We start from the raw sequence: 112902 nt of genomic DNA, 5'->3' as shown, positions 1-112902 counted from the left end.
AATAGGCCGAGGTCATGATCAGCTCTTTGCTCACGCCGTTGAGCTCAGGTGCCAGTTGCGTCGTCAGCAACAAGTGCGGGTCCGGCTCGCCGTCGGCCAGCACCTTGCTCGGTGCATCCCACAACGCCTGACTCCAGGCCCAGATCAATTCTCGACGCCAGATGTCCAGGCGCGGGTGCGTCTTGAAAGTCATCAGTTGTTGATACAGCGCATGGTTTTGTTTGCGCGTGTCAGCGAGCGATTCCTCCAGTCGGGTCCGAGTGTTTTGCAGGTCCTGGGCCGTCGGTTTGCTGGACAGGAATTGTTCGATCGGCTTGCTCAGCGCGCTGTTCCAGTACTGATCAAAACTGTGCCCGAGTTGTTCGGCTACCGGACCGACGCCGAGCAGGTCGATGTCGGTGAAGTTCAGGTTGGGCTCGGCATCGAAATACTCGTCGCCCAGATTACGCCCGCCCACGATCGCCATGCTGTTGTCCGCCAGCCACAGCTTGTTGTGCATGCGCCGGTGTTGCTGTGACAGGTTGAACAGGCGGCCCATGGTTCGCGTCACGCCGGTGCTGCGACCCAGGTGCAACGGGTTGAACACGCGGATCTGAATGTGCGGGTGCGCGGCCAGGGTGGCGATGAGCTGATCCAGGCCGTCGCTGGTGGTGTCGTCGAGCAGGACCCTGACGCGCACGCCGCGATCAGCCGCTTTGAGCAGTTCCTCCACCAGCATCCGCGTGCTGATGCCGTCTTGCACGATGTAGTACTGCAAATCGAGGCTGCTTTGCGCGTTGCGGATCAGTTCGGCGCGGGCCGTGAAGGCTTCGGTGCTGTCAGATAGCAAGCGAAAGCCCGACTGGCCCTGATGCGGCGCGGCCTGCGCCTGGACCGAACGACCGAACGCCGAGTCACTGGCGGGCAGCGCCTGACTTGGCTGGCGCTGAACATCAACGCTGGCGCAGCCGCTGAGGAACGAGGCGAATAGCAGAAGAGCGGGCAGGGACTGTCTGACTCTCACGTGGGAACGTTCCGATTGGCGGCAGGTGTCGGCATATGGACGCTGGTTTCCCGAGAAAAGTCAGTCAGTGATGCTGTCAGTTTCCGCTAGCAGCTTGATCGCCGCCGCACCGACCTTGCGCACCGCTTCTTCAATCTGCGGCGTTGGCTTGGCAGCGTAGTTCATGCGCAGACAGTTGCGGTACTTGCCCGAGGCCGAAAAAATACTGCCGACGGCAATCTGTACGCCTTGATCGTGCAACGCACGATTCAGTTTCAGGGTGTCGAAGCCTTCCGGCAGCTCAACCCACAGCATGAAGCTGCCTTGTGGGCGGCTGGCGCGAGTGCCGGCCGGGAAGTAGCGCGTGACCCAGTCGATCATCACGTCGCGATTACGCTGGTATTGCGTACGCATCCGGCGCAAATGTGGCTCGAAATGCCCGGCCTTGAGAAATTCGGCAATCGCGATTTGCGGTTGTGGCGCGGTGGAGCCGGTGCTGATGTATTTCATGTGCAGCACGCGTTCCAGATAACGGCCGGGCGCTACCCAGCCGATGCGTAATCCGGGTGCAAGGGTCTTGGAAAACGAACTGCACAGCAGTACTCGGCCGTCTTCGTCGAAGGATTTGATCGTGCGCGGGCGCGGATAGGTGTAGGCCAGTTCGCCATACACATCGTCTTCGATAATCGCCACGTCGAAACGCTGTGCGAGTGTCAACAACGCGCGTTTGCGCGACTCCGGCATGATGTAGCCCAGCGGGTTATTGCAGTTGGGAGTCAGCTGTATGACTTTGATCGGCCACTGCTCCAGCGCCAGTTCCAGCGCATCGAGACTGATGCCGGTGAGCGGGTCGGTGGGAATCTCCAGCGCTTTCATGCCCAGCCCCTTGAGGGTCTGCATGGCGCCGTGAAAGCTCGGTGAGTCGACGGCCACGATGTCCCCCGGCTCGCAGATCGCCCGGATGCTGGTGGACAACGCTTCATGGCACCCAGTCGTGACCACCAGATCGCTGGCGCTCAATTGGCAACCGGAATCGAGCATCAGGCGCGCGATCTGCTCGCGCAGTTCGAGGGTGCCGTGGATATTGTCGTAATACAGACCGGGCATGTCCTGGCGGCGGCTGATACGCGCGAGGTTGCGCAGCAGCGGCTTCATGGTCGGGGTGGTGATGTCCGGCATGCCGCGACCCAGTTGCACCACGTCTTTGCGTGGCACCGCGCGAATCAGTTCCAGCACTTGATCCCATTGCGAAATATCCACCGGTCGCTGGGCCGGGCGCCCTATGGCCGGCAGCTCCGGCAGTTCGCGACCCATCGGCACGAAGTAGCCCGACTTGGGTTTGGGTGTTGCCAGGCCGCTGTCTTCCAGTACGCGATAGGCCTGCTGCACGGTGCTCAGGCTGACGCCATGTTCGACACTCAGTGCCCGCACCGAGGGCAGTCGGTCACCGGGGCGATAGAAGCCCTGTTCGATACGCGTGCCGAGCAATTCGGCGAGGTTGACGTAAAGAGTCATGGTGCAGTCTCGGTGTGGGTGATTCGGTAAACCAATACAGATCGAGGCAAAAATCAGGATTCAGACGCAGGAACGCAAAATCTGTATGGAGTTAATACTCGCTTGTTGAATCTGTAATGCTTTTCGTCGTCCACGCATCATGAAAGCTCTGGCTACCCAAGTAAACAGGAGCAATCAAATGAACGGCTTGAGCGATGTGCGGCTGACGTTACACAGTCAGGAACTGGTGAGAGGGCAAGACAACGGTGCACGTGAGGCGCAGATGCGCAATGCGCCGTCCGGCCTGAGTCGCTGGGGTCTGTTCTGGCATCGTCTGCACACGCGCAAGGCGTTGCTGGCGCTGACGCCGGAGCAACTCAGGGATGTGGGGCTGACGCGGGAGCAGGCGCGGGAGGAGGGGCTTAAGCCTTTCTGGAGGATCTGATTTCTGTGGTGCTCTCCTGGCCGCCATCGCGAGCAGGCTCGCTCCCACATTGGATCTTCAGTGAACACAGATTTGTGAGCACCAAAGATCAACTGTGGGAGCGAGCCTGCTCGCGATGGCGCCAGTACAGGCGCCATCAATCCCTCAGACCAACTCTTTCAGCCGATGCCACAACATCCCCAACGCCAACAACGGCGAGCGCAAATGCTTGCCACCCGGAAAGGTGATGTGCGGCACCTTGGCAAACAGATCAAACCCGCCACCCTGCTGCCCACTGATCGCCTCAGCCAGCAACTTGCCCGCCAAATGCGTGGCATTCACCCCATGACCGGAATAGGCCTGGGCGTAATACACATTCGGTTGGTCTTTAAGCCGGCCAATCTGCGGCAGCCGGTTGGCGCCGATGCCGATCATCCCGCCCCATTGATAGTCGATCTTCACCGAACCCAATTGCGGGAAGACTTCCAGCATCTTCGGGCGCATGTACGCGGCGATGTCTTTCGGATCGCGGCCTGAATAGTGACAGGCGCCACCAAACAGCAAGCGTCGGTCCGCCGAGAGTCGGTAGTAATCCAGTGCCACCCGCTGATCGCAGACCGCCATGTTCTGCGGCAGCAGGGCGTGCGCCAGTTCTTCGCTCAACGGCTCGGTGGCAATGATGTAGCTGCCTGCCGGCAGCACCTTGCCGCTGAGTTCGGGGTTGAGCTCGTTGAGGTAGGCGTTGCAGCCCAGTACCAGCGTCTTCGCACGGACCGAGCCTTGGGCCGTGTGGACTTTAATCACGGGACCATAATCGATGCGGGTGACCGCCGATTGTTCGAACAGTATCGCCCCCATTTCCTGGGCCGCCGCCGCTTCGCCCAGTGCCAGGTTCAGCGGATGCAGATGCCCCGAGCCCATGTCGATGAGCCCGCCGACGTAACGGTCGGAACCCACCACCGAGTGCATTTCATTGGCTTGCAGCAGGCGGGTTTCATAACGGTAACCGAGGCTGCGCAGCTCTTCGGCGTCTTCGGCGAAGCCTTGAAGTTCGCGGGGCTTGTTGGCCAGGTCGCAGTAACCCCAGGTCAGGTCGCAGGGGATCTGAAAACGCTCGACGCGCTGTCGGACGATTTCCACGGCCTCAAGGCCCATGAGTTTCATCTGGCGCACGCCGTCTGCGCCGATCACCTTCGCGAATTGATCAAGGCCATGACCGACCCCCCGAATCAACTGCCCGCCATTGCGCCCGCTGGCGCCCCAGCCGATTTTGTGGGCTTCGAGCAGGATGACGCTCAAACCACGTTCAGCCAGTTCAAGCGCTGTGTTCAGCCCGGAGAACCCGCCGCCGACCACGCACACATCCGCCACCAGATCACCTCTGAGCACCGGATAGTCGGGCTGCGGCAGGCTGCTGGCGGCGTAGTAAGAGGCGATGTGCTGGTGGCTTGGAGCAGGTTGTTGTGCACCGGCGTTCATGTGCGTGTTCCCGATTCTGGCGTCTGGAAAATTTGACGGAGCATAAGCCGGACCTTCGGATGCGGGCAACATTGGTCGGCTGCTGCTGTATGGATCCGTGCCTTTGCTTCAGAATCGCGCTCTATTCCGCTTTTGGTCACCGCTTCAATGAGCTGCAACAGTCAGAAAATCCGTACGTTACGACAGCAGATCCCCTCGTTCGAGTGCGTGCCCGGCTGCCATGACTGCTGTGGGCCGGTGACCACCTCGCCGGAAGAAATGTCCCGCCTGCCGCGCAAGACCCGCGCCGAGCAGGACGCGGCGATGGATGAGCTCAATTGCGTGCACCTTGGGCCGAACGGCTGCACGGTGTATGACGAGCGCCCACTGATTTGCCGGTTGTTTGGCACCACCAAGACCTTGCCGTGCCCGAATGGGCGGGGGCCGGTGGAGCTGATTCATCCTCGGGTGGAGAAGCAGATTCATGAGTACATGGCTTCTACCCGGCAGGTCCTCGTCTAAGGGAAGACCGAGTCGCCTGCATTCGCGAGCAGGCTCGCTCCCACAATGGATCTGTGTCGTGCACAGAAAGTGTGTCCACTGAAAAATCCCTGTGGGAGCGAGCCTGCTCGCGAAAGCGGCCGATCAGACACCGCATATCTCAATCCGGAATCGGCAGGCTCAAGCTCTCCTTAACCTCCTCCATCACGATGTAGCTCTTGGATTCGCGCACATGCGGCAACTTGAGCAGGATGTCCCCCAGCAGCTTGCGGTACGAGGCCATCTCGGAAATCCGCGCCTTCACCAGATAGTCGAAATCCCCTGACACCAAGTGGCATTCCAGTACATGGGGCAGTTTCAGCACCGCGCGTCGGAACTCTTCGAAAGTATCGCCGGATTTGTAGTCAAGACTGATCTCGACGAACACCAGGAGACTACCCTTCAAGTGCTGCGGATTGAGCCGCGCGTTGTAGCCCATGATGATCCCTTCCCGTTCCAGGCGCCTCACCCGCTCAGTGCACGGCGTGGTGGAGAGCCCGACCTTTTCCCCCAGCTCCGTGAAGGAGATGCGTCCGTCCGCTTGCAGGATCCGCAGGATGTTGCGATCGATCTTGTCCAGCTCTCGTTTGGTCTGAGTGTTGGTACGCATAGGGGATGCGCCTCCGTGAAAAGGGTTTTTGCCGAGAATTGTCGCCAAATATAGCTGTTTATATAGTGAAAAACACTGGCAAATCTTTTTTACACTGCGCACATCACTGCTTGAATACAACACACGTCAGCGGTCAGCCGCGATGAGGGATATGAAAATGCGCGTTATGGTCTTGGGTAGCGGCGTCATCGGTACCGCCAGTGCTTACTATCTGGCTCGGGCCGGGTTTGAAGTGGTGGTCGTGGACCGTCAGCCGGCCGCTGCCATGGAGACCAGTTTCGCCAACGCCGGCCAGGTTTCGCCGGGTTATGCCTCGCCGTGGGCTGCGCCGGGCGTGCCGCTCAAGGCCATCAAGTGGCTGTTGCAGCGCCACGCACCGTTGGCGATCAAGGCCACCGCCGACATTGACCAATACCTGTGGATGGCGCAGATGCTGCGCAACTGCACCGCCAGCCGTTACGCGGTGAACAAGGAGCGCATGGTCCGTCTGTCCGAGTACAGCCGTGACTGCCTCGACGAATTGCGCGCCGAAACCGGTATCGCCTACGAAGGCCGTAGCCTCGGCACGACCCAGCTGTTCCGCACCCAGGCTCAACTGGACGGCGCCGCGAAAGACATCGCGGTGCTGAAAGAGTCCGGCGTACCGTTCGAACTGCTCGATCGCGCTGGCATTGCCCGCGTTGAGCCAGCGCTGGCCAGCGTCACCGACATCCTCGCCGGTGCCCTGCGCCTGCCGAACGACCAGACCGGTGACTGCCAGATTTTTACCACCCGCTTGGCCGAAATGGCCGTGAAGCTGGGTGTGGAATTTCGATTCGGCCAGGACATTCAGAAGCTCGACTACGCCGGTGATCGCATCAACGGCGTGTGGATCGACGGCAAGCTGGAAACCGCTGACCGCTACGTGCTGGCACTCGGCAGCTACTCCCCGCAATTGCTCAAGCCGCTGGGCATCAAAGCCCCGGTGTACCCGCTCAAGGGTTACTCGCTGACCGTGCCGATCACCAACCCGGCAATGGCCCCGACGTCGACCATTCTCGACGAGACCTACAAGGTCGCGATCACCCGTTTCGACAACCGTATCCGCGTCGGCGGCATGGCTGAAATCGCCGGTTTTGACCTGTCGCTGAACCCGCGTCGGCGCGAAACCCTGGAGATGATCGTCAACGACCTTTATCCTCAGGGTGGCAATCTGGCCCAGGCCAGTTTCTGGACCGGCTTGCGCCCGACTACTCCGGACGGCACGCCGATCGTTGGCGCGACACCGTTCAAGAATCTGTTCCTGAACACCGGTCACGGCACACTTGGCTGGACCATGGCCTGTGGCTCCGGTCGCTTGCTGGCTGACCTGATGGCGAAGAAAGCGCCGCAGATCAGCGCCGATGGCCTCGATATTTCCCGTTATGGCAGCAAGACCCAGGAGTCCGCAAAACATGTCAATCCAGCGCCAGCTCACCAATGAGCGCATGAGTCAGATCGTCAGCCACAACGGCACTGTGTATCTGGCAGGGCAGGTCGGCGATGACATGAACGCCGGGATTGAACAGCAGACCCGTGAAACCCTTGCCAGCATTGAGCGTTTGCTCGAACAGGCAGGCACCGACAAGAACCACCTGTTGTCGGTGACGATTTACCTGAAAGACATTGATGCACACTTCGAAGGCATGAACGCCGTCTGGGACAAGTGGCTGCCAAAAGGCGTTGCCCCGGCCCGTGCGACCGTTGAGTCGAAGCTGTGCGAACCGGAAATTCTGGTCGAGCTGTCGGTTGTGGCCGCTCTGCCGTAATAGATTCAGCAAGATCCCTCTGCCGGTGCTGTTGGCGGTTCACGCCGCCAGCCAGCGCCGGTTTTTTTATTCCCATGACCGCCTAGAAGTCTGCCGCCATGCGTCCAGCCCGTGCCCTGATCGACCTTCAAGCCCTGCGTCACAACTACCTGATCGCCCGTGAAATCACCGGGGCCAAGGCCCTCGCGGTGATCAAGGCCGATGCCTACGGCCATGGCGCGGTGCGTTGCGCCCAAGCGCTGGAAGCCGAGGCCGACGGCTTTGCCGTGGCCTGCATCGAAGAGGCGTTGGAGTTGCGCGCGGCGGGCATTCGGGCGCCGGTATTGCTGCTGGAAGGGTTCTTCGAAGCCGATGAGTTGGCGCTGATCGTCGAGCACGATTTCTGGTGTGTGGTGCACTCACTGTGGCAGCTTGAAGCCATTGAAAAAGCCACGCTGAGCAAGCCGATCACCGTCTGGCTCAAGCTCGATTCAGGCATGCACCGCGTCGGCCTGCATCCAAAGGATTATCAGGCGGCCTATCAACGGCTCCTGGCCAGCGGCAAGGTCGCGAAAGTTGTGCTGATGAGCCACTTCGCCCGGGCCGATGAGCTGCACGAACAGTCCAGTGCTGAGCAGGTCGCGGTTTTTGAAGCCGCGCGTAAAGGTTTGTCGGCGGAAATCAGCCTGCGCAACTCGCCAGCCGTGTTGGGTTGGCCGCAGATCCCGAGTGATTGGGTTCGCCCTGGCATCATGCTGTATGGCGCGACACCGTTCGAAGAAGCCAACACCGTGGCCGCTCGCCTGCAACCGGTGATGACCCTGGAATCGAAAGTGATTTGCGTGCGTGAACTGCCGGCCGGCGAGCCGATTGGTTACGGCGCCAGGTTCATTACGCCCAAGCCGATGCGCGTTGGCGTAGTCGCCATGGGCTATGCCGATGGTTATCCGCGTCATGCGCCGACCGGCACGCCGGTCATGGTCGCTGGGCAACGCAGCCAGTTGATCGGCCGGGTATCGATGGACATGCTCTGCATCGATCTGACCGATGTGCCGCAAGCCGGCCTCGGTTCGACCGTCGAGTTATGGGGTAAAAACATCCTCGCCAGCGACGTGGCGGCGGCAGCGGACACGATTCCTTATCAGATTTTCTGCAACCTGCGCCGGGTGCCACTGCTCTATTCCGAGGGCTGACAGCCAACGGTCCACACCGAAAGTCGCCTCACCCCACAGGATTCAGGTCCAAGTGTTGTAAATACTGAACGCTGTCGCCATGATAACGCTCAATATTCCAACAACCTGAATCCCTGGAGGCGCAAGCATTGGACGTCGGTGAACGACTGCAATCCATCCGTAAGCTCAAAGGCCTTTCGCAGCGTGAGCTCGCCAAGCGCGCGGGTGTCACCAACAGCACGATTTCGATGATCGAGAAGAACAGCGTCAGCCCCTCGATCAGTTCGCTGCGCAAAGTACTGGGCGGGATTCCCATGTCCATGGTCGAGTTCTTTTCTGAAGAAATCCTGCAGGAAAAACCGACGCAGATCGTCTACAAAGCCAACGAGCTGATCGATATTTCCGATGGCGCCGTGACCATGAAACTGGTCGGCCGGGCTCATCCGAGCCGGGCAATCGCTTTTCTGAATGAAATCTACCCGCCTGGCGCCGACACCGGTGACGAGATGCTCACCCATGAGGGCGAGGAAACCGGCATTTTGGTGGAAGGTCGACTGGAGCTGGTGGTCGGGCTGGAAACTTTTGTGCTTGAAGCCGGCGATAGCTACTACTTTGAAAGTACCAAGCCGCACCGTTTCCGAAATCCGTTCGATGCGCCGGCGCGACTAATCAGCGCAGCGACACCCGCGAATTTCTAAGTAAAGAAGGCGCTCTGCCAGTCAGGCCGAGGCCCCCGGTAGTTTTTCCACTGTTACATAAGACCCCTTCGACTTTGGGGTTGTTTCAGTGTGGCGGGCTTACCGCTATACTTGCGCCCGCCTGCGAACCGTGGCCGTAGGCGTGACTAGCCACCATTGAGGGTGAACGCGTGAACCTAATTATGAAAATGCTGGCTGTACCAGCAACTGTATTGGCCCTTTGGGCTGTCAGCGCTCAAGCTGCGACGAACGACGATATTGCCAAACGCCTTGAGCCAGTCGGCCAGGTTTGCGTTCAGGGCAAAGAGTGCAAGGGGATGGAAGTTGCCGCCTCTGCTGGCGGTGGTGGCGGTGCCAAAACCCCGGACGAAGTGATTGCTAAACATTGCAACGCTTGCCACGGCAGCGGCCTGTTGGGCGCACCGAAAATCGGTGACGCCGCAGCGTGGGGCGAGCGTGCCAAGAAGGAAGGCGGTGTTGACGGCCTGCTCGCAAAGGCGATCTCCGGCCTCAATGCAATGCCGCCAAAAGGCACCTGCGCCGATTGCGCGGACGCCGAGCTCAAAGGCGCCATCCAGAAGATGTCCGGCCTGAAATAAGCCCACATCTCCAGCGAAAAAACCGCTTTCGAGCGGTTTTTTTGTGCCTGCGATTTGTGCCTGAGACTGTTCATTGCAGCAAAGACCCGGCAAGCTCGGTCCAACCCGAATCACGGAATGTAAGGGAGGATCAGATGGTGCAGCTGTGTTCTATCGAGCAGGCGGTGGATGACGTATTGGCACGGTTGCCGGCGCACATTCACATGGGCTTGCCCCTTGGTCTGGGCAAACCCAACCACTTCGTCAACGCGCTGTACCAGCGCATTGCGCAATCGCCTGAACGGCGGCTGACGATCTACACCGCGCTGTGCCTAGGCCGTCCTGCCTTGGGCGATGGTTTGCAGAAGCGCTTTCTTGAGCCCTTTATCGAACGGGTGTTCGGTGACTATCCGGAACTGGATTTTCTGGAGGGCCTGCATAAAGACAATCTGCCGCCGAACATTCACATCCAGCAATTTTTCATGCAGCCGGGCAGTCTGCTGCATAGTGCATCGGCCCAGCAGGATTACGTCAGCAGCAACTACAGCCACGCCGCGCGGGACATCAACGCCGCCGGTTTGAACCTGGTCGCACAGCTGGTGGCCAGCCATCCCGAGCACGCGGATCGACTAAGCCTGAGCTGCAACCCGGACATCACCCTCGACCTGTTCCCGATGATCGCCAAACGCCGAGCGGCGGGGGAGACGATCCTGCTGGTGGGCCAGGTGCACAACGACTTGCCCTACATGTCCGGCGACGCCGAAATCGGCATCGACACCTTCGACTTGCTGATCGACGAGAAGGACAGCACCACGCTGTTTTCCACGCCGAACATGCCGGTGGGCTTCCAGGACCACTTCATCGGCCTGCACGCCAGTGCGCTGGTGCGCGATGGCGGCACCTTGCAGATCGGCATCGGTTCCATAGGCGATGCGCTGACCGCCGCGTTGCTGGCGCGGCAACACGACAATGTCGGATACAAGGCGTTGCTGGCGGACGTGAATCTCAGCCAGTGGGCGCAGTTGATTGACCGCGAAGGCGGCCTCGAACCGTTCGCCAAAGGCCTGTACGGTTGCAGTGAAATGTTCGTCAACGGCTTGCTGGTGCTGGCCGATGACGGGATTGTGCGGCGCAAGGTTTACCCGGATGTGCCGACTCAGCAACAGGCGAATGCCGGCACCCTCGACGAAGCCACGCAAACTGACGGCATCTCGGTCCACGGTGGTTTCTTCCTCGGCCCCCGCAGTTTCTACGAGCGCCTGCGTGAGCTGCCGCAAAGCAAGCGCCTCGAATTCAACATGACCCGCATCAGCTACATCAACGAGCTGTACGGTCAGGAAGAGCTAAAACGCTTGCAGCGCCTCGATGCGCGCTTTATCAACACCGTGTTCACCATGACCCTGCTCGGCGCTGGCGTGGCCGATCAGCTGGAAGACGGGCGAGTGCTCAGCGGCGTGGGCGGGCAATACAACTTCGTCGCCCAGGGCCATGCGCTAGAGGGTGCGCGTTCGGTACTGCTGCTGCGCAGTTGGCGAGAGTCGGGAGGGCAGGTCAGCTCGAACATCGTCTGGGAGTACGGCCACTGTACGATCCCAAGGCATCTGCGGGACATTGTGGTCACCGAATACGGCATCGCCGACTTGCGTGGCAAGACCGATGCGGCGGTGATCGAGGCGTTGCTCAATATCAGCGATTCGCGGTTTCAGCCGGGGTTGATCGAGCAGGCACAGAGTGTGGGTAAGCTGCCGAAGGATTTCCGCATCGATCCACGTTTCGCCGATAACAGTCCGGAACGTTTACAGGCGATTCAGGCGCGGCACCCGAACCTGTTTCCGGAATATCCGCTGGGCTGTGATTTCACTGAGGTGGAACGCGACGTGTTGCGGGCGCTGAACTGGCTGAAGAGCAAATTCAAACTGACGGAGATTCTGGAGTTGGGGAAAGCAGCACTGGATGCGCCAGAGGCTTCGGTGTTTCCAGAGCATTTGGAGCGGATGCAGCTGACCAACCCGGACGGGTTGAAGGAAGATTTGTTGCAGCGGCTACTGCTCACCGGCCTAAAAGCCACCACGCTATAACAGCCACCAGACCCATTGTAGGAGCTGGCTTGCCAGCGAAGAGGCCGTTACATCCAACATTAATGTGGCTGTTACACCGGCTTCGCTGGCAAGCCAGCTCCTACAGGGGGGGTTACTCGATGAAGGTCACGACGCCGTTAGCCAGCGATTGCACGCGAGCCAACGATTCAACGCGATAACCCTGCGCATCCAGTTCCGCCCGCCCACCCTGGAACGACTTCTCGATCACGATCCCCAAACCGGCCACGGTCGCGCCGGCCTGTTTGATGATCGAGATCAGCGCTTGCGACGCCTTACCGTTGGCCAAAAAGTCATCGATGATCAGCACGCGGTCGCTGCTGGTCAGGTGGCGCGGGGAAATCGCCACGGTGCTTTCGGTCTTCTTGGTGAACGAGTACACGGTCGCCGACAGCAGGTTTTCAGTCAGGGTCAGGGACTGTTGCTTGCGGGCGAAGATCACCGGCACGCCGAGGTTCAGACCGGTCATGATCGCCGGGGCGATGCCCGAGGCTTCGATGGTGACGATCTTGGTGATGCCCGAGTCCTTGAACAGCGCGGCGAATTCGTCGCCGATCAGCTTCATCAGGGCCGGGTCGATCTGGTGGTTCAAAAAGGCGTCTACCTTCAGGACCTGATCGGAAAGCACGATGCCTTGTTCGCGAATTTTCTGGTGCAGTGCTTCCATGAAGCGTTCCTCTACTGGCGCCATGTGCGCCGAGTTTGTCAAAAAGTGTTCGGTTAAAAATGCTTTGATTAAAAAGTGTGCAATTCTAGCGCTTTAACATCGCGCGTATATCCGCCAATGCGGTATTTCCGCGAACGGCTTTGACTTCGACGGGGGTGTCGTCGTTGCCTTCCCAGGCCAGATCGTCCGGCGGCAGCTCATCCAGGAAGCGGCTTGGCGCGCAGTCGATGATTTCGCCGTACTGTTTGCGCTTGGCAGCGAAGGTGAAGGCAAGGGTCTGGCGAGCGCGGGTAATCCCGACGTAGGCCAGGCGGCGTTCTTCCTCGATGGTGTCGGCTTCGATGCTGGAACGGTGCGGGAGGATTTCCTCTTCCATGCCCATGATGAACACGTAGGGGAATTCCAGACCCTTGGAGGCGTGCAGCGTCATCATCTGCACACCTTCGGCGCCGTCTTCCTCTTCCTGCTGACGTTCCAGCATGTCGCGCAGCACGAGTTTGCCGATGGCGTCTTCGACGGTCATCTCGCCTTCTTCGTCTTTCTCCAGGGTGTTTTTCAACGCCTCGATCAGGAACCAGACGTTACCCATGCGGTAATCAGCCGCCTTGTCGCTGGAGCTGTTGGTGCGCAGCCAGTTCTCGTAGTCGATGTCCATGACCATGCTGCGCAGCGCCGAGATCGGGTCTTCGCCGGCGCATTGCTCGCGCACCTTGTCCATGAAGCGTTTGAAACGCGACAGGCGATCGGTGAAGCGCGTGTCCAGATGCTCGCCCAGGCCGATTTCGTCGGTGGCGGCGTACATCGAGATTTTGCGTTCGGTGGCGTAGTTGCCGAGCTTTTCCAGGGTGGTCGAGCCGATTTCCCGGCGTGGAACGTTGATCACCCGCAGGAAGGCGTTGTCGTCGTCCGGGTTCACGATCAGGCGGAAGTAGGCCATCAGGTCTTTCACTTCCTGACGCCCGAAAAAGCTGTTGCCGCCGGACAGGCGATACGGAATCTGGTGATGTTGCAGCTTCAGCTCGATCAGCTTGGCCTGGTAGTTACCGCGATACAGGATCGCGAAATCGCTGTACGGCCGGTCCGTGCGCAAATGCAGGGTCAGCAGTTCCACGGCCACGCGCTCGGCTTCGGCGTCTTCGTTGCGGCAGCGGATCACGCGGATCTCGTCGCCGTGGCCCATCTCACTCCACAGCTGCTTTTCGAATTCGTGCGGGTTGTTCGAGATCAGCACGTTGGCGCAGCGCAGGATGCGGCTGGTGGAGCGGTAGTTTTGCTCCAGCATGACGACTTTCAGCGATGGATAGTCGTCCTTCAACAGCATCAGGTTTTCCGGACGCGCACCGCGCCAGGCGTAGATCGACTGGTCATCGTCGCCGACCACGGTGAACTGGTTGCGTATGCCGATCAGCAATTTCACCAGCAAATACTGGCTGGCGTTGGTGTCCTGGTATTCGTCCACCAGCAGGTAGCGGACTTTGTTCTGCCACTTTTCGAGGATGTCGGCGTGTTCCTGGAACAGCTTGACCGGGAGCAGGATCAGGTCGTCGAAGTCCACCGCGTTAAACGCCTTGAGCGTGCGCTGGTAGTGGGTGTAGACGATGGCGGCGGTCTGTTCCTTGGGGTTTCGCGCATTTTCCAGGGCTTCGGCGGGCAGGATCAGGTCGTTTTTCCACGAGCCGATCATGTTCTTGATCTCGTCGACGCCGTCGTCGCCCGCGTATTCCTTCTGCATGATGTCGGTCATCAAGGCTTTGACGTCGGTCTCGTCAAAGATCGAGAAGCCCGGCTTGTAGCCCAGCCGCACGTGTTCCTTGCGGATGATGTTCAGGCCCAGATTGTGGAAGGTGCACACCGTCAGGCCACGGCCTTCGCCGCCTTTGAGCAGGGTGCCGACCCGTTCCTTCATTTCGCGCGCGGCCTTGTTGGTAAAGGTCATGGCGACAATGTACTGGGCGCGGATGCCGCAATTCTGGATCAGGTGCGCGATCTTGCGCGTGATCACACTGGTCTTGCCGGAGCCTGCGCCGGCGAGCACCAAAAGAGGGCCGCCGACGTAGCTCACGGCTTCTTGCTGCCGGGGATTGAGTCGGGACATACAGAATTCAGGGAGTCATTTGTGAAAAGGGCGGGCATTTTAACAGGCTCAGCGAATTGTGCTGCTCTGTCCGACTTGTGACGTAACACGCTTTCTCTAATTGCCGGTTTTGATACTTTCAAGCAGGATGCGCGGTGAATGTGCGGCTAATGTTCAGATTCCAGACACAAAGCCGCGCTTGATAACTGATGTCATTTGGACATTGGTTACCGGCGCGGCATAATGCCTGTCGCCTACATCCTTGCAGAGTCTAGGGAGCTAGCTTGTCTACGCCTGTCGAACCCTTGCGTTTGCTGCTACTGGCCGAAGAGCCAGCGTGGGTAGCGTTGTTGCGTGAGTGTCTGGCTCCGATGGGGAGCTCGGCCGTGCTTATCAGTGCGCCGAGCTGGGAGTCGGTCAGCAATTTGTTCGATGACAACCGCAACGCGGTGTTGTTGACTGTTCCTGCACTTCAGCCGCTACCTGGCCGTTGCAGCTTGCCGACGGTGTTGTTGGTCGAACACGAGCCACCGGTGACGCCCGATGGTGTGAGTGATTGGCTGGTGCGTGATCTGCTCGATGCCGGCATGCTGCGCCGTTGCCTGCGGCATGTGCGTGAGCGAGGCCTGCTGGAAAACACCTTGCAGCGCCTGGCGGAGCAAGATCCGTTGACCGGTATCGCCAACCGCCAGGGTTTTCAGACTTTGCTGGCAGCGCGTCTGGCGGAAAGCGATGGCCGCGGCCTGGCCCTCGGTCACCTTGATCTCGACAACTTCCGTCACGCCAACGATGCCCTCGGACATCAGGCCGGCGACCGCTTGATCCTGCAAGTGGTCGCGCGGTTGAAAAGCCAGCTTGAGGCCGGCGATCAACTGGCGCGCCTGGGCAGTGATGAATTCGCCTTGCTGATCGACACCCGCCGTGCGCCTCAGCGCGCCGAGTGGATGGCCGAGCGCATTACCGAAGCACTGGCCGAACCGTACTGGGTCGACGGCGAAAGCCTGTTGATCGGTTCCAGCCTGGGCATTGCCCACGCCCGGGCCCGGGCCGGCGCCGACCCGCTGATGTGGCACGCGCACATCGCCATGCAGCAAGCCAAGAGCACCCAAGGCTGCACCTTTCACATCTTCAACGAACGCATCAACCGCAACGCCCGCAGCATGGCCGACCTTGAAAGCGAGCTGCGCCGGGCCTTGCGCCGTGACGAACTGGAACTGCATTACCAGCCCCGCCTGAACCTTGCTGACGGCCAGATCGTTGGCCTCGAAGCGTTGGTGCGCTGGCGTCATGCCGAGCGCGGTTTGCTGCCACCGAGCGAATTCGTACCGCTGGCCGAGCAAAGCGGTTTGATCGTGCCGCTGGGTTACTGGGTGATTTCCCGGGCGTTGCGGGACATGCAGGCCTTGCGCGAACAGGGTTTGCCGGCGTTGCACATGGCGATCAACCTGTCATTCCGGCAGTTTCAGGACAGCCAGTTGCTCTCCACCTTGAGCCGGCTGATTGCCGAACGCGGCGTCGAAGCGCAGTGGCTGGAATTCGAACTGACCGAAACCGCCGTGATGCGCCGCAGCGATCTGGTCAAGCAAACCATGGACGCCCTCGGACGCCTGGGCGTGCGTTTCTCGCTGGATGACTTCGGCACCGGGTTCTCTTCCTTCGTGCACCTCAACAGCCTGCCGATCGCCTTGCTCAAGGTCGACAAGAGCTTTGTCGGCGGCATGGAAGAACGTGAAGAGAATCGCAAGCTGGTCCACGCGATGATCAACCTGGCGCACAACCTCAATCTTGAGGTCGTTGCTGAAGGGGTGGAAACAGCGGAACAACTGGATTTGTTGCGCGGGTTTGGCTGCGATCAGGTGCAGGGGTATCTGATCAGCAAGCCATTGCCGTTGGCAGATCTGGTGGAATACCTGACCTTCGGCAGCAGCCAGCAGCCCGCACTGGAAGTTGTAGTGTAAACACGCACAAAACTGTAGGAGCGAGCTTTTGTGGCGAGGGGGCTTGCCCCCGTTGGGTCGCGCAGCGGCCCCAAAAGCTTTGCGACTGCTTCGCAGCCGAACGGGGGCAAGCCCCCTCGCCACAAAAGCTCGCTCCTACATGGATCTCAGTCAGGCTGGGGGATCTTGAAACCTTGAGATTGAGGCTCCTGCCGAATCATCCGCTTCATCTTCCATTCAAACGCCAGCGTCAGACTCACCGCCGCACACGCCAACCCCAGCGCCAACCCCCACCAGACGCCCGTCGGCCCCCAGTGCAAATGGAAGGCCATCCACCACGCGGCCGGTGCGCCAATCAGCCAATAGCAACCCAAACCGACCAGGAACGTGGTCTTGGCATCCTTGAGCCCGCGTATGCAGCCCATGGCAATGGTTTGTGTACCGTCGAACAGTTCGAACCAGGCCGCCACCGCCAGCAGGCTCACCGCCAGTTCAATGACGGGGCGAAACGCTGGATCGTTGTGGTCCAGGAACAGGCCGATCAACTGATTTGGCAGCAGCCAGAAGACCATCGCAAAACCCAGCATCGCCGCTGCGCCGAAGGCAATGCCGACCCGTCCGGCCAGTCGCGCATCGAGCAATTGCCCGGCGCCATAGTGCTGGCCGATCCGCATCGTGATCGCGTAAGAAAGCCCCGCCGGAATCATGAACGCGACCGATACGATTTGCAGGGCGATCTGGTGCGCCGCCAACTGCGTGCTGCCCATGGTGCCCATGCACAGCGCGGCGAACGCAAACAGCCCGACTTCCACCGCGTACGTGCCACCAATCGGCAGGCCAAGACGCCACAGTTCTTTCAAGTACTGGCGGTTTGGCCGCGACAGTCCCTGGCGCAAGGGATACGCGTCATACGCCGGATGCCGACGAATGTGCAGCGCCAGCGCGACCGCCATCAGGTTGGCGACAATCGCCGTCACCAGCCCGATGCCGACCAGACCCATTTTCGGCAGGCCGAACATCCCGGTGATCAACGCATAGTTGAGCAGGAAGTTGGCCACCGTACCGCCGAGGCTGATCACCATGACCGGTGTTGCGCGGCCAATGGCGCTGGTGAAACCCCGCAAGGCCATGAAACTCAGGTAACCGGGCAGGGCGAACGGCAGGATCAGCAGAAACTGCCCGGCCGCGTGGACGTTGCTTTCCGTCTGGCCGAGCAGCAGCAACACCGGTTTGAGGTTCCATAGCAGCAACCCGGCCACCAGCGCCATCAACCACGCCAGCCACAATCCGGCCTGGGTCAGTCGCGCCGCGCCAACGATGTCGCCCGCGCCCTGACGGATCGCCACCAAAGTGCCGACGGCGGCGATGACGCCAATGCAGAAAATCGACACGAACGAGTAAGTCGCCGCACCCAGGCCGCCGCCGGCCAATGCTTCGGGACTCAGGCGCGCCATCATCAAGGTGTCGGTGAGAACCATCAGCATGTGCGCCAACTGCGAGGCAATCAACGGCCCCGCCAGCCGCAGAATGGCCCAGAGTTCAATACGCGCTGGATGCTTCATGGTCATCACGCTCGATTATCAAAGAGAACAGGAAAGCGTCGATTCTCGGCGCTTCACGGGGTTTGCACAAAGGGATAAAAAGGATGGGTAGCATGAGTCAGACTCATGCTGGGGAGTTTCTGGTACGGTAGCCGGATTGCGCTATAGGAGCTTTCCTCATGTCTCGTCGTCTTCCTCCCTTATATGCCTTGCGCGCATTTGAAGCGGCGGCACGGCATAGCTCGTTTACCCGCGCCGCCGAAGAGCTGTCGATCACTCAGAGCGCGGTCAGTCGACACATTCGTACGCTCGAAGAGCATTTCGCCTGTCGGCTGTTTCACCGCAGCGGGCGCAATTTGCAACTCACCGAGTCGGCGCGGTTGATCCTGCCGGGCATTCGTGACGGTTTCTCTGCCCTGGAGCGCGCCTGCAATACCTTGCGCGCCGAAGACGACATCCTGCGCATGAAAGCCCCGTCGACCTTGACCATGCGCTGGTTGCTGGCGCGGCTCAGCCGTTTTCGGCACCTGCAACCGGGCAATGAAGTGCAGCTGACCAGCGCCTGGATGGACATCGACTCGGTGGACTTCAATCAGGAACCGTTCGATTGCGCCGTGATCCTCAGCAACGGGCATTTCCCGCCGGACTGGGAGGCTACTTTGTTATTTCCAGAAGAGCTGATTCCCGTGGGCGCGCCGAATCTTCTGAAAGATCAGCCTTGGGACGTCGCGCGCCTGGCCAGCACTGAACTGCTGCACCCAACGCCCGACCGTCGCGACTGGCGCAGTTGGCTGGAACGCATGGGCCTGACCGATCAGGTCTCGCTCAAGGGCGGCCAGGTGTTCGACACGCTGGAACTGGGCATGATCGCCGCCGCCCGAGGCTATGGCGTGTCCATGGGCGATTTGTTGATGGTGGCGGAGGATGTTGCGCAGGGACGCCTGAGTTTGCCGTGGCCGACGGCGGTCGCCAGCGGTGAGAATTATTACCTGGTCTGGCCGAAAACCCGCCCCGGAGGTGAACGTTTGCGCCGCCTCAGCGATTTCCTCTTGGGTGAGGTTCGGGCCATGGAGTTACCGGCGGTCGAGCACCTGCGCTGACTCTGTGGAAAGCCTGGCGGCGGACTTGCGGCATGAGGCTGACCGGTTTCGTTGAGGCGCCTCTGAGATAGCCATCGCCGGCAAGCCGGTCTCGCTCCCACAGGGTTTGTGTCGATCACAAATCCAGTGTGGGAGCGAGCCTGCTCGCGAATGGGCTCACCTCAATTCCGGATCAGTCCCCAAGCTAGTCGCACTTGGCACTGCTGGACACTTCCTTGCTCGCCTGTTTCAACAGGCTGCCCAGTTCAGCCGCATTGGTGCTGTTGTAAACCCGGCCACCGGTGTTTTCAGCGATGCAGCGTGACGTGCCGCCAACACCGATTTTCACCACATTGACCCGCAGCCGCGGTTGTTCCCTGGCGATTCGACGGGATACCGCGCAAACGTCCTGTCCGCAACCGTCTTCACCGTCGACAAACATCACGATAACCGCATCGTTATTACGCCCGTCGACGGTACTCGCCGCGCGGGCCAGGCTGTCCGCCAGCGGTGTGCCGTCGTCGGGAACCAGACCTCGAATCCCGTTGATCAGCCGCGGGCGATCGCCGAGCTTGAACACACCCCGGTCCGGCGTTCTTTCGCAGCCGGCGAAGGTGATCAGGCGTGTGTCGATCTTCGGGTCCAGCCCGTTGATCATGCCGGCCAGCGAGTCCTTGGCGACGTCCATGCGGCTGGGTTTGGCGGTGAGCCGCATGTAGCGATTCGGGTCCAGGAGCTTGTTGAGGTCACCACCACCGTAAAACCAGTCCTCGTCGGCTTTCACTGACTTGATGTTCAGGTTCATCGAACCCGAGGTGTCGAGCACCACCACGAATTGCGGGACCTCTGCGGGCGGCGCATTTTTACGGCATGCGAAGTTGTCCAGCGTCGGGGCCGGTGGCGGGGCTGGAGGTGGAGGTGGGGCAGCCACTACCGGTTTTGGTGGTGGAACTGGTTTAGGTGGCGGGATCGGCTTGGGTTCCGGTGCCGGCTTTGGTGGCGGGACCGGCTTGGGCTCCGGTACCGGTTCTGGTGTGGGTTCCGGTGCCGGAACAGGTTCCGGTTCCACGACAGGCTCGGGGACAGGCTCGATTGGTTTCTCAACCGGTTTCTCAACCGGCGTCACCACCGGCGGCGCTGGCGCTACAGGCGGAACCACGACAACCGGTTCACGGTGCAGGAACCACCAGAGCCACAGCGCCAGAAGCAGCAACAGCAGCGCAAGCAAGGCCGCCGCGATCCACCAGCCACGACGCGACGGCGGTACCACCGGCACCATCGGAACTACCGGAGGCACGATCGGTTTGGGCGGACGCTGGTTCCAGCGCACCACCAATGGCTCACCGTTGAGGCTGTAGAGTTTGTCCAGCTCAGGCGTGCCGAGCAGGCTGCGTAGATCATCCGCTACCGTCGGTTGACCGCGTTTTTGCAGTTCATCCGCCAGCTGTCCGAGGGACGTCTGACGCACTTCATAGGTTTCCAGCAAACGTCGTTGCGCGTCCTCGTTGAGGTCGGCATAGGGCGTGGGTTGGCCACCCAGTTCGGTCCACCATTCCAGCACGTCACCGCTGCCCATCCGCGGGATAGCAAACAGACTGGCGACGGTCGGCGGAAAGTGTTTCTGGATGAGGGCGACTTTGGCTTGCAGCGCACTCATCCCCTCCGATGTGGCTTGCGCATCCCTGATGACCCGCTGCATGACGACGATTCCTGAAAAAGTGCAGGCATCCGTCGGGATGCCCTGCGGGGTGAAAAGTTACTCTTCGTAGCCGAGGCTGAATTGCAGCTGATTGACCTTCTTCTGCAACGTCTTCAGCTCTTGCTGCTTGGCCGCCAGCGTTGCGGGCGTTGATTTGGTCGTTGGCGCCGCTTGCGAAGCCTTGAGCTGCCGCTCGAGGTCGGCAATCTGCTTCTGCACCTGGGCTTCATTGCCACGCCGGGCCTTGAGCGAGTTCAGCAGTTGCGTCAGCGACTGATTCAGCGCCACCTGGGATTTCTGCTGGCTGGCCAGATCGGTTTTGGTGCTGAGTTGTTGGGCCTGAATGTTCTCGTACACCTGACGGAACATTGCGTTTTGCTGCCGGGACTCGCTCAGGGCCTGTTCATTCTGCTTGACCTGATCGCTGTAACCACCGGAGTAGTCGCAATTCATCTTGGCCAGCATGCTGCTGTCGCGATTGGTCGCATCGCATTCGCCAGGCTTGGCCGCGCAACCGCTCAGGGTCAGGACGGCAGTGATGACCATCAGTTGTTTTAGCGTCATGTGCTTAGCCCAGGGTGATTGCGGAGCGTTGGCTGTACAGAGCGTCGACTTCCTTCTGCAGGCTGACGACTTTCTGGTTCATTTTCTGAATGTTCATGTCTACCTGCTTCATCTCGGCGCTGGTGCCTTGTGCGCGTTCGGCGTCTGCCACTTTGCTGTACTCGGTGACTTTGGTACGCATGTTGGCAAGGTCTTTACGCAGGCGCGCGATGTCCGAATCGATCCCGGCGATTTGCGCCTGAGCCCTGCTCTTGTCGACTTTCTTGTTGGCGATGTCCTTTTTGATCTGGGCGATTTGCGCCTGGTCATCATTGATCACTTGTTGAGCGGTCGCGGTACGGGCGATCACGTTCTGCGTGTCTTGTTGGACGTCGCTGTTCATCTTCGCCAAACGGGTGGTGGTGTCGGCGTATTCGCTGCGACGTTGATCCAGGTAATAGTTGGCGCCCATGGCCACGCCACATGCGGTAATACCGGCGGCGATGACGCACACGGTTTTGTTGTTGCTGTTGGACAGCGCGCAAGCGAGGATGCCGACACCGGCGCCGACGGCGCAGGCCTGGTATCCGGACTTGCTGAAGAACTCTGCGTCATTGCCCTGGGTCAGGCGCGGGTCGGCACCGTCGCCTTCGCCGAGCATAGAGCTGCCGGTGTTGGCGCAACCGGTCATTAGCAGGCTGCCGGCGACTACGAAAGCGATCTGTAGCTTGAAGCGAGTCCAAAGGCTGCGCGACATGGTGAAACTCCTAGGTAACGGTGTTGACGCGTTGTTATTGAGTGACGGTTTTGCAGCTGTTCAACCAGGCTTCAGTATCGATTTTCTGCTTTTGCAGGAACGCCTTCTGATTGGCCCAGTGGGTGCGCAAGTAAGGTTTGAGGTCTTGCAGCTGTTTGTTGCGGCTGATGATTTCTTCCATTACCGGGACTTGCGTTTCAAGCAGTGGCTGGCCGTACAAGGTAGCCGATTCCACCAGGCTGCTGGCGTAGTAACGGCTGAGTTTGTGCAGGCGATCCTTTTGCTCGTCGAGCTTGGTTTTACGCATATCGCAACTGGCATCTTTGTCTGCGCTTTCGCAGTTGAGCTTGTAGTTCTTTTGCAGGAAGTCCACGTATTGACCGTCGTCGAGCATTTTGGTGCACAGGAATGCACCCAGGTTGAGGCTGGCGCGGATCGCCTGGTCGCGGGTTTCTTCCTGCTGCTGGTTGCTGGCGCGCAGCTGGTTTTCCAGGGCCTGGAGTTTTTCCTTGAGCGCTTTATCTTCGACGCCCGAGGCGAGGCTGTTCAGGGATTGCACGGTGCCTTTGTCGGCGGATTCGGCTTCCTTGCTGCCGGTGCCGAGTTTCTTCCAGCTGCTTTCGATGCTGGCGACCCGTTCGCGAGAGGTGAGGGTCGGTGAGACCAGCACCAGTCGCAGGCCGGTGGTCTTGTTTTTCACCTGGCCTTCGGCGTTGTAATACGGCTCTTCCTTACGCAATGCTGTACGCAGGTCGGCCTGCGCGGTCAGGTAGTTGCCGCCACGGACGACGTAACCGCCGGCCTGACCGTGCTGGCGGTCGAGTTTGTTCAGGCGAAACGGCTCGAACATCATTTCGTCGACGTTACCGAGCATGTCATGCAGGCCCAGCGGGTTGGGCTTTTGCAGTCCGGTCAATTGCACTTTGCCATTGGACGACTGCGCCCCGGCGAACCACTCGTAGGCGTTGATGCCTTCTGGCATCGGGTAGTGCGTGTCGCGGAATTCAGCGGCACCGACTTCCAGACCGCCGCGCGCGGCGAACTCCCACTCGACTTCGGTCGGCAGGCGCAGGAAGCCTTGTGCGCCGTCTTCCTTGGGCAGCTTGCCGGCGGCGTTTTTGCGTAGCCACAGGTTGTACTTGTCGGCGGCTTCGATGGCTTGCACCCAGCTCACCGCCGTTTGCGGCAAGCGCATCTTGGTGGCGGCGGTGGGGCAGGTTGCTTCGGTCAGCGCGGCGTATTGCAGTTGACTCATCTCGTACTTGGCCATCAGGTAGTAGCGGGACTTGTCGTTCTTGGCCCCGGTAAAACTGCCGGCGATAAAGGTCGGACGGGTCTGTTCGACATAGCCGTATTCCGCGCCGTCCTGACCGATGTTGATCGGGTAGTCATCCAGCGGACCGGCGACCGGAATGAACACCTTGCGAAACACCATCGAGCCTTCGCAGGGCATCGGCAGTACGACGTCGCTAGCCTCGGGCATCGGGTTGTAATACTTCTCTTCCCAGCCCGCCGCCGAGGCGTCGAGCAAGTAGCCGAGGCTCAGGGGTAACAGCAAGCCAAAACGTTTATAGCTCACGCAGACTCTCCGCAGGTTGGATGTTGATGGCTCGCAAGGCGCCGATCACGGCCACCAGTGCAGCGACCAAAAAGGTCAGGAGCAGGGCGGCCAGGCCATGCCAAACAGTGATGTGGCAAACGAAGGTGCCGGTGGCCTGGCTGCTGCCGAGCAGGTAGTCGAACAAATGACTGCCCACGGCATAAAACCCCAGCCCGCCCACGTAGCCGGCCAAGCTCAGCGATAGCGCTTGCAGGACCACGAAACCGCCGACGGCCCTGCGTTTGAAACCCAGCAGACGCAGGACCGCCAGGCTTTTGCGTTTGCGGTCGATGTTGGCCAGGAACGCGCCGACCATCGACGCCACGCAGCCGATCAGCGCCGCCATGGCGATCACACCGAAGATCAGCCCCAGCACATGGTTGATGGCTTTGACGTTGTCGATGTCGGCCAGTCGGCTCGAGGTTTCGATGTGTTGTTCGTTGAGCCAGTGTTCCAGCGGCGCAACCTGATCGATGTCGCGCGCATACACGCGGGCGCGGGCATACAGCGGTTGTAGATTACCCTGAGGCTTGCCGGTGGTCACACCGAACGCACTGACCTGATAACCGTCGCGAAAGCGCTCCAGATCCAGCAGCAGCGGCGGGGCGACAAACCCGGCAGCGCGACCGAAGCGGGCACCGTCGAGCACGGCCAGTACCGTCAGCGTCATCTCGCCGCGTTCATTGACACCTTCCAGACGTCGTAAGGCCCGCAGCTGCACGCTGTCGCCGGCCTTGGCCTGCAAGCGTTGCGCTGCGCTGGCGCTGAGGATCACTTGATTGCCGACGGGGTTGAGTGGCGCCAGGTTCAGTTGTGGGTCGCCTGGCTCGGTGGCGATGATTTCCGCACCTTCGACAAACCGTTGCATGCCGATCAGCAGGTCAGCCTGGGTATTGAGCGAGCGGGTCTGGCCGAGGGCAAAACCGGTCTCGGGGCGCAGGCGCAAACGCTCGATCCAGGCCGTGTCGTAGTTGCCGTTGCTGAGCATCTTCACTTCAAGGTTGCGCGGGTCGCGCAGCAGTTCGTCTTGCAGCTGGCTGACCACCCCGTGTTTGAGCCCGAACAGCAGCAATAAGGGCGCGATCACCGCCACCAGGGAGGCGGCGATGCACAGCGAGACCTTGCGGTCGTGCCAGAGGTCTTGCAGCGCCAGTGAGCCCAGCAGGTGCAAGCGATCAGTCCATCGGTTCAAACAGAGTCTCTCCCTGATGGCTGATAGCGCCGAGACGCGGCAAGCCGAAATCCTTCAGCAGGGCCCAGTCATGGGATACAACGAGTGCACTCAGGCCCATGCTCGACACCAGGCTCAAGAGCAGCTCGAACAAACGCCGGGCACTGAGAGGGTCGAGCGCGGCGGTCGGCTCGTCGGCCAACAGCAGCAGCGGTTCATGGGCAATTGCCCGAACGCAGGCCACGCGTTGGCGTTCGCCGATCGACAAGGCCTGAGGTTGTTTATCCAGCAACCCTTGCAGGCGCAACACGTCAACGGCGTGGTCGATGTGATCGCTTTTTGCGGGCATCCCGAGCAAACGGCGCGGCAGGCTGATGTTGTCCCGCACGCTCAGGAACGGCAGCAAGCCGCCGCTCTGCAAAATGAATCCCAAATGCCGTGAACGCACCGCTGCAAGAGCAGGCTGGTCGTCAGTGGCCAGCAGTTGGGCGATATCCTGAGCGTGCGTCGGGCCCAGCCGGAAGCGCTCGAGTTCCACCGGCGCGAGCAACAGGCCGATGGCTTCGAGCAATGTGCTTTTGCCACTGCCACTCTCGCCGGTGATGGCGAGGATTTCCCCGGCGCCGACCTGCAAGTGTGGCAGTCGCACGTGATGAGCCTGTGCGCCTTCACCACGGCGCACCAGCAGGTTCTTGATATCGAGCATCGGCGTCTCTTTAAGGCATCATTTCCAGTGGCACGGGGTAGACGTTGTCCCGCGCATCGCTGTCTTTGGCTAAAGCTACCCAACGGTCGACATCGGCGTTGTAACGCTGGTAATGCCGCAGTTTGGTGTTCAGCGTGCGGATGAATTTTTCTTGTGCCAGACCATCCCAGCTCTTCCAGGTCTCTTCATCCAGGTTCAGCACTTCACTGTGATAAGGCAGGTCTTCGAGGTATTCACCGAGGACGCCCATGTCCGCCAGTTTGGCGTTGCTGTTCTGTTTGAGCTGATTGGGATCGGCGCCCATGGTCGCCGCCACCGAGCGCAGGCGATCGAACATTTCCGTGGGTGAAATCAGGCCTTCGTTGGCGGCATCGAGAATTTGCTTCATCACGTCGCTCAAGTCGCTGAGCTGTGACTTGGTCAGCAGCACCCGCACGTCGGTGGTCGGGATGTTCTGCTTGATCAGGTCGCGGTCGGTGATCCACGCCTTGAACACTGGCGGGGCTTTGCTGTTGGTCTTCTCGCCGAGATAGGCGAGTTGCATGGCGTGGCCGATCAGCGCCGCGTCTTCGAGCATTTTCTTCTCGGCCGGGTCCTGCTTGGCGTTCGCCGCGCTGCCGATGGCGTCTTCGCCCATGTAGGCGGCTTTCACTTGTGTAGTGATCGCCGCGGCCAGTGCGTCAACCTTGCGACCGAATTCCTGCACATCGCCAGCGTTCACCGGGTAGTACAGCGAGGTGTTGGTGCCCGGGTAGGTCGACAGGTTCTGGTATTGCGCCTCGGCCTTGGCGTGGTCCTTGGCCCCGGCCGGGGTTTTCAAGTGCAGGGTGTAAATCGCCACGCCCGGGTTGGCGGCCTCCATACGCACCTGCGCGGCGCTCAAACCGGTCTTCGACAGCTTGTCGTCGCCTTCGATGGCGCCCGCGTCGGTGATCAGCACCACGTAGCGTGCGCCGAACTGGCTCCAGTCGACCTTGTCGATGCTCTCCATAACGCCGGCAAACGAGTCTTCATCGAAGCTGCTGCTCGACACAGTGGCTTGTTTGAGGTCGGCGATCTTGGCGAAAAAGTCGGCGCTGTCTTTCACCTGTGTCGGGTCGGCGTACATCTTGGTGGTGTATTCCAGCCCCGGCACCGCCTGGGTGTTGGAGCGGAAAGCCACCAGGCCGAATTTGACCTGTTTGCCGAGATTCTGCGCTTCGATCTTCTGGTAAACCTTGCGGATCGCCTCGCGGGTGCGGTCGATGTAGGGGTCCATCGAGATCGTCGAGTCGATGACAAATACTACGGCCGCACTGAATTCCTTCAGCTGGTTGGCCTTTTTCTCTTCGGCTTCCTTGCTGCCGGCAGCGCTGTTTGCAGCACCGCCCTTGGCGTTCTTGTCATCCGGCTTGCTGACGGAGGCGACGTTGAGCAGGCGCGTGCGGAAACCGCTTTCGGTCATGACTTCTTCGCCACTGAGCACCGGCAGCAGGTAGAACTGCTTTTGCAGGTCGACGAAGTATTCCGGTTCTTCAGCCAGTACGCCCGGTGCTTGCTGGCCCTTTTTCAGCGTGGCCCGCAGCGGCGCGACTTTGCTGACCGGGTCCGGTGCATCAAGGATACCTTCGACGGTGGCGCGGTCCTTGAAGAACAGCAAACGGTCGCGGTTGGCCGGGTTGGTGAAGGCCAGCGTCAGTTGCATCTTCCAGTCGGTGGTGCAGCTGGCAGGCAGCCAGCCAATGGTTTTGCCGTAACTGTCGGGGCCGACTTTCAGCCACTCGGCGTTGTTTGCCTGGGCGCGCTCGTACACATAAAAGCGGCTAAAGACTGGTTGTGCGTCACCTTCGGCACCGCCCGCCTTCGGGCTTATTTTGCAGCCGGGCGTGGTCAGCACGCGTTGGAACAGGGTCTTTTTACCGGCCTGGATCAGCGGTTTGTCATCGGCCTGGGACAGCGGGCTGATGCACAGCGCCAGTAATGCGGCGCTGCTCAGCAGGAATCGACTCATGGGCGAACGCATCACTTCTGCAACTCCTCGAAACGCTGCTTGGCTTCGGCGTTGTTCGGGTCCTGGGTGAGGATGGTTTCATACCAGTAGGCGGCGGTGGCGTTGTCCGCGGCCGGGAAGCACTCGCTGGCCTTCAGGTATTTAGGGTCGTATTCGCGGGCATAGGCGTTGGCGATCAGCGCGTCACCGGCCTGGGCACGGTTGGCGTACAGACGCTGGGCGACGCCGCAGTGTTTGCCAGCCTTGGCCTGGTTGATGATCTCCAGCAACTTGGCACTGTCGGGCGCCGCCTTGATGCAGGTCTGGACGAAGGTCAACTCGGGCAGGCTGTTCATGCTGTCGAGGGTGCAGGCTTGAGCGTCGGCGTCGGCGCCGGCGGGTGCGGCGGCAGTGGCTGCAACCGCAGGGGCCGGGGTGCGTTTGTAGAACCAGAATCCGGCGCCCGCTGCCAGCAACAACACCACAATCAACAGACCGATCAGGCCTTTGTTGCTTTTCTTCACCGGTGCGGGAGGCGGCGTGTAGTCGGGCTCGGTGAGCACCGACTCCAACTCCACTTCTGGCTCGACGGTGGACAGGGTCAGTTCAGGTAGATCCGGGATCTCCGGGATCTCCGGTGCAGGTTCGCTCGGCGCCGTCAGTTCAGCGCCGCCGTAGGTCGAGCGCGTCTGGCCGCCGGCCGTGGACGGCAGCATGCCAACGCCTGGGCGAACCACGCCTTTATCGGCATGACCGTGGTTCTGTTCGCGCAGTTCGATCTGAAACTGCGAGTTGGCACCGCCTTCCAGCAGCGGGTCGACCACGTCCGGGCCGACCTGCGTTTCCAAAGCTTCGCCGTTGGCCGTGAGGTTGAAACGCGAGACCTTGAACCAGAATGGATTGTTGCTCCAGGCCTTGTGGTCCTGGAGGTAAAAACCGTCCTGGTTGCGCTGAATGGAAAACTCCAGCTGTTCCTCGCCACCCTGCCATTTCTTCACAGTGAGGCGGGCCTGGCCAGGCACATTGGGCTCTAACGCGAGCAGGTCGACACGAATTGGCATTGCTTATCTCGCTGCGAAGGCTGTGAGCACTTGGCCCAGCCGTTCGTTCTGTTCAGGGGTAATTTCACGTCCGGCACCATGGCCGGCATTGTCCTGCGTGATGTAGGCCAGGCCCGAGAGCCAGTCGCCTAGATACCGCTGCGCCTGATTTGCCGGTTGCGCCGGCAGCACGGGGACTTGTCCCGGGCTAATGTCGGTGTAGAACGAAAACAACGGCTCCTTGGCACCGGCGCGGCTGTTCGGACGCTCGCTCACCGGCTTCTGGAGGTAGCCGAACCAGGACACGAAATCGCGCAGCACACGTTGCACTTCCAGTACCTGGCGTTCGACCAGTTGATCGCGCCGCGCGCCACTTTGTGCACGCTTGAGGACGGCGCGGCTCAGTTGCCCCGGCAAGTCCTGGCGATAGCCGGCGGTGATCAGTTCATCGACCACCGCTTCCAGCAAGGCCTTTTCCAGCCCCAGCAGGTTGAGCAGGCTTTGCCGGGTGGTCAGTTCACGCAGGTGCGCGATCCAGGCCTTGAAGGCCGCTTTGGCAAAACGGTGCTCGTTGCTTTGCAGTTCGGGCGCAGGGGTGCCGGTTTTGCTGCTGACTGGCGCGTCGTGGCTCAGGTCGTCACTGAAATCGAAATCGAAACCGGCGTCGTTGCCATACAGGCTCTGGCTCGGTGTCGGGGCAGCCGGTTCGTCGTTCACGGCGGGCTCGTCATCGGTTTCGTACACGCCGCTGAGGTACAGGTCGCGCACCTCTTCACTCGGCATGTCGAGTTGATCGATCAATTCGCCAAGCACCGCAGGGCGACGGCCCAGGCCGGTCAAAATCATTTGCGCCTTGGCTTTCTTGGCGGCTGCGGCACCGTCGTCGTCGGCGTGGTACCAAGTGCTCAGGCCGTGAGTGGTCAGGCCTTCGAGGCACTCGCTCAATTGCTCGCGAATGCGCTGCAATTTGAATTCGATATTGGCCACGCCTTTGAAACTGCCACTGAAATGGCTGATACCACCGTCATCGTTGCGCAGCATTTCTGCCCAGGCGTTGGCCGGGTTCTTGATGTGTTTGCACACCAGGGCGTTGCTGGCGAAGCTGGTGCCTAGCGCGCTGACACGTTCCTGATAGATGGCATTGAGGCCGGTTTCCGCACCGGTCGCGTCCTGCCCGATGAACGCCGCGTCCATACGCGGTTTACGCACCAGATAGGTGTTCTGAAACGGTGTGCCGGCCCAGTCGTTCATCCAGCTCAGGCTGCCGAAGCGCTCCAGCATGGTCAGCTTGACCATGCCGTTCCAGCTCTCGTCGTACTGATCCGGTGTCAGGCTGAGGGAGTTGGTAATGCGCAAATCGAGCATGGTCAGCGCCCAGATCAGACCTGTGTCGCGCTTGCTGCGAGCGGCCGAGTCGGCGCCTTGGGTCTTTTCGATCCAGCGGGTCAGCACCGGGCCCACGTCGTTGACGTCGCTCTGCTTGGTCGAGCCTGTGCAGACCACCAGCGCGTTCATTTCCTGGTTGTCGGTGTAGCGTTCGAACAGGTAGGCGACCTTGCCGCGCAGGATCAGCTGGGAAACGGAGTTGTCCTTGGCGGTGGATTGCGGGTCGTTGGAATCGGCGATCTCGTGCAGTTTCTGGCGCCCGCGATAACCGGGGAAATCCAGCAGGTCGACCTGATTGACGATGTCATCCACCGGCGCTTCGATCAGGCGGAAGGTCATTTCGGCGGTCAGTGCCGCCAGTTGCGCGACCGCAATCGCCTGACTGTTTTGCAGGCGATCGCCAACCAGCGGTCGAACATCGATCGGCAAGTCCAGCGGGCTGCCGAAGCGTTCGAGGATGTCGACGTTCATGATGCTGTCGCGCTGGCTGTAGGTGTCGTTTTCGAAACTCACCAAGGCCTTCAACGGTGCGAACACGGTCTCGGGCAGACCCAGCTTGTGCAGCGCGCCGGCCAGTTGCTGGTACACGCGCGTCAACTCGCTTTGCTCGCCCCAGAGAATCGAAAACAGCTCGGCCCGTTCCTGGAAATTCAGGCGTGGCGCCAATTGCAACGCTTTGGGCCAGTACAGGTGCTCAAGCTTTTTCACCGAGTTGCGGAAGTTGTCGCGCAGGTAATCCCACAGCGACACCAGATCGTCGGCATTGACCCCCGTTTGCAGCGGGCCGGTTTCGCGGCCTTCGAACGGTTTGAGCACGCGCTGGATGCGCTCTTCGTCGATCTCGTAGGAAATCCGCTCAAGGTCGAAATCCTTGAACCAGGCGTTGGCGAGAATCTTCGCCAGCTCGATTTCCTTGAACAACGTAAGTTCTACCGGGAAGTCCTTGTCCTGACTTTCCGTTGCCCGACGGCTGAAGCGCGTCACCAGGCCGGTGGCTTCCTTGCCACCACCCACCGGGTTGATGTGCTTGATGAAGTCCAGGTGCTGGCCGCCGAAATCGGTTTCCAGCTTGCCGTTCTGACCGGCGGCGAGGGCCGAAATCAGGTAGGACTTGCCGGCCTGGGACAAGCCGAAAAAGCCAATTGTCATCGGCGTGCAGGCCACGCGACCGAGGCTTTGGGCCAGGTTGCGGGCGCGGTGCAGGCGGATGTTCAGGTTGTCGGCTTCGCTGTCCAGACGCGGCGCATTGCCGCGTGTCTGGCCAATCCAGTCCAGCGCCTGACCGGCGCCTTCATAAACAGCGGCCCAACTGGCAGAGAGCTGAGTTTGATCGGGGGTCAGGTCTTTCATTTGCGTTTCACACTTCCACTGTCGAGCCAGTACTTGGTCTCGCTCAGGCCGGCGTCGAGCATGGTGTTGAGTTCCAGCTCGAGGTCGCTGCGCGGGTTGAAGTTGACGTTGTTGCTGTTGGATTCGATGTCGCGTACCGATAGGCGGTCGCTGACCAGATCCTGCTTGCGCGTGTATTTGTCCGCCGGTTTGACCTCGAACCGCACCTTGAGCAGCGGCGCGCTGCCGTTTTCACCGATTGCCCGGGAAAACTTCTCCCGACCCGACTTGGTGAACCGCAAAGTGTACAGCGGCGAGGCGGCCCAGCGGTCAGTGGCCAACTGGCGGAAACCGAGGCGCAGATCGCCGCGCATTTCCAGCTGCGGCGTGTCGGCGGCGTCGCCAACGCCAATTTCAGGCAGCTTGATTTTGTAGTCTTCGGACTGGATGTCGCGGTACAGCACGTCAGCATCCTTGATCACGTTGTTCAGGTCGATGACGCCGATGTTCTTGACTGTCGAATACGGCTTGAGCGCCGATGCCCGGAAGTAGAAGTTCGGCACGCTGTGGTTGGCGCACAACAGGCAGAGCATGGCGCCGACCGATGCGGTGCTTTTCGGGTCGTCGATCCGGCCGTTCTTGTGAAACGGATACCAGCCGCCGGTGCGGTAGTTTTGCAGCGCCAGAATGCGCCCCGGTGGCAGCGGCAACACCTTGCGAATGAACGCCTGGATGCCGGGCAGGCGCGAAGGGCGGCCGGTCAGCAGCAAGACATCGCACGGGTACTGCGCGACCACTTCACACAGCGCACCAAGGATCTTGGTGATGTTGATCTGGTCGTTGAGGAACGCGGCGTGGAGCTTTTGCAGGTCGAAGCTGATCGGCGCGGCATACAGGTCGAAACCACTCTGACTGCCGACATCGCGACGCACGGCGGCGTTGACGTAGTCGAGCACGGTCTTGCTGATCGCGTTGTCACCGAGCAATTGGCGGTAGCTTTGCGGGGTGACTTCTTGTGGGACCTGCGGATCGTAATGCTCGTACGCCTTGAGCAGCGCCAGGCCCAGCGGGGCGAACACCTGGAGGTTCAATTGCTGACGCAGGATCATGTCCTGGGCGCTGACCGATTCATCGCCACACAGCCGTGACATCAGCGAATCCGGGGCTTTCACGCCGGCGTTCTGCAAGGCTTTTTCGAAACTCGGCAGGATGAAGTCCTGAATCACGTCCAGCAGGATGTCGTCGCCGGCCACTTTGAAGCCATCGCGAAAACGCTGTTCGGGCACGATGTGCACATTGCTGCCGCTGCCGGTATTACCCGCGCGGTCGAGGCGATAGTCGGTGATCACCAGGTCGGTGGTGCCGCCGCCGATGTCGATGGTCGCGAGGGTGATGCGTTGGCGGTCGGTCTTGTCCGGCCGGGCGATGGTGTCAAAAAACTCCTCCGGATGACCGGCGAAGTTCTCGTTGACCTCGGTGTACAGGTACACCAACTGGCCGCAGGACGCTTCGTCCCATTCCACGCGGATACTCGGGATCGGCGTGCGCGGGCTGACGGCCTGATCCTGATGTGGATCTTCTTCGCCGGCATGCCAGCCGAGGCTTTTCCACACCAGGCCGATGGCTTGCAGCATGCGTTCGTTGAGGATGCTGCGCTCGGCCTGCGGCATGCCCGGCGGCACGGTCAGGGTAATGCTGTTGAGCTGGCGCGGCACGCGGGTGTGCCCCTGACGCGAGCGTTGGGCCGGGCTGTTGATTTGCGACAGCGCCTGGGCCAGCACTTCGGCGAGCATGAAGGTCATTAGCGAGCTGCGTGAATAACGCGGCATGAACACCGGCAGACGATCGTCTTCCTCGAGACTGTATAGCGCCTCGCCGGTTTCGTTGATCAGATGCGAGAACGGCGCAGCGGTGGCGTACGGCTCGTTATCGGTCTTGATGTATGAGCAGTTGAAGCGCCAGCCGTGGCCATAGGCGTTTTCGTCCCACAGATAGCGTTTCGGGCTGGACAGGCCAGTGGAGCCTTCGGTGCCGCGACGACGGCTGGCCAGGCGGCTGGCCTCATTGCCGACACGGGCAATCGTCGCCCATTGGAACGCATCGTGACGGCCGCTCTTGACTGAGCAGTGGTCCTTGCCGAAATACGCTTGGGCGAATTCCACGCGGCTTTCGAACGGCAAGTTGTAGGTGTGTTCGGGGGTGATCAGGTCGCGCAGTTCCAGCACGTAGTTCTGCTTCAGCCCGGAGCCGGCCTGACCGTGGTTTTCGATCAGGATGCCGCAGGTGCGCGAGTTGCCGACGTCCAGCACCAGGTCCACCGGAATCGGTTTGACCAGGCCATTGCTGTCGTTGGCGACCACTTTCAGCTCGGGGATTTCAACTTTCGCCCGGGCTGTCGATTGTTGGGCCGCCGACGGTTTGCTCAACAGGCTGAGCAAGTTGAGGTAGTGCGCCAGGTGATAGTTGGCGCGGATATCGATGTCCAGTTCTGCGCGCGAACGGTGGGCATTGCCCTCGTTGAACACTTCCAGCAGCCACTCGTTGACCCATGGCTGCGCCAGGAACCAGCGAGTTTCGCTGGCCTTGGTCGCCAGTTTGAAAGACACGCCGGAGCTGATGTCTTCTTCGTTTGGCGCCAGGTAAGCAGTGCCGTCACGCTTGGGCATCACACGGCTGTCGAACGCCATCGTCAGGCGGTGGGTGTTGCCGTCGATGTCGGGTGTCGCCAGTTTCACCAGACGCATGCGCGACCAGTTGGTCGGGCCTTCATCGAAGCGATGTGGCGGCATGAAGCGGAAAAACGGGGTCGGCAGCCAGATACCGTCGAGCAAATCGAGGCTGCTTTTCATGTCGACGCTGAACGCAGGTTTGGCCTTTTCGACCTTTTCCGGTTCGGGCTCGTAGAAAAAGAAGTCTTTCTCTTCGTTGTACGCCAGGCGGCAGATCAGCCCACTGATCATCGGTGCGAACTCGCCCGCCGGTTCCTTGCGGGGATCCAGGCGCAGGGCGAAATCCATGAACTGGATGCCGGTGTCGCTGACCAGCGTGACGGTGTCTTCGAATTGTGTGACTTCAGGCAACATGTCAGGTTATTCCGTTTTTATTCGCCCACGTGCCGCATGGACATGGGGAATTGATCTTTTCCGTAACCGCCGGTGCAGTCCGCGACCGTGGTCGCCCCTTTGCGGCAGTTGATCTTGGGCATGTCGTAAGTGCTGCCGTCGCCGCAAACGGCCTGGCCCTGGCTGTCGATGGCCAGGCTGCCACCCTTCATAGTAGCGCTCACCGGCCCGCTACATTTCGAGCCGTCGGCCTGGTGTACGGTGACTTGGCCCTTACCGTCCTTGAGCTGGTATTCCAGACGCAGCGGTTTGCCGGTCCGGCGGTCCTGAATCCCGGCGCCTGCGCTGTACTGACCATCGAGAAACTTGGCGGCACCGTCGGCGGCGTCTGGCGGGATGCTCAAGGGAGGGCCGGGTTTTGCGGCGGCGGATTTTTCTGCTTCGGGCGATGTGACATCCGGCGGCGCGGTTTTGTTTTCGGGTGGAACGGTTTTGTTTTCGGCTGCCGGGTCTTTGGCTGCGTCTTTGGCAAGGTCATTGGCCAGGTCGGCTGGCGCTGCATCAGCCTCGTTGCCCTCGACGTCCGGCGCTTCCACACCCTGTGTTCCGGTCACTGCAGTGTCGGCGCCGGTGCCGTTGGTGGTACCTACGACAGTGCCGGTCACGGGGACGCCATTGAGCGTCGTGACATTGCCGGTCCGTGGTGGCTCTTCCAATGGTTTCTCCACCGGCACGACGCCCTTAGGCAGCAGGTCTACCGCCACCAACGGAATCGGGACGCAACCGCGCAGGCCGAGCAACAGCCACAAAAGTAGCAGCAGGAGCGGCAGCAACAACAGCCACCACCAGCGCCGCCACCACGGACGAGCAACCACCGGCACGACGGGCGCAACAACAGGCGCTTCGACCACGGGTGGCAGCGGCGGAACCTGATAGAGGCAGTGCAGGGGATCGCGATTGAGGTCGGTACCTGCGTGCTCGAAACCCCAAAAGGTCAGCACCGGTTTGCCTTGCACCAGGTACACGAAGTTTTCGTCAGGGATATGAATGACGCGCTTGAGCAACTTGCCGAACACGGCTTTGTCGCCTTGCTGCTGTTCGCCGGAATCAGTACCCAGGAAACGCTGGCTCAATTCTTCGAGCGCGGTCTTCAGGGCTTCAAGCTGGCGGCGGGCAGGGGCGCGTTCTTCTTCAGTCGCGCTGCTCCACGGAATCACATCGCCGTCGAGGGCGCTGTACCAATCGATCTGGTTGCCGAGCTCATCGCTTTGAGGGATGGCCAGATGATCGACCAAATCGGGGTTCTTGCGACGAATGGCTTCGCGCAATTGCAGGGCTGCCCGGTAGACCGGTTGACCTGTTTCGCCGAGGGCAGTGAATGACCCGCTCTTACCGCTGCGTAATAGTGCCCCGCGCATTCAAACTCCATACGATCCGTTGCGCAAAAATGACAGACAAATGTGTCTGTGCTTGCTCCTGCATTTAGCGGGCGACCTTAATGTCATCATGATATCGCCGTCAATCTGCAGGAGGTTCAAACGTTATGAGACTAACGTAAGCGTGCGGAGGTTGCATAAGGTCAATTTTAATTGGCTTGGGAAGGTTCGGGTGTAAGCTTTTTTAAGCTTGCTGAATCGTTTCATCAGCGCTATAAAAAATGCACAACTCCAAGAAAGGCTTTCCCCATGACCCCGTTCAAACTCCTCGTCGCCCTTGGCGCGCTGTCCGCCTCCCACGCCATGGCTTGGGATTACGTCCTGCTCGACAGCGACAAAGCCGCGCAAAACTGGCAGATCACCAGCCAGCAACTCGGTGTGAAAACCGACCAACCCTTCTCCGTGACCCTTCGTACCTTGCACGGCGGTCGGCAAGAGGGCGTCAGCATCGTCGACATCGATAACGGCACGATGAAACTCTCGGTGGTGCCGACTCGCGGGATGAACGTCCTGCAGGCGTCGGTCGGTAATGTGCGCATGGGCTGGGATTCGCCGGTCAAGGACGTGGTCAATCCGTCCTTCATTGAGCTCAACGGTCGTGGCGGCCTGGGCTGGCTGGAAGGCTTCAACGAGCTCGTCACTCGCTGCGGCTACGAATGGGTCGGCCATCCCGGCATGGACAACGGCGAACTGCTGACCCTGCATGGCCGCGCCGCCAACATCCCGGCCAGCAAAGTTACCCTGCATATAGATGAAAAACCGCCTTACGCGATCAGCCTGCGTGGCGAACTCAAAGAGCAGGCGTTCAAGAAAGTCGATTTCTCGGTGATGACTGAACTGGTCACTGAGCCCGGAAGCGTCGCGTTTGCCCTCAATGACACCCTGACCAACAACGGTGATTATCCGAAGGAGTACCAGGCGCTTTACCACAGTAACTTCAGTACGCCGTTCCTTGAGCAGGGCGCCCGATTTGTGGCGCCGGTCAAACAGGTGTCGCCGTTCAACGACAAGGCCAAAGGGGATCTGGCGGATTGGCAGACCTATCGCGCGCCGACCAAGGACTATGACGAAACGGTTTACAACGTTGTGCCTTATGGCGATGCCAAGGGTGACACGTTGACCGTGCTGCATAACAAGTCGGGGAGCCTTGGGGTGTCGGTTGGGTTTAATACTCAGCAGTTGCCCGTATTTTCGCTGTGGAAGAACACCGATACGCAAGGGCAGGGATATGTGACCGGGTTGGAGCCGGGGACGAGTTTTTCCTATAACCGTCGTTATCAGCGGCCGATCGGTTTGGTGCCGACGATTGGGGCTAAAGAGCAGAAGCAGTTTCAGATCAAGTACAGCTTGCTGGCGGATAAGGGGGCTGTGGATAAGGCGTTGCATCGGGTGACCGAGATTCAGGGCGCTCGGGAAACCGAGGTACGACAAACACCGTTAGTTGATCTCTCCAAGGAGTAGCTCTGGTCAGTTTGTGCTCGGCCGATACTGCAGCGCCTCAGCTAGGTGTTCGCGGTTGATGTTATCGACTTGCTCGAGGTCCGCCAATGTGCGCGCGACTTTAAGCAGTCGATGGGCCGCTCGCAGCGACAAGGTCAATCGCTCACACGCCGTTTCCAGCCAGGTCTCGTCGGTTGTGGATAACTTGCAGTGCTTGCGCAGGCCCGGAAGATCAAGGAAGGCGTTCGCGCAGCCCTGGCGTTTTTGTTGTCGCTCTCGTGCGTCGGCAACCAGTACTGCGGCGGTGGCGGTGTCGTCACCGGGTTTTAGCGCAGGGTTCAACGCCGTGGCTTCCCGAGCGACGGTCAGGTGCAGGTCGATTCGGTCCAGCAACGGCCCCGACAGTTTGTTGCGGTAACGCTGGACCATGTCCGGTGTGCAACTGCATTTGCCGCTAGGTTCGCCAAGATATCCACAGGGGCACGGGTTCATCGCGGCTACTAATTGAAAGCGGGCCGGAAACCTCACTCGATCTTTGGCGCGGGAAATCACGATGTGGCCGGATTCCAGCGGCTCCCTCAAAACCTCCAACACCTTGCGATCGAATTCCGGGAGTTCATCGAGGAATAGAACGCCATGATGGGCGAGGGTTATTTCGCCGGGTTGCGGTTTCGAGCCGCCGCCCACCAGCGCCGGCCCGGAAGCGGAGTGGTGGGGTTGGCGGAACGGTCGTTGTGGCCAGTGGCTCAATGGCACACAACTGGTAACGGATTGAATGGCTGCGACTTCCAGTGCTTCATTTTCGGCCAAAGGTGGAAGCAGTCCCGGTAAACGACTCGCCAAAAGTGTTTTCCCCGTCCCCGGTGGTCCGCTGAACAGAAGGTTATGGGCCCCCGCCGCCGCAATCAGCAAAGCGCGCTTGGCCGAGAGTTGGCCCTGCACTTCATTCAAATCGGGATAGGGTTTGCTGGCGTAAAGCAAGCCGTTGGAAACGTAGGGTTCGACCGGTGTGTGTCCATTAAAGTGCGCGACCGCTTCCAGCAAATGATCCACCGCGATCACCTTAAGCCCTGAGGCAAGGCATGCCTCTTCAGCATTGGCCCGCGGCACCATTAGCGATCGCCCGGCCTTGCGCGCTGCCAACGCCGCCGGTAACACCCCACGCACCGCCCGTACGGCACCCGATAGAGCCAACTCCCCCAGGCATTCCACATCATCCAGCGTCAACGACGGCACCTGCACGCTGGCGGACAGAATCCCCAAGGCAATCGCCAGATCAAATCGTCCGCCGTCCTTCGGCAAATCTGCCGGGGCGAGATTCAGCGTGATGCGCCGCGCAGGGAATTGCAGACCTGAATTGATGATCGCGCTTCGAACCCGGTCTTTGCTTTCCTTCACCGCCGCTTCCGGCAAACCGACCATGGTCAGCGAGGGCAAACCGTTGGCCAGATGGACTTCGACGGTGACGGCAGGCGCATCCACGCCAATCTGGGCGCGGCTGTGGACGATGGAGAGGGACATGGTCGTTCCTTGAGCTTACGGGGACCGCTTCCTGCGGGTTTTTTAAGGGTAGTCGGGGCGTCTTGATTGAGCGTGGCTGAAGAAGAGGGAAATATTCGCAGGATGTTGCTGGGGCGCACGATCTGTAGCAGCAGGCTGCGCCAGCTGCTACCCAAGCTGCGTGGGGGAAGGTATTGGGTGCAACCCGCTGCTGAAGCAGGTTTTTGTAGGACCTTGCCGAGATAGTTGAAGGACCTCGGCGAAAGGGCGCTGGGGCTCTTGTGTGTGAGAAGGAGCTGCTTATGCTCACCGCAAATTAAGTTCTCGGGAGGGGAAATGAACACTAGTGGAATGCGGCCGATTCATCCCGGCGAAATCCTTGAAATGGAGTTTCTTGAACCGTTGGGTACTGCGGTGGCTGATCTTCAGGTCCGGTTGTGTATGTCCGAGGTTGAAGTGCGTGAGCTGGTTGCGCAGAACGTAGATGTCAGCCCTGATCTGGCCAAGAAGCTTTCCATCCATCTGAACACCACGCCCGAATTCTGGCTAAGTCTGCAATCGACCTACGATGCGCGGATCGCGAAGCCGGCCGTGATTGAACTTCGGGTACTCAAAACGCTTGGAGCACTCTCGAAGCACGCTTCCACCACGGCTCGTTAACCGCACGTAGTGGTCGTTCCTGGTTAGGCAGCATTTGCGGAACATCCTGCAGCCGAATCCACGGCTGGTTGTTCCAGTGCAACAAACTCAACGACATCTCCGGCCAGTTCAACAGGCTCAAAATCGGGCGTTCGTTTGTGGTCGGTTGCTGTGCATCCCTGAGGGCGGGGACCACGTCGTGGGTCAGCCATTCGCGCAAGCCTCGGTATTCGGGGCAGTAGTGGTAGACCAATAGGGCGTAGACGCCGGATTCGCTGATCAGCAGGGTGTCTTCGATGACGCCGTGGATGAGGACTCGCGCGGACTGGTGTTGATCGGGGTCGAGCTTTCGGACGGCGCGTTCGTCAAGGAAAAGGCGGAGTAGCCGGCCAAGGTCGCGGGCGCTGAACCAGGGTTGGTTTTCTAGGAGGAGGGCGTGGAGGTGGAGTTTGTGGCGGGTGAAGACGTGGGGAACTAGATAGTTTTCGTTCATCGAGCAGTTCTCGGGATCAAATGAAGAAAACTGCCTCTGATCGTCGCCAAACGAAAAGGGTGGCAGCCATGCGCGGGTTGGCGAACCGGTGACACCCGAGAACCGGCAGACCCGAAGGTCTCCCACGCATAGCCGCCATAATTCGAGATGGGAATAAATTCCTCGGTCGAATGTGGTCGCGTTGCGTCGGGGTCTTCCGGGTCGCCAAACCCAGAGCTGAATATTCAGCTGAGAAGGAGCTTAGGTACCTGGGCTGCACGACGCTATCGGACGGCGGTGGTGATCTTTGTAGGACGTTGCCGAGATGGTGGCGAGGCGGAAGATCGCAGCCTACGGCAGCTCCTACAGCGTTGGTCTTTCCAGTGTGGGATGCCTGGTAGACCGAGGCGACCCCATTCGCGGGCAAGCCCGCTCCTACAGGGGATCGCATTTTACAAAGGAATGGGTGCGTTACTCGGCAGGTGGAGTCAGCTTCGCTTCCAGCTCCGCCACCTTCGCCTCAAGACTCTCCAACCGTGCCCGGGTGCGTGCGAGCACGACCATCTGGCTATCAAACTCTTCCCGGCTCACCAGGTCGAGCTTGCTGAAGCCGCTCTGCAACAGCGCCTTGAACTGGCTTTCGATTTCGCTTTTCGGCAGCGGGGTTTCGCCGCTGAAGAGGCGGGAGGCGGTGCCCGTCAGGGCGTCTAGGAAGTCTTTGGGCGCGAGCATGGGAAAGGTCCTGGAAACATTGGCGGGCAGTGTATCACGCAGTGTCTATAGTCAATTCCGGTAGCCAGCCAGCGCACGTTTTTCGCGCATGCGGACGGACGGCAGCGCACTGTTGTTGTGCGTTAGTTCTCGGGTAATTCAGGGCGGTGGCTTGTGGTATTGGCCAAGAGATTGAATTTAATGGGTTTTGTCGAGATGGCAAGCTTTCTGCTTAGTGACTATCAACCCATGCACTGATGCAGTCGCTGTGTCGAATGCAGTGCGCCAGGCGAAACGGGGGGAAGTGTTTCGTACAGGGTGGTTAGCTGGAGTCGGACGGGCATTCAAGGCCGACGATGCGTTACAAAGCCAGGCACTGCGCTTAGACTTGAGACGGGTTTGTTTTCCTGGGGCAAGTCCACCAATTCGGGAGAGAGTTTTCATGAAGCTAGTCACTGCCATCATCAAGCCGTTCAAACTGGACGACGTGCGCGAGTCGCTGTCCGAGATCGGCGTGCAGGGCATTACTGTTACTGAAGTCAAAGGCTTCGGTCGGCAGAAGGGTCACACCGAGCTGTATCGCGGCGCGGAATACGTGGTCGATTTTCTGCCTAAGGTGAAGATCGATGTCGCCATTGACGACAAGGATCTGGATCGGGTTATCGAGGCGATAACCAAGGCGGCCAACACCGGCAAGATCGGTGACGGCAAGATCTTCGTGGTCAATCTGGAACAGGCGATTCGCATCCGTACCGGCGAAACCGATACCGACGCAATCTAAGCCGCCACAAACCCAACGCCCCAGGAGAAAACAATATGACTCTGCGTAAATTCGCAGGGCTAGGAGCCCTGTTGTCCCTCGTAATGCCCGGCTTGGCTATGGCGGCAGACGAAGTGGCGGCCCCAGTCCTAAACTCCGGCGATACCGCCTGGATGATGACCTCGACAGCCCTTGTGCTGTTCATGACTATTCCTGGCCTCGCGCTGTTCTACGGCGGCATGGTGCGGTCCAAAAACATTCTTTCCGTGATGATGCAGTGCTTCGCCATTACTGGTCTGATCAGCGTCCTGTGGGTCATTTATGGCTACAGCATCGCGTTCGACACGACTGGCATGGAGCAGGGCGTCGTCAACTTCAATTCGTTCGTCGGCGGCATGGGCAAGGCATTCCTCGCCGGCGTCACGCCATCGAGCCTGACCGGTCCTGCGGCGCTGTTCCCTGAGGCGGTGTTCATCACCTTCCAGATGACCTTCGCCATCATCACCCCTGCGCTGATCGTCGGTGCCTTCGCCGAGCGGATGAAGTTCTCCGCCATGCTGATCTTCATGGGTGTGTGGTTCACCCTGGTTTACGCACCGATTGCACACATGGTCTGGTCCGGTAACGGCGGTCTGTTGTGGGACTGGGGCGTGCTCGACTTCGCCGGCGGCACCGTGGTGCACATCAACGCCGGTGTGGCCGGACTGGTTGCCTGCCTGGTACTGGGCAAGCGCAAAGGCTTCCCGACCACCCCGATGGCTCCGCACAACCTCGGTTACACCCTGATGGGCGCCGCGATGTTGTGGGTCGGCTGGTTCGGCTTCAACGCCGGCTCCGCTGCTGCGGCCAACGGCACGGCCGGCATGGCGATGCTGGTGACCCAGATCGCAACCGGCGCTGCGGCATTGGGCTGGATGTTCGCCGAGTGGATCACTCATGGCAAACCGAGCGCATTGGGTATCGCCTCGGGTGTTGTTGCCGGTCTGGTAGCAATCACTCCCGCTGCTGGCACCGTGGGCCCGATGGGCGCGCTGGTCATCGGCCTGGCGGCCGGCGTGGTGTGCTTCTTCTGTGCCACGACGCTGAAGCGCAAACTCGGTTATGACGATTCCCTGGACGCGTTCGGTGTACACGGTATCGGCGGTATCCTCGGCGCGATCCTGACCGGCGTGTTCGCTGCGCCATCCCTGGGTGGCTTCGGCACCGTCACCGACATTGCCGCACAAGTCTGGATTCAGTGCAAAGGCGTGGGCTTCACGGTGATCTACACCGCGATCGTCACCTTCATCATTCTCAAGGTCCTGGACGCCGTCATGGGCCTGCGGATCACGGAAGAAGAAGAGGCTGTCGGCATCGACCTGGCACTTCATAACGAGCGCGGCTACAACTTGTAAGACGCGCATAAAAAACTTGCCCGGCTTGCCGGGCATTTTTTTGTCTGGTGTTTGTCAGTGAAGGAACTGCTGAAAGGTTTTTTCGTACACGTTCAGGGGCGTTTACGACGGGCGTTTTTCTGCGGCCAATGGCTTACATCACTGAAGGAATATTAGGGCCTTTGTTTTTTCCCAGAGCGCGCTAGAATGCGCCCCGAAGGTGCGGAGAACTCTATGTGGCAACAGACTCTGATTACCCTGCGGGCTCGGCCCCGGGGCTTTCATCTGGTAACGGACGAGTTACTCGCCGGCTTGCCTGAACTCAAGGCGTGTCGGGTCGGTCTGTTGCATTTGTGGCTGCAGCATACCTCGGCGTCGTTGACCATCAACGAGAACGCCGATCCGGCGGTACGTCGCGACTTCGAACGATTTTTCAATCGTCTGATCCCACAAGGAACAGACGGCTATGAGCATAACGACGAAGGCCTGGACGACCTCCCTGCGCACTTCAAGGCCAGCGTGCTTGGCTGTCAGCTCAGTTTGCCGATCTCGGCAGGCCGACTGGCGCTGGGGACCTGGCAAGGTGTTTATCTGGGCGAGCACCGTGATTTTGGCGGTGCCCGTAAAGTCCTCGCCACCCTACACGGTGAAGAGGCATGAACCGCTGGTCACCGGCGGTTATTGAATTTTTCCGGCGACTGTCGACAGACGGTGAAGCTGGGCTATAACTAATCTGCTTTTCGCAAGTCATGAGGTAGAACATGAGCGACGATGATCTGGAAAACGACGACCTCGAAGTAGGCGACGACGACGAAACCGAAGAAGGTCTGGAAGCAGCGGCCGAAGACGTCGCTGAAGACGATGGTGGTGAAGCGCCTGTTCCGACCACCAAAGGCAAAGCCAAGGCTGCGGTGTCGGTCGATGAGCTGCCGAGCGTTGAAGCCAAGAACAAGGAACGCGATGCACTCGCGCGGGCCATGGAAGAGTTTTTGGCCAAAGGCGGCAAGGTGCAGGAAGTGGAGGCCAATGTGGTCGCCGACCCTCCCAAGAAGCCTGATAACAAGTACGGCAGCCGGCCTATCTAAGCGTCTGCCCTTGCTTGCTGAAAAAGCCCGCCGTCGCTGCGGGCTTTTTCATGGTCGGAACAAAAGCCTTGGGGCCTGACGCAACCCTGTAGGAGCTGAGCTTGCTCCGGGCGGCGTTCCGACGATTGCGGTGTGCCAGTCGATATAAATTCTGAATGTCATGCCCCCATCGTCGGAACGCCGCCCGGAGCAAGCTCGGCTCCTACAAGGGCGGTGTGTGAATTCAAGGTCAGTGCTGGGAATTCCAGAGGGCCAACAACGCCGGCAATTCGGTCAGGCTGCGAATCTCCGCGTCAGGCAGGCGATCAGCTTCCCACAACTTGCCTTGCGGGTTAAACCAGACCGCCCGCAAGCCTGCCTGCTGCGCCCCGGCAATGTCATCGCCCGGATGATCGCCGATGTGCACGGCCGTTTCCGCCGTCGCCCCACCCCGTTGCAACGCCTCATGAAACAAGCGTGCGTCCGGTTTGGCGATGCCGATATCTTCGGCGCACAGCGCAAACTTGAAGTAATCCGCCAGCCCTAACCGGCGTACATCGGCGTTGCCGTTGGTGATCACGCCCAAGGCGTAGTGCTTGGCCAGTGTTATCAGGGTCGGCTCGACTTCGGGGAACACTTCGATCTGATGCCGCGCATGCAAAAACACTTCAAAGCTTTTTTCGGCGAGTTCGGTTGCCTGGCCGTGGTCGTAACCGGCCTCTTCCAGCGCATGGAACAACACCCGACGGCGCAATGCGCTGATGCGATGCTTGAGCCCCGGCTCGTTGCTCAGGATCCGCTCCCGAATGGCCCACAAATGCTCTACAGGCACGCCCCCAAGGTTCGGCGCATGCTCGGTCAGCCATTCACGCAGTACGGCTTCGGCGCTGAGGATCACCGGGGCGGTGTCCCACAGGGTGTCGTCGAGGTCGAAGGTGATCAATTGGATGGTCATGAGTCATCGCCTTTAATGCGTTTGGCCCGTGGATGGGCGCTGTCGTAAACCGTGGCCAGGTGCTGGAAGTCCAGGTGGGTGTAGATCTGGGTGGTCTTGATGTCTGAGTGGCCGAGCAATTCCTGCACCGCGCGCAAGTCTTGCGAGGATTCCAGCAAGTGGCTGGCAAAGGAGTGTCGTAGCATGTGCGGGTGCAGATTTTGCCCCAGCTCACGCTCGCCAGCGGCTTTGACCCGAACCTGAATGGCTCGTGGGCCGAGGCGCCGGCCTTGCTGGCTGACGAATACAGCGTCGTCAGCCGGGTTGGTCATGGCCCGCAGCGGCAACCACAGTTCCAGCGCTTCGCGCGCTTTTTTGCCGACCGGCAACAGACGGGTTTTGCTGCCCTTGCCCAGCACTTGAACCATGCCGTCGGCCAGATCCAGCTGATCCAGATTGAGCCCGGTCAGTTCTGAAAGGCGCAGGCCAGAGGAGTAGAACAACTCCAGAATCGCCTGATCCCGCCGCGCCAGGAAATCATCCTCGACCGCGCCTTCCAGCAGTTGCAATGCGCGGTCGGTGTCGAGGGTTTTCGGCAGGCGGCGCTCACCCTTGGGCGGCGCCAGGCCATTGGCCGGGTCGTGGTCGCAAAGGCCTTCGCGATTCAGATAGTGATAAAGCCCGCGCACCGCTGATAGCAGTCGCGCCAGGCTGCGGGATGATTGACCTTGTGAATGCAGGCGGGCTATCAGGCTGCGCAGGCGCTGGATGTCCAGAGCGGCCCAGCTGTCGATGTTCTGTTTGGCGCACCAGCCCAGCACCTTGTCGAGGTCGCGGCGGTAGGCGTACAGCGTGTGAGGCGACACCTGTCGCTCACTGCGCAGGTGTTCGCAGTAAGCGTCCAGTTGCCGTTCCATGCTCAGCGTACCGAGCGCAGGGAGCTGTTGACCCGTGGCAGCACGCGGCCCATGACTTCGGCGATGTAACTCAGGAACAGGGTGCCGACCGAGCTTTTGTAGTGCTGCGGATCACGGCTGGCGATGGCCAGGATGCCGTGAATACCTTGGTGGCTGATCACGACGACGGCGGTGGAGCCGATTTGCTTGCGCTGTTCTTCGCCGAACAGGAAGTCCAGTTCGTGTTCACGCAGGCTGCCGCTGACGCTTTTGTCTTCCGTAAGCAAGCCGCCGATGGCCGTTTGCGCTTCGGCGTGAGTGACCCAGCGACCCACCGGCATCGGGTTGTCACCCAGCAGAATCAGGCTGACAAAGGGCACCTGAAAGTCCTGGCGCAAGCTGTCTTCGACGCTGATCACCACGTCTTCCAGGCTGGTGGCGTCCATCAGCGCGAGAATAAGGCGGCGGGTCTTATCGAAAAGTCGGTCGTTGTCGCGGGCCACGTCCATCAGGTGCGAGAGGCGATGACGCAGCTCGATGTTGCGGTCGCGCAGGATGGTCATCTGGCGTTCGACCAGCGAAACGGTATCGCCGCGTCGGTGTGGAATGCGCATGGCCGGAAGCAGTTCTTCGTGATCGACGAAGAAATCCGGATGAGCCTCCAGGTACGCGGCAATCGCCGCCGCCTCAAGGCTTTCGGACGGGGGCTCGTCGGGCTGCAGGGCGGGAACCTGGGGCTTGTCGGTCATGGATTTCGCTCACTCAAAGACGCACTTGTCCTTCATATACGCGTACTGCCGGGCCGGTCATCATGACCGGTTGGCCAGGGCCTGCCCACTCAATGGACAAGCGCCCGCCAGGCAGGTCGATCAATAGCGGCGAATCCATCCACCCCTGGCTGATCGCGGCCACTGCGGCTGCGCAGGCACCGGTTCCGCAGGCCTGGGTTTCCCCGGCACCACGTTCCCAGACGCGCAACTGCGCACGGCTCCGGTCGATGACCTGGAGAAAACCGACGTTGACCCGCGCCGGGAAGCGCGAGTGGTGTTCGATTTTCGGACCCAGTTCATGCACCGGCGCATTGTTGATGTCGCTGACCCGCAGCACGGCATGGGGGTTGCCCATGGACACGGCGGCCAGTTCGACCGGGGTGCCATCGACGTCAACCGGATAGCTCAGTGCCTGTTCCGGGGCAACAAACGGAATGTCGGCTGGCACCAGGCGCGGTGCGCCCATGTTGACGCTGATCTGGCCGTCGCTACGCACATCGAGTTCGATAATGCCGCTTTTGGTTTCGACGCGTATCTGCCGTTTTGCGGTCAGGCGTTTGTCGAGTACGAAGCGGGCGAAACAGCGCGCACCGTTGCCGCACTGTTCCACTTCGGAGCCGTCGGAATTGAAGATCCGATAACGGAAATCCACGTCCGGGTTGCTCGGCGCTTCGACGATCAGCAGCTGGTCAAAACCGATGCCAGTGTGCCGGTCGCCCCATTGCTTGGCGTGCTTGGGCAGAATATGCGCGTGCTGGCTGACCAGGTCGAGGACCATGAAGTCATTGCCCAGGCCGTGCATCTTGGTAAAACGCAGCAGCATGGGGTTACTCCGGCAGCAGGCTTTCGCCAGCAAACAACTCGGCTACCGTCTCACGGCGACGCACTTCAACTGCCTGATCACCGTCCACCAACACTTCAGCGGCGCGGCCGCGGGTGTTGTAGTTGGAACTCATGACAAACCCATAGGCGCCGGCCGAATGCACGGCCAGCAGGTCGCCTTCTTCCAGGGCCAGCTGACGGTCCTTGGCCAGGAAGTCGCCGGTTTCGCAGATAGGGCCGACGATGTCGTAGGCACGCGCCGCCGTATCACGCGGGCGCACAGCGGTGACGTCCATCCAGGCCTGATACAGCGCCGGACGGATCAAGTCATTCATGGCCGCATCGACGATGGCGAAGTCTTTGTGTTCGGTGTGCTTGAGGTATTCGACTTGCGTCAGCAGCACGCCGGCGTTGGCCACGATGAAGCGGCCCGGTTCGAACACCAGCGCCAGATCACGACCATCGAGACGCTCGCGCACAGCCTTGATGTAGTCGCCAGCCAATGGCGGCTCTTCATCGCGGTAACGCACACCCAAGCCTCCACCGAGATCGATGTGGCGCAGGTAAATGCCGCAATCGCCGAGGCGGTCGACCAGGCCCAGCAGGCGGTCGAGGGCATCGATGAACGGGGGCAAGGTGGTCAGTTGCGAACCGATGTGGCAATCGACACCGAGGATTTCCAGGTTCGGCAGCTGCGCGGCACGGACGTACACGTCTTCCGCGTCAGCAATGGCGATGCCGAACTTGTTCTCTTTGAGACCGGTGGAAATGTACGGGTGCGTGCCGGCATCAACGTCCGGGTTCACGCGTAGCGAGATCGGTGCGCGAACGCCCAGCTCGGCGGCAACCACTTGCAGGCGTTCCAGCTCATCGGTGGATTCGACGTTAAAGCAGTGCACGCCGACTTCCAGGGCGCGACGCATGTCGTCACGGGTCTTGCCGACACCGGAGAACACAATCTTGTCAGCGCTGCCGCCAGCGGCCAGAACACGCTCCAGCTCGCCACGGGAAACGATGTCAAAACCGGCGCCCAATCGCGCCAGGACATTCAGCACACCCAGGTTGGAGTTGGCCTTGACTGCAAAGCAAACCAGATGCGGCATGCCGGCCAGTGCATCGGCGTATGCCAGATACTGAGCTTCGATGTGCGCGCGGGAGTAGACGTAGGTCGGTGTGCCGAAACGTTCGGCGATGGCAGACAGGGCCACACCTTCCGCGAACAGCTCACCGCCACGGTAATTAAAAGCGTCCATGTCGTTCCCTTATTGGTAGACGTCGTGCTTGTGTGCTTTGGATGCAGGCTGCTGCTGCGACGACTTGGCCTGCTCGACAGGGTCCAGGTTTTCGTCTGGCAAATACAGCGGGCCTTTTTGACCACAGGCCGATAATAAGCAGGCAAAAGCGACGAGCGAAGCGAGCGCAGCAAAGGACGAGATCAGGCGCTTCATGGCGAAATCCTTGAAAATGCGTTAATTGCGCCGGAGTATACCGGCCACCCGACAGCTTGCCTATGCGATGGGGCTCCCGTCCGGCGGGGCTTCGCACGATGCTGGTCAGCCATGCACAATCCCTGTAGGAGCGGGCTTGCCCGCGAAAGCGATAGTTCAGTCAACAAAGATATTGAATGTGCCGGTCTTTTCGCGGGCAAGTCGGGTTGCCGCATCGCCGCTCCTACAGGTGTACCTATATCGACGCTGGGTCGTTATCCTTTGCAATCACCGGGGCTCGCCCGTATCTTGCGGCGCTTGAGCGAGAACAGACACTTTTTGAGGTTGCCGCAATGAGTTTGACCGAAGCCCGTTTCCACGATCTGGTCGATGCCACCCAGCAGATGCTGGAAGATATTTTCGACGACAGTGGCCTGGATATTGATCTGGAAAGCTCGGCCGGTGTGCTGACCGTGAAATTCGAAAACGGCAGCCAGTTGATCTTCAGTCGACAGGAACCGCTGCGTCAGCTGTGGCTGGCAGCTGTCTCCGGTGGTTTCCACTTCGACTATGACGAAGAGAGCGAGCGCTGGATGTGCGACAAGAGCGAAGAGCAGCTGGGCGAAATGCTCGAGCGCATCGTCAAGCAGCAAGCTGACGTCGAACTCGATTTCGAAGGTCTGTGAGATTGTGACCGAGCCTGCCGTCGTTCGCCCGCCCAAGCCGCTCTACAGTAATGTCAGCCCGGCGGTGCCTTCGCCGTGCAGTGGTGTGTGCCGGCTGGACGAGCAAAAGGTTTGCCTGGGGTGTTTTCGCCATGTCGAAGACATCCGCGAATGGCGCTCGGCGGATGATGAACGGCGGCGCGTTATTTGTGCGCAGGCCGCCCTGCGCAAATCCTGCGTCTGACGCATAACCCCTGTAGGAACGAGCTTGCTCCCACAAGGTCTCTCTGTGCCATTTACAATTTCCACCTGTCGGCACCGTGGTCGCGCCTGACTTGTATATTTATTGAGCTGTGATAGTGTCCAGAAACGCCTCAACCCATCGAGGCTCCGTGAAAACCCCGTCTTTTTCTGGCGGGGTTTTGCTTTTTCTGCGCAGAAGAAAGGAGTCTGCCTCAATCATGACCGCACCTTCCATCACCCTTACTCGTCTGGACGTGCAACGTCTGGAGCGCCTGATCGACAGCCTGGATGACACGCTGCCGGGCGTAATCGCGCTGCAAACCGAACTGGATCGCGCCGATACCGTGGTCGGTCACGACGAAGTGCCTGCCGATGTCGTGACCATGAACTCCCGTGTGCATTGCCGTGAAGAAAGCAGTGGCAAGGACTATCACTTGACCTTGGTTTATCCCAAGAATGCCAACGCCGACGAAGGCAAGATTTCCATTCTGGCGCCGGTCGGCAGTGCGTTGCTGGGTCTCAAGGTCGGTCAGCACATCGACTGGCCGGCACCGGGCGGCAAGACTCTCAAGCTGACGTTGCTGGAAGTCGAATCACAGCCGGCCAATGGCGGCGAATTCCCGGAATAACGCCCCTCAGACCTGTTCGAGCGCCTCGTTCAACGAGCGCTCCAGGTCGGCCTTGTAGCGCAGGTACAGATTGCTGGAACTCTGACCGTCACCGATCAGGCCCGAGAGGTCCAGGTCGGTGATGTAGCAGCGATAGCGTTCCGTTTCGCGACGCTGCTCGACGATTTCTTGCGCGACCACGCTAAACAGTTGGTCGCCATGCTCGAGCTCTGAAAACTCTCGCTGATTGCAATACAACGTTACCTGCACCTTGCCCGGTGCGGCTTTGCCGATGATCGCCTGCACGTCGTAGAACGGCTTGTTGACTGGCGTTTGCGGCGCTGGCCGCACTTCAACCCGGCGCGCCCGCCCGGGGCCGGACGGCAGCAGTTGGTAATACAGCGTGTCCAGGCTCAAGGGCTGCGCGGCGTCCATCGGCAACAAGGCATCGCGCCGATACTGGATCGATTGCAGGAAACGTTGCAGCGGCACCAACAGACTTTGTTCGTCGTGACAGGGCAAGCGTTGTTGCCACAGCGCATTGAATTCATCCAGAACGTAGAGGTCGGCCTGATCCTCGTTGATTCTGTAGAACACCTGAATGCACTCGGGCTGGCCCATCGGCAGGATCAGCGCGAGGTCGAGGTCTTCCAGCGCCATCGGGTCCAGGTGCAGCGGGCTGTACTCTGCCAGTTCCTCCCCCAGGTAATCGATCAGCGCCGGCAAGGTGGCGATGGCGATGTGATGAACCTGGCCTGGCACCAACTCCAGCACGTGATAGTGCTGTTGGACCTGTATCAGGTAACGGTGATTGAGGTTGCTCAGCAGCAGGTTCTGCGCGGTGTCGATCACCTCTTCAACCCGTCGGGCAATGAACTGCGCACGGTTATGGCAGAAACAGCGAACCCGTAGTTTGGGCTGCTGTGGTCCGCTCGGCAGATTGTTGAGATAAGCGCTCAGGCAGTCGAGCAACGCGTGAGGGCCGTCGTAGCGGCTGACCAGCACTTCGTTCCAGCTGTTGAGCGTGACCTGGTCCAGCGTCAGCACCAGGTTCTCGCGGACCCCGGCATAGCTCAGGGAGTCGGTGCGCTCGGTGGTCATCAGGATGTTCAAGTCGCGATGGTGCTTGAGCGGATCGACGCCAACGTTCACCAGAATCAGCACCTCGCTCGGTACGCTGGCGCGCAGCAAAGGCTCCTCTGCGACGGTAGACAGGGGCAGCGCGATGCTCTGTTGCAGGCTGCCGAGCAGGTTGAACAGTTCGAACTCGCTCAGGTCGCTGGTTCCGGGGTGCAGGGCGAGCCGCGTGCTGCTGTCGATCACGCCATTGCGGTGGCACCAGGTCAGGAGTTCCAGTAGTTGGCGGCTGCGCTTGATCGGCGCGAAATGCTCCCACTCCTGAGCAGTCAGGCTGCCGTTGTACAAATCCCATTGGGTTTGCCCCGGCTCTTTCTTGTTGGGTGCCTGCACCAGCGTCAGCGTGTCTTCGGCCAGGTCCGGGGCGATGCCGGGGTTGATGAATTCGATCTTGTCGGCCTTGCGCTCGAAGGCGGCGTACAGCCGGCGACCCAACACGTTGAGGTCGCGCTTGTTGATCAGGCTGACGGTCTGTTCGGTGCGGGCGAACTGGGTCAGGAAGCGGTAGCTGTAGTTCAGTTCGTTGACCAGCGCGCGGCGTTCGGCGCTGACCTGGCGCACTTTCCATTGGCTGCGGCTATCGAGCAGCGCCAGTTGCCGTTGATCCCATTCCCATTCCTGAGCCAGTCGCTCAAGCAATGAGCGTTGCCAGCTTTGAGTGCGGCTGTTGCCAGTGAGTTTGCGATTGACCTTCAGGTACAGCGCGCGGCGCACCAATTCCAGCCGTTCCGGTTCGCCCCGAGCCATGAGGTATTCCTCGATGCGCCGGTAGACCACGATGTAAGGGTCCAGCTCGTCGAGGTCCAGTTGATTGGCGAACACGGCTTGCTTGAAACGCAGGCTCAGGCAATGAACCTTCGGGTGTTCGCTGGCGTAGACCTCGGTCAGCAGCAGTTTGAGCACCGACTTGTAGGGCGACTCGATGCCCTTGAACAACTGCCAGAGCCCGGCGCCGATGAATTCGCCGGGAGGAATGTAGGCCAGATGCCCCAGGTCCAGGCTTTCATCGGCACGAATGAAGCGTTTAGACAGGAGCGTGTGGGTATATCGGTCGTAGGCTGATTCTTCGTAGACCGGCACTAGCCACCAGATGGGTGTGCGGCCAGCCAGCCAGATGGCGGTGCGGTAGAACTCGTCCAGCAGCAAGTAGTGCTGGGTGGTGCCGCAGTCTTCGGAACTCAACCGGGAATCGCGCTCGCCAAGCACGAAGCGCGTTGGGTCGATCAGGAAGAAATGCGCCTCGGCACCCTGGCTGGCAGCCCAGATCTCCAGTAGCTGGCACTTTTTACGCAGCTCAGCGAGTTCGCTTTCGCTGAGGTCCGGCGCATGACAGACCCAAACGTCCATGTCGCTTTGATCGGCTTGAGCCAGCGTGCCAAGGCTACCCATCAGGAACAGGCCGTGGATCGGTCGCGGCGGATTGCTGCCGTGGCGCGGTTTGTAAGAGAACGAGCGAGTCAGGCGTTGCGCTTCAGCGAGGGCATTGGCACCCGGCTCGAAGTTCGACAGCCCGGCCGGCGTGCTGCCGGAAACATACCCCGGCAATAACGGATGATTGACGTGGAAAAACAGCGGTAGCAGTGTCAGCACCGTTTGCTGGCGGGTCGACAACCCTTCCATGGCCCGGGCCATGCGACCTTCATTAAGCTTTAGAAAGCGTGCACGCAGTTGGCTGAGAACCTTGCGGTCGATTCCCTCGTCCAGATCAGGGCGGATTTCATGGGTGCGGGTCATGTCAGCTCAAACCGGCTCGCGAGGCTCGGAAATGGGGTCGGCGGATGAGGGGCAGTTTAGCGCCTCGGGCCTGGCACTTTTAAGCTGAATTTGGATTTTGACGTCAGATTTATATCGCGGGTCGACGGCGGGTCACCGGGTTAGCCCGCGGAAATCCCGTTGCAGGGGTTTCCGTGGGCGATGCGGTGTTCTTCAGGCTGTTACTTCGGCGTTAAGAATAGTCAGCACGGATTGCACATTTTGCGCGGCGTCACGACCCAGGCTGGTCAGGTAACCGCCATCAGGCTTATCGGTCAGTTCTTTTTCAAAAAGGCGTTTGGCGGCGGCAATGTGTTTCGGGGCAGCGGTCTGATGAATTTTCAGACCTTCCTGGGAACTGTCCAGGTTGAAGAGTGCGAGGACTTCCAGTTCGGCAACCAACTCAGGGGTAAGCGACATAAGGACTCCAGACTTTCTAGGAATTGGACGATAGCGCCCCTAAGGTGAGCCCACTTGTGCGGCATGTCCAGTGCCTGCATCAGGGTTTTTTCACCTCGGGAAGCATTCCCCTGCAGTGGTGCGGCAGCGGGGTGCTGTAGGAGCAAGGCTTGCCCGCGATTGTCGCACCGCGATCTGTCAGATGAATCGTGTCATCGTTCATCGCGGGCAAACCTTGCTCCTACCAGCTTTTGGCTTACTTCTTTTCTGGTGGCAATTCCGGCAGCGCACGCAGCGCTGTTTCGTACCATTCAGTATTGAACGCGCGGTCTTCTTCGAGGATCGCGTCGATTTCTACCGCTAAAACGTGGGCCATCAAGTTGAGGATTTCCTCGCGCTCGTAACCGACCAGCGTCAGCTTATTGAAAGTTGCCTTGGCCGCAGGCGGGTTGTCGCTTTCGATCTGGTTTTCGATGGCTTCGATCAGAGTGTTTTCGGCGAACTCTTCTTCGTCGATTTCGTCGTTGTTGATGCCGGGGGTTGGCTCGCTCATGGCAGGCTCCTCAAGTTAAGGCGGCCAGTTTACCTGCATTCAGCGCTGTGATGCTGCTGGCAAGAAACGCTTGGGCGTTCTATAAAACAGGACTGCCAACCCCGCACGGCCTGGAGGCTATGTGATGTTCAAGCTTTATGGATTTTCCGTCAGCAACTACTACAACATGGTGAAACTGGCACTGCTCGAGAAGGGACTGCCGTTCGAAGAAGTGCAGTTTTATGGTGGCACTACCGCAGAAGCGCTGGCCATCAGCCCGCGCGGCAAGGTGCCAGTGCTGCACACTGAGCATGGTTTTATCAACGAAACCGCGGTGATTCTCGAATACATCGAGCAAAGTCAGAAAGGCACGCCGCTGCTCCCAAGTGACCCTTTCGAGCGTGCGCAAACCTTGGCGTTGGCCAAGGAAATCGAGCTGTACATCGAGCTGCCGGGGCGCATGTGCTACGGCGAGGCGTTTTTTGGCATGCAGGTGCCGGAGGCGATCAAGGAAAGGACCAAAGCCGAGTTGCTGCTGGGGTTTGCCTCGTTGGCCCGGCACGGCAAGTTCGCTCCTTATGTGGCGGGGAGCAGCCTGAGCATTGCGGATGTGTATTTCCTGTACAGCGTGCCGCTGGCGTGTGCTGTGGGGCAGAAGCTGTTTGGCCTGGATTTGTTGGCCGAGATGCCGGCGGCCAAGGTATTGCTGGAGCGTCTGGGTGACAATCCGAATGTGCGGCAGATTGCGGCAGACAGGGAGGCGGCGATGCCAGCGTTTATGGCGATGATCGCGTCCAAGAGGTGAGATTTGTAGTGTTCTGAAGTCAGTCATCGCGAGCAGGCTCGCTCCCACATTGGATCTCCAGTGAGCACAGATTTTGTGAACACCAAAGATCCCCTGTGGGAGCGAGTCTGCTCGCGAAGCTTTTAGCTTTTAGCGGCTGGCGAGCAGTGCCTGACCGCGAACCACTGCCAGCTTGACCTGTGCCGGCGCAGTGCCGCCGATATGGTTGCGCGCATTGACCGAACCTTCCAGGGTCAGCACGGCAAACACGTCCTGATCAATCTGGTCGCTGAATTTGCGCAGCTCTTCCAGGCTCATTTCCGCCAGGTCCTTACCGCTTTCCACGCCGTACTTCACCGCATGGCCAACGATTTCGTGGCAGTCACGGAATGGCAGGCCGCGGCGCACCAGGTAGTCGGCCAGGTCGGTGGCGGTGGAGAACCCGCGCAACGCCGCTTCGCGCATCATCGCGTGCTTGGGTTTGATCGCCGGGATCATGTCGGCAAAGGCTCGCAGCGAGTCGCGCAGGGTATCGGCGGCGTCGAACAGCGGCTCCTTGTCTTCCTGGTTGTCCTTGTTGTAGGCCAGCGGCTGACCCTTCATCAAGGTCAGCAAGCCCATCAGCGCGCCGAAGACACGGCCGGACTTGCCGCGAACCAGTTCTGGCACGTCGGGATTTTTCTTTTGCGGCATGATCGAGCTGCCGGTGCAGAAACGGTCCGGCAGATCGATGAACTGGAACTGCGCGCTGGTCCACAGCACCAGTTCTTCGGAGAAGCGCGACAGGTGCATCATCGCGATGCTTGCCGCCGAGCAGAACTCGATGGCGAAGTCACGATCGGACACGTTGTCCAGCGAGTTGCCGCCGACGGCGTCGAAGCCCAGCAGCTGCGCGGTGTATTCGCGGTCGATCGGGTAGGTGGTACCGGCGAGCGCGGCGCTGCCTAATGGCATGCGGTTGGTGCGCTTGCGGCAGTCGACCAGACGCTCGTAGTCGCGGCTGAGCATTTCGAACCAGGCCAGCATGTGGTGCCCGAAGGTCACGGGCTGCGCGGTTTGCAGGTGGGTGAAACCGGGCATGATGCTGCCGGCTTCGCGCTCGGCCTGCTCCAGCAAGCCTTTTTGCAGGCGGGTAATTTCGCCCAGGATCAGGTCGATCTCGTCACGCAGCCACAGGCGAATGTCGGTGGCAACCTGATCGTTACGACTGCGGCCGGTGTGCAGCTTCTTACCGGTGACGCCGATGCGATCGGTCAGGCGCGCCTCGATGTTCATGTGCACGTCTTCGAGGTCGATGCGCCAGTCGAATTGACCGGCCTCGATTTCACCCTGGATGGTGTTCAGGCCATCGATGATGCTGTCGCGCTCGGCATCGGTCAGCACGCCGACCTTGGCCAGCATGCTGGCGTGGGCGATCGAGCCCATGATGTCGTGGCGATACAGGCGCTGGTCGAAAGTGACGGAGGCGGTGAAGCGGGCGACGAAGGCGTCGACGGGTTCACTGAAGCGGCCGCCCCAGGACTGATTGGTCTTGTCAGTGCTCATGAATTCGCTCGTATCGGCTGGAGAAAAGTGACGTTGAAAGCTGTCGCGGATAATAACAGGGTTGCCAATCCTGTCGCTGACACTGGTCGATACGTTTTTTTCTTATACCTCGGTCCATACTCAAGGTAAGTCTTTGCGAAATTGCGCAACGATATTTGTCAATTGAGCAATATCGTCCCGGCAACCGTCTACAGTTGGACAGTAGTATCCGCGCACTTCTTGGTGCAACAACCGACTATAAGAAGAGGGGGTGTTCATATTGTGTATCGGCAAACCCTACGGCGATCCCTCGCTAACGCGGGCCAGAGCCTCCGATCACGCGGCAGTTGAAAATTTAGCCGCCGATTTCGCGGCACTTTTTGGCCCTCGCGCTAGTCTTAGCGTGGATCGCGGTGACGGACGTCACTTCACCTGTCTACGCTATCCTTGTGCGAGACTCACGCAGGAATCCAGCGCAATATGAATGTCCTGATCGTTGATGACGAACCCTTGGCCCGCGAGCGCCTGAGCCGAATGGTCGGCGAACTCGAGGGATACAGTGTCCTGGAGCCCAGCGCCACGAACGGCGAAGAGGCGTTGGCTCTTATCGACAGTCACAAGCCGGATATCGTGCTGCTCGATATCCGCATGCCAGGCCTCGATGGCCTGCAAGTGGCTGCGCGGTTGTGCGAACGCGAAACTCCGCCCGCGGTGGTGTTTTGTGCAGGACCCGATGAATTTGCCGTGGAAGCCTTACAGGCCAGCGCCGTAGGCTATGTGGTGAAACCAGTGCGTACTGAACATCTTCACGAAGCATTAAAGAAAGCCGAGCGACCCAACCGTATCCAGCTCGCTGCCCTGACACGCCCCGCAGCCGAAAGTGGCAGCGGTCCCCGTAGCCACATCAGCGCGCGAACCCGGAAGGGGATCGAGCTGATCCCGTTGGATCAGGTGGTGTACTTCATTGCCGATCACAAATACGTGACCTTGCGCCACGAAGGCGGCGAAGTGTTGCTGGATGAGCCGCTGAAGGCCCTTGAGGATGAGTTTGGCGACCGATTCGTGCGTATCCACCGCAACGCGCTGGTCGCCCGCGAGCGCATCGAACGCCTGCAGCGCACACCTCTGGGACATTTCCAGCTGTTCCTTAAAGGCTTGAACGGTGACGCATTGATCGTCAGCCGGCGGCATGTGGCCGGCGTGCGCAAGATGATGCAGCAGCTTTAAACCGCCATTCACCGGCGAATTTTACACCCGCTTGCAGGACGTCAAGGCCAGGGAGGCCACGCAGTTTCTGATACAAGTCAAAGTGGATTTGGCTGAGCTGTTATTATCCGCCGTATCTATTCAGTACGGATTGATCCATGTCCACTCGCGAAATCCGCATCGCCACCCGCAAAAGTGCCCTGGCCCTATGGCAGGCCGAGTACGTCAAAGCCCGTCTGGAAGAGGCCCATCCCGGTCTGCTCGTGACGTTGGTACCCATGGTCAGTCGCGGCGACAAGCTGCTGGACTCGCCACTGTCGAAAATCGGCGGCAAGGGCCTGTTCGTCAAAGAACTGGAAACCGCGCTGCTGGACAACGAAGCCGACATCGCTGTGCACTCCATGAAAGATGTGCCGATGGACTTCCCCGAAAACCTCGGCCTGTTTTGCATCTGCGAGCGTGAAGACCCGCGCGATGCTTTCGTCTCCAACACCTACGCCAGCCTGGACGAATTGCCAAAGGGCAGCATCGTCGGTACCTCCAGCCTGCGTCGTCAGGCACAGTTGCTGACCCACCATCCGGATCTGGAAATCCGTTTCCTGCGTGGCAACGTCAATACGCGCCTGGCCAAGCTCGATGCCGGTGAATACGACGCCATCATCCTCGCTGCCGCTGGCCTGATTCGCCTGGGCTTTGAAGACCGCATTACGTCGGCGATCAGCGTTGACGACAGCTTGCCGGCCGGTGGCCAGGGCGCCGTCGGTATCGAATGCCGCACGGCGGACAGCGAAATTCATGCCTTGTTGGCGCCGTTGCATCATCAGGACACCGCCACTCGCGTGACCGCCGAACGTGCGCTTAACAAACATTTGAATGGCGGTTGCCAGGTGCCGATCGCCTGCTATGCCGTGCTGGAAGGCGAACAGATCTGGTTGCGTGGTCTGGTCGGTGACCCAAGTGGCGGTCTGTTGCTCAGTGCCGAGGCCCGAGCGCCACGCGCCGACGCCGAATCCTTGGGCATACAAGTGGCCGAAGACCTTTTGAGCCAGGGCGCTGACGATATTCTGAAAGCGGTTTATGGCGAGGCAGGTCACGAGTGACGGGTTGGCGCTTGCTGCTGACGCGCCCTGCGGATGAGTCCGCGGCACTGAGCGATATTCTTGCGCAAGCGGGGATATTCAGCAGCTGCTTGCCGCTTTTGGAAATCGAGCCGATTCCAGTCTCTGACACAATGTGCGCGGCGATTCAGAGGCTGGATCGTTTTTGCGCGGTGATCGTGGTCAGTAAACCCGCGGCCAGAATCGGCGTCGAGCTGGTCAGCCAGTATTGGCCGAATCCCCCTGCGCTGAAGTGGTTCAGTGTAGGCGCCGCCACCGCGCAAATCCTTGAAGACGGCGGGCTGGACGTGATCTGTCCAGCCGAAGGTGATGACAGCGAAGCATTGCTTGAGCTTGCGCAGTTGCGCGAGGCTATCATCCGGCCCGATCCGCGAGTGTTGATCATGCGCGGGGAGGGCGGGCGCGAACTCCTGGCTGAGCGTTTGCGCGAGCTTGGTGCTAGTGTCGAGTATCTGGAGTTGTACCGCCGTGGCCTGCCTCACTACCCGCTGGCGGCACTGCCTGACCGGATCGAAGCGGAACGCTTGAACGGGCTGGTGGTCAGCAGTGGGCAAGGTTTTGAGTATCTGCATCAACTGGCCGGCGCTGCCTGGCCACAATTGGCGCGGTTGCCGTTGTTTGTTCCAAGCCCCAGGGTCGCCGAGCTGGCACGTGCTGCCGGGGCCCAAACAGTTGTGGATTGTCGTGGCGCCAGCGCCGCGGCATTGCTGACGGCGTTGCGGGAGCACCCCGAACCCGTTCTCTAACGCAAAGGATGGATACGTGAGCGAAACTGCCTTGCCTAAAGATGACGCCCGGTCGGTGCTCGATGCGCCGGTTGAAGCACCGGTTGAAACTGCACCGCCTGCCGCCGTGCAGCGCCCAGGCAATCGGCTGGCAATCGTCGCGCTGTTGCTCGGCGCTGCCGGTGTTGCGGTGGGTGGTTGGGGCGTCTGGCAGGTGCGTCACCTGCAGGCCAATAACCAGCAGCAACTGGCTCAGGTACAGGCGCTGAACGATCAGGCGCAAAACCTCAAGCTCAATGAGCAACGCATTAGCGCACGCCTGGAGCAGTTGCCTGCCGTTGATGAACTGGAAGCGCGCGCCCGTCTGGTGACACAGTTGCAGGGCGATCAACAGCGCCTGAACCAGCGCCTGGAAACCGTCCTCGGTGCCAGCCGCAAGGACTGGCGTCTGGCCGAGGCCGAGCACTTGCTGCGGCTGGCCAGCCTGCGTCTGTCGGCATTGCAGGACATCAGCAGCGCCCAGGCGCTGGTGCAGGGTGCCGACGAAATTCTCCGTGAACAAAACGATCCGGGCTCCTTCGCCGCTCGCGAGCAAGTAGCCAAAACCCTGGTGGCGTTGCGCAGCACCGAGCAGCCGGATCGCACCGGGTTGTTCCTGCGACTGGGCGCTTTGCGTGATCAGGTGATCGACCTGACCGAGCTGGCGCCCGAGTACAAGGACCGGGGGGATTCGCTGCTGGGCCTGACTGCCGATGGCGACGGTGCCAGTCGTTGGGCGCAGTGGTGGGATCAGATCTCTCGCTACATCCGCATCGACTTCAACGCTGACAAAAATGTTCGGCCACTGTTGGCCGGGCAGAGCCTGAGCCAGGTGCGTCTTGCCCTGAGCCTGGCACTGGAGCAGGCACAATGGGCCGCGCTCAATGGCCAGGCAGCGGTTTACACCCAGGCGCTGGCGGAAGCACGGGATGTGTTGACCGGCAACTTCAACCCGGACAATCCCCAGAGCAAAGTGATGCTTGAGCAGGTGGGTGAATTGAGCAAACAACGGGTCACGGTCGTGACGCCGGATCTGACCGGTACGCTAAGCGCTGTCCAGGGTTATCTGGAGCGACGTAACGTCAACGCCGAAGACTCGATCAAGCCGATGGCTAAACCGGCTGCAGATACCGTTCAGGAGGCAACGCCATGAAACGCCTCTATGTGGTCGTGTTCCTGGTGATCGCCGCTGCTGCTGCGCTGGGATTGGCGATTGCCGAGCATGCCGGTTACGTGCTGATTGCCTACAAGAGCTTTCGTTACGAATCGAGCCTGTGGGCGACCCTGGCGTTGGTCGCGGTATTGTGGCTGGTGTTCTGGGGCATCAAGGTGTTGATTGAGCTGGTGATGACCTCCAGCGGCGTGGTCAATCCCTGGTCGCGCCGTAATCGCAGCCGTCGGGTGCAAGTGGCAATCGAGCACGGTCAGTTGGATTTGGCAGAAGGTCGCTGGGCGAGTGCACAGCGTCATTTGCAGCGGGCTGCCGAAGCCGAGCGCCAACCATTGCTCTTTTACCTGGGCGCTGCTCGTGCCGCAAACGAACAAGGTCATTACGAAGAAAGCGACAACTTGCTGGAGCGTGCACTCGAGCGCCAGCCGCAGGCTGAATTGGCGATTGCCTTGAATCACGCTCAATTGCAGACCGACCGTGGCGATACCGACAGCGCCTTGGCAACGCTTCAGGTCATGCATGAGCGTCATCCCCATAACGCCCAGATGTTGCGCCAGTTACAGCGCCTGCTGCAGCAGCGTGGTGACTGGTCGGCGGTGATTCGCCTGTTGCCCGAGCTGCGCAAGGATAAAGTCCTGCCGCCCGCCGAATTGGCCGAACTGGAGCGCCGTGCGTGGGGTGAAAACCTGTCTCTGGCGGCGCATCAGGAAGAGGACGGCAAGATCGGTTTGCAATCGCTCGGTCGCGCTTGGCAGCAGCTTACCTCAGCTCAGCGCCAGGAGCCTCAACTGGTGCTGGCCTATGCCGAGCAGCTGCGGCAGCTGGGCGCGCAGGTCGAAGCGGAAGAGGTGTTGCGCACCGCCCTCAAGCGCAATTACGACAGCCATCTGGCGCGTCTGTATGGGCTGGTTCGCGGCAGCGATCCCGCTCGACAGCTACAGACTGCCGAGGGCTGGCTCAAAGGTCATCCGGGCGACCCAAGCCTGTTGCTGACATTGGGCCGCTTGTGTCTGCAAAACAGTTTGTGGGGCAAGGCGCGAGATTATCTGGAAAGCAGCCTGCGGGTTCAGCGCAATCCGGAAGCCTGTGCAGAATTGGCGCGATTGCTGGCGCAACTGGGTGACACTGAACGCAGTAATCAGCTGTTTCAAGAAGGGCTCGGGATGCTTGACGAGCGCCTGCTGGCGGCACCGCTTCCGGCGCTGGCTCACGCGTGAAGTGCTGAGCAAGGGGCGCTCAAAGGGCGCTCCGAAGGCTTAAAAGTCGCCGCGTGTTTAGCTTTGTAGTCCCTTGTCGGCATCGTCCTACAGTGGACTACATCAATTCCTCTCGACGCTGTCGGGAATTCCCTACACTTCTGGTGAAGTGTCCGTGCCGGCCTGCCTTGAAAGGCTGGCGCGCTTTCCTCTACCGTAACCACCTGTCTCTACTGGTACGGAAACGCCATGTCTTTGGCCTGCTCACGCTCCTTGTTTTTCATGATTTTCATTACAGGCTCCCTGGCCTTGGGTGTTTCCTTTTACCTGGAATATGCGGTCGGACTCAGACCTTGCGGCTTGTGCCTTTTGCAGCGTCTTTGCCTGGTGTTACTAACGGGTGTTTGCCTGACGGCCTCCGTGCAAGGGCCCGGGCGTTTTGGATCATTCCTGTATTGGTTGCTCGGCTTTTTCTGCAGCCTCGCGGGCACGATTACGGCGTGGCGGCAGATTTTGTTGCAGAGTGATCCTTTGCATGAGTTATCGACATGTCCGCCCAACCTGGAAGCGGCGTACGAGAACATGCCCTGGTTATGCCAAGTCACGCAGATGTTCCAAGGGGATGCCGATTGTGCCGAGATTTCCTGGACGTTATTCGACCTGAGCGTTCCGGAATGGAGTCTGTTGCTCTTTGTAGCGATGACGATACTGGGGATTTATCAGTTGCTGCACATCGTCTGGCTTGCGTGTGAGCGACCGCTCAGCGGCGAGTCGTCGCACCGGGTGCAATTGAGCGATTAAACACTTGTATGAACTTTATCTGCTGCGTACCTTGAAGCCACAGCCGCGCGGGCATAATCTGGCCCGCACGTGTCATTGGAATTATGTTGCTCGATGGCGCTCTGCCTGACCGGTACTTGACCTTCAAGTGTGCGGCAGGTGTAGGGCAGCATGACCCACAAGGGAAGAGAGATCACCATGCTCGAAAGTTGTCAGAATGCTCAGGAACGTTGGGGTGGAGTGCATCTGCTGATCGATCGTTGGTTGCAGGAACGTCACGAGCTGGTTCGAGCCTATGATGCTCTCGGCGCCAAGCCAGAGGCTCTCGGCGACAACCGCAAGCCGTTGCAGGAGTTCTGCGGCGTGCTGGTCGATTACGTGTCTGCCGGACACTTCGAGATCTACGAGCAGTTGACGGGGGAGGCCAAGGCCTTCAACGACAAGCGTGGTCTGGAACTGGCCGAGACCATCTACCCGCGCATCGATGTCATCACCGAGAAGCTGCTGGCGTTCAATGACCTGTGTGATGCAGGCAATTGCGTCGCGGAGAAATTCAAGGAATTGGGCGGCCTGTTGCACGAACGCTTCGAGCTGGAAGATTGCCTGATCGAAGTGTTGCACACGGCTCACAAGGAAGAGGACTCGGTTCAGGCCTGAGTCTCCTTCTGCAAGTTAAAAACGGTGCGCTATGCGCGCCGTTTTTTGTGTCCGCGATTCAGCTGGTGGCGCCGCGCAATTCGACTTCAAACACGAGTGGTGTGAACGGTGCAATCAGGTCGCCGGCACCCTCCGCACCATAGGCCTGAGACGATGGAATCACCAGCCGCCATTTCGCACCAACCGGCATGTTTTGCAGTGCACTGCGCCAGCCGCTGATCACGCTGTCGAGGCTGAACCACTGCGGCTGACTGTTCTGATCGAACACCGTGCCATCCGGCAGGCGCCCGACATACAAAACCTGGACCTTACCGTCAGGGCCAGCCTTGGCCCCCGTACCGGGAGTCAGCTCGGTCAGCAATACACCATCCGCTAATTCGCGAACGCCCGGCCTGGCTTTTTCTTCAGTGAGAAAACGCTGCTCTTTTTCGAGTGCGGCTTCGCTTTGCGGGAGTGCCGGTTGCTCGGCGATCCGGGCTTCATGCTCGGCCAGGATCTGCTCGATCTGCTCGTCTTTCAATGCCAGCGGCTTGCCTTGATACGCTTGTTGCAAGCCTTCCAACAGTGCCTGAAGTTGCAGGTCGGGAACCTCCTGGCGCAGGCGTTCACCGAGGCTCGCCCCCAGGCTGTAGGCAAGATCGTGAGCGTTATTTGCGGAGGTTTTTTCGTCGGCCTGAGCCACCGAAAAAAACACGCACAGCGATAAAAAAAGGTAGCGCGACATGGGCACTCTCCAGCCTGAGATGCGCTGGATTATGCCAGTGTGAATGCGCACAAAGGTGAACTGGTTTTGCGCAAGCGCAGAAGATTGTCGATCCGTTGCAACGCAGCGCTTTCGATACTGTCAACATGCCCTAGCGGCGGTAGCAGCAGAGGTCTAGTATGAGCCGCACCCACGTCAGCCAGGAGGTAAACCATGTCGGCCACCAAGAAGCCTGTAAATACCCCGTTGCACTTACTCCAACAACTGTCGGGCAGCCTGCTCGATCATTTGGAAAACGCTTGTTCACAAGCTTTGGCTGATGCTGAAAAACTGCTCGCCAAACTGGAAAAGCAGCGCGGAAAAGCGCAAGAAAAATTGCACAAGTCCCGTACTAAATTGCAGGACGCCGCGGCGGCCGGCAAGGCCAAGGCACAAGCCAAAGCCAAGGGCGCGGTGAGTGAACTTGAGGAATTGCTCGATGCCCTCAAAGATCGTCAGTCGCAAACTCGCAGCTACATTCTGCAACTCAAGCGCGATGCTCAAGAAAGCCTGAAACTGGCCCAGGGCGTCGGTCGTGTCCAAGAGGCTGTCGGCAAGGCATTGTCCCTGCGCGCGGCCAAGCCTGCTGCGGCACCTGCCAAGAAAGCCGCTGCCAAACCCGCTGCTGCAAAAGCATCGGCTAAACCTGCCGCTAAAACAGTTGCTGCGAAACCTGCCGCCAAGCCAGCCGCTGCGAGAACCGCTGCTGCCAAGCCCGCTGCAGCAAGAACCGCAGCAGCCAAACCCGCTGCCAAACCGGCCGCTAAAACTGCAGCTGCGAAACCAGCCGCCGCGAGAACTGCCGCTGCCAAGCCTGCCGCGAAACCAGCTGTAAAAGTTGCAGCCAAGCCAGCCGCAAAACCAGCTGTAAAAGTTGCAGCCAAGCCAGCCGCGAAACCGGCTGTAAAAGCTGCGGCCAAGCCAGCTGCAAAACCGGCTGTAAAAGCTGCGGTCAAGCCAGCCGCGAAACCGGCTGTAAAAGCTGCAGCCAAACCTGCTGCTAAACCGGCTGCCAGAACTGCTGCTGCGAAACCCGCTGTTGCCGCCAAGCCGGCCACCGCCGCCAAACCTGCCGCAGCGAAACCAGCCGTTAAACCGGCTGCAGCAAAACCGGCTGCAAAACCAGCAACCAAGCCTGTAGCCAAAACTGCTGCTGCCAAACCTGCTGTTGCCAAGCCGACCCCTGCGCCCGCTGCCAAGCCAGTGGCTCCAGCGCCAGCCGCATCGGCTGCACCGGCAGCAACCACCTCGACAGCCACGACTGCGCCAACGCCAGCCGCACCGTCGAGCTCCAGCACCAGCACCACCCCAACCAGCGCTTCCTAAGTGCCGGTTACCGCGACGCGCAGCTGATGCAGCGCGTCGCGGTCCAGGTTGGCGGCGCCGGCCGCCACACCTTCCAGCCAGGCCGTTAGATCGGTCGCCTCACCCTGCGGCCAACTCTGCGCCGTTCGCTCCAGTCGCAACAACAGATGTCGCTCGGCTTCCAGCTCAAGTGCCTTCACTTGTTCGCGCAACTTTTTCAATTCTGCATCTTCAGTCGCGCAGGCTTTCCATTGCATACGCAATGCGCGCAGCGGTTGCACAACATCCGCATCCCAAGGTTGTGCTTCGTCGCGTAGCCGCTGTAATCGCTGTTCATTGCAGGCGACGCCACGTTGTCCCAACCACGATCCACAGAGCAGCAAACAAACATTGACGCCTGCCGACTGCAATTGCAGGCAAGCGCGTTCAACGCCGGGACGGGCGTAAGTCGTCAGGGAAAAGCTCCACAGGTCAGAGGACATAGTGCTACTCGCGCCAGTTGCGAGCGAAGCTGGTAGACTCCGCCGCCATTATGATTCGACTTCAGAACCTGACTTTACAGCGTGGCCCTCAACGTCTGCTAGAAGACGCTGAGCTGACCCTGCACGCCGGCCACAAAGCCGGCCTCATCGGTGCCAACGGCGCCGGCAAATCGAGCCTGTTCGCCTTGATCCGGGGCGAACTGCACCCGGACTCGGGTGACTGCTTTCTGCCGGTCGACTGGCGCATCGCCCACATGCGCCAGGAAATCGAGACGCTCGAACGCCTGGCGGTCGACTACGTGCTCGATGGCGACCTGCGACTGCGTGAGGTGCAACGTGACCTCGCCGCAGCCGAAGCGGCGCATGACGGTGCCGCTCAGGCCCGCCTGCACTCGGAACTCGACAGCGCTGACGGTTACACCGCCGACGCCCGGGCCCGCAAGCTGCTGGCCGGCCTTGGGTTCACCAACGAGCAGATGGATCGCCCGGTAGGAGATTTCTCTGGTGGCTGGCGGATGCGTCTGAACCTGGCGCAGGCTTTGATGTGCCCCTCGGACCTGCTGCTGCTCGACGAACCGACCAACCACTTGGACCTCGACGCCATAATCTGGCTCGAAGAGTGGCTTAAAAGTTACCCCGGCACTTTGTTGCTGATTTCCCACGATCGGGACTTCCTCGATGCCGTGGTCGATCACGTGGCTCACGTCGATCAACGCAAGATCACGCTGTATCGCGGTGGTTATAGCGCCTTCGAACGCGCCCGCGCCGAACGTCTGGCCCAGCAACAGCAGGCTTACGAGAAGCAGCAGGCGCAACGTGCGCACATGGAAAGCTACATCGCCCGCTTCAAGGCCCAGGCCACCAAGGCCCGTCAGGCCCAGAGCCGGATCAAGGCGCTGGAGCGGATGGAAGAACTGTCCGCGGCCCACGTTGATTCGCCGTTCGATTTCGTTTTCCGTGAATCGCAGAAAATCTCCAGCCCGCTGATCGACCTGTCCGATGCTCGTTTGGGTTATGGCGACAAAGCCGTGCTGGAGAAGGTCAAGCTGCAACTGACCCCAGGCGCGCGCATCGGTTTGCTCGGCCCGAACGGCGCTGGTAAATCGACCCTGATCAAAAACCTCGCCGGTGAGCTCGAGCCGTTGGCCGGTCGCCTGACCCGTGGCGAAAACACCGTGGTGGGTTACTTCGCCCAGCATCAGTTGGACTCTCTCGACTCCAAGGCCAGCCCGTTGCTGCACTTGCAGCGTCTGGCCCCGACCGAACGTGAGCAGACCCTGCGCGACTTCCTCGGTGGCTTTGACTTCCGGGGTGCGCGTATCGATGAGCCGGTGCTGAATTTCTCCGGTGGCGAAAAGGCCCGTCTGGCCCTGGCGTTGATCGCTTGGGATCGGCCGAACCTGCTGCTGCTCGACGAACCGACCAACCACTTGGACCTGGAAATGCGTCTGGCGCTGACCATGGCGCTGCAGGAGTTCAGTGGTGCGGTTCTGGTGGTCTCCCACGATCGTCATTTGCTCAAAAGCACCACGGACAATTTCTATCTGGTGGCGGACGGCAAGGTCGAGGAATTCGACGGCGACCTGGAAGACTACGCCCGTTGGCTGGTCGACTATCGCCAGCGCAATGCGCCGGTCAGCAACACGCCGGTCAATCCGGACAAGACCGACAAGAAAGCCCAGCGCCAGGCCGCTGCTGCGTTGCGTCAGCAACTTGCGCCGCACAAGCGTGAGGCTGACAAGCTGGAAGCCGAGCTGGGCAAGCTGCACGAGAAGCTGGCGAAGATAGATACGAGCCTCGGCGACAGCGATATCTACGAACCGGCGCGCAAGAATGATTTGCGCGATCTGCTGGCTGAACAGGCCAAGCTGAAGGTGCGTGAAGCTGAGCTGGAAGAAGCCTGGATGGAAGCGCTGGAACTGCTTGAAAGCATGCAGGCGGAGCTGGAGGCATTGTCTTGATGGAGGCGTTCAAGCTGCCGTTGCCGGCGGTGTGGATCGAACCCCTCTGGCTCGTCGTGCAAATCCTGCTGATTCTGCTGGCCGGTTATTTTGCCCAGCGCTTCGTTGCCAAGGGTCTGACCCGGCTGGGCGAGCGTTATCCGTTTCCGCCGCAGTTGCTGATGCCACTGCGAGGCGGACTGCGCTGGCTGATCATGGGCAGCGCATTGATTTTCGTACTCGAACGCCTCGGGGTGTCGGCCACGGTGCTCTGGACCGCGTTATCCGGTTTTGTCGCGGTGGCGGCGGTGGCGTTCTTCGCCATGTGGAGCGTGCTCTCCAACCTGCTGTGCGCGATCCTGATCTTCACTGTCGGCCCGTTTCGCCTCGGCGACGTGGTCGAGTTGGTGGATACCACCGACAAGCCGGGTGTCAAAGGTCGGGTGGTGGCGATCAATCTGCTTTACACCACGTTGATCGAAGCGGAAGAACTCGGCACCGGCAGCGCCATGGTTCAGGTGCCTAACAGCCTGTTCTTCCAGCGCTCGGTTCGACGCTGGCGTGGTAGTGATGTACTTCCTTCCAGCGGCTTCGAGAAATAGGTTTACCTCTAGCATTTTGGTTGCCTGTTAATCCGTCTTCGCGGGCAAGTCGAATCGTCGCACCGCCGCTCCCACATTGAATCGTCAGTGGACACAAAATGTGTGAACAGCACTAATCAAGGGTGGGAGCGGCGGTGCGACGATTCGACTTGCCCGCGAAGGGGCCCTGAAGCTGTAAACGCTGGTCGGCAGCCGCAACATCCTGCAAAAAATCGGTAGTCACCAACCCAAAGCCGCATTAGTTTAGACGTCTGTCACGAGTCTGAGTCGAGGTGTGCAATGGAGCTTCAAACATGGCTGGCGTTTTTTGCCGCCTGCTGGGTGATCAGTCTGTCTCCCGGAGCCGGCGCCATTGCGTCGATGTCCAGCGGTTTGCAGTACGGTTTCTGGCGCGGTTACTGGAATGCCCTGGGCCTGCAATTGGGCCTGGCGGTGCAGATCGCGATTGTCGGCGCCGGTGTGGGCGCGATTCTCACGGCGTCGGCTTCAGCCTTCTACGCGATTAAATGGTTCGGTGTGGCATATTTGGTTTACCTCGCCATCAAGCAATGGCGCGCGCTGCCCAGCGACATGAGCGATGACGCGGCGGTGCGTCAGATCGGCAAGCCGATGGCGCTGGTGTTCCGTGGTTTCCTGGTCAACATCAGCAACCCCAAGGCGCTGGTGTTCATGCTGGCGGTATTGCCGCAGTTCATTGACCCGCATGCTCCATTGCTGGCCCAGTACCTGATCATCGGCGTGACCATGATCTGCGTCGACCTGATCGTCATGGCCGGTTACACCGGGCTGGCCTCCAAGGTGCTGCGTCTGTTGCGCACGCCCCAGCAGCAAAAACGCATGAACCGCACCTTTGCCGGGCTGTTCATCGGCGCGGCGGCGTTCATGGCGACACTGCGTAAAGCCGCTGTTTAAAAGCACCCAGGTACAAAAAAGGCGACCTCTTGAGGTCGCCTTTTTCATGTCAGAACAAGCACAGAACCTGCGGCGCTTGCGAACAAAGCTTGAGTGAAAGTCATTGGGAGGGAACAATGTGTTACTTCGTATTACCAATTGAGATTCATTCATGACTGCCCCGTCCCGTTTTCTGGCCTGGCTGGTGCTTCCGCTGTTTGCCTTGTGCAGTTCCAATCTGCTGGCCGACACCGTGGAAGGCGCGCCGCAAGCGCTGCATTTGCTCGATTACATCAGCGCGGATTACCCGCAAACCGTGCAAGCGGGCAAGTTGATCGATGAGTCCGAGTACCGCGGGCAGCTGGAATCCATCAAAACTTTGCAAGGCTTGATCGGTGCGATGCCGGCCAAGCCGGAGAAAGCCGGGCTGGAGCAGGGCGTCAGTTCGCTGGCCAGTGCCATTGCAGCCCGTCAGGACGGTGCGGACATGGCCCGCCAGGCCCGGCAACTCGGTGCGAAGCTGGCCGTGACTTATGAAATCAGTCAGGCACCGATCATTACCCCGGACCCGACCCGTGGTGCGCCGCTGTATGCCCAGCATTGTTCGGTGTGCCATGGTGATGCGGGGGCGGGCGATGGCCCGGCGGGTGTCGGCCTGACACCGCCACCGTCCAATCTGCGTGATACGGCACGCCTGGATCATCTGAGCCTCTACGCGCTCTACAGCACCTTGGGCCAGGGTATCGAAGGCACCGACATGCCGGCCTTCGCCGATCAGCTTGACGATCGTCAGCGCTGGGATCTGGCGACCTACATCGCCAGCTTCAGCGCCGATCCGGCGGCTGCAAAATCCGACAAGATCTACAACATCGCCGACCTCGGCCGTCAGACGCCGGCAGAAGTGCAGGCCGCTGATGGTCCACAAGCCGCCGCCACGTTCCGTGTGCAGCGGGCGCAACCGCCGCAGGTCAAGCGTGGCCCGGCGCAGTTGCTCGATTACACGGCTGCCACCCTGGACAAGAGCATCGCCGCCTACCGTGCCGGCGATCACGACCAAGCCTATGACCTGTCTGTCGCAGCGTATCTGGAAGGCTTCGAGCTGGTCGAAAGCTCCCTCGACAACGTCGATGCCAACGTGCGCAAGGATACTGAGAAATCGCTGATGGCATATCGGCAGTCGTTGCAGGACGGTTTGCCGGTGGCCCAGGCCCAGCAGCGTCTGGACACGGCCAAGGCCAAGTTGAAGGAATCCGCAGGCCTGTTGGGCAGCGATGGCCTGAGTTGGTCCCTGAGCTTCATCTCCGGTTTGCTGATCTTGCTGCGTGAAGGTCTGGAAGCCATTCTGGTGTTGGCGGCCATCCTGGCCTTCCTGCGCAATACCGGACAGCAATCGGCCGTGCGCAGCGTCAACGTCGGCTGGGGGCTGGCGCTGGTGGCTGGTCTGGCGACCTGGGCGCTGGCGGCGTATGTGATCGATGTCAGCGGCTCGCAGCGTGAATTGCTGGAAGGCGCGACGGCGCTGTTTGCCTCGGTCATGGTGCTCTGGCTCGGGGTGTGGATGCACGATCGTCGTCACGCGGCGGCGTGGCAGGATTACATCAAGAGCAGCCTGGTGGGTGGCGGCGGGCGTTTCGGCTTTGCGATCCTGGCGTTTTTCTCGGTGTATCGCGAACTGTTCGAAGTGATTTTGTTCTACGAAACCCTGTGGCTCCAGGCCGGGCCTGCGGGGCACAACGCCGTGCTGGCCGGCGGCGCCACGGCGCTGGTGCTGTTGGTGGGCCTGGCGTGGGTCATCCTGCGCGGTTCGGCGAAACTGCCGCTGTCGCTGTTCTTCAGCATCAACGCCGGTCTGCTGTGCGCGCTGTCGGTGGTGTTCGCCGGGCATGGCGTGAAAGCGCTGCAAGAAGCCGGGATCTTCGGTACCCGGCCGGTGCCGTTCTTTGAATTCGACTGGCTGGGCATTCATGCGGATGCGTATTCGCTGAGTGCTCAGGCGGTGGCGATCATTGCGATTGTTGTGCTGTATAGCCGCAGTTGGATGGCCGAGAAGCGGCGGGTGCAGGTTTCTTAACAGCATTCGCTGCGCTCACAATCGCGAGCAGGCTCGCTCCCACAAGTTGGCGTATAACCTGTGGGAGCGAGCCTGCTCGCGATTTTTATTGGAAGAGGAAAAAATGATGCGTGTCTGGATCGACGCCGACGCCTGCCCTCGGGCGGCCAAGGATCTGGTGGTGAAGTTCGCCCTCAAGCGCCAGTACGAAGTGGTGCTGGTGGCGGGGCAGCCGCAGATCAAGCCGGGGCTGGCGCTGGTGAAGTTGATCGTGGTGCCGAGTGGCCCGGACGCCGCCGATGATTACCTGGTGGAGCATGCGGTGCCGGGTGAGCTGGTGATTTGCAGCGACGTGCCGCTGGCGGACCGGCTGGTGAAGAAGGGAGTGGCCGCGTTGGACCCGCGTGGCAAGGAGTTCGATGCGCAGAACATGGGCGACCGGCTCGCGGTGCGCAATCTGTTCACCGACCTGCGGGAACAGGGGCAGATGGGCGGTGGACCGGCACCGTTTGGCGAGCGAGAGAAGCAAGCGTTTGCCAATGCGCTGGACCGGATGCTTACCCGGCTGACCCGAAAACCCTGAGCCAAGTAGTAATCCCTGTAGGAGCTGGCTTGCCAGCGAAGACGGCGGCACATCCAGCATCGATGTGGCTGACCCACCGCTTTCGCTGGCAAGCCAGCTCCTACAGTGGAATAGGGTCAGGCGTCGTTTTCGTGGGTCAGTTCCAGGACGCGGTCGACCATTTTGTTGATGCCGGACGCCGCTTCGCTGATGCTCTGCGCCAGCATGTACGCCGGTGTACTTACCAGTTTGCGGGCCCTGTCTTCGACAATTTCGGTCACGGCGCAATCGGTGTGGGTCGCGCCCATTTTGTTCATGGCTGCCGCGGTCTGGGCGTCGTTGCCGATGGTGCAATTCACCCCCGGTCCATAGATCTTCGCCGCCAGCGCAGGCGAGATGCACATCAAGCCGACAGGTTTTCCTGCTTCGGCGAAGGCTTCGGTCAGCGCCAGGACATCCGGTTGCACGGTGCAACCCGCGCCTTCGATGGCGAAGTTCGACAGGTTCTTCGCTGAGCCAAATCCGCCGGGAACGATCAGTGCGTCGAAGTCGTCGACGTCGGCCTCGCGAATATCCTTGATGTTGCCCCGGGCGATCCGTGCCGACTCCACCAATACATTGCGCGACTCAGGCATTTCGTCGCCGGTCAGGTGGTTGATCACATGCAATTGCGCGATGTTCGGGGCAAAGCACTGCACCTGAGCGCCACGCTGGTCCAGTCTCAGCAGGGTAATCACGCTTTCATGGATCTCGGCGCCGTCGTACACGCCACAGCCGGAAAGGATCACTGCAATTTTTTTGCTCATGGGTTGTTCTCCAGATTCATGGCGTTAAATGTCCACTAATTTGACGCTCGTTGCCATAGGGTAAATACGCGGTTACACCTAGCATCTGTCCTCAAGATTCCGATCAGAGCGCGTCATGGACTTCATTCTGTATGCGGTGCCGTTTTTCTTTGTGCTGATTGCCGTGGAGCTGCTGGCCGATCGTTGGCGCGGGGTCAGCAATTACCGTGTGGCCGATGCGATCAACAGCTTGAGTACCGGTGTGCTGTCGACCACCACGGGCCTGTTGACCAAAGGTGTCGGGCTGGTGACCTATGCGTTTGCCCTTGAGCATATGGCGCTATTCGAGCTATCGGCCGAGAGCGTCTGGGTGTGGATATTTGCCTTTGTCCTCTACGACTTCTGCTATTACTGGCTCCACCGCATGGGCCATGAACGCAATATTCTTTGGGCCGCGCACTCGGTGCATCACCAGAGCGAGGAGTACAACCTTTCCACCGCGTTGCGCCAGACCAGCACCGGCTTCCTGCTGAGTTGGATTTTCTACCTGCCGATGGCTGTGCTCGGCGTGCCGCTGCTGGTGTTCGTCAGCGTGGCGGCGCTGAATCTGCTGTATCAGTTCTGGGTGCATACGCAGCACATTCCCAAGCTCGGCTGGTTCGAATGGTTCTTCGTGACGCCGTCCAATCACCGGGCTCACCATGCGCAGAATGCTCTCTACATGGATCGCAACTACGGTGGGGTGTTCATTATTTGGGACCGTCTATTTGGCTCGTTTCAAGAAGAAGACCACAACGAGCCGGTGATTTTCGGTGTGACCACGCCGTTGGCGAGCTGGAATCCGCTGTGGGCCAACGTGCAGTTCTATACGCAATTGTGGGATGACGCGCGGCGTGCCGAGAGCACGTGGGACAAGCTGCGGATCTGGTTCATGCGCACCGGTTGGCGTCCAGCGGATGTGGCGGCCAGGTTCCCGACGAGCAAGCCTGACTTGAACCTGTTCCGTAAGTTCGAGGTGCCGCTGGACAGCCGTCAGCAACTGTATGTGGTGTTGCAGTTTTGCGCCTACATCGCGCTCGGCAGCTACTTGATGAACCTGGAAAGGAGTTTGCCAACCGCCGCGTTGGTACTCGGCTGGGGTGCGGTGGCGCTGGGATTGTTTACGTTGGGTGTGGCCCTGGAGAATCGCCCGTGGGCGTTGAAGCTGGAGCTGCTACGGCTGGCATCGAACGTGCCGCTGGTATGGCTGGCGCCGGTAGTCGGGCTGTGGCCGGCCAGCGCGGTGGGTTGGGTCGGCTTGCTCAGTTACAGCTTGTTCAGTGTCATCGGTCTCTACTGTTGCAGAAACCGCTTCACTCGCTTGGCGTCTTAGGCACTTCTACATCGATCCGTTCGGCTTTCAGGGCTTGCTCGTCGGCGTAGACTTTCTTCGCCAGGCGGGCATTCTTGAAACGACGACGCAGCCATAGACTCAGGCCCACTACCAGCAAGGCGCCGAGCACCCACAGTTCGTACTTCTTGACGCTGCCGAGCATGCTCTCCAGCACGGCGCCAAAGTGATAAGCCGCCGCAGCCAGTGCGGCCGCCCAGATCGCCGCACCAATCCCGTTCAACAGCAGATAACGTCCCGGTGGATAGCCCGACAGGCCGATGGCCACCGGCATCACCGTGCGCAAACCGTAGACAAAGCGGAAGCTCAGCACCCAAATGTCCGGGTGCTTGCGGATGTGCTCCAGCGCCCGATCACCCATCATTTGCCAGCGCGGCTTGCGGGCCAGCAATTTGCGACCGTGCTTGCGCCCCATGAAGTACCACAGCTGATCACCGGCATAACTGCCGAAGAACGCCACGACCACCACCAGATTGATGTCCATGTATCCGCGGAACGCGAGGAAGCCGGCGAGCACAAGGATGGTTTCGCCTTCGAAGAACGTGCCGAGAAACAGGGCAAAATAGCCAAAGTCGTGCAGGAATTGTTGGAGCATTGTCTGGGTGCTGGCGAAATGAACGCGCAGCCTAACCCTTCGGGCACATTCGTGAAAGTGTCCAAATGTGTCTCGACGTGAACATTTCCTACAACGACAATGGAATGCGACTACCTGTCGCAGGGGTGCACATAACTGTAATGCGTTAGTCATAATGATCGCTTATAACTGTCACGCTCGCCCGCCAGCGCGAGCTCAGGAGTCTGCCGTGAGCTTTACCCCCGCCAACCGTCTGTTTCCCGCCACCCGTCTGCGCCGCAACCGTCGTGATGAATTTTCGCGACGACTGGTCCGTGAAAACGTTCTGACCGTCGATGATCTGATCTTGCCGGTGTTCGTCCTGGACGGTGAAAACCGTCGCGAGGCGGTGGCCTCGATGCCGGGCGTCGAACGCCTGACCATCGATTTGTTGCTGGAAGAAGCCGCGAAGTGGGTCGAGCTGGGGATTCCGGCGTTGGCGCTGTTCCCGGTCACGCCGCCGGAGCTCAAGACACTGGATGCCGCCGAAGCCTGGAACCCGAACGGTATTGCCCAGCGCGCCACTCGCGCACTACGGGCGCAGTTCCCTGAGCTGGGGGTGATCACCGATGTTGCCCTGGACCCGTTTACCACCCACGGTCAGGACGGCATCATCGACGAAGAAGGCTACGTGCAGAACGACATTACCGTCGATGCACTGGTAAGACAGGCTCTGTCCCACGCTGAGGCCGGCGCTCAGGTGGTGGCCCCGTCCGACATGATGGACGGTCGTATCCAGGCGATCCGCGAAGCCCTGGAACTGGCTGATCACGTCAACGTGCGCATCATGGCCTATTCGGCCAAATACGCCAGCGCCTACTATGGTCCGTTCCGCGACGCGGTCGGTTCGGCGCTGAACCTGGGCAAGGCCAACAAGGCCAGTTATCAGATGGACCCGGCCAACAGCAACGAAGCCCTGCACGAAGTGGCGGCAGACTTGTCAGAAGGCGCGGACATGGTCATGGTCAAACCAGGCATGCCGTATCTGGACATTCTTTACCGGGTCAAAGAAGAATTCAAAGTGCCGACGTTTGTTTATCAAGTCAGCGGCGAATACGCCATGCACATGGCGGCGATCCAGAATGGCTGGTTGAGCGAAGGGGTTATTCTAGAATCCCTGACCGCTTTTAAACGTGCAGGCGCCGATGGCATCCTGACTTACTTTGCCGTCCGCGCCGCTCAATTGTTACGAGAGCAACAATAGCCCTCACAGGAACATTCCATGAATACCGAAGTACTCACTGAAGTTGCTGTAAAAGAGGCTCAACCTGTGGTCGAGCAAATCGCCGAAACCCCGCCGGAGCTGGAGCCCGCTCCGCCCGCGGTGGTGGCCGAAACCGTAGCCGCGGTGCCGGCGATTGCCATTCCCGGACTGGATGACAGCAGCCTGTACATCCATCGCGAGCTTTCGCAACTACAGTTCAACATCCGCGTGCTGGAACAGGCGCTCGATGAGTCCTACCCCTTGCTGGAGCGGCTGAAGTTTTTGCTGATCTTCTCCAGCAACCTGGACGAGTTCTTCGAAATTCGTGTGGCCGGCTTGAAGAAGCAGATCACCTTCGCCCGTGAACAAGCCGGCGCCGATGGTCTGCAACCGCATCAGGCCCTGGCCCGCATCAGCGAACTGGTGCACGGTCACGTTGACCGTCAGTACGCGATCCTCAACGACATTCTGTTGCCGGAACTGGAAAAACATCACGTCCGCTTCATCCGTCGTCGTCACTGGACCACCAAGCTCAAGACCTGGGTTCGCCGTTATTTCCGTGACGAGATCGCGCCGATCATCACCCCGATCGGTCTCGACCCGACGCACCCGTTCCCGTTGCTGGTGAACAAGAGCCTCAACTTCATCGTCGAGCTCGAAGGTGTCGACGCCTTCGGTCGCGATTCCGGTCTGGCGATTATCCCGGCGCCGCGCCTGCTGCCGCGGGTCATCAAGGTGCCGGAAGAAGTCGGCGGCGCCGGCGACAACTATGTGTTCCTGTCGTCGATGATCCACGCCCACGCCGATGACCTGTTCCAGGGCATGAAGGTCAAGGGCTGCTACCAGTTCCGTCTGACCCGAAACGCCGACCTGGCGCTGGATTCCGAGGATGTCGAAGACCTGGCCCGCGCGCTGCGCGGCGAACTGTTCTCGCGTCGCTACGGTGATGCAGTGCGTCTGGAAGTGGCTGACACCTGCCCGAAACACCTGTCGGACTACCTGCTCAAGCAATTCAACCTGAGCGAGTCGGAGCTGTATCAGGTCAACGGTCCGGTGAACCTGACGCGTCTGTTCAGCATCACCGGCCTGGACAGCCAGCGCGAGCTGCAATACCTGCCGTTCACGCCGCAGATCCCGAAACTGCTGCAAAACAGCGAGAACATCTTCAGCGTGATCAGCAAGCAGGACATCCTGCTGTTGCACCCGTTCGAATCGTTTACCCCGGTGGTCGACCTGCTGCGTCAGGCCGCCAAGGACCCGCACGTGCTGGCCGTGCGTCAGACCCTGTACCGGTCTGGCGCCAACTCGGAAATCGTCGATGCGCTGGTGGACGCGGCGCGAAACGGCAAAGAGGTCACTGCGGTGATCGAATTGCGTGCACGGTTTGACGAAGAATCCAACCTGCAACTGGCCAGCCGTCTGCAAGCGGCCGGTGCGGTGGTGATCTACGGCGTGGTCGGTTTCAAGACCCACGCCAAGATGATGCTGATTTTGCGTCGCGAGGCGGGTGAAATTGTCCGTTACGCACACTTGGGCACGGGCAACTATCACGCCGGCAACGCCCGCCTCTACACCGACTACAGCCTGCTGACCTCCGACGACGCCTTGTGCGAAGACGTCGGCAAACTGTTCAGCCAGTTGATCGGTATGGGTAAAACCCTGCGCATGAAGAAGCTGCTGCATGCGCCGTTCACGCTGAAGAAGGGCATGCTCGACATGATTGCCCGGGAGACTCAGTTCGCCCTCGACGGCAAGCCAGCGCACATCATTGCCAAGTTCAACTCGCTGACCGATCCCAAGATCATCCGCGCGCTGTACAAGGCCAGTCAGTCCGGGGTGCGTATCGATCTGATAGTGCGCGGCATGTGCTGCCTGCGGCCGGGCATCGCCGGGGTTTCGCACAACATCCACGTGCGCTCGATTATCGGTCGCTTCCTGGAGCACACCCGGGTCTTCTACTTCCTCAATGGCGGCGAAGAACAGATGTTCCTCTCCAGTGCCGACTGGATGGAGCGCAATCTCGACAAGCGCGTCGAGACCTGCTTCCCGGTGGAAGGTCGCAAGCTGATTGTGCGGGTCAAAAAAGAGCTGGAGCTGTACCTCACCGATAACACGCATAGCTGGAGTTTGCAGTCGGACGGTCGTTACGTCCGTAACACGCCGACCGGCAACCAGAACCCGCGCAGTGCCCAGGCCACATTGCTGGAGCGCTTGGGCAGTCCGATCCTGACGGTGCGTTAACTCCCCAAGCCTGTGGGAGCGAGCCTTTGTGGCGAGGGGGCTTGTCGGAACGCCGCATCGCCCCGTTGGGTCGCGAAGCGGCCCCAAGTCTTTGCGACTGCTACGCAGCCGAACGGGGCGGTGCGGCGTTCCGACAAGCCCCCTCGCCACAAGTTCGCTCCCACAGGGGATTGTGTCGCTCGCTGAATCGCGAGCATAAAAAAGGCCTTCCGAAGAAGGCCTTTTTCAGATTCAGCGAGCGTTCAGGACAATGTCGACGCGGGTGAGCCATTCAGCTTCGATGGCGAAGTCGGCCTGGGTCAGTTGGTTGTCGTCCAGCCATTTCTCCGGGAACAGCACCTCAAGGCTGTTGCCATTGGCGCGCAGCTCTACCTGAGGCATTTGCTGGGTGCCGCGGATGTGATGGAACAGGATCGCAAAGCGCAGCAATACGCACAGACGAATCAGCTTGATGCCGTCATCGCCGAACTCGGCGAATTTGTCCTTGGGAATGTTGCGACGGTGACCACGTACCAGCAGGGCCAGCATTTGCTGGTCCTCGCGGGAGAACCCGGCCAGGTCCGAGTGCTCGATCAGGTAGGCGCCGTGCTTGTGGTACTGATAGTGCGCGATGTCCAGGCCCACTTCGTGGACTTTGGCGGCCCAGCCGAGCAGTTCACGCCAGACACCGTCATCCAGATCCCAGTCCTTGGCGACTTGATCGAAGGCATGCAGCGCCTTGCGTTCGACCCGCACCGCTTGTTCCTGATCGACGTGATAACGCTCCATCAGCGAGCTGAGCGTGCGTTCACGGACGTCTTCGTGGTGATGACGGCCCAACAGGTCGTAGAGCACGCCTTCACGCAGGGCGCCTTCGCAGTGGTCCATGCGCTGGAGTTCGAGGGCGTCGAAAATCGCTTCGAGAATCGCCAGGCCCGCCGGGAAAATGGCCCGGCGGTCGGGCTTGATGCCGTCGAAGTCGATTTTCTCGACGTCGCCGAGCTTGATCAGCTTGCGCTTGAGCCAGGCCAGGCCTTCGGCATTCACCTCGCCAGTGCCGTGGCCGCCGGCCTTCAGCGCCAGGCCGATGGCGCGGATGGTGCCCGAGGAGCCAATGGCTTCATCCCAGGTCAGGCGGTGCAGGGCGTGTTCAATGCTCATGATCTCCAGCCGTGCCGCGGTGTACGCCTGGGCGTAGCGGGCCGGGGTGATCTTGCCGTCCTTGAAATAACGCTGGGTGTAGCTGACGCAGCCCATTTGCAGGCTTTCGCGCAGCAGCGGCTCAAAACGCTGGCCGATGATGAATTCGGTACTGCCGCCGCCAATGTCTGCCACCAGGCGTTTGCCCGGGGTGTCGGCGAGGGTGTGGGACACGCCAAGGTAGATCAGGCGCGCTTCTTCACGGCCGGAGATGACTTCTACCGGGTGGCCGAGGATTTCTTCGGCGCGGCGGATGAATTCGACGCGGTTACGAGCCTCACGCAGGGCGTTGGTGCCGACGATGCGCACGGCGCCCGTAGGCATGCCGCTGATCAGTTGGGCAAAACGCTTGAGGCAATCGAGCCCGCGCTGCATGGATTCTTCGTTGAGATGGCGCTCTTCGTCGATGCCGGCGGCCAGCTGAACCTTTTCCCCGAGGCGTTCGAGAATGCGGATCTCGCCGTTCTGGGCCTTGGCCACGACCATGTGAAAGCTGTTGGAGCCCAGGTCGATTGCGGCGATCAGGGACAGATTCTTGGCTTGGGATTGCGGCATGGTCAGGGGGTCTCGGTCGATAACCTCGACATCCTGCCACGATCAAAGGCTGGCGCCAACGCGCAGTGTTCAAAGCCGTGATCCAACACAACCCTGTGGCGAGGGGGCTTGCCCCCGTTCGACTGCGCAGCAGTCGTAAAACCTGCATGCGCGGTCTATCTGGAATCGATGTGAATGGTTTTTGGGCTACTTCGTAGCCCAACGGGGGCAAGCCCCCTCGCCACAAAAGCCTTAACCGGCCGCTTCGACGGTGCCAATGAAATTCGCCAGCTCCGCCGTCTGCGGATTGGCGAACAGCACTTTCGGATCCCCCACCTCATGCACCTTACCCTGATGCATGAACACCAACTTATCCCCAACCTCCCGGGCAAAGCGCATTTCGTGGGTGACCATGATCAGTGTCATCCCGTCCCTGGCCAGTTGCCGAACCACACTCAGCACTTCATTGACCAGCTCTGGGTCCAGCGCCGAGGTAATCTCATCGCACAGCAACACCTTGGGCGACATTGCCAGCGCTCGGGCAATGGCCACCCGCTGTTGTTGCCCGCCGGACAGCCGGTCGGGGAAGGCGTCAAACTTTTCCCCCAGCCCTACGCGTTCCAGCATCTCCCGCGCCAGTTCGGCCGCTTTGGCTTTCGGTACTTTTTGCACCACTTGCGGCGCGAGCATGACGTTCTCGCCAACGGTCAGGTGCGGAAACAGGTTGAACTGCTGGAACACCATGCCGACTTTCTGCCGCAGGCTGCGCAAGTCCGCGCGGGCGGCGTCGAGGTATTCGCCGTCCACTTCGATCACGCCGTCGTTGATCGACTCCAGGCCATTGAGCGTGCGCAATAACGTGGATTTGCCCGAGCCGCTGCGGCCGATGATCGCCACCACCTGGCCTTCCTCGACACTCAAGTCGATGCCTTTGAGCACATGGTGATCGCCGTAATATTTATGCAGGGCGGAAATTCTAAGCAGAGGCATGCAGTCTCCTTTCCAGGTAGCGCGCGCTGAGGGACAAGGGGTAGCAGAGCAGGAAGTAACCGAGGGCAACCAGGCCATACACCATGAAGGGTTCGAAGGTGGCGTTGGCGAGCATGCCGCCGGTCTTGGTCAGTTCGGTGAAACCGATGATGGACGTCACGGCGGTGCCTTTGACCACTTGCACCGAAAAGCCCACGGTCGGCGCCACGGCGATTCGCAGCGCTTGCGGCAGGATCACGTAACGCAGTTGCTCCAGTGGATTGAGCGCCAGGCTTGATGAAGCTTCCCACTGGCCGTCGGGAATCGATTCGACGCAACCGCGCCAGATTTCCGCCAGATACGCGCTGGTAAACAGCGTCAAAGCAACAGCAGCGGCCATCCACGGCGAAATGTCCACGCCGGCCAGCGCCACGCCGAAGAACACCAGAAACAGCTGCATCAACAGCGGCGTGCCCTGGAACAGTTCGATGTAAGTGCGAGCAAAGCTGCGCGGCACGGATTTTTTCGAAATACGCATGACCATGATCAGCAAGCCAATCAACCCGCCGCCGATAAACGCTACCAGCGACAGCGCCAGGGTCCATTGCAGGCCCGTGAGCAAGTTGCGCACGACGTCCCAAAAGGTGAAATCGCTCATTGGCTACTCCTAGCGATATACCGGCGACCGATCCAGTTCAGCAATTGGCGGATCAACAACGCCATGCACAGGTAGAGCAGGGTGGTCAGGGCGTAGGTTTCAAAGGCGCGGAAGTTGCGCGATTGGATGAAGTTGGCGGCGAAACTCAGTTCTTCGGTCGCGATCTGCGAGCAGACGGCCGAACCCAGCATGACGATGATGATCTGGCTGCTCAGCGCCGGCCACACCTTGCCCAGGGCCGGCAGCAGGACCACGTGGCGGAACGCTTCGAAGCGATTCATCGCCAACGCGGCTGCGGCTTCAAGCTGCCCCCGGGGAATCGCCTGGATGCCGGCACGAATGATCTCTGTGGAATAGGCGCCAAGGTTGATCACCATCGCCAGCGCCGCGGCCTGCCATTCTGAAATCTGCACGCCCAGGGATGGCAATCCGAAGAAGATGAAAAACAATTGCACCAGAAACGGTGTGTTGCGGATCAGCTCGACGTAAACCCCGAAAATCGCCGAGAACGGTCGAATGTTCCACGCCCGCACCAGCGCCCCGACGATGCCAAGCCCTACGCCAAGCAAGGCACCGATTGCCGTCAGCTCAAGGGTGAACAGCGCACCGCGCAGTAACAGGTCGGTGTTTTGCATCACCGGCAGAAAGTCGAACTGATAAGCCATGCTCAGTCTCCTTGGTGAAAATCAGAGATCGGCCGGCAATGGTTCTTTCAGCCAGGTCCGGGAATTTTTCTCCAGCGCGCCATCAGTCTTGGCGGTGGCGAGAATCTGATTGACCTTGCCCAACAGCGCGGGCTCGTTCTTGTTCACGCCAACGTAGACCGGCGAATCCTTGAGCTTCACTTTCAGCACGGGTACGCGTTTCGGGTTTTTCTCGCTGATCGCCACCATCACCACATTGCCGCTGGCGATCAGGTCAACCTGGCCGGCGAGGTAGGCGGCAATGGTTGAGTTGTTGTCTTCGAAGCGCTTGATGGTCACGCCTTCGGGGGCCACCTTGGTCAGTTCGATGTCTTCGATGGCGCCACGGGTGACGCTGATGGTTTTGCCCTTGAGCTCGTCCAGGCTTTTGATGTCGGCGTCTGGCGGGCCGAACACCGCGAGGTAGAACGGTGCGTAGGCGTTGGAGAAGTCGATGACCTTCTCGCGCTCGGGGTTCTTGCCGAGACTGGAGATCACCAGATCCACCTTGCCGGTCGTCAGGAACGGGATGCGGTTGGTGCTGTTGACCGGGGTCAGTTCGAGGTTGACCTTGAGCTGATCGGCCAGCAGTTTCGCGGTATCGATGTCCAGGCCGCGCGGTTTCATGTCCGGGCCGACCGAGCCGAACGGCGGGAAGTCCTGCGGCACGGCGACTTTGAGAACGCCGCGCTTAACCACATCCTCCAGACCGTCGGCGTGGGCGGGCGCCTGGCTCAGCATCAGGCTGGCAAACAGGGCGGCAAGGAGGGCGCTGTAACGCTGGGTCATGGAAAATCTCCGGATCGGCGAGAAGTAAATTCTGCGGATCGACAGAGCACGGGCCATGCCAAGAGTGGATTTTGGGGGCGCAGACCACGGGTTTACTGACGTTGTTCGGTCTTACTGGTCTGAACAGTCAGGTCGTGTTTCGCACCCCGATAGCGCATTGCCGGAAACCACCGAACCCCCATGGGGCACGACTTGCCGGGCGCTGCGATTAGCTTTACAACTAACCGCTCTTTGGCCAGGTTCGTTTGAAAAACCATGAATTCGCTCTCCCGCGCCGTTCCAGAAGTGGCACTGCAAGCCATTCGTAAACTGATCATCGAGCAAGGATTCGGGCCGGGGGATGCCTTGCCCTCGCAACGGGACCTGGCGGTGCAGTTGGGGGTCAGTCGAGCGTCATTGCGTGAGGCGTTGTCGTCGCTGAGCGCGGTGGGTGTGATCAATATCCAGCCAGGCAAAGGCGTATTCGTGCAGTCGCCGGTGGACCTGCCGCGTGGAGAGGCTGTCGTGAGCTGGCCGTTCGCTGCCCAGGCCTCGCCGCTGGATATTTTCCAGTTGCGTTATGCCCTGGAGGGTTTTGCCGCCGGTTTGGCGGCGGTGACCCTGAGCACTCAAGAGCTTGATGCGCTGGAAGACAACGTCGCTGACATGCGCAAGGAATTGAAGGCCGGCGACTTCGAGGCGGCGGCACGGCTGGATTTCGAGTTCCACCGGCGCATCCTGCTGGCCAGCGGGAATCAGGCGATGCTGAGCATCCTGACCGCCAGCGCGGAGATTTTTCTGGAGAGCCAAAAGCTACCGTTCATCCGGGCTGAACGGGCCATGGAAACCTGGCAGGAACACCGCAAAATCCTCCGCGCGCTGACCCGTCGGGCATCCGGCGCTGCGCAGAAAGCTATGCACGAACATGTACGAAATGCGGCGCTGCGTACAGGAATTGCCTTCGTCGCTCCCGCCACCTCATGACTTGAGCTATACCCAAACTCATGCAGCACCATAGCGAGACTCAATCATCTGCACCTTCCTGAACGAAGGAAGGGCGGCTATGATGGGCCACGTTTTTTTGCTTACAACCTGGAGACTTCCATGAGCAGCGATCTTATCAAACACGTTAGCGACGCTAGCTTCGAGGCCGACGTACTCAAGGCCGAAGGCGCTGTACTGGTCGACTACTGGGCTGAGTGGTGCGGCCCTTGCAAAATGATCGCTCCTGTTCTGGACGAAATTGCTGAAACCTACAAAGGCAAGCTGACCATTGCCAAACTGAACATCGACGAAAACCAGGAAACACCGGCCAAGCATGGCGTGCGTGGTATCCCGACGCTGATGCTGTTCAAGAACGGCAACGTTGAAGCGACCAAGGTCGGCGCACTGTCCAAGTCGCAGCTGGCTGCTTTCCTCGACGCCAACATCTAAGCGTTGATTTAAGCGTCATCAAAAAGGCCCCGCACATTGCGGGGCCTTTTCGTTATTCAGGGCTAGACGCTCCGAAACTCAGGTGTTACATTCGGCCCCGCACTGGTTTCTCCATTGCCCCCTGCTAGCCGTCGCCGACGCACTCCTTTTCGAATAAGTACGCGATCCTGTCGCCTTCTCTGCGGCGCGGCCTCATTAAGCCAAAAGCTTAATTTCCCCCCTCCATAAATGATTACGTCATTCCTATATGAATCTGACTGAACTCAAGCAAAAGCCGATTACCGAACTGCTCGAATTGGCCGAACAGATGGGCATAGAAAATATGGCCCGTTCGCGCAAGCAGGACGTGATTTTCTCCCTGCTCAAAAAGCACGCTAAAAGCGGCGAGGAAATCTCCGGTGATGGCGTGCTGGAGATTCTCCAGGACGGCTTCGGCTTCCTGCGCTCCGCTGACGCTTCCTATCTGGCCGGCCCGGACGATATCTACGTTTCGCCAAGCCAGATCCGCCGCTTTAACTTGCGCACCGGTGACACCATCGTTGGCAAGATCCGCCCTCCAAAGGAAGGCGAGCGTTATTTCGCGCTGCTCAAGGTTGATACGATCAACTACGATCGTCCCGAGAACGCGAAAAACAAGATTCTCTTCGAGAACCTGACCCCGCTGTTCCCGACTGTGCGCATGAAGATGGAAGCCGGTAACGGTTCCACCGAAGACTTGACCGGTCGTGTCATCGACCTGTGCGCCCCGATCGGCAAAGGCCAGCGCGGTCTGATCGTTGCACCGCCGAAAGCCGGTAAGACCATCATGCTGCAGAACATTGCAGCGAACATCGCCCGTAACAATCCTGAAGTTCATCTGATCGTGCTGCTGATCGACGAACGTCCGGAAGAAGTAACCGAAATGCAGCGCACCGTGCGCGGCGAAGTGGTTGCCTCGACGTTCGACGAGCCGCCAACCCGCCACGTGCAGGTTGCCGAAATGGTGATCGAGAAGGCCAAGCGCCTGGTCGAACACAAGAAAGACGTGGTGATCCTGCTCGACTCCATCACCCGTCTGGCTCGCGCCTACAACACCGTGATCCCGAGCTCCGGCAAGGTACTGACCGGTGGTGTCGATGCCCACGCCCTGGAGAAACCGAAACGTTTCTTCGGCGCCGCGCGGAACATCGAGGAAGGCGGTTCGCTGACCATCATCGCCACCGCGCTGGTTGAAACCGGCTCCAAGATGGACGAAGTGATCTACGAAGAATTCAAAGGCACCGGCAACATGGAACTGCCTCTGGATCGTCGTATCGCTGAAAAACGCGTCTTCCCGGCCATCAACATCAACCGTTCCGGCACGCGCCGCGAAGAGTTGCTGACGGCGGACGACGAGTTGCAGCGCATGTGGATCCTGCGCAAGCTGCTGCACCCGATGGACGAGATCGCTGCCATCGAGTTCCTGGTCGACAAGCTGAAAACGACCAAGACCAACGATGAGTTCTTCCTGTCGATGAAACGCAAGTAAGTCGATAAGAGCACTAGAGCCGGGGAAACCCGGCTTTTTGCTATCTGATTTTTGATCAACTGGCAGTTCGTGGTTCTGAATAGAGGGGTTCGGCGCTAAACTGCCACCCCCGAACGGCACGGCCAACACGAGGCTCACGCATGCAGTATCGCGACTTGCGCGACTTTATCAGCGGCCTGGAAAAACGCGGCGAACTCAAGCGCATCCAGGTTCCGGTGTCCCCAGTGCTCGAAATGACCGAGGTCTGCGACCGCACCCTGCGTGCCAAAGGTCCGGCGCTGCTTTTCGAAAAGCCCACGGGTTATGACATCCCGGTGCTCGGCAACCTGTTCGGCACCCCTGAGCGCGTGGCGTTGGGCATGGGCGCCGAGGCGGTCAGTGAGCTGCGCGAGATCGGCAAGCTGCTGGCTTTCCTCAAAGAGCCCGAGCCTCCGAAGGGCTTGAAAGACGCCTGGTCGAAGTTGCCGATCTTCCGCAAGATCATCGCCATGGCGCCGAAAGTCGTCAAAGACGCGGTGTGCCAGGAAGTGGTCATCGAAGGCGACGACGTCGATCTGGCGATGCTCCCCGTGCAAACCTGCTGGCCCGGCGACGTCGGTCCGCTGATCACCTGGGGCCTGACCGTCACCAAAGGTCCGAACAAGGACCGCCAGAACCTCGGCATCTACCGTCAGCAAGTGATTGGCCGCAACAAGGTCATCATGCGTTGGTTGAGCCACCGTGGCGGTGCGCTGGATTACCGCGAGTGGTGCGAGAAGCATCCTGGCCAGCCATTCCCGGTGTCCGTGGCGTTGGGCGCTGACCCGGCAACCATCCTCGGTGCCGTAACGCCGGTACCGGACAGTCTTTCCGAATACGCGTTTGCCGGTCTGCTGCGCGGCAATCGCACCGAGCTGGTGAAGTGCCGTGGCAATGACCTGCAAGTCCCGGCCACTGCCGAGATCATCCTTGAAGGCGTGATCCATCCGGGTGAGATGGCCGATGAAGGTCCGTATGGCGACCACACCGGTTACTACAACGAAGTCGACAGCTTCCCGGTGTTCACCGTCGAACGCATCACCCACCGGATCAAGCCGATCTACCACAGTACCTACACCGGCCGTCCACCGGATGAACCGGCGATTCTCGGCGTGGCGCTGAACGAAGTGTTCGTGCCGATCCTGCAGAAGCAGTTCCCGGAAATCACCGACTTCTACCTGCCGCCTGAAGGTTGCTCGTACCGCATGGCCATCGTGACCATGAAGAAGTCGTATCCGGGGCATGCCAAGCGGGTAATGCTCGGTGTCTGGTCGTTTTTGCGACAGTTCATGTACACCAAGTTCGTTATCGTCACTGATGACGACATCAACGCGCGGGACTGGAACGACGTGATCTGGGCCATCACCACGCGCATGGACCCCAAGCGCGACACGGTGATGATCGACAACACGCCGATCGACTACCTCGACTTCGCCTCGCCGGTCTCAGGCCTGGGGTCGAAAATGGGGCTCGATGCCACGCATAAATGGCCGGGCGAAACCACTCGCGAGTGGGGCCGGGTGATCGTCAAGGACGACGCCGTGACCCAACGGATCGATGCCATCTGGAATCAGTTAGGAATAGATTGATGCGTGTAACCTTGCAGCCCTCCGGAGCAGTGCTGGATATTCTGCCCGGCGAGCGGATTCTCGATGGTGCGCGGCGCCTGGGCTATGAATGCCCGCAAAGCTGCCGCAACGGCAATTGCCACGTGTGCGCGGCGTTGCTGGTGGAAGGGCGGGTCGAACAAGCCGGTAATGTGCGCGACCATGGCGAGTTCTACACTTGCATTGCAGAGCCGCTGGAAGACTGCATCGTGCTGTGGGATGGCGTGCTCGCGCTGGGAGAACTGCCGGTGCGCAGCGTGTCGTGTCAGGTCATTGAATGCAGGGACGTCGGCGGCGACACCTGGCGTGTGCGTCTGCGCGCGCCGGCCGGTAAACCACCGCGTTATCACGCGGGCCAGTACCTGATGATCGAGCGTGAAAGCGGCGAAAAATCCGCGTTTTCCCTGGCGTCGGCACCCCATGGCGGGCGTGATCTGGAAATTCATGTATTGGCGCGCGAAAGCAGTGCGTTAAATCTGATCAGCCAGCTTCAGCGCAATCCGATGGTGCGAGTCGAACTGCCATTTGGCGATACGCATCTGGCGGAATTGCCGGACGGCCCGCTGGTGTTGATCGCCGCGGGCACCGGCATGGGCCAGATCCACAGTCTGATCGAACACTGCCGCGCTACGGGCTTCAAGCATCCGGTTCACCTGTACTGGGGTGTGCGCCGTCCTGAAGACTTTTACGAGATTGAGCATTGGGATGAATGGCTGAAACTGCCCAATTTGTTCCTGCATAAAGTCGTCAGTGATCAGTGCGGTTGGGGAGGGCGCTGCGGGATGCTGCATGAAGCGGTGTGTGAGGATTTCCCGGATCTGAAATCCTTGCATGTCTATGCCAGCGGCTCACCGGCCATGGTCTATGGCACGCTGGATGCGCTGGTTGAAGCCGGAATGGATGCTCATCAGATGCGTGCAGATGTGTTTGCATACGCGCCTCGATCTTGATCCCCGTTTGATCGATATAACTTCCCATATAGCCGATCGGTATTTATAAATTTATATAAATGCCGGTAGGTTATATCTCGTTAGGGCAATAATTTAATAACTGTGCCATGGCACCTAAATTGCCTTAAAACTTATGTGCCTTATTGTTACAGCGGTGCGTTCTATTAAGTAATTCATTACACGCGGGGAGCTGAACGCTAATCGCCATGAGCGCCATTGAATCGGCTTTTTTGAATCTGGCTTACCCTCCGCGGCTCGACTTGGGGCCGCAGCTTACGCACGAGCAGTTGCTCGGCTCGATGCAGTCAACCATGGCGCGCCACAAGGGCGGGCCTGTCTGGTTGTTCGCTTACGGTTCATTGATCTGGCGTCCAGAGTGCACGGCGGTAGAGCGCGTTCGCGGTCGGGTGCATGGTTATCATCGCGGTTTGTACCTGTGGTCTCACGAGCATCGCGGCACACCGGAAATGCCTGGCCTGGTTTTTGGTCTGGATCGCGGTGGTTCTTGCAGCGGCTTCGCTTATCGCTTGCCCGAAGAACAACTTGAAGCCTCGCTTTACGCGCTGTGGCAGCGTGAAATGCCCGTCCCCTCCTATCGCCCACACTGGCTCAACTGCCGTCTCGAAGACGGAAACCAGGTTCAGGCATTGGGATTTGTCCTGGAGCGACACCTGCCCAGCTATGCCGGCAACTTGCCGGATCATGTGCTGAGCCAAGTGTTCGAAAGCGCTTGCGGGCGGTATGGCACCACTCGCGATTATGTGGAGCAGACGGCGCATGCCCTGCGTAGCCACGCCATGCCAGACCGAAATCTGGAGGCGCGGCTCAAACGCTGCAAGTCAAAGTCCGATCAGGCGATCGCTGCTTCGCGGGTCTGACTGGCGGTTTGTTTGTGCCCCAGCGTCGGTGCCAGGAAGGCCATCGCCAGCAAACAAGCGACGACTAACAGGATAAAACCGCCATCCCAGCCGAAGTAGTCCACGGTGTAACCCATCAGGGCACTGGCCGCGACTGAACCGCCCAGATAACCGAACAGGCCGGTAAAGCCAGCCGCTGTGCCTGCGGCTTTCTTCGGCACCAGTTCCAGTGCTTGCAAGCCGACCAGCATCACCGGGCCGTAGATCAGGAAGCCGATAGCGAACAGTGAAATCATGTCGACCATCGGGTTGCCCGGCGGATTCAGCCAGTAGACGATTGTCGCGACGGTCACCAGCGCCATGAACACCATGCCGGTCAGGCCACGGTTGCCGCGGAAGATCTTGTCCGACATCCAGCCGCATAACAGCGTGCCGGGAATGCCTGCCCACTCGTACAGGAAGTAAGCCCACGACGTCTTGTCGAAGTCGAAGTGTTTGACCTCTTTGAGGTAGGTCGGCGCCCAATCCAGAATGCCGTAGCGCAGCAGGTAGACGAAGACGTTGGCCAGGGCGATGAACCAAAGCATTTTGTTGCGCAGCACGTATTTGACGAAGATGTCCTTGGCGCTGAATTCTTCTTCGTGGCTGGCGTCGTAGCCTTCCGGGTAATCGTTTTTGTACTTCTCAATGGGTGGCAGGCCCGTCGATTGCGGTGTATCGCGCATCACAATGAAGGCAAACACGGCGACCAGCAGCGCCACGGCGGCAGGTACATAGAACTTGCTGTGCCAGTCGTTGAACCAGCCCATGCCAAGAATCGCCAACGGGCCGATCAAGCCACCGCCCACGTTATGCGCGGTGTTCCACACCGACACCACCTGGCCGCGCTCTTTCTGCGACCACCAATGCACCATGGTCCGCCCGCTCGGCGGCCAGCCCATGCCTTGCGCCCAGCCGTTGATGAACAACAGGATGAACATCATGGTCACGCTGGACGTCGCCCAAGGTGCGAAACCGAACACGAACATGACCCCGGCGGATACCACCAGGCCAAAAGGCAGAAAGTAACGCGGGTTTGAGCGGTCGGACACAATGCCCATCAGAAACTTGGACAGGCCATAGGCGATCGCAATCGCCGACATGGCCACACCCAGCTGACCCTTTGTGTAGCCTTGGGCAATCAGGTCCGGGAACGCCAGGGTGAAGTTCTTGCGCAGCAGGTAATAACCCGCATACCCAATGAAAATCCCGGCGAAGATCTGCCAGCGAAGGCGTTTGTACGTGTCGTCTATTTTTTCTTCAGGCAGTGGAGCCTGATGTGCGGCAGGGCGAAAGAAAGCAAACATTCAATAGCTCCAGATTTCTTGTTTTGACTGCGGATGCGAATGTTACAGTTTCGTTACCGAAAATAGCACTGGTTCGTATTGGCCAAAGAGCGGAAATATGGGCAATCGTGTGTTCCTTTATGAACATGTCGTACAGGCATAAGTGAAGGGCGGTGCGGGAAACGTCCATCGCAGCCCTTAAAGACGCATTGCGCTCCGGAGTAGGACGTAGCTTTGGGAAATATCCTGCGTTGGAATGGGAAGTCGAGGCGTCCTGTTTTGGGGGGCCGAGCCCTGACCTTTGTGCGAGGCCAGGTCCGGCATTTCAGTGGCGAGGGGGGGGGCATTGCCGGAGGATGTTCGGAAGTTGTTTTAGTCTCGGCCAATAAAAACGCGGTCTGGACAACCCAGACCGCATTTTCAGGTTCAGCGAACCTGAACCACCACTTTCCCGACCGCCTTGCGCTGGCCAAGATCATTGATCGCCTGCGCGGCATTGCTCAGCGGATACACCTGCGACACCAACGGCTTCAACTTGCCCTCGGCAAACCAGCCAAACAACTGCTGGAAGTTCGCCGCGTTGTCTTGAGGCTGGCGTTGGGCAAAGGCACCCCAGAACACACCGACCACGGCGGCGCCTTTGAGCAGCGCCAGGTTCACCGCAAATTCCGGAATGCGTCCACTGGCGAAGCCGACCACCAGCAGGCGGCCGTTCCAGGCGATGGCGCGCACGGCCTGGTCAAACAGGTCGCCGCCGACCGGGTCGTAGATCACGTCGGCGCCCTGGCCGTCGGTCAGGCGTTTGATCTCGTCCTTGAGGCTGGTTTCACTGTAGTTGATCAGCTCATCGGCGCCGGCAGCCTTGGCCACCGCAAGTTTTTCGGCACTGCTGGCGGCGGCGATCACGCGGGCGCCCATGGCTTTGCCGATTTCCACGGCGGCCAGGCCCACACCGCCGGAAGCACCGAGCACCAGCAGGGTTTCGCCGGGTTGCAGGTTGCCGCGCTGCTTGAGGGCATGCATTGAGGTGCCATAGGTCATGCTGAAAGCGGCGGCGGTGTTGAAGTCCATCGACGGTGGGATCGGCAGTACGTTGTAGCCCGGTACGGCAACCTGTTCGGCGAAGCTGCCCCAGCCGGTCAGCGCCATGACTCGATCACCGACCTTGAGGTGGCTGACCTTTTCGCCCACTTCGCTAACCACGCCAGCCGCTTCACCGCCCGGAGAGAACGGAAAGGGTGGCTTGAACTGGTATTTGCCCTCGATGATCAGCGTGTCCGGGAAATTGACCCCGGCGGCGTGCACGTCCAGCAGGATTTCATTCTTCTTGGCGACAGGGCTGGCGACGTCTTCCAGCACCAGCGATTCGGCAGGGCCGAAGGCTTTGCACAGCACGGCTTTCATCAGGGCTATTCCTTTGGGAGTGATGGCCGATAAGTGTAAGTGTGTGAGTCGATGGGTCAACGAGCATGCCCGACCCTGATAGTCAGCCATAAGCTTGTGCTTGAGCGGCGGGTCGTTATGCTTGGCCGCAAACCGGATAAGGAGCGAATTGTGAAAGCGTGGATCATGTTGTTGCTGGCCCTGTCTCTGCCTGTGGCAGCGATGGCCGAAGAAGCTAAAGAAGGTGAAGCTCCGAAGGTCAATTACATCACCCTGAGCCCGCCGTTCGTGGGCAACTATGGGCTGGACGGTACGCCCAAACTCAAGGTGTACAAGGCTGATGTGGCCTTGCGCGTGACCGGTGAGGATGCAACCAAAGCGGTGAAGGCCAACGAGCCGCTGATCCGCAATCAGCTGGTGGCGTTGTTTGCTCAGCAGACGACCGAGACGATGAGCAACGTTGAAGCCAAGGAAAAACTGCGGCAGGAAGCCCTGAAGCAGACTCAGCAGGTAATGAACGACGAAACCGGCAAACCGGTGGTTGAGGATTTGTTGTTCAATAACCTCATTATCCAGTAATGATGGATCCTGTAGGAGCATGGCTTGCCAGCGATAGCGATCTCAAGGGCGCCATCGCCGGCAAGCCGTGCTCCTACAAAAGGCGCAATTTCAAGGACGCCATCGCCGGCAAGCCGTGCTCCTACAAAAGCGCCTCAGCAAGTAACGGCCATTAAAAAAACATTTCAGCGCAGCGCTATAACCGCCGCCCACTGCTCAGCCGTAACCGGCATCACCGACAATCTCGAACCTTTCTGCACCAACGGCATCTCCGCCAACGCGGTCTGCTGCTTCAAGTAATCCAGCTTCAGCACCCTGGAAAACGTCTCGATATGCGCAACATCAATCGCGCTCCAGGCATTTTTCTCGGCAGTGGCCTTCGGGTCGAAGTAATGACTCTCAGGCTCCAGCGCCGTCGGGTCCGGGTACGCGGCTTCGACAATCTTGCCGATCCCGGCAATTCCCGGCTCCGGGCAGCTGGAGTGATAAAAGAAAAACTCGTCACCAACCGCCATGGCCCGCAAAAAGTTACGTGCCTGATAGTTGCGAACCCCATCCCAGCGCGCTCGGCCAAGCTTCTCCAGGCCTTTGATTGAGAGTTCGTCGGGCTCGGATTTCATCAGCCAATAGGCCATGGATTTTGCTCCTTGCGAGATGAGTGGAGAGGTTGTCAGGTCATTTTATGACAAACCGACAGTCGGTTGACGCCAGCGTTTGCGTGTCAGTTCTCGTTGTCGCAAAATGCCGGCCTTCTTAGCTTGACGCTGCTGCACGGCCTACACCTACAACGGAACCGCTGCTGTCATCGTGTTGATGTGCCTTTGGGGGGCAATCGATGAAACGCAAACCGGATTTACTATGGATTTTGGTTATTTTGTTCGGCCTCGGCGTCGTAACCACCGGTTATGCCCAAAGCCTGTGGAACAACAAGACTGACGCGCCGATCGAAATCGCTCAGCAACAACAGCCGTCGGCCTTCAAGCGCTAAACCTGTCTTTTGGACGCCGCTGATGGCAGTGGCGTCTAGTCTGCGAAATACCACGCCTTGTCTGTTACCGTTCCTTGCAACGGCACATCCCAGCTCGCCTGAGCCAATCGTTCGACTTTCTGACATTCATGGGCCAGCCCCAACAGCGTCGGCTTGCGCCAGGTTTTGCGGCGCGCCAGATAGGCCAGGCTTCGGTCATAGAACCCTCCGCCCATTCCGAGCCGCCCGCCGACATCGTCAAATCCCACCAATGGCAACAGCACGAGATCCAACGTCCAAACCTTGCGTTGTCGGGCAAGGTTGGCTCGGGGTTCGAGAATACGGAAACGGTTGGGTTGGAGCTTTTCGCCCGGGCGAATTCGCTGGAATACCATTTTGGTTCGCGGCCAGGCACTGAGCACCGGCAAATACGTCGCCTTGCCCCGGCGTTGAGCGGCGCGCAGCAGTACGCGCGGGTCGATTTCACCGTCGGTCGGCAGGTACAGGGAGATGTGTTTGGCGCGGCGAAACAACGGTTGTTGAGCCAATTGCTTGTACAGCCCGCGAGCAGCCTGGCGCTGCTGACTGGGGGTCAGTGCGCGGCGGGCCTTGCGCAGCATGCGTCGAAGTAGCGGGCGGGGAAGCAGCGCAAGTTCGGTCATGGATTCAGGCTTCAACAGGACGAATACGTAAAGCGTACCCGTAAAAAAGCCGATGCCGGTAATTAAACCGGCATCGGACTGGAATCAGGCTCCCCGGATGAACCGCTGCTGACTTAGCCCTTGAACCCGAAAGTTCAAGGTGGAAGATGCAGTAGGCTTTAAGGCTTTCCGTCTAGCGGACATGCACACCAGCCCAACGTGCAGCCTCCAGGGTAGTGCGAATCGGCTCAGGGACGTGGTCAACTGGCAAGCACCCCAGGGAGTGTTGCGAGTATAACCCAAGCGGTTCGACGAATCAGCCCTTGGTGACGTCCGGATCGGTGGCGAGCACCAGATCGACGCGGTCCAGCAGGTCGCGGACCTGTTCGCGAGTCGAGCCGCTGGCTTGTACGTCCGGCCTTTCTTCCTTGTGCAGCAGGTCGTGCGTGATGTTCAGCGCGGCCATTACTGCAATGCGGTCGGCGCCGATGACTTTGCCGCTGCTGCGGATTTCGCGCATCTTGCCGTCCAGGTAGCGGGCGGCGCTCACCAGGTTGCTGCGTTCTTCCTGGGGGCAAATGATCGAATATTCTTTGTCGAGGATCTGCACGGTGACGCTATTGCTTGAACTCATGAGTCTTGCTCCAGGGCCTTGAGGCGCGAAATCATCGATTCGACCTTACGCCGGGCGATTTCGTTTTTTTCAATGAGGTGTGCGCGTTCCTCGCGCCAGGTCTTTTCCTGAGCTAGTAAGAGTCCGTTTTGACTCTTTAGTTGCTCGACTCGACTAATCAGCAGTTCGAGTCTGGCCATCAGCGCTTGCAGGTCGGTGTCGTCCATAGTGTCCACATAGAGAGTCTGATGGGTGGTAACTGGCGGACAGCCTTTAATAGTCTTGGCGAGTCTGTCGATGTAGGATACAAGGCCTTCATTCTAGACATAGCGCCGTCTGGCGCCTAGCTGCCCATGACCATTCAGAATTCCCCGTACCAAGCCTTCGCCACCCTGCTGACTTCCAGCGGTCATAACGTCTCGCCTGCCGAACTGCATGGCCTGTTGCTCGGCCGCAGTTGCGCCGGTGCCGGCTTCGATGCCGAAGGCTGGCTGGTCGATGCCGCCGAGTTGCTCGAAAACGAACCGCAGGACAACGTCCGCAACGCCTTGATCGGCTTGCAGGCGATGGTCAAGGGCGAGCTCACTGGCGACGACGTGACCGTCGTTCTGCTGCTGCCGACCGACGACGCACCGCTGGCTGAGCGTGCCGTCGCACTGGGCCAATGGTGCCAGGGCTTCCTCAGCGGTTTCGGCTTGAACTGCCGGGACAGCAGCATGCTCAGCACCGAGGCCACCGAAGTGCTGCAGGACCTGGCGGCGATTTCTCAGGTGCAAGATGCCCTGGAAGAGTCCGAAGACGGCGAAAGCGATTACATGGAAGTCATGGAGTACCTGCGCGTCGCTCCGCTTCTGCTGTTCTCCGAAACCAAAAAAGCGGACGTGCCACCAGCCGCCAAACCGTCTTTGCATTAATCGCGTGCCAGGAAAAGCCATCTGCCCATGATTCATATCCCGAAATCGGAATACAGCCGTCGCCGCAAGGCCTTGATGGCGCAGATGGAACCCAACAGCATCGCGATCCTGCCCGCCGCCGCGGTTGCCATCCGCAACCGCGACGTCGAGCACGTCTATCGTCAAGACAGCGACTTTCAGTACCTCAGCGGTTTCCCCGAGCCTCAGGCGGTTCTCGTATTGATGCCGGGGCGTGTGCATGGCGAATACATCCTGTTCTGCCGTGAACGCAATGCCGAGCGAGAGTTGTGGGACGGTTTGCGCGCCGGCCAGGAAGGCGCGATTCGCGACTTCGGTGCCGACGACGCCTTTCCCATCACTGACATCGACGACATCCTGCCGGGCCTGATTGAAGGTCGCGACCGGGTGTATTCGGCCATGGGCAGCAACCCCGAATTTGACCGGCACCTGATGGACTGGATCAACGTGATCCGCTCTAAGGCACACCTCGGCGCCCAGCCGCCAAACGAATTTGTTGCCCTGGATCACCTGCTTCACGACATGCGCCTGTATAAATCGGCGGCAGAAGTGAAGGTAATGCGCGAAGCCGCACGGATTTCCGCCCAGGCGCACATCCGCGCGATGCAAGCCAGCCGGGTCGGGCTGCACGAGTTCAGCCTCGAAGCCGAGCTCGATTACGAGTTCCGCAAGGGCGGCGCGAAAATGCCAGCCTACGGTTCAATCGTCGCCGCCGGGCGCAATAGCTGCATCCTGCATTACCAGCAGAATGACGCGGTGCTCAAGGACGGCGATCTGGTGCTGATCGACGCCGGTTGCGAGATTGACTGCTACGCCAGCGACATCACCCGCACCTGGCCGGTCAACGGCAAGTATTCACTGGAACAGAAAGCGATCTACGAGTTGGTGCTGGCGTCGCAAGAAGCCGCGTTTGCCGAAATCGCCCCGAACAAACACTGGAATCAGGCGCACGAAGCCACGGTCCGGGTGATCACCACCGGCCTGGTGAAGCTGGGTCTGTTGCAGGGCGACGTCGACGAATTGATCGCCAGCGAAGCCTATAAAGCCTTTTACATGCACCGCGCCGGCCACTGGCTGGGGATGGATGTGCATGACGTCGGTGAATACAAGGTCGGCGGCGAATGGCGTGTGCTGGAAGTCGGCATGGCGCTGACTGTTGAACCAGGGATCTACATTTCCCCGAACAACCAGAACGTGGCGAAGAAATGGCGCGGCATTGGCGTGCGCATCGAGGACGACGTGGTGGTGACCAAGACCGGTTGTGAAATATTGACCCAAGGCGTGCCGAAAACGGTCGCCGAGATCGAGGCCTTGATGGCGCAAGCGCGGACACAAGCAGCATGAGCCGGGTCAATCTGGCGATCATCGGTGGCGGCCTGGTCGGCGCCAGTCTGGCGTTGGCGTTGCAGGCCGGGGCCAAGGCTCGCGGCTGGAAGATCGTCCTGATCGAGCCATTCGCCCCGGGCGATACGTATCAGCCGAGCTACGACGCTCGCTCCTCGGCCCTGTCCTACGGCGCCAAACAGATTTATCAACGGTTGGGCGTATGGCAGGAAATCTCCCGCCGCGCCGAGCCGATCAAGCAGATTCATGTGTCCGACCGTGGACGTTTTTCTACCGCCCGGTTATCGGCGATGGAGGAGGGCGTTCCGGCGCTGGGTTATGTGGTGGAAAACGCCTGGCTCGGCCAATGCCTCTGGCAAGGTCTGGACAAGGACGTGGTCACCTGGCGTTGCCCGGCGGAAGTCACGCGTATGGAACCGCTGACCGACGGCTACCGCCTGACCCTCAATGACGAAACCACCCTGGAATGCGATCTTGCAGTGCTTGCCGACGGCGGCCGTTCAGGCCTGCGCGAGCAACTGGGGATCGGCATCAAGAAGCGTCCGTACAACCAGAGCGCGCTGATTGCCAACATCACCCCGAGCGAAGCGCACAACGGCATGGCCTTTGAGCGGTTCACTGACGATGGCCCGATGGCGCTGTTGCCGCTGCCGGAAAACCGCTGCGCGCTGGTCTGGACCCGTCTGGGCATGGACGCGCAACGGCTGGCGGCGCTCGATGAAAAGAGCTTCCTCAGTGAGTTGCAGGGTGTGTTTGGTTATCGCCTCGGCACCCTCAAACAGGTCGGCGCGCGGCATCTTTACCCGCTGACGCTGATCGAAGCCGAAGAGCAGGTGCGTCCGCATCTGGCGATTCTCGGCAACGCGGCTCACAGCCTGCACCCGATTGCCGGCCAGGGTTTCAACCTGTCGCTGCGCGATGCCCAGGCCTTGGCCGATGCGCTTTTGGCAAGCGAGACATCGCCCGGCGACTTCGCAACCTTGCAGGCGTACCGCGAGCGCCAACGTCTGGATCAGAACCTGACGGTGGGCTTTTCCGATCAGGTCACCCGCTTGTTCGGCAGCACCCAGCCGCTGGTGTCGCTGGGGCGCAACCTCGGCTTGCTGGGGCTCGATCTGTTGCCGCCGGCCAAGCGCTGGTTCGCCCGGCAGGCCATGGGGTTGGGTACGCGTCCCGATGCTTAAGTGGCTAACGAACACGTTTGGCAAAGCGCGATTGATGCGTTGGTTCATGTCCTTTTACCCGCCGTACCTGGGCGCCGGGGTTCGGGTGCGGCACATCAGCGATGACTTTCGCGACGTCACGGTGTCCATGGGCCTGAGCTGGTACAACCGCAATTACGTGGGCACCCAGTTTGGCGGCAGCCTGTATTCGATGGTCGATCCGTTCTACATGCTGATGCTGATGGAAAACCTCGGACGTCATTACATCGTCTGGGACAAAGCCGCCGACATCGATTTCATTTCGCCGGGCAAAGGCCCGGTGTTCGCCAACTTCCGGATCGATGAGACCTTGCTCGACGAGATCCGTCGGCAAACGGCCGATGGCGAAAAATACCTGCCGCAATTGCAGGTCGATATTCACGACGGCGCCGGCACCTTGGTGGCGCGGGTCGAAAAAACCCTTTACGTGCGGCTCAAGCCGCAAGCGAGACAGGCTTAAAGCATGGACATGCGCGCAGATCTGCTGATTGTCGGGGCCGGAATGGTCGGCAGCGCCTTGGCGCTGGCGTTGCAGGACAGCGGGCTGGAAGTCCTGTTGCTGGACGGCAGCCCCCTGAGCGTCAAACCCTTCGATGGCCAGGCGCCGTTCGAACCGCGGGTGAGCGCCTTGTCGGCAGCCAGCCAGCGGATTCTCGAACGCCTGGGCGTGTGGGACGGCATCACCAAGCGACGCAGCAGTCCTTACACCGACATGCACGTCTGGGATGGCAGTGGCACCGGGCAGATCCATTTCTCGGCTGCCAGCGTGCATGCCGAGGTGCTTGGGCACATTGTCGAGAACCGTGTGGTTCAAGATGCTTTGCTCGACCGTCTGCACGACTGCGACTTGGGAATGTTGGCCAATGCGCGTCTGGAACAGATGCGCCGCTCGGGCGATGACTGGCTGCTGACCCTGGCCGACGGCCGTACGTTGCGCGCACCGTTGGTGATTGCGGCGGACGGCGCCAACTCGGCCGTTCGGCGTCTGACCGGCATGGCGACGCGCGAGTGGGACTATATGCACCACGCGATTGTCACCAGCGTGCGCAGCTCCAAAGCGCATCAAATGACGGCCTGGCAGCGCTTCACCGACAACGGTCCATTGGCGTTTTTGCCGCTGGAGCGCGATGGTCAGCAGGATTGGTGTTCGATCGTCTGGTCAACGACGCCGTGTGAAGCCGAACGCCTGATGGCGCTGGACGACGACGGCTTCTGCCGCGAGCTGGAACGCGCTTTTGAAGGCCGACTCGGTACCGTGCTCAGTGCCGACCCGCGTCTGTGCGTGCCGCTTCGTCAGCGTCACGCCAAGCGTTATGTGGCCGAAGGCCTGGCGCTGATCGGCGACGCGGCACACACCATTCACCCGCTGGCCGGGCAGGGTGTGAACCTCGGTTTTCTCGATGCCGCTGTATTGGCTGAAGTGCTGCTGCAAGCGTTGGCCCGTGGCGAACAGTTGGCGGATGTGAAGGTGCTGAGCCGTTACGAACGGCGGCGCATGCCCCACAATCTGGCGCTGATGGCGGCGATGGAAGGGTTTGAGCGGTTGTTTCAGGCTGATCCGCTGCCGGTGCGCTGGTTGCGTAATGCCGGGTTGAAGATGGTTGAGCAGATGCCTGAGGCCAAGGCGTTGTTTGTGCGTGAGGCGCTGGGGTTGACTGGTGATTTGCCGGCGCTGGCCAAGGCCTGAAGCGAGCATGGCCCTGTGGCGAGGGGGCTTGCCCCCGTTGGACTGCGAAGCAGCCCCAGCAATCCTCAAAACTAAAATGTGTCAACCGAATTGCGACCGCTTCGCGCTCGAACGGGGGCAAGCCCCCTCGCCGCAATAACCAGCACCATCGGCAGTGCAACATCTGGTAACTCCTCCGCAAACTGATCGATTGAGATGCTAAATGTGATTCCTTATCATTTGCCCTCACTTTTTCAATCGAGAGATCGCTCCCATGTTGCCGAAGCGTCTACTGACCGCACTCGCCCTGACCCTGATTGGCAGCACCGCCGCCCAGGCCGCTGACGAGGTGGTGGTTTACTCCTCGCGTATCGACGAGCTGATCAAACCGGTCTTCGATGCCTACACCGCCAAAACCGGAGTGAAGGTGAAGTTCATCACCGACAAGGAAGCGCCGTTGATGCAGCGGATCAAGGCCGAGGGCGAGAACGCCACCGCCGACCTGTTGCTGACAGTCGATGCCGGTAACCTTTGGCAAGCCGAGCAAATGGGCATCCTGCAACCGTTCACCTCCCAAGTGATCGACGCCAACATTCCGCTGCAATACCGCGCGTCCTCCCATGCCTGGACCGGCCTGAGCCTGCGGGCGCGGACCATCGCTTACTCCCCGGATCGAGTGAAGCCGGGCGAGCTGACCACCTATGAAGCACTGGCCGACAAGAACTGGGAAGGACGCCTGTGCCTGCGCACGGCGAAGAAGGTCTACAACCAGTCCCTGACCGCCACCATGATCGAAACCCACGGCGCCGAAAAAACCGAGAAGATCCTCAAGGGCTGGGTGAGCAACCTGTCCACCGACGTGTTCTCGGATGACGTCGCGGTACTGGAAGCGATCAATGCGGGTCAATGCGATGTGGGCATCGTCAACACGTACTACTACGGTCGCCTGCACAAGCAAAAACCCGACCTGGGCGTGAAGCTGTTCTGGCCGAACCAGGCTGATCGCGGTGTGCACGTCAACCTGTCGGGTATTGGCCTGACCAAACACGCTCCTCACCCGGAAGCGGCCAAGGCGCTGGTGGAATGGATGACCACCCCTGAAGCGCAGAAAATCTTCGCTGATGTGAATCAGGAATTCCCGGCCAACCCGGTGGTAGCGCCTTCGGAAGAAGTCGCGGCCTGGGGCAAGTTCGTTGCCGATACCTTGCCGGTGGAAGTGGCGGGCAAGCGTCAGGCTGAAGCGATCCGCATGATGGATCGCGCTGGCTGGAACTGACACTACTGCCTTTGTGGCGAGTGACTCACCTGTGGCGAGGGGGCAAGCCCCCTCGCCACAAAGTAAGATCGCTGGCTTCTCGGCCAGTGGCCCACATTTTCTAGAGAACCCTCTTGGCTCACCCCGCCCAACGCCGCTGGTATCCCTTGGTCTTCGCCATCGCTGCGCTGGTCTTGTTGCCCCTCAGTGTTTTACTGCTGTCATGGCAAACCATCGATCAACAGATCTGGTCCCACCTCTGGGACACGCAGATGCCGCGTCTTTTGGGCAATACGCTGACCCTGATACTCGGCGTCGGCATCGGCGTTTCCCTGCTGGGCGTCAGTCTTGCCTGGCTCACCAGCCTCTGTGAGTTTCCTGGTCGGCGCTGGCTGGACTGGGCGTTGATGCTGCCGTTTGCGATTCCGGCCTACGTGCTGGCGTTTGTCTTCGTCGGTTTGCTGGATTTCGCCGGCCCCGTGCAAACCCTGATGCGCGAATGGTTTGGCAGCGGCCTGAGGCTGCCGCGCGTGCGCTCCACCGGCGGTGTCATCCTCGTGCTGGTGCTGGTTTTCTATCCCTACGTGTATCTCCTGGCCCGCACCGCGTTCCTCGCTCAGGGCAAAGGCCTGATGGAAGCGGCTCGGGTTCTCGGTCAGTCCCCGTGGCAGGCGTTCTGGCGAGTGGCGTTGCCAATGGCTCGCCCGGCCATCGGCGCGGGGGTGGCGTTGGCATTGATGGAAACCCTGGCCGATTTCGGTGCGGTGTCGGTGTTCAACTTCGACACGTTCACCACCGCCATCTACAAAACCTGGTACGGATTTTTCAGCCTTTCCACGGCAGCACAACTGGCCAGCCTGTTGCTGTTGGTGGTGATGGTGGTGCTGTACGGCGAGCGTCGTGCTCGCGGGGCCAACCGCGCGAGCAACGAGCGGCCGCGGGTCAAGGCGCTGTATCACCTGCGCGGGGTCAAGGCGCTGGCGGCGATGAGCTGGTGCGGCTTGGTGTTCGCCTGTGCGTTCGTCATCCCGGTGCTGCAACTGGTGGTGTGGTTTTGGCAGCGTGGGCGTTTCGACCTGGACGAACGTTACACCGGGCTGATCCTTCATACCTTGTACCTGGGCGGCATGGCGGCATTGATTACAGTCAGCGTTGCTTTGGTACTGGCCTTTGCCCGACGCTTGGCACCCACCCGAGCGATCCGCTCCGGCATTGGCCTGGCGAATCTCGGCTACGCTTTACCGGGATCGGTGTTGGCGGTCGCGATCATGTTGGCGTTCAGTTACCTGGATCGCGAGCTGGTCATCCCGTTGTCCGGCTGGCTCGGTGGCGCCGGCAAACCCTTGCTGCTGGGCAGTCTGTCGGCGTTGTTGCTGGCCTATCTGGTGCGGTTTATCGCGGTGGCTTATGGGCCACTGGAAAGCAGCCTGGCGCGTATACGGCCATCTTTGCCCGAAGCAGCACGTAGCCTTGGCGTGAGTGGGCCACGGCTTTTTTTCAAGGTGTATCTGCCATTGTTGTTGCCGGGTACGTTGAGCGCCGCGTTGCTGGTGTTTGTTGATGTGCTCAAGGAAATGCCCGCGACCCTGCTGATGCGCCCGTTTGGCTGGGACACGCTGGCTGTTCGGATCTTTGAAATGACCAGTGAAGGTGAGTGGGCGAGGGCGTCTTTGCCGGCACTGACCCTGGTATTAGTCGGGCTGTTACCGGTCATCGGATTGATTCGACGATCGGCACATCGAAACAGCTAGGTGCCAGTCCTACACCTTGCGGCTACAATGCGCGGCATTCGGTGCGGTCCGTCTGACAGACCCGGTGGCTGAAATCGGCTGGAAGCCTTCTACTTCAAGGTTTTCACCCCGTGCAGCACCTGTCCGCACCCTCGCCACGCCCGGAAGGAGAAACCCATGGGACAGCGTACGCCTCTGTATGACCTTCATCTCGCCCTCGGCGCGAAGATGGTCGATTTTGGCGGTTGGGATATGCCTCTGCATTACGGCTCGCAGGTCGAGGAACACCATCAGGTGCGCCGCGATTGCGGGGTTTTCGATGTATCCCACATGACCGTGATCGATGTCAGCGGCCCTCAGGCCAAGGCCTGGCTCCAGCATTTGCTGGCCAATGACGTCGAACGTCTGCACAGCCCTGGCCGTGCCTTGTACAGCACCATGCTCAACGAGCGCGGCGGCATCGTCGACGACATGATCGTCTACCGTCTCGACGAAGGTTATCGGCTGGTGGTCAACGCCTCCACCCGTAATCAGGACCTGGCCTGGATGCAGGCTCACCTCGATGGTTTCAAGGTGCGGCTCAACGAGCGCTCCGAATTGGCGATGCTGGCTATTCAAGGTCCTGAGGCCCGGCACAAAATCTCCGAACTGGTGACCCAGTCCCGCGGCAACCTGATCCAGATGCTCAAGCCCTTCGAAGGCCAGGCCGATGGTGACTGGTTCATCGCGCGCACGGGTTACACCGGCGAAGATGGCCTGGAAATCGTGCTGCCGGCCAATCAAGCGCCAGGATTCTTCAACGATCTGGTGGGCGCGGGCATCTCGCCGATCGGCCTCGGGGCGCGCGATACTCTGCGCGTCGAAGCCGGCATGAACCTGTACGGCCAGGACATCCATCAAGATGTTTCACCGCTGGCCTCCAACATGGCCTGGAGCATTGCCTGGGAGCCGGCCACTCGCCAGTTCATCGGGCGTACGGCCCTGGAAGCCGAACGGGCCGGTGGCGTGCAGCACAAACTGGTGGGGCTGGTCCTTGAGGAGCGAGGGGTTTTGCGCGCTCATCAAGTGGTCCGTATCGCCAATGTTGGCGAAGGGGAGATCACCAGTGGTAGTTTCTCTCCTACGCTAAGCAAGTCGATAGCACTGGCGCGCGTGCCAATGGCAACTGCCGACCGCGCAGAAGTGGAAATCCGTGGCAAGTGGTACCCGGTCCGAGTGGTCAAGCCGACCTTCGTACGCCACGGCAAAACCTTGATCTAACCTTTTTTGGCGGACTAAAACCGCTGACATTTTTCTTGAGGACACAGAACATGAGCGATATTCCTGCCGACCTGCGTTTTGCCGAAAGTCACGAATGGGCCCGCCTGGAAGCCGACGGCACCGTCACCGTGGGCATTAGCGATCACGCGCAGGAAGCGCTGGGTGATGTGGTGTTTGTGGAGCTGACTGAAGTTGGCAACGTGTTTGCTGCCGAAGATCAAGCCGGTGTAGTGGAGTCGGTTAAAGCCGCCTCCGATATCTACTCCCCGGTTGCCGGTGAAGTGATTGCGGTCAACGAAGAATTGAGCGCCAACCCGGAATTGCTCAACACCGACCCGTACGGCGCCTGGATCTTCAAGCTCAAGCCAAGCAACACGGCTGACCTGGAAAAGCTGCTCGACGCGGCAGGCTATAAAGCCGCTATCGGCGAATAACGTTGCTCTTGTAGGAGCATGGCTTGCCAGCGATGGCGTCCCCGAAAACGCCATCGCGGGCAAGCCGTGCTCCTACAAGGAACGATTCAAGGCTTTAGAACGGCCTTGACCGCCGCCACCGAACGCTCGACATCCGCTTTGCTCATGGCCGTGAACATCGGCAACGAGACAATCAGGCGTCCGACCCGCTCGGCGACCGGGAACATGCCTTCCTTGAAACCGCGCTCGCGGTAAAGGCTCAGCAAGTGAATCGGCGGGTAGTGATAGCCGATACCGACGCCCAATGCCTGCATCTGCTCCATGAAGGTCGCCCGTGCCGGCTGGCCATCCCTGCGCTCCGGCAACACCAGTTGGAACAAATGCCAGTTGCTGTTCTCGAAATCCGCCGGGGGCAGTTGAGCCCCGTACAACGATTCGAAATCCTCACCAAAACAAGCGAAATAGTGCCTGGCCAGTTCACGGCGATGAGCAGTGATCGCTTCGATGTGAGCAAACTGCCCAAGACCAATGGCTGCCGCGACGTCGGTCATGTTGAACTTGCCGCCCAGCACATCGACATCCAGACCATCGAAGCCGCTGCGGGTCACACCCTGTAAACGGTACTTCTGCGCCAGTCGCACCTCTTCGGCATTGTTTAGCACCAGACAGCCGCCTTCTGACGAGGTGACGTTTTTGTTTGCCTGGAAACTAAAGGACACGAAATCGCCGGTCGAGCCAATGCGCTGACCGTTCCAGCTGGAGCCCAGCGCCTGGGCTGCATCTTCCAGCACCCGCAGGTTGTACTTCTTCGCCAGTGCGTACAGGCGCGTCATGTCCACCGGCAGCCCGGCGAGAAACACCGGCAGGATGGCTTTGGTGCGCGGGGTGATGGCGGCTTCGAGCTGTGCCAGGTCGATGTTGCGGGTGATCGGATCAATGTCGGCAAACACCGGGGTGGCGCCGACTTCCAGAATGACGTTGGCCGTGGCCACCCAGGAAATCGGCGTGGTGATCACTTCATCGCCCGGTCCGACCCCGGCGACGCGCAAGGCGATTTCCATGGTGCAGGTGCCGGAATTGAAGGTGAGCACCGGGCGTCCGCCAAAATACGCCGAGAGTTGTTGCTCAAAGGCCTGAACCTTGGGGCCGCTGGTAATCCAGCCCGAGCGCAACACGTCGCCGACCGCGGCAATTGTCGCTTCATCGATGGTGGGTTTGGAAAATGGCAGGAAAGGCAGTTGGCTCATAAATACAGGCACCTGATCAGCGGACATTAGGCAGATGCCGAGCATGATGTCCGCAATGGACGTCGGCGCCAAGCCATCCGCTTGGATATCGACTGCTATGCTGGTTTGACCGTATTGCATCGACGCTGAGCGCCAGTCAAAAGAGAGCCCGTCATGTCCAAGTTGCCGTCCTTGAGCCAGTTACGCGACCCCAATGCCTTTCTGCGCCGCCACCTCGGGCCTGATGCCGCCGAGCAGCAAGCGATGCTCGACAGCCTCGGCCTCGGCAGCCGGGTTGAACTGATCGAGCAGACGGTGCCGCCGGGAATCCGGCTGAACAGGCCGCTCGATCTGCCGCCCGCCCTCGACGAAGAAGCCGCGCTGGCCAAATTGCGCAGCTACGCCGAGCAAAACCAGGTCTGGACCAGCCTGATCGGCATGGGCTACCACGGCACCCTCACGCCGACCGTGATTGTGCGCAACGTGCTCGAGAATCCCGGTTGGTACACCGCGTACACGCCTTATCAGCCAGAGATTGCCCAAGGGCGGCTCGAAGCGCTGCTGAACTTCCAGCAACTGACCATCGACCTCACCGGCCTGGAACTGGCCAACGCTTCACTGCTGGATGAGGCCACGGCAGCGGCGGAAGCCATGGCGCTGGCCAAGCGTGTCGCCAAGTCCAAAAGCAATCTGTTCTTCGTCGACGAGCATTGTCATCCGCAGACCATTTCCGTGGTGCAGACCCGGGCCGAAGGGTTCGGGTTCGAGCTGATCATCGATTCAGTGGATAACTTGAAACAACACAAGGTGTTCGGTGCCCTGCTGCAATACCCCGACACCCACGGAGAGATCTGTGATCTTCGGCCGTTGATCGATCACCTGCACGCGCAGCAAGCCCTGGCGTGTGTCGCCACGGACTTGCTGAGCCTGTTATTGCTGACGCCGCCGGGGGAGTTGGGCGCCGATGTGGTCTTCGGCTCATCCCAACGTTTCGGCGTGCCCATGGGCTACGGCGGACCGCACGCGGCGTTTTTTGCCAGCCGCGATGAGTACAAACGGGCGATTCCGGGGCGGATCATTGGCGTGTCCAAGGATGCTCGCGGCAATGTTGCCTTGCGCATGGCCCTGCAAACCCGCGAGCAACATATCCGGCGGGAGAAGGCCAACTCGAACATTTGCACCGCTCAAGTGCTGCTGGCCAACATCGCCAGTTTCTACGCGGTCTACCACGGTCCCGAAGGGCTCAAGCGAATTGCCCAGCGCGTGCACCGCTTGACCTGCATCCTCGCCGCCGGCCTTGAGCGTCGTGGCGTCAGCCGCGTCAACAAACACTATTTCGACACCCTGACCCTGGAGGTCGGTGGCACCCAGACCGCGATCATCGAAAGCGCTCAAGCGGCGCAGATCAATTTACGGATTTTGGGGCGAGGGCAGTTGGGGTTGAGCCTCGACGAAACCTCGGACGAAACCACCGTCGCGAAGTTGTTCGATGTGTTCCTCGGTGCCAATCATGGCCTGAGTGTCGACGAACTGGACGCCGAAAAGCTGGAGTCCGGCATTCCTGACGGGCTGCTACGCACCTCGCCTTATCTGCGCCACCCCGTGTTCAATGTGCACCACAGCGAAACCGAAATGCTGCGCTACCTCAAGCAACTGGAGAACAAGGACCTTGCCCTCAACCAGTCCATGATCCCGCTGGGCTCCTGCACCATGAAGCTCAATGCCACCAGCGAGATGATCCCCATCACTTGGCCGCAGTTCGCCAACCTGCACCCGTTTGTGCCGAAGGATCAGGCCATGGGTTATTCGCTGATGATCGAAGAACTTGAACGCTGGCTCTGCGCGATCACCGGTTTCGATGCGATTTGCATGCAACCCAACTCCGGCGCTCAGGGCGAATACGCCGGGTTGCTGGCGATCCGCAAATACCACGAGAGCCGTCATCAAGGGGCGCGGGACATTTGCCTGATTCCGTCCTCGGCCCACGGCACCAATCCGGCCTCGGCACAGATGGCCGGGATGCGCGTGGTCATTGTCGAGTGCGACGATGCAGGCAACGTTGATCTGGATGACCTCAAGCAAAAAGCCTCGGAGGCGGGGGACAAACTCGCCTGTCTGATGGCGACGTATCCGTCGACCCACGGCGTCTACGAGGAAGGCATCAGCGAGATCTGTGAAGTCATCCACAGCCACGGTGGTCAGGTGTATATGGATGGCGCCAACCTCAACGCGCAGGTCGGACTGGCACGTCCGGCGGACATTGGCGCCGACGTTTCGCACATGAACCTGCACAAGACGTTCTGCATTCCCCATGGCGGCGGCGGGCCGGGCATGGGGCCGATTGGTGTGCGGGCGCACCTCGCGCCGTTCGTGGCCAATCACCCGGTGGTGCCCATCGACGGACCTTTGCCGCAGAACGGCGCAGTGAGCGCGGCGCCTTGGGGTAGCGCGAGCATTCTGCCGATCAGCTGGATGTACATCGCGATGATGGGGCCGCAACTGGCGGACGCCAGCGAAGTGGCGATCCTCGCCGCGAACTACCTGGCGCAGCATTTATCCGGGGCGTTTCCGGTGCTCTACACCGGGCGCAACGAGCGGGTGGCTCACGAATGCATTCTCGATCTGCGACCGCTGAAAGTGCTGACCGGCATCAGCGAAGAAGACGTTGCCAAGCGCCTGATGGATTACGGTTTCCATGCGCCCACCATGTCGTTTCCCGTGCCGGGGACCTTGATGGTCGAGCCGACCGAAAGTGAATCGAAGGCAGAGCTGGACCGGTTTATCGGGGCGATGCTGAGTATCCGGGCGGAAATCAGTGAGGTGGAAAACGGCAATTGGCCGGCCGAGGACAACCCGCTGAAGCGTTCGCCACACACATTGGCGGACATCACCGGGGTATGGGAGCGGCCGTACAGCATGGAGCAGGCGGTGACGCCGGATGCGCATACCAAGCTGCACAAATACTGGCCGGTGGTGAACCGGGTGGATAATGTCTACGGCGATAGAAACCTGTTTTGCGCGTGTGTCCCGGTCGACGATTACCGCTGAAATCTCGCCGCACACCTAACCCCTGTAGGAGCACGGCTTGCCGGCGATGGCGATCTTAAGGACGCCATCGCCGACAAGCCGTGCTCCTACAGGGGATTTGTGTTCGGAAATAAAAATGCCGCTCAGTTGAGCGGCATTTTGGTATCTGCGAACTTACTGCGAAGCGACCGCATTCTTCGCCAGAATCGCATTCGCCAGTTCCATGTCCGTGGCCTGCAGGCCCGGGTTGTCGGCGCGGACTTTCTGCATTGCCGCTTCCAGGTAAGGGCCGCGAATGCCGCCGTCACTGGCGACGAAGCTGCTGGCATCGTCCTGGGCGGCGACGACCATTTTGTTGTCCTTGGACGTCAGGTAGGTCGAGGCGGTGGTTGCACCGGAGGTGAGGACATTTTGCCAAAAGCTATCATCGGCCATCGCGCTACCGACTGGAAGAGACAGCAGCGCGACGGTGGCGACAGCAAGTTTGAAACGCATGATGGGTGACTCCACTGGGTTAACTGCGGCGTTGGATAGCCAACCCCCAATCGAGTTCCATGGCGAGCGCGTTTACTTTTGCTCGCTCTGCGGCGTCACTCGCAGTACCTCTTCAATGGTGGTCAAACCCGCAGCGACTTTCTGGGCTCCGGATAGCCGCAAGCTGCGCATGCCTTCCTTGAACGCCTGACGCCGGATCGCCAGCAAGTCGGTGTCCGGATTGATCAACGCCTTGACGCCGTCAGTCAGCTGCATGATTTCGTAAACCCCGGCGCGGCCGTGATAGCCGGTGTCGCGACATTCCAGGCAGCCGATGGCACGTTGGGCATTAGTGGGCAGGGGGGCTTGCCAGGGTTTGGTCAGGGTTTGCCAATCCTCTTCACCCAACGTCAGCGGCGTCTTGCAATGGGGGCACAAGGTGCGCACCAGGCGCTGGGCCATAACGCCGAGCACGGTGGCTTTGATCAGGTAGTGCGGCACACCGAGTTCCAGCAGGCGACTGATCGCGCTCGGCGCGTCGTTGGTGTGCAATGTCGAGAGCACCAAGTGGCCGGTGAGCGCTGCCTGAATCGCCATTTCGGCGGTTTCGAGGTCGCGAATCTCGCCGATCATGATGATGTCCGGGTCTTGTCGCATCAGCGCGCGCACGCCGGCGGCGAAGGTCAGGTCGATGTTGTGCTGGACCTGCATCTGGTTAAACGCGGACTCGACCATTTCAATCGGGTCTTCGATGGTGCAGAGGTTGACCTCCGGCGTCGCCAGTTTCTTTAGCGTGGTGTACAGCGTGGTGGTTTTGCCCGAACCGGTCGGCCCGGTGACCAGAATGATGCCGTTGGGTTGACGGATCATGTCCTGCCAGCGGCGCAAGTCTTCGGCGGAAAAGCCTAGCTGGTCGAAATCCTTGAGCAGGACTTCCGGGTCGAAGATCCGCATGACCATTTTTTCGCCGAATGCCGTCGGTAACGTCGACAGCCGCAGCTCGACCTCACCGCCGTCCGGGGTCTTGGTTTTCACCCGGCCGTCCTGGGGTTTGCGCTTTTCCGCGACGTTCATCCGCCCGAGGCTCTTGAGGCGACTGACGATGGCCATGGTCACCTGTGGCGGGAATTGATAGACGTTATGCAACACGCCGTCGATGCGAAAACGCACCGTGCCTTGCTCGCGTCGGGGTTCGATGTGGATATCGCTGGCGCGCTGCTGGAAGGCGTACTGAAACAGCCAGTCAACGATGTTGACGATGTGCGCGTCATTGGCGTCCGGCTCCTGGTCGCTGGCGCCGAGGTTGAGCAGCTGCTCGAAGTTGCCCAGGGTGCTGGTCTGCTGATCGGCGCTGGTCGCGCCGCTGACCGATTTGGCCAAGCGGAAAAACTCGACGCTAAAGCGCTGGATGTCGACAGGGTTGGCCACCACCCGTTTGATCGGCAGCTTCAACACGTGGGTCAGGTCGGCTTCCCAGCCTTTGACGTAGGGCTGGGCGCTGGCCACGGTCACCGCCTCGCGGTCGATAGCCACCGCGAGAATCTTGTGGCGCTGGGCAAAGGCGTAGGACATCAGCGGCGTAATGGCCGCGACGTTGATTTTCAGCGGATCGATGCGCAAGTAAGGCTGGCCGGCCTGTTGCGACAGCCACAGGGTCAGGCTTTCCAGGTCCAGGTGTTTACCGGGACGGCTGAGATCGTCGAGGTGTTGGCTGGCAATGAATTCCAGCGGGTGCAGCTGGCCATTGGTGGTGTGGCGGCGGCGAGCATTGAGCGCGTGCTCGGCCGAGTCATGGCTGATAAAGCCTTGGGCGACCAGTTCGCGCAGCAAATCATTGAGATCCAGCCAGCGGTCCTGAATGGCAAGTTGAACGGACATGCGGGCTCCTCATGAACAACAGTGCGCCAAGGATAGTCGCGGACCTGTCGACCGTTGGGCCACTACCGGACAAAGCCGTGTCGAGGTTTTTCAGCCCGCCGCCTGGGCCGGCTCATCCCACGCCGCATCAGCCGCTTGTAGCTCGACCGAGCAGACGCTGATCAAGTTACGAAGTTTTTCCGCAATCACTTTGGCGCGGTGCCAGCTGAGACCGTCCATGACGATGTCGATCGATAGCAATTCATCCTGTCGCTGCACGTTGACCTGTTGTGGCGTCAGGAACTGCAAGGCGAACAGATTGAGCGCCCGGCACAGCAGGTCCGGTTCCGCTTCGGCAAGCAATTGATAGTGAACCCGGCAGTGGGCGTTGCTGACGTTCCAGACGTCAGCGCGGGTGGGCAGGGTGTGGACAGCTTCTAAATGCGGCATGGTCGGTCTCCAAAATCACTGGAGGAATTTTTACATTCGGTGTCGGGCATTTCTTATCTATGATTGAGTCAATTGGCGATTTATCGAATCGTCTAATTCAAATAGAGAAGGTTTTAAGGTTTTTCTATGCAAAGCGAGCTGGATGGCTACGACCGCAAGATTCTCGCGTTGCTGCAAGAGGACGCTTCGCTCTCCAGCGCGCAGATCGCCGAACAGGTGGGGCTCTCGCAGTCGCCGTGCTGGCGGCGGATTCAGCGGATGAAGGAAGAGGGGATCATTCGCGCGCAGGTGACGCTGCTTGATCGTAAGAAGATCGGGCTGAACACGCAGATCTTTGCCGAGATCAAACTCAACGCGCATGGGCGTTCGAACTTCACAGAGTTCACCGAGGCGATTCGCGGCTTTCCCGAAGTGCTGGAGTGTTATGTGCTGATGGGGTCGGTGGATTTTTTGCTGCGCATTGTCACGGCGGACATTGAGGCGTATGAGCGGTTTTTCTTCGAGAAACTGTCGATGGTGCCGGGGATACAGGAAGTGAACTCGATTGTGGCGTTGTCGGAAATCAAGTCTACGACGAGTTTGCCGGTGTAGCGCTGGCAGAGCGCTTTTGTGGCGAGGGGGCTTGCTGTGGCGAGGGGGCTTGCCCCCGTTGGGCTGCGCAGCAGTCCTGTTTTTGGGGCCGCTACGCGACCCAACGGGGGCAAGCCCCCTCACCACAAAAGCCCCTCGCCACAGGGTTTTACATACGCAGCAGCATTTTCCAGGCACGATTCTGATAAACCGCAATCGCTTGCTGCTTGCGCGCATCCAGCGATTCATCGGTGATCGGCTCGTTCGCCAGTTGCGCCAGCTGTTTCAACTCACCGTACAGGCGATCCATTTCCGGGATGTCCAGCACGTGACGGGCATGGTGCAGCCACGCCTGGATGCGTTCGATGCGCGGCAGTTGCTCGGCCAGGTCTTCCGGCTGTTGCTGATAACGCTGCAATTGCAGGGAGGTCGCTTCTTCACCCAGCAAACGCGGCAGCCAGCTACCGAGTTGCGCCGCGCCCTGGCGATTGCCACGGACGTTGCGATCGGCGGCCCAGGTGCGGGCCAGCAACCAGCGTGAGGTGTTCAGCGAGAACAGGCCCCAGCGCGGGTCTTCCAATTCTTCGAGGAATTGTTCCGGCGCGGCTTTGCGCACGTCTTCGTCCTCGATACCGGCCTGAACCAGCGGACGCCAGTCTTCCAGCAACGCGTCCAGCGCAATGCGCAGATCGTGCGTCGATTGGCGCGGCGCGGCTTGGCCCAGGCTGCTGAGCAGTGCGCGCAATTCAGCGAGGTTTTCGACCCAGTCCTGCAACAGGCGCCAGTGGCCATTGAAGCGATATTGCTCGGCCAGACGCTGGCTGCTTCCCAGCAAATGCCAGCTCAGCGCGGCGAAGGCGTCGTCCAGCGGGGTTTCGGC

The 112902-nt window shown here is 60.0% G+C and carries 106 protein-coding genes, 1 other RNA gene and 1 pseudogene (2 of these 108 running past the window's edge); 56 read left to right on the top strand and 52 right to left on the bottom strand.

The genetic code is table 11. The annotated features are described in order from the left end of the window. Positions 1 to 1003, bottom strand: partial view of a phospholipase D family protein gene (locus ACWGZX_RS13495; protein WP_452628651.1) — the 5' portion only. 566 nt of this gene lie to the left of the window's left edge; 1003 of the gene's 1569 nt are visible here — the first part of the coding sequence; it begins with the start codon at positions 1001 to 1003; its stop codon lies beyond the left edge, outside the window. 60 nt (positions 1004 to 1063) lie between these two features. Further along, positions 1064 to 2497 (bottom strand): aminotransferase-like domain-containing protein, encoded by a 1434-nt coding sequence (locus ACWGZX_RS13490; RefSeq protein ID WP_452628650.1) that lies wholly within the window; start codon positions 2495 to 2497, stop codon positions 1064 to 1066. Positions 2498 to 2675: 178 nt separating this feature from the next. On the opposite strand from ACWGZX_RS13490, the gene ACWGZX_RS13485 reads away from it, so the two are divergent. Further along, positions 2676 to 2921: a DUF1127 domain-containing protein gene (locus ACWGZX_RS13485; protein WP_223521193.1), complete on the top strand. Its 246-nt coding sequence runs from the start codon at positions 2676 to 2678 to the stop codon at positions 2919 to 2921. Positions 2922 to 3065: 144 nt separating this feature from the next. Here the strand turns inward: ACWGZX_RS13485 and ACWGZX_RS13480 are convergent, their stop codons facing one another. Then, positions 3066 to 4379, bottom strand: coding sequence for an NAD(P)/FAD-dependent oxidoreductase (locus ACWGZX_RS13480; RefSeq protein ID WP_452628649.1), 1314 nt, complete (start codon positions 4377 to 4379; stop codon positions 3066 to 3068). A gap of 147 nt (positions 4380 to 4526) precedes the next feature. Between ACWGZX_RS13480 and ACWGZX_RS13475 the strand changes: the two genes are divergently transcribed. Then, positions 4527 to 4880: a YkgJ family cysteine cluster protein gene (locus ACWGZX_RS13475; protein WP_007947437.1), complete on the top strand. Its 354-nt coding sequence runs from the start codon at positions 4527 to 4529 to the stop codon at positions 4878 to 4880. A gap of 139 nt (positions 4881 to 5019) precedes the next feature. On the opposite strand, the gene ACWGZX_RS13470 is transcribed toward ACWGZX_RS13475, so the two are convergent. Next, positions 5020 to 5508: an Lrp/AsnC ligand binding domain-containing protein gene (locus ACWGZX_RS13470; protein WP_003177284.1), complete on the bottom strand. Its 489-nt coding sequence runs from the start codon at positions 5506 to 5508 to the stop codon at positions 5020 to 5022. 157 nt (positions 5509 to 5665) lie between these two features. On the opposite strand from ACWGZX_RS13470, the gene dadA reads away from it, so the two are divergent. The 6 genes from dadA (at position 5666) to ACWGZX_RS13440 (ending at position 11800) form a co-directional block, all read left to right on the top strand. Next, positions 5666 to 6970 carry a D-amino acid dehydrogenase gene (gene dadA / locus ACWGZX_RS13465; RefSeq protein ID WP_452628648.1) on the top strand — a complete coding sequence of 435 codons (1305 nt, stop codon included), beginning with the start codon at positions 5666 to 5668 and terminating at the stop codon, positions 6968 to 6970. Beyond that, positions 6942 to 7295 (top strand): RidA family protein, encoded by a 354-nt coding sequence (locus ACWGZX_RS13460; RefSeq protein ID WP_452628647.1) that lies wholly within the window; start codon positions 6942 to 6944, stop codon positions 7293 to 7295. Before dadA ends, ACWGZX_RS13460 begins: the two co-directional genes overlap by 29 nt. A 98-nt stretch (positions 7296 to 7393) precedes the next feature. Next, complete coding sequence (gene alr / locus ACWGZX_RS13455; RefSeq protein ID WP_452628646.1) at positions 7394 to 8467, top strand: alanine racemase; 1074 nt, start codon at positions 7394 to 7396, stop codon at positions 8465 to 8467. Positions 8468 to 8595: 128 nt separating this feature from the next. Further along, a complete protein-coding gene (locus ACWGZX_RS13450) occupies positions 8596 to 9144 on the top strand; it encodes a cupin domain-containing protein (RefSeq protein ID WP_007947433.1) in 549 nt (182 codons plus the stop codon). A 182-nt stretch (positions 9145 to 9326) separates the two neighbouring features. Next, a complete protein-coding gene (locus tag ACWGZX_RS13445; protein ID WP_223521383.1) occupies positions 9327 to 9743 on the top strand; it encodes a c-type cytochrome in 417 nt (138 codons plus the stop codon). 134 nt (positions 9744 to 9877) lie between these two features. Further along, positions 9878 to 11800 carry an acetyl-CoA hydrolase/transferase C-terminal domain-containing protein gene (locus tag ACWGZX_RS13440; RefSeq protein ID WP_452628645.1) on the top strand — a complete coding sequence of 641 codons (1923 nt, stop codon included), beginning with the start codon at positions 9878 to 9880 and terminating at the stop codon, positions 11798 to 11800. A 112-nt stretch (positions 11801 to 11912) separates the two neighbouring features. Here the strand turns inward: ACWGZX_RS13440 and ACWGZX_RS13435 are convergent, their stop codons facing one another. Both ACWGZX_RS13435 and rep read right to left on the bottom strand, forming a co-directional pair. Further along, positions 11913 to 12485 carry a xanthine phosphoribosyltransferase gene (locus ACWGZX_RS13435; RefSeq protein WP_452628644.1) on the bottom strand — a complete coding sequence of 191 codons (573 nt, stop codon included), beginning with the start codon at positions 12483 to 12485 and terminating at the stop codon, positions 11913 to 11915. 85 nt (positions 12486 to 12570) lie between these two features. Continuing rightward, positions 12571 to 14580, bottom strand: a complete 2010-nt coding sequence (gene rep, locus ACWGZX_RS13430; protein WP_452628643.1) for a DNA helicase Rep — start codon at positions 14578 to 14580, stop codon at positions 12571 to 12573. Positions 14581 to 14843: 263 nt separating this feature from the next. Here rep and ACWGZX_RS13425 point away from each other — a divergent pair, with 263 nt between their 5' ends. Further along, positions 14844 to 16517, top strand: a complete 1674-nt coding sequence (locus ACWGZX_RS13425; RefSeq protein ID WP_452628642.1) for a putative bifunctional diguanylate cyclase/phosphodiesterase — start codon at positions 14844 to 14846, stop codon at positions 16515 to 16517. A 146-nt stretch (positions 16518 to 16663) separates the two neighbouring features. Here the strand turns inward: ACWGZX_RS13425 and ACWGZX_RS13420 are convergent, their stop codons facing one another. Further along, positions 16664 to 18058 (bottom strand): NorM family multidrug efflux MATE transporter, encoded by a 1395-nt coding sequence (locus ACWGZX_RS13420; RefSeq protein WP_452628641.1) that lies wholly within the window; start codon positions 18056 to 18058, stop codon positions 16664 to 16666. 158 nt (positions 18059 to 18216) lie between these two features. On the opposite strand from ACWGZX_RS13420, the gene ACWGZX_RS13415 reads away from it, so the two are divergent. Next, entirely contained in the window at positions 18217 to 19137 is a 921-nt protein-coding gene (locus ACWGZX_RS13415) for a LysR substrate-binding domain-containing protein (protein WP_452628640.1), read from the top strand. A gap of 184 nt (positions 19138 to 19321) precedes the next feature. On the opposite strand, the gene ACWGZX_RS13410 is transcribed toward ACWGZX_RS13415, so the two are convergent. Genes ACWGZX_RS13410 through ACWGZX_RS13360 form a run of 11 tightly spaced genes read right to left on the bottom strand, consistent with a single transcriptional unit; the run spans position 19322 to position 35796 of the window. Continuing rightward, positions 19322 to 20815 carry a vWA domain-containing protein gene (locus ACWGZX_RS13410; protein ID WP_452628639.1) on the bottom strand — a complete coding sequence of 498 codons (1494 nt, stop codon included), beginning with the start codon at positions 20813 to 20815 and terminating at the stop codon, positions 19322 to 19324. Positions 20816 to 20872: 57 nt separating this feature from the next. Then, the gene (locus ACWGZX_RS13405) at positions 20873 to 21379 is read right to left on the bottom strand and encodes a hypothetical protein (RefSeq protein ID WP_452628638.1); all 507 of its coding nucleotides are present in this window, start codon (positions 21377 to 21379) and stop codon (positions 20873 to 20875) included. 4 nt (positions 21380 to 21383) lie between these two features. Next, complete coding sequence (locus tag ACWGZX_RS13400; RefSeq protein ID WP_452628637.1) at positions 21384 to 22115, bottom strand: hypothetical protein; 732 nt, start codon at positions 22113 to 22115, stop codon at positions 21384 to 21386. A gap of 34 nt (positions 22116 to 22149) precedes the next feature. Further along, on the bottom strand, positions 22150 to 23694 hold the full coding sequence (locus ACWGZX_RS13395) for an SUMF1/EgtB/PvdO family nonheme iron enzyme (RefSeq protein WP_452628636.1): 1545 nt from the start codon (positions 23692 to 23694) through the stop codon (positions 22150 to 22152). Further along, complete coding sequence (locus ACWGZX_RS13390) at positions 23684 to 24907, bottom strand: ABC transporter permease (RefSeq protein ID WP_452628635.1); 1224 nt, start codon at positions 24905 to 24907, stop codon at positions 23684 to 23686. The genes ACWGZX_RS13395 and ACWGZX_RS13390 overlap by 11 nt, the downstream gene beginning before the upstream one ends. Then, entirely contained in the window at positions 24891 to 25592 is a 702-nt protein-coding gene (locus ACWGZX_RS13385) for an ABC transporter ATP-binding protein (RefSeq protein WP_452628634.1), read from the bottom strand. Before ACWGZX_RS13385 ends, ACWGZX_RS13390 begins: the two co-directional genes overlap by 17 nt. A 10-nt stretch (positions 25593 to 25602) precedes the next feature. Further along, the gene (locus ACWGZX_RS13380; RefSeq protein ID WP_452629013.1) at positions 25603 to 27582 is read right to left on the bottom strand and encodes a vWA domain-containing protein; all 1980 of its coding nucleotides are present in this window, start codon (positions 27580 to 27582) and stop codon (positions 25603 to 25605) included. Positions 27583 to 27593: 11 nt separating this feature from the next. Beyond that, complete coding sequence (locus ACWGZX_RS13375) at positions 27594 to 28622, bottom strand: hypothetical protein (RefSeq protein WP_452628633.1); 1029 nt, start codon at positions 28620 to 28622, stop codon at positions 27594 to 27596. Positions 28623 to 28625: 3 nt separating this feature from the next. Next, a complete protein-coding gene (locus ACWGZX_RS13370) occupies positions 28626 to 31337 on the bottom strand; it encodes a putative virulence factor (protein WP_452628632.1) in 2712 nt (903 codons plus the stop codon). Continuing rightward, positions 31334 to 34399 carry a virulence factor SrfB gene (locus ACWGZX_RS13365; RefSeq protein WP_452628631.1) on the bottom strand — a complete coding sequence of 1022 codons (3066 nt, stop codon included), beginning with the start codon at positions 34397 to 34399 and terminating at the stop codon, positions 31334 to 31336. The genes ACWGZX_RS13370 and ACWGZX_RS13365 overlap by 4 nt, the downstream gene beginning before the upstream one ends. 17 nt (positions 34400 to 34416) lie before the next feature. Then, on the bottom strand, positions 34417 to 35796 hold the full coding sequence (locus tag ACWGZX_RS13360; protein WP_452628630.1) for an SrfA family protein: 1380 nt from the start codon (positions 35794 to 35796) through the stop codon (positions 34417 to 34419). A gap of 267 nt (positions 35797 to 36063) precedes the next feature. Here ACWGZX_RS13360 and ACWGZX_RS13355 point away from each other — a divergent pair, with 267 nt between their 5' ends. Beyond that, positions 36064 to 37275: an aldose 1-epimerase family protein gene (locus tag ACWGZX_RS13355; RefSeq protein ID WP_452628629.1), complete on the top strand. Its 1212-nt coding sequence runs from the start codon at positions 36064 to 36066 to the stop codon at positions 37273 to 37275. A 6-nt stretch (positions 37276 to 37281) separates the two neighbouring features. On the opposite strand, the gene ACWGZX_RS13350 is transcribed toward ACWGZX_RS13355, so the two are convergent. After that, positions 37282 to 38775, bottom strand: coding sequence for a YifB family Mg chelatase-like AAA ATPase (locus ACWGZX_RS13350; protein ID WP_452628628.1), 1494 nt, complete (start codon positions 38773 to 38775; stop codon positions 37282 to 37284). 315 nt (positions 38776 to 39090) lie between these two features. On the opposite strand from ACWGZX_RS13350, the gene ACWGZX_RS13345 reads away from it, so the two are divergent. Further along, positions 39091 to 39414 carry a HigA family addiction module antitoxin gene (locus ACWGZX_RS13345; RefSeq protein ID WP_452628627.1) on the top strand — a complete coding sequence of 108 codons (324 nt, stop codon included), beginning with the start codon at positions 39091 to 39093 and terminating at the stop codon, positions 39412 to 39414. Here ACWGZX_RS13345 and ACWGZX_RS13340 read toward each other — a convergent pair. Then, positions 39365 to 39886, bottom strand: a complete 522-nt coding sequence (locus tag ACWGZX_RS13340; RefSeq protein WP_452628626.1) for a BRO-N domain-containing protein — start codon at positions 39884 to 39886, stop codon at positions 39365 to 39367. The two genes, ACWGZX_RS13345 and ACWGZX_RS13340, sit on opposite strands and share 50 nt — an antisense overlap. Before the next feature lie 450 nt (positions 39887 to 40336). Beyond that, positions 40337 to 40597, bottom strand: coding sequence for an accessory factor UbiK family protein (locus ACWGZX_RS13335; protein ID WP_452628625.1), 261 nt, complete (start codon positions 40595 to 40597; stop codon positions 40337 to 40339). Between the two features lie 421 nt (positions 40598 to 41018). Here ACWGZX_RS13335 and glnK point away from each other — a divergent pair, with 421 nt between their 5' ends. From glnK to sutA, 4 genes are all read left to right on the top strand, one after another. Then, complete coding sequence (gene glnK / locus ACWGZX_RS13330) at positions 41019 to 41357, top strand: P-II family nitrogen regulator (protein WP_002555808.1); 339 nt, start codon at positions 41019 to 41021, stop codon at positions 41355 to 41357. Positions 41358 to 41392: 35 nt separating this feature from the next. Next, positions 41393 to 42730, top strand: coding sequence for an ammonium transporter (locus tag ACWGZX_RS13325; protein ID WP_452628624.1), 1338 nt, complete (start codon positions 41393 to 41395; stop codon positions 42728 to 42730). Between the two features lie 213 nt (positions 42731 to 42943). Next, complete coding sequence (locus ACWGZX_RS13320) at positions 42944 to 43369, top strand: secondary thiamine-phosphate synthase enzyme YjbQ (protein WP_452628623.1); 426 nt, start codon at positions 42944 to 42946, stop codon at positions 43367 to 43369. 101 nt (positions 43370 to 43470) lie between these two features. Then, entirely contained in the window at positions 43471 to 43794 is a 324-nt protein-coding gene (sutA, locus tag ACWGZX_RS13315) for a transcriptional regulator SutA (RefSeq protein WP_452628622.1), read from the top strand. Positions 43795 to 44023: 229 nt separating this feature from the next. Here the strand turns inward: sutA and ACWGZX_RS13310 are convergent, their stop codons facing one another. From ACWGZX_RS13310 to lptM, 6 genes are read right to left on the bottom strand one after another with little or no spacing between them, the layout of a single operon-like run. Continuing rightward, positions 44024 to 44728, bottom strand: a complete 705-nt coding sequence (locus ACWGZX_RS13310) for an HAD family hydrolase (RefSeq protein ID WP_452628621.1) — start codon at positions 44726 to 44728, stop codon at positions 44024 to 44026. Then, positions 44725 to 45624 carry a tyrosine recombinase XerC gene (gene xerC, locus ACWGZX_RS13305; RefSeq protein WP_452628620.1) on the bottom strand — a complete coding sequence of 300 codons (900 nt, stop codon included), beginning with the start codon at positions 45622 to 45624 and terminating at the stop codon, positions 44725 to 44727. The genes ACWGZX_RS13310 and xerC overlap by 4 nt, the downstream gene beginning before the upstream one ends. Positions 45625 to 45626: 2 nt before the next feature. Then, the gene (locus tag ACWGZX_RS13300; protein WP_452628619.1) at positions 45627 to 46352 is read right to left on the bottom strand and encodes a DUF484 family protein; all 726 of its coding nucleotides are present in this window, start codon (positions 46350 to 46352) and stop codon (positions 45627 to 45629) included. Between the two features lie 13 nt (positions 46353 to 46365). Continuing rightward, positions 46366 to 47196, bottom strand: coding sequence for a diaminopimelate epimerase (gene dapF / locus ACWGZX_RS13295; RefSeq protein WP_452628618.1), 831 nt, complete (start codon positions 47194 to 47196; stop codon positions 46366 to 46368). Between the two features lie 4 nt (positions 47197 to 47200). Next, entirely contained in the window at positions 47201 to 48448 is a 1248-nt protein-coding gene (gene lysA / locus ACWGZX_RS13290; RefSeq protein ID WP_007942375.1) for a diaminopimelate decarboxylase, read from the bottom strand. A 9-nt stretch (positions 48449 to 48457) separates the two neighbouring features. Next, positions 48458 to 48643: an LPS translocon maturation chaperone LptM gene (lptM, locus tag ACWGZX_RS13285; protein ID WP_223517756.1), complete on the bottom strand. Its 186-nt coding sequence runs from the start codon at positions 48641 to 48643 to the stop codon at positions 48458 to 48460. A 332-nt stretch (positions 48644 to 48975) separates the two neighbouring features. Here lptM and cyaY point away from each other — a divergent pair, with 332 nt between their 5' ends. From cyaY to rnk, 3 genes are all read left to right on the top strand, one after another. Continuing rightward, positions 48976 to 49308: an iron donor protein CyaY gene (gene cyaY, locus ACWGZX_RS13280; protein WP_452628617.1), complete on the top strand. Its 333-nt coding sequence runs from the start codon at positions 48976 to 48978 to the stop codon at positions 49306 to 49308. Between the two features lie 4 nt (positions 49309 to 49312). Continuing rightward, positions 49313 to 49531 carry a DUF1289 domain-containing protein gene (locus ACWGZX_RS13275; protein WP_452628616.1) on the top strand — a complete coding sequence of 73 codons (219 nt, stop codon included), beginning with the start codon at positions 49313 to 49315 and terminating at the stop codon, positions 49529 to 49531. Between the two features lie 217 nt (positions 49532 to 49748). Further along, complete coding sequence (gene rnk / locus ACWGZX_RS13270) at positions 49749 to 50159, top strand: nucleoside diphosphate kinase regulator (protein WP_452628615.1); 411 nt, start codon at positions 49749 to 49751, stop codon at positions 50157 to 50159. Positions 50160 to 50165: 6 nt separating this feature from the next. Here the strand turns inward: rnk and ACWGZX_RS13265 are convergent, their stop codons facing one another. The 3 genes from ACWGZX_RS13265 to ACWGZX_RS13255 all read right to left on the bottom strand — a co-directional run bounded on the left by ACWGZX_RS13265 (position 50166) and on the right by ACWGZX_RS13255 (position 53979). Then, positions 50166 to 53009 (bottom strand): class I adenylate cyclase, encoded by a 2844-nt coding sequence (locus tag ACWGZX_RS13265; protein WP_452628614.1) that lies wholly within the window; start codon positions 53007 to 53009, stop codon positions 50166 to 50168. A 192-nt stretch (positions 53010 to 53201) separates the two neighbouring features. Next, on the bottom strand, positions 53202 to 53447 hold the full coding sequence (locus ACWGZX_RS13260; protein WP_452628613.1) for a TIGR02647 family protein: 246 nt from the start codon (positions 53445 to 53447) through the stop codon (positions 53202 to 53204). Positions 53448 to 53682: 235 nt separating this feature from the next. Next, the gene (locus ACWGZX_RS13255; RefSeq protein WP_223517769.1) at positions 53683 to 53979 is read right to left on the bottom strand and encodes a hypothetical protein; all 297 of its coding nucleotides are present in this window, start codon (positions 53977 to 53979) and stop codon (positions 53683 to 53685) included. Positions 53980 to 54103: 124 nt separating this feature from the next. On the opposite strand from ACWGZX_RS13255, the gene ACWGZX_RS13250 reads away from it, so the two are divergent. After that, positions 54104 to 54763, top strand: a complete 660-nt coding sequence (locus ACWGZX_RS13250; protein WP_452628612.1) for a glutathione S-transferase family protein — start codon at positions 54104 to 54106, stop codon at positions 54761 to 54763. A 129-nt stretch (positions 54764 to 54892) separates the two neighbouring features. On the opposite strand, the gene argH is transcribed toward ACWGZX_RS13250, so the two are convergent. Next, entirely contained in the window at positions 54893 to 56287 is a 1395-nt protein-coding gene (argH, locus tag ACWGZX_RS13245) for an argininosuccinate lyase (protein ID WP_223517772.1), read from the bottom strand. Positions 56288 to 56633: 346 nt separating this feature from the next. Here argH and ACWGZX_RS13240 point away from each other — a divergent pair. The 8 genes and pseudogenes from ACWGZX_RS13240 to rsd form a co-directional block, all read left to right on the top strand. Further along, positions 56634 to 56750 (top strand): annotated as a pseudogene (locus ACWGZX_RS13240) (sensor histidine kinase); the annotation flags it as partial. Continuing rightward, positions 56747 to 57493, top strand: a complete 747-nt coding sequence (locus ACWGZX_RS13235; RefSeq protein WP_007942384.1) for a LytR/AlgR family response regulator transcription factor — start codon at positions 56747 to 56749, stop codon at positions 57491 to 57493. The pseudogene ACWGZX_RS13240 and the gene ACWGZX_RS13235, both read left to right, overlap by 4 nt. Positions 57494 to 57630: 137 nt before the next feature. Next, entirely contained in the window at positions 57631 to 58572 is a 942-nt protein-coding gene (gene hemC / locus ACWGZX_RS13230; protein ID WP_452628611.1) for a hydroxymethylbilane synthase, read from the top strand. Continuing rightward, complete coding sequence (locus ACWGZX_RS13225) at positions 58569 to 59336, top strand: uroporphyrinogen-III synthase (RefSeq protein WP_452628610.1); 768 nt, start codon at positions 58569 to 58571, stop codon at positions 59334 to 59336. Before hemC ends, ACWGZX_RS13225 begins: the two co-directional genes overlap by 4 nt. A 16-nt stretch (positions 59337 to 59352) precedes the next feature. Beyond that, positions 59353 to 60507 carry a uroporphyrinogen-III C-methyltransferase gene (locus tag ACWGZX_RS13220; RefSeq protein ID WP_452628609.1) on the top strand — a complete coding sequence of 385 codons (1155 nt, stop codon included), beginning with the start codon at positions 59353 to 59355 and terminating at the stop codon, positions 60505 to 60507. Then, positions 60504 to 61742, top strand: a complete 1239-nt coding sequence (locus ACWGZX_RS13215; protein ID WP_452628608.1) for a heme biosynthesis HemY N-terminal domain-containing protein — start codon at positions 60504 to 60506, stop codon at positions 61740 to 61742. Before ACWGZX_RS13220 ends, ACWGZX_RS13215 begins: the two co-directional genes overlap by 4 nt. A gap of 228 nt (positions 61743 to 61970) precedes the next feature. After that, positions 61971 to 62522, top strand: a complete 552-nt coding sequence (locus ACWGZX_RS13210; RefSeq protein ID WP_223517777.1) for a disulfide bond formation protein B — start codon at positions 61971 to 61973, stop codon at positions 62520 to 62522. Positions 62523 to 62699: 177 nt separating this feature from the next. After that, on the top strand, positions 62700 to 63158 hold the full coding sequence (rsd, locus tag ACWGZX_RS13205) for a sigma D regulator (protein ID WP_452629012.1): 459 nt from the start codon (positions 62700 to 62702) through the stop codon (positions 63156 to 63158). 58 nt (positions 63159 to 63216) lie between these two features. Here rsd and ACWGZX_RS13200 read toward each other — a convergent pair whose 3' ends face one another. Further along, positions 63217 to 63882 carry an FKBP-type peptidyl-prolyl cis-trans isomerase gene (locus ACWGZX_RS13200; protein ID WP_223517778.1) on the bottom strand — a complete coding sequence of 222 codons (666 nt, stop codon included), beginning with the start codon at positions 63880 to 63882 and terminating at the stop codon, positions 63217 to 63219. 192 nt (positions 63883 to 64074) lie between these two features. Here ACWGZX_RS13200 and ACWGZX_RS13195 point away from each other — a divergent pair, with 192 nt between their 5' ends. Next, positions 64075 to 65226 (top strand): AlgP family protein, encoded by a 1152-nt coding sequence (locus tag ACWGZX_RS13195; RefSeq protein WP_452628607.1) that lies wholly within the window; start codon positions 64075 to 64077, stop codon positions 65224 to 65226. Here the strand turns inward: ACWGZX_RS13195 and ACWGZX_RS13190 are convergent. After that, complete coding sequence (locus ACWGZX_RS13190) at positions 65223 to 65687, bottom strand: TIGR02444 family protein (RefSeq protein WP_223517781.1); 465 nt, start codon at positions 65685 to 65687, stop codon at positions 65223 to 65225. The two genes, ACWGZX_RS13195 and ACWGZX_RS13190, sit on opposite strands and share 4 nt — an antisense overlap. A 50-nt stretch (positions 65688 to 65737) precedes the next feature. On the opposite strand from ACWGZX_RS13190, the gene ACWGZX_RS13185 reads away from it, so the two are divergent. The 5 genes from ACWGZX_RS13185 (at position 65738) to ACWGZX_RS13165 (ending at position 71753) form a co-directional block, all read left to right on the top strand. Continuing rightward, positions 65738 to 67648, top strand: coding sequence for an ATP-binding cassette domain-containing protein (locus ACWGZX_RS13185; protein WP_452628606.1), 1911 nt, complete (start codon positions 65738 to 65740; stop codon positions 67646 to 67648). Then, positions 67648 to 68229, top strand: coding sequence for a mechanosensitive ion channel domain-containing protein (locus tag ACWGZX_RS13180; RefSeq protein ID WP_452628605.1), 582 nt, complete (start codon positions 67648 to 67650; stop codon positions 68227 to 68229). Before ACWGZX_RS13185 ends, ACWGZX_RS13180 begins: the two co-directional genes overlap by 1 nt. Positions 68230 to 68508: 279 nt before the next feature. Then, complete coding sequence (gene rhtB, locus ACWGZX_RS13175) at positions 68509 to 69141, top strand: homoserine/homoserine lactone efflux protein (protein WP_027926427.1); 633 nt, start codon at positions 68509 to 68511, stop codon at positions 69139 to 69141. Between the two features lie 151 nt (positions 69142 to 69292). Beyond that, positions 69293 to 71191, top strand: coding sequence for an FTR1 family protein (locus ACWGZX_RS13170; protein WP_452628604.1), 1899 nt, complete (start codon positions 69293 to 69295; stop codon positions 71189 to 71191). A 106-nt stretch (positions 71192 to 71297) separates the two neighbouring features. Continuing rightward, complete coding sequence (locus ACWGZX_RS13165) at positions 71298 to 71753, top strand: YaiI/YqxD family protein (RefSeq protein WP_452629011.1); 456 nt, start codon at positions 71298 to 71300, stop codon at positions 71751 to 71753. Positions 71754 to 71869: 116 nt separating this feature from the next. Here ACWGZX_RS13165 and elbB read toward each other — a convergent pair whose 3' ends face one another. Continuing rightward, positions 71870 to 72538, bottom strand: coding sequence for an isoprenoid biosynthesis glyoxalase ElbB (elbB, locus tag ACWGZX_RS13160; RefSeq protein WP_223517788.1), 669 nt, complete (start codon positions 72536 to 72538; stop codon positions 71870 to 71872). A gap of 115 nt (positions 72539 to 72653) precedes the next feature. On the opposite strand from elbB, the gene ACWGZX_RS13155 reads away from it, so the two are divergent. Then, on the top strand, positions 72654 to 73889 hold the full coding sequence (locus ACWGZX_RS13155) for a sterol desaturase family protein (RefSeq protein ID WP_452628603.1): 1236 nt from the start codon (positions 72654 to 72656) through the stop codon (positions 73887 to 73889). Here ACWGZX_RS13155 and ACWGZX_RS13150 read toward each other — a convergent pair. Then, complete coding sequence (locus tag ACWGZX_RS13150; protein WP_452628602.1) at positions 73870 to 74502, bottom strand: DedA family protein; 633 nt, start codon at positions 74500 to 74502, stop codon at positions 73870 to 73872. The genes ACWGZX_RS13155 and ACWGZX_RS13150 overlap by 20 nt on opposite strands. A 208-nt stretch (positions 74503 to 74710) precedes the next feature. Here ACWGZX_RS13150 and hemB point away from each other — a divergent pair, with 208 nt between their 5' ends. Both hemB and ppk1 read left to right on the top strand, forming a co-directional pair. Beyond that, positions 74711 to 75724: a porphobilinogen synthase gene (gene hemB, locus ACWGZX_RS13145; protein ID WP_223517792.1), complete on the top strand. Its 1014-nt coding sequence runs from the start codon at positions 74711 to 74713 to the stop codon at positions 75722 to 75724. An 18-nt stretch (positions 75725 to 75742) separates the two neighbouring features. After that, a complete protein-coding gene (gene ppk1 / locus ACWGZX_RS13140) occupies positions 75743 to 77965 on the top strand; it encodes a polyphosphate kinase 1 (RefSeq protein ID WP_452628601.1) in 2223 nt (740 codons plus the stop codon). A 231-nt stretch (positions 77966 to 78196) separates the two neighbouring features. Here the strand turns inward: ppk1 and ppx are convergent, their stop codons facing one another. The 5 genes from ppx to ACWGZX_RS13115 form a co-directional block, all read right to left on the bottom strand. Then, positions 78197 to 79699: an exopolyphosphatase gene (gene ppx / locus ACWGZX_RS13135; RefSeq protein WP_452628600.1), complete on the bottom strand. Its 1503-nt coding sequence runs from the start codon at positions 79697 to 79699 to the stop codon at positions 78197 to 78199. Between the two features lie 231 nt (positions 79700 to 79930). Next, positions 79931 to 80668 carry an amino acid ABC transporter ATP-binding protein gene (locus ACWGZX_RS13130; RefSeq protein ID WP_452628599.1) on the bottom strand — a complete coding sequence of 246 codons (738 nt, stop codon included), beginning with the start codon at positions 80666 to 80668 and terminating at the stop codon, positions 79931 to 79933. Continuing rightward, positions 80655 to 81305, bottom strand: coding sequence for an amino acid ABC transporter permease (locus tag ACWGZX_RS13125; protein ID WP_452628598.1), 651 nt, complete (start codon positions 81303 to 81305; stop codon positions 80655 to 80657). The genes ACWGZX_RS13130 and ACWGZX_RS13125 overlap by 14 nt, the downstream gene beginning before the upstream one ends. Further along, on the bottom strand, positions 81302 to 81970 hold the full coding sequence (locus tag ACWGZX_RS13120) for an amino acid ABC transporter permease (RefSeq protein WP_452628597.1): 669 nt from the start codon (positions 81968 to 81970) through the stop codon (positions 81302 to 81304). The genes ACWGZX_RS13125 and ACWGZX_RS13120 overlap by 4 nt, the downstream gene beginning before the upstream one ends. Positions 81971 to 81991: 21 nt before the next feature. Next, positions 81992 to 82777, bottom strand: a complete 786-nt coding sequence (locus tag ACWGZX_RS13115; RefSeq protein WP_452628596.1) for a transporter substrate-binding domain-containing protein — start codon at positions 82775 to 82777, stop codon at positions 81992 to 81994. 255 nt (positions 82778 to 83032) lie between these two features. Between ACWGZX_RS13115 and ACWGZX_RS13110 the strand changes: the two genes are divergently transcribed. The 6 genes from ACWGZX_RS13110 to ACWGZX_RS13085 all read left to right on the top strand — a co-directional run bounded on the left by ACWGZX_RS13110 (position 83033) and on the right by ACWGZX_RS13085 (position 89150). Continuing rightward, positions 83033 to 83740, top strand: a complete 708-nt coding sequence (locus tag ACWGZX_RS13110; RefSeq protein ID WP_452628595.1) for a FadR/GntR family transcriptional regulator — start codon at positions 83033 to 83035, stop codon at positions 83738 to 83740. Positions 83741 to 83860: 120 nt separating this feature from the next. Next, a complete protein-coding gene (gene trxA, locus ACWGZX_RS13105) occupies positions 83861 to 84190 on the top strand; it encodes a thioredoxin TrxA (RefSeq protein ID WP_003177349.1) in 330 nt (109 codons plus the stop codon). A 247-nt stretch (positions 84191 to 84437) separates the two neighbouring features. Next, positions 84438 to 85697 carry a transcription termination factor Rho gene (gene rho, locus ACWGZX_RS13100; RefSeq protein WP_007942421.1) on the top strand — a complete coding sequence of 420 codons (1260 nt, stop codon included), beginning with the start codon at positions 84438 to 84440 and terminating at the stop codon, positions 85695 to 85697. Between the two features lie 140 nt (positions 85698 to 85837). Then, positions 85838 to 87304 carry a 4-hydroxy-3-polyprenylbenzoate decarboxylase gene (gene ubiD, locus ACWGZX_RS13095; RefSeq protein WP_223517803.1) on the top strand — a complete coding sequence of 489 codons (1467 nt, stop codon included), beginning with the start codon at positions 85838 to 85840 and terminating at the stop codon, positions 87302 to 87304. After that, positions 87304 to 88272, top strand: coding sequence for a CDP-6-deoxy-delta-3,4-glucoseen reductase (locus ACWGZX_RS13090; RefSeq protein WP_452628594.1), 969 nt, complete (start codon positions 87304 to 87306; stop codon positions 88270 to 88272). Before ubiD ends, ACWGZX_RS13090 begins: the two co-directional genes overlap by 1 nt. Before the next feature lie 206 nt (positions 88273 to 88478). Beyond that, a complete protein-coding gene (locus ACWGZX_RS13085; protein ID WP_223517809.1) occupies positions 88479 to 89150 on the top strand; it encodes a gamma-glutamylcyclotransferase in 672 nt (223 codons plus the stop codon). Here the strand turns inward: ACWGZX_RS13085 and glpT are convergent. Then, positions 89123 to 90475, bottom strand: coding sequence for a glycerol-3-phosphate transporter (gene glpT, locus ACWGZX_RS13080; RefSeq protein WP_452628593.1), 1353 nt, complete (start codon positions 90473 to 90475; stop codon positions 89123 to 89125). The two genes, ACWGZX_RS13085 and glpT, sit on opposite strands and share 28 nt — an antisense overlap. Before the next feature lie 405 nt (positions 90476 to 90880). Further along, positions 90881 to 91858 carry an NADPH:quinone oxidoreductase family protein gene (locus tag ACWGZX_RS13075; RefSeq protein WP_452628592.1) on the bottom strand — a complete coding sequence of 326 codons (978 nt, stop codon included), beginning with the start codon at positions 91856 to 91858 and terminating at the stop codon, positions 90881 to 90883. 150 nt (positions 91859 to 92008) lie between these two features. On the opposite strand from ACWGZX_RS13075, the gene ACWGZX_RS13070 reads away from it, so the two are divergent. Beyond that, positions 92009 to 92416 carry a flagellar basal body-associated protein FliL gene (locus ACWGZX_RS13070; protein ID WP_452628591.1) on the top strand — a complete coding sequence of 136 codons (408 nt, stop codon included), beginning with the start codon at positions 92009 to 92011 and terminating at the stop codon, positions 92414 to 92416. Between the two features lie 164 nt (positions 92417 to 92580). Here the strand turns inward: ACWGZX_RS13070 and ACWGZX_RS13065 are convergent, their stop codons facing one another. After that, on the bottom strand, positions 92581 to 93030 hold the full coding sequence (locus tag ACWGZX_RS13065; RefSeq protein ID WP_452628590.1) for an EVE domain-containing protein: 450 nt from the start codon (positions 93028 to 93030) through the stop codon (positions 92581 to 92583). A 200-nt stretch (positions 93031 to 93230) separates the two neighbouring features. Between ACWGZX_RS13065 and ACWGZX_RS13060 the strand changes: the two genes are divergently transcribed. Next, a complete protein-coding gene (locus ACWGZX_RS13060) occupies positions 93231 to 93383 on the top strand; it encodes a hypothetical protein (protein WP_007942433.1) in 153 nt (50 codons plus the stop codon). A 35-nt stretch (positions 93384 to 93418) separates the two neighbouring features. Here the strand turns inward: ACWGZX_RS13060 and ACWGZX_RS13055 are convergent, their stop codons facing one another. The 4 genes from ACWGZX_RS13055 to ACWGZX_RS13040 form a co-directional block, all read right to left on the bottom strand. Then, positions 93419 to 94024 carry a 5-formyltetrahydrofolate cyclo-ligase gene (locus tag ACWGZX_RS13055; RefSeq protein ID WP_223517824.1) on the bottom strand — a complete coding sequence of 202 codons (606 nt, stop codon included), beginning with the start codon at positions 94022 to 94024 and terminating at the stop codon, positions 93419 to 93421. An 86-nt stretch (positions 94025 to 94110) separates the two neighbouring features. Next, positions 94111 to 94289: non-coding RNA, 6S RNA (gene ssrS, locus ACWGZX_RS13050), on the bottom strand. A gap of 30 nt (positions 94290 to 94319) precedes the next feature. Beyond that, positions 94320 to 94637 carry a cell division protein ZapA gene (locus ACWGZX_RS13045; protein WP_007942435.1) on the bottom strand — a complete coding sequence of 106 codons (318 nt, stop codon included), beginning with the start codon at positions 94635 to 94637 and terminating at the stop codon, positions 94320 to 94322. Next, positions 94634 to 94843, bottom strand: coding sequence for a TIGR02449 family protein (locus tag ACWGZX_RS13040; RefSeq protein ID WP_223517825.1), 210 nt, complete (start codon positions 94841 to 94843; stop codon positions 94634 to 94636). The genes ACWGZX_RS13045 and ACWGZX_RS13040 overlap by 4 nt, the downstream gene beginning before the upstream one ends. Before the next feature lie 126 nt (positions 94844 to 94969). Between ACWGZX_RS13040 and ACWGZX_RS13035 the strand changes: the two genes are divergently transcribed. From ACWGZX_RS13035 to gcvH, 9 genes are all read left to right on the top strand, one after another. Further along, positions 94970 to 95530: a YecA/YgfB family protein gene (locus ACWGZX_RS13035; protein WP_223517826.1), complete on the top strand. Its 561-nt coding sequence runs from the start codon at positions 94970 to 94972 to the stop codon at positions 95528 to 95530. Positions 95531 to 95557: 27 nt separating this feature from the next. Continuing rightward, the gene (gene pepP, locus ACWGZX_RS13030) at positions 95558 to 96892 is read left to right on the top strand and encodes a Xaa-Pro aminopeptidase (protein WP_452628589.1); all 1335 of its coding nucleotides are present in this window, start codon (positions 95558 to 95560) and stop codon (positions 96890 to 96892) included. Continuing rightward, a complete protein-coding gene (gene ubiH / locus ACWGZX_RS13025) occupies positions 96889 to 98076 on the top strand; it encodes a 2-octaprenyl-6-methoxyphenyl hydroxylase (RefSeq protein ID WP_452628588.1) in 1188 nt (395 codons plus the stop codon). Before pepP ends, ubiH begins: the two co-directional genes overlap by 4 nt. Beyond that, complete coding sequence (locus ACWGZX_RS13020) at positions 98069 to 98554, top strand: DUF4442 domain-containing protein (protein ID WP_452628587.1); 486 nt, start codon at positions 98069 to 98071, stop codon at positions 98552 to 98554. Before ubiH ends, ACWGZX_RS13020 begins: the two co-directional genes overlap by 8 nt. 9 nt (positions 98555 to 98563) lie before the next feature. Then, positions 98564 to 99781 (top strand): 2-octaprenyl-3-methyl-6-methoxy-1,4-benzoquinol hydroxylase, encoded by a 1218-nt coding sequence (locus ACWGZX_RS13015; protein WP_452629010.1) that lies wholly within the window; start codon positions 98564 to 98566, stop codon positions 99779 to 99781. A gap of 253 nt (positions 99782 to 100034) precedes the next feature. Continuing rightward, a complete protein-coding gene (locus ACWGZX_RS13010) occupies positions 100035 to 101036 on the top strand; it encodes an extracellular solute-binding protein (RefSeq protein ID WP_452628586.1) in 1002 nt (333 codons plus the stop codon). A 113-nt stretch (positions 101037 to 101149) separates the two neighbouring features. Continuing rightward, the gene (locus ACWGZX_RS13005) at positions 101150 to 102766 is read left to right on the top strand and encodes an ABC transporter permease (protein WP_452628585.1); all 1617 of its coding nucleotides are present in this window, start codon (positions 101150 to 101152) and stop codon (positions 102764 to 102766) included. Between the two features lie 156 nt (positions 102767 to 102922). Continuing rightward, complete coding sequence (gene gcvT / locus ACWGZX_RS13000) at positions 102923 to 104005, top strand: glycine cleavage system aminomethyltransferase GcvT (RefSeq protein ID WP_452628584.1); 1083 nt, start codon at positions 102923 to 102925, stop codon at positions 104003 to 104005. Positions 104006 to 104055: 50 nt separating this feature from the next. Further along, positions 104056 to 104439, top strand: coding sequence for a glycine cleavage system protein GcvH (gcvH, locus tag ACWGZX_RS12995; protein ID WP_452628583.1), 384 nt, complete (start codon positions 104056 to 104058; stop codon positions 104437 to 104439). 86 nt (positions 104440 to 104525) lie between these two features. Here gcvH and ACWGZX_RS12990 read toward each other — a convergent pair whose 3' ends face one another. Continuing rightward, the gene (locus ACWGZX_RS12990) at positions 104526 to 105665 is read right to left on the bottom strand and encodes a DegT/DnrJ/EryC1/StrS family aminotransferase (RefSeq protein ID WP_452628582.1); all 1140 of its coding nucleotides are present in this window, start codon (positions 105663 to 105665) and stop codon (positions 104526 to 104528) included. 153 nt (positions 105666 to 105818) lie between these two features. Between ACWGZX_RS12990 and gcvP the strand changes: the two genes are divergently transcribed. Next, a complete protein-coding gene (gene gcvP, locus ACWGZX_RS12985) occupies positions 105819 to 108692 on the top strand; it encodes an aminomethyl-transferring glycine dehydrogenase (protein ID WP_452628581.1) in 2874 nt (957 codons plus the stop codon). A gap of 153 nt (positions 108693 to 108845) precedes the next feature. On the opposite strand, the gene ACWGZX_RS12980 is transcribed toward gcvP, so the two are convergent. The 3 genes from ACWGZX_RS12980 to ACWGZX_RS12970 all read right to left on the bottom strand — a co-directional run bounded on the left by ACWGZX_RS12980 (position 108846) and on the right by ACWGZX_RS12970 (position 111452). After that, a complete protein-coding gene (locus tag ACWGZX_RS12980) occupies positions 108846 to 109166 on the bottom strand; it encodes a DUF2388 domain-containing protein (protein WP_452628580.1) in 321 nt (106 codons plus the stop codon). A gap of 72 nt (positions 109167 to 109238) precedes the next feature. After that, positions 109239 to 111023 carry a GspE/PulE family protein gene (locus ACWGZX_RS12975; protein WP_452628579.1) on the bottom strand — a complete coding sequence of 595 codons (1785 nt, stop codon included), beginning with the start codon at positions 111021 to 111023 and terminating at the stop codon, positions 109239 to 109241. Between the two features lie 90 nt (positions 111024 to 111113). Continuing rightward, positions 111114 to 111452 (bottom strand): hypothetical protein, encoded by a 339-nt coding sequence (locus ACWGZX_RS12970; RefSeq protein WP_452628578.1) that lies wholly within the window; start codon positions 111450 to 111452, stop codon positions 111114 to 111116. Between the two features lie 126 nt (positions 111453 to 111578). Between ACWGZX_RS12970 and ACWGZX_RS12965 the strand changes: the two genes are divergently transcribed. After that, positions 111579 to 112043, top strand: a complete 465-nt coding sequence (locus tag ACWGZX_RS12965) for an Lrp/AsnC family transcriptional regulator (RefSeq protein WP_007942454.1) — start codon at positions 111579 to 111581, stop codon at positions 112041 to 112043. Positions 112044 to 112191: 148 nt separating this feature from the next. Here ACWGZX_RS12965 and ACWGZX_RS12960 read toward each other — a convergent pair whose 3' ends face one another. Continuing rightward, positions 112192 to 112902, bottom strand: partial view of a CYTH domain-containing protein gene (locus tag ACWGZX_RS12960; protein WP_452628577.1) — the 3' portion only. Its footprint extends 657 nt past the window's final position; only the last 711 of its 1368 coding nucleotides appear in the window; its start codon lies off the right edge, out of view — the gene reads right to left on this strand; the stop codon is at positions 112192 to 112194.

This window comes from Pseudomonas sp. CLCA07 (genome assembly GCF_053615335.1).
The sequence above is the reverse complement of the archived record's forward strand: the minus strand, read 5'-3'. Positions and strand labels throughout refer to the sequence as shown.

Bases quoted from the DNA above. Each gene is read 5' to 3' on its own strand.
- ACWGZX_RS13040 (WP_223517825.1), bottom strand. From the start codon at position 94,843: ATGGACGACACCGACCTGCAAGCGCTGATGGCCAGACTCGAACTGCTG.
- dapF (WP_452628618.1), bottom strand. From the start codon at position 47,196: ATGCTGCTGCGTTTTACCAAGATGCACGGCCTGGGCAATGACTTCATG.
- xerC (WP_452628620.1), bottom strand. From the start codon at position 45,624: ATGGAACGGCAACTGGACGCTTACTGCGAACACCTGCGCAGTGAGCGA.
- ACWGZX_RS13460 (WP_452628647.1), top strand. From the start codon at position 6,942: ATGTCAATCCAGCGCCAGCTCACCAATGAGCGCATGAGTCAGATCGTC.
- ubiD (WP_223517803.1), top strand. From the start codon at position 85,838: ATGCAGTATCGCGACTTGCGCGACTTTATCAGCGGCCTGGAAAAACGC.
- ACWGZX_RS13190 (WP_223517781.1), bottom strand. From the start codon at position 65,687: ATGTCCTCTGACCTGTGGAGCTTTTCCCTGACGACTTACGCCCGTCCC.
- ACWGZX_RS13085 (WP_223517809.1), top strand. From the start codon at position 88,479: ATGAGCGCCATTGAATCGGCTTTTTTGAATCTGGCTTACCCTCCGCGG.
- ACWGZX_RS13195 (WP_452628607.1), top strand. From the start codon at position 64,075: ATGTCGGCCACCAAGAAGCCTGTAAATACCCCGTTGCACTTACTCCAA.
- ACWGZX_RS13475 (WP_007947437.1), top strand. From the start codon at position 4,527: ATGAGCTGCAACAGTCAGAAAATCCGTACGTTACGACAGCAGATCCCC.
- ACWGZX_RS13410 (WP_452628639.1), bottom strand. From the start codon at position 20,815: ATGCAGCGGGTCATCAGGGATGCGCAAGCCACATCGGAGGGGATGAGT.
- ACWGZX_RS12990 (WP_452628582.1), bottom strand. From the start codon at position 105,665: ATGAGCCAACTGCCTTTCCTGCCATTTTCCAAACCCACCATCGATGAA.
- ACWGZX_RS13335 (WP_452628625.1), bottom strand. From the start codon at position 40,597: ATGCTCGCGCCCAAAGACTTCCTAGACGCCCTGACGGGCACCGCCTCC.
- glnK (WP_002555808.1), top strand. From the start codon at position 41,019: ATGAAGCTAGTCACTGCCATCATCAAGCCGTTCAAACTGGACGACGTG.
- ACWGZX_RS13375 (WP_452628633.1), bottom strand. From the start codon at position 28,622: ATGCCAATTCGTGTCGACCTGCTCGCGTTAGAGCCCAATGTGCCTGGC.
- ACWGZX_RS13075 (WP_452628592.1), bottom strand. From the start codon at position 91,858: ATGAAAGCCGTGCTGTGCAAAGCCTTCGGCCCTGCCGAATCGCTGGTG.
- ACWGZX_RS13055 (WP_223517824.1), bottom strand. From the start codon at position 94,024: ATGACCGAACTTGCGCTGCTTCCCCGCCCGCTACTTCGACGCATGCTG.
- lysA (WP_007942375.1), bottom strand. From the start codon at position 48,448: ATGGACGCTTTTAATTACCGTGGCGGTGAGCTGTTCGCGGAAGGTGTG.
- ACWGZX_RS13255 (WP_223517769.1), bottom strand. From the start codon at position 53,979: ATGAGCGAGCCAACCCCCGGCATCAACAACGACGAAATCGACGAAGAA.
- ACWGZX_RS13035 (WP_223517826.1), top strand. From the start codon at position 94,970: ATGACCATTCAGAATTCCCCGTACCAAGCCTTCGCCACCCTGCTGACT.
- ACWGZX_RS13045 (WP_007942435.1), bottom strand. From the start codon at position 94,637: ATGAGTTCAAGCAATAGCGTCACCGTGCAGATCCTCGACAAAGAATAT.
- rhtB (WP_027926427.1), top strand. From the start codon at position 68,509: ATGGAGCTTCAAACATGGCTGGCGTTTTTTGCCGCCTGCTGGGTGATC.
- ACWGZX_RS13125 (WP_452628598.1), bottom strand. From the start codon at position 81,305: ATGAGCGATTTCACCTTTTGGGACGTCGTGCGCAACTTGCTCACGGGC.
- gcvH (WP_452628583.1), top strand. From the start codon at position 104,056: ATGAGCGATATTCCTGCCGACCTGCGTTTTGCCGAAAGTCACGAATGG.
- ACWGZX_RS13370 (WP_452628632.1), bottom strand. From the start codon at position 31,337: ATGAAAGACCTGACCCCCGATCAAACTCAGCTCTCTGCCAGTTGGGCC.
- ACWGZX_RS13380 (WP_452629013.1), bottom strand. From the start codon at position 27,582: ATGAGTCGATTCCTGCTGAGCAGCGCCGCATTACTGGCGCTGTGCATC.
- ACWGZX_RS13185 (WP_452628606.1), top strand. From the start codon at position 65,738: ATGATTCGACTTCAGAACCTGACTTTACAGCGTGGCCCTCAACGTCTG.
- ACWGZX_RS13210 (WP_223517777.1), top strand. From the start codon at position 61,971: ATGTCTTTGGCCTGCTCACGCTCCTTGTTTTTCATGATTTTCATTACA.
- ACWGZX_RS13170 (WP_452628604.1), top strand. From the start codon at position 69,293: ATGACTGCCCCGTCCCGTTTTCTGGCCTGGCTGGTGCTTCCGCTGTTT.
- ACWGZX_RS13250 (WP_452628612.1), top strand. From the start codon at position 54,104: ATGTTCAAGCTTTATGGATTTTCCGTCAGCAACTACTACAACATGGTG.
- ACWGZX_RS13325 (WP_452628624.1), top strand. From the start codon at position 41,393: ATGACTCTGCGTAAATTCGCAGGGCTAGGAGCCCTGTTGTCCCTCGTA.
- ACWGZX_RS13445 (WP_223521383.1), top strand. From the start codon at position 9,327: ATGAAAATGCTGGCTGTACCAGCAACTGTATTGGCCCTTTGGGCTGTC.
- ACWGZX_RS13340 (WP_452628626.1), bottom strand. From the start codon at position 39,886: ATGAACGAAAACTATCTAGTTCCCCACGTCTTCACCCGCCACAAACTC.
- ppk1 (WP_452628601.1), top strand. From the start codon at position 75,743: ATGAATACCGAAGTACTCACTGAAGTTGCTGTAAAAGAGGCTCAACCT.
- ACWGZX_RS13490 (WP_452628650.1), bottom strand. From the start codon at position 2,497: ATGACTCTTTACGTCAACCTCGCCGAATTGCTCGGCACGCGTATCGAA.
- ACWGZX_RS13355 (WP_452628629.1), top strand. From the start codon at position 36,064: ATGACCCCGTTCAAACTCCTCGTCGCCCTTGGCGCGCTGTCCGCCTCC.
- rho (WP_007942421.1), top strand. From the start codon at position 84,438: ATGAATCTGACTGAACTCAAGCAAAAGCCGATTACCGAACTGCTCGAA.
- ACWGZX_RS13260 (WP_452628613.1), bottom strand. From the start codon at position 53,447: ATGTCGCTTACCCCTGAGTTGGTTGCCGAACTGGAAGTCCTCGCACTC.
- ACWGZX_RS12980 (WP_452628580.1), bottom strand. From the start codon at position 109,166: ATGCGTTTCAAACTTGCTGTCGCCACCGTCGCGCTGCTGTCTCTTCCA.
- ACWGZX_RS13150 (WP_452628602.1), bottom strand. From the start codon at position 74,502: ATGCTCCAACAATTCCTGCACGACTTTGGCTATTTTGCCCTGTTTCTC.
- ACWGZX_RS13120 (WP_452628597.1), bottom strand. From the start codon at position 81,970: ATGGCTTATCAGTTCGACTTTCTGCCGGTGATGCAAAACACCGACCTG.
- sutA (WP_452628622.1), top strand. From the start codon at position 43,471: ATGAGCGACGATGATCTGGAAAACGACGACCTCGAAGTAGGCGACGAC.
- argH (WP_223517772.1), bottom strand. From the start codon at position 56,287: ATGAGCACTGACAAGACCAATCAGTCCTGGGGCGGCCGCTTCAGTGAA.
- ACWGZX_RS13485 (WP_223521193.1), top strand. From the start codon at position 2,676: ATGAACGGCTTGAGCGATGTGCGGCTGACGTTACACAGTCAGGAACTG.
- ACWGZX_RS13115 (WP_452628596.1), bottom strand. From the start codon at position 82,777: ATGACCCAGCGTTACAGCGCCCTCCTTGCCGCCCTGTTTGCCAGCCTG.
- ACWGZX_RS12970 (WP_452628578.1), bottom strand. From the start codon at position 111,452: ATGCCGCATTTAGAAGCTGTCCACACCCTGCCCACCCGCGCTGACGTC.
- ppx (WP_452628600.1), bottom strand. From the start codon at position 79,699: ATGCCGCAATCCCAAGCCAAGAATCTGTCCCTGATCGCCGCAATCGAC.
- ACWGZX_RS13200 (WP_223517778.1), bottom strand. From the start codon at position 63,882: ATGTCGCGCTACCTTTTTTTATCGCTGTGCGTGTTTTTTTCGGTGGCT.
- trxA (WP_003177349.1), top strand. From the start codon at position 83,861: ATGAGCAGCGATCTTATCAAACACGTTAGCGACGCTAGCTTCGAGGCC.
- alr (WP_452628646.1), top strand. From the start codon at position 7,394: ATGCGTCCAGCCCGTGCCCTGATCGACCTTCAAGCCCTGCGTCACAAC.
- cyaY (WP_452628617.1), top strand. From the start codon at position 48,976: ATGAGTTTGACCGAAGCCCGTTTCCACGATCTGGTCGATGCCACCCAG.
- ACWGZX_RS13215 (WP_452628608.1), top strand. From the start codon at position 60,504: ATGAAACGCCTCTATGTGGTCGTGTTCCTGGTGATCGCCGCTGCTGCT.
- ACWGZX_RS12965 (WP_007942454.1), top strand. From the start codon at position 111,579: ATGCAAAGCGAGCTGGATGGCTACGACCGCAAGATTCTCGCGTTGCTG.
- dadA (WP_452628648.1), top strand. From the start codon at position 5,666: ATGCGCGTTATGGTCTTGGGTAGCGGCGTCATCGGTACCGCCAGTGCT.
- ACWGZX_RS13345 (WP_452628627.1), top strand. From the start codon at position 39,091: ATGAACACTAGTGGAATGCGGCCGATTCATCCCGGCGAAATCCTTGAA.
- ACWGZX_RS13265 (WP_452628614.1), bottom strand. From the start codon at position 53,009: ATGACCCGCACCCATGAAATCCGCCCTGATCTGGACGAGGGAATCGAC.
- ACWGZX_RS12975 (WP_452628579.1), bottom strand. From the start codon at position 111,023: ATGTCCGTTCAACTTGCCATTCAGGACCGCTGGCTGGATCTCAATGAT.
- ACWGZX_RS13020 (WP_452628587.1), top strand. From the start codon at position 98,069: ATGCTTAAGTGGCTAACGAACACGTTTGGCAAAGCGCGATTGATGCGT.
- ACWGZX_RS13415 (WP_452628640.1), top strand. From the start codon at position 18,217: ATGTCTCGTCGTCTTCCTCCCTTATATGCCTTGCGCGCATTTGAAGCG.
- gcvP (WP_452628581.1), top strand. From the start codon at position 105,819: ATGTCCAAGTTGCCGTCCTTGAGCCAGTTACGCGACCCCAATGCCTTT.
- gcvT (WP_452628584.1), top strand. From the start codon at position 102,923: ATGGGACAGCGTACGCCTCTGTATGACCTTCATCTCGCCCTCGGCGCG.
- rsd (WP_452629012.1), top strand. From the start codon at position 62,700: ATGCTCGAAAGTTGTCAGAATGCTCAGGAACGTTGGGGTGGAGTGCAT.
- ACWGZX_RS13060 (WP_007942433.1), top strand. From the start codon at position 93,231: ATGAAACGCAAACCGGATTTACTATGGATTTTGGTTATTTTGTTCGGC.
- ACWGZX_RS13440 (WP_452628645.1), top strand. From the start codon at position 9,878: ATGGTGCAGCTGTGTTCTATCGAGCAGGCGGTGGATGACGTATTGGCA.
- ACWGZX_RS13400 (WP_452628637.1), bottom strand. From the start codon at position 22,115: ATGTCGCGCAGCCTTTGGACTCGCTTCAAGCTACAGATCGCTTTCGTA.
- ACWGZX_RS13435 (WP_452628644.1), bottom strand. From the start codon at position 12,485: ATGGAAGCACTGCACCAGAAAATTCGCGAACAAGGCATCGTGCTTTCC.
- ACWGZX_RS13385 (WP_452628634.1), bottom strand. From the start codon at position 25,592: ATGCTCGATATCAAGAACCTGCTGGTGCGCCGTGGTGAAGGCGCACAG.
- ACWGZX_RS13300 (WP_452628619.1), bottom strand. From the start codon at position 46,352: ATGACCGACAAGCCCCAGGTTCCCGCCCTGCAGCCCGACGAGCCCCCG.
- rnk (WP_452628615.1), top strand. From the start codon at position 49,749: ATGACCGCACCTTCCATCACCCTTACTCGTCTGGACGTGCAACGTCTG.
- pepP (WP_452628589.1), top strand. From the start codon at position 95,558: ATGATTCATATCCCGAAATCGGAATACAGCCGTCGCCGCAAGGCCTTG.
- ACWGZX_RS13310 (WP_452628621.1), bottom strand. From the start codon at position 44,728: ATGACCATCCAATTGATCACCTTCGACCTCGACGACACCCTGTGGGAC.
- ubiH (WP_452628588.1), top strand. From the start codon at position 96,889: ATGAGCCGGGTCAATCTGGCGATCATCGGTGGCGGCCTGGTCGGCGCC.
- ACWGZX_RS13065 (WP_452628590.1), bottom strand. From the start codon at position 93,030: ATGGCCTATTGGCTGATGAAATCCGAGCCCGACGAACTCTCAATCAAA.
- ACWGZX_RS13090 (WP_452628594.1), top strand. From the start codon at position 87,304: ATGCGTGTAACCTTGCAGCCCTCCGGAGCAGTGCTGGATATTCTGCCC.
- ACWGZX_RS13110 (WP_452628595.1), top strand. From the start codon at position 83,033: ATGAATTCGCTCTCCCGCGCCGTTCCAGAAGTGGCACTGCAAGCCATT.
- hemC (WP_452628611.1), top strand. From the start codon at position 57,631: ATGTCCACTCGCGAAATCCGCATCGCCACCCGCAAAAGTGCCCTGGCC.
- rep (WP_452628643.1), bottom strand. From the start codon at position 14,580: ATGTCCCGACTCAATCCCCGGCAGCAAGAAGCCGTGAGCTACGTCGGC.
- ACWGZX_RS13360 (WP_452628630.1), bottom strand. From the start codon at position 35,796: ATGCGCGGGGCACTATTACGCAGCGGTAAGAGCGGGTCATTCACTGCC.
- ACWGZX_RS13405 (WP_452628638.1), bottom strand. From the start codon at position 21,379: ATGACGCTAAAACAACTGATGGTCATCACTGCCGTCCTGACCCTGAGC.
- lptM (WP_223517756.1), bottom strand. From the start codon at position 48,643: ATGAAGCGCCTGATCTCGTCCTTTGCTGCGCTCGCTTCGCTCGTCGCT.
- ACWGZX_RS13420 (WP_452628641.1), bottom strand. From the start codon at position 18,058: ATGAAGCATCCAGCGCGTATTGAACTCTGGGCCATTCTGCGGCTGGCG.
- ACWGZX_RS13155 (WP_452628603.1), top strand. From the start codon at position 72,654: ATGGACTTCATTCTGTATGCGGTGCCGTTTTTCTTTGTGCTGATTGCC.
- ACWGZX_RS13010 (WP_452628586.1), top strand. From the start codon at position 100,035: ATGTTGCCGAAGCGTCTACTGACCGCACTCGCCCTGACCCTGATTGGC.
- elbB (WP_223517788.1), bottom strand. From the start codon at position 72,538: ATGAGCAAAAAAATTGCAGTGATCCTTTCCGGCTGTGGCGTGTACGAC.
- ACWGZX_RS13165 (WP_452629011.1), top strand. From the start codon at position 71,298: ATGCGTGTCTGGATCGACGCCGACGCCTGCCCTCGGGCGGCCAAGGAT.
- glpT (WP_452628593.1), bottom strand. From the start codon at position 90,475: ATGTTTGCTTTCTTTCGCCCTGCCGCACATCAGGCTCCACTGCCTGAA.
- ACWGZX_RS13235 (WP_007942384.1), top strand. From the start codon at position 56,747: ATGAATGTCCTGATCGTTGATGACGAACCCTTGGCCCGCGAGCGCCTG.
- ACWGZX_RS13470 (WP_003177284.1), bottom strand. From the start codon at position 5,508: ATGCGTACCAACACTCAGACCAAACGAGAGCTGGACAAGATCGATCGC.
- ACWGZX_RS13130 (WP_452628599.1), bottom strand. From the start codon at position 80,668: ATGCCTCTGCTTAGAATTTCCGCCCTGCATAAATATTACGGCGATCAC.
- ACWGZX_RS13015 (WP_452629010.1), top strand. From the start codon at position 98,564: ATGCGCGCAGATCTGCTGATTGTCGGGGCCGGAATGGTCGGCAGCGCC.
- ACWGZX_RS13365 (WP_452628631.1), bottom strand. From the start codon at position 34,399: ATGTTGCCTGAAGTCACACAATTCGAAGACACCGTCACGCTGGTCAGC.
- ACWGZX_RS13180 (WP_452628605.1), top strand. From the start codon at position 67,648: ATGGAGGCGTTCAAGCTGCCGTTGCCGGCGGTGTGGATCGAACCCCTC.
- ACWGZX_RS13480 (WP_452628649.1), bottom strand. From the start codon at position 4,379: ATGAACGCCGGTGCACAACAACCTGCTCCAAGCCACCAGCACATCGCC.
- ACWGZX_RS13320 (WP_452628623.1), top strand. From the start codon at position 42,944: ATGTGGCAACAGACTCTGATTACCCTGCGGGCTCGGCCCCGGGGCTTT.
- ACWGZX_RS13350 (WP_452628628.1), bottom strand. From the start codon at position 38,775: ATGTCCCTCTCCATCGTCCACAGCCGCGCCCAGATTGGCGTGGATGCG.